This window comes from Pseudomonas sp. FW305-96 (assembly GCF_058783825.1).
In genome coordinates, this window is the sequence record NZ_JBYSYW010000015.1 from 1 (window position 1) to 113,064 (window position 113,064).

The following is a 113,064-nucleotide window of genomic DNA, read 5'->3' on the forward strand; positions in this document are numbered from 1 at the left end:
ATCTTCCCCACCCAGGAGCCCCCCCATGCACGTTCTGCTCTGCGAGGACGATGACCTGATCGCCAGCGGCATCTGCGCCGGTCTCTCGGCCCAAGGCCTGACCGTGGACCGGGTGGCCAGCGCCTCGCAGGCTCGGCAGATGCTGCAGACCGCGAAGTTCGACGTGATGATCCTCGATCTGGGCCTGCCCGACGAAGATGGCCTGAAGCTGTTGCGCCGCCTGCGCCAGCAGGGCGAGATCCTGCCGGTGCTGGTGCTCACCGCCCGTGACGCGGTCACCGACCGGGTCGATGGCCTGCAGGCCGGCGCCGACGATTACCTGCTCAAGCCCTTCGACCTGCGCGAACTCGCCGCCCGCTTGCACACCCTGCTGCGTAGGGTGGCCGGGCGGGCGGTGAACGTGATCGAGCATGGTCCGCTGCGCTACGACCCCAGCAGTTGCGAGGCGACCCTGGCTGGTCGGCCACTGGACCTGTCGCGGCGCGAACAGGCGCTGCTCCAGGCGCTGCTGCAGAACCCGGGGCGCGTGCTTTCCAGCGAGCAGCTCAAGGATTGCGTCTATGGCTTCGGCGACGAAGTCGAGAGCAATGCGCTGAACGTGCATATCCACCACCTGCGGCGCAAGCTGGGCAACAGCATCGTCGAGACCGTGCGCGGCCTGGGTTACCGCCTGGGCCCGGCCCAGGCGCCGGAGGAGGCCGCATCATGAGCCTGCGGGTACGCCTGTCACTGATCCTCGGCAGCGTGTTCATCGTCATCTGGGCACTGGCGGCGGCGTGGATGCTGCGTGACCTGCGCCAGCAGATGATGTTTTCCCTCGACCAGCGGCTGGTGGCCTCGGCGCGCATGGTCGCGGGGCTGATCGACCAGTTGCCGCAGCCGCTGGCCGCCAAGGGGCAGGACGCGCATTTCTCCGCCGACCAGTTCAGTGTGCCGGATGGTATGGCCTGCCAGGTCAGCTCGTTGCGTGGCGAGATCCTCGCCAGCAACCACAAGCACGATGGCGCCATGGACGACGAGCGCAGTGGGTTCCGTGACCAGACCATCGATGGCGCCTCATGGCGTACTTTCACCTACAACCATGGCGACGTGCGTATCACCACCGCCGACCGTCACCAGGAGCGCGAGGCGCTGAACCAGTCGATCCTGCTGGCGGCCTCGGCACCGGTGCTGATGGCCCTGCTGGGCAGCCTGGGGTTGTTGTGGATCGGCTTGGGCAAGGGCCTGGAACCGCTCAATCGCATGCGCGACGCCTTGCGCAGGCGCCGCGCCGACAGCGTCGAGCCGTTGCAGGTGGCCGGCCTGCCCAGCGAACTGCAACCGCTGCTCGACACCCAGAACCAGCTGTTCCTGCGCATCGCCCAGACCCTCGAGCGCGAACGCCGCCTGACCGACGACGCCGCCCATGAACTGCGCAGCCCGTTGACCGCGATCAAGACCCACCTGCAGGTGGCGCGCATGACTGACGGCGCGGTGCGCGAACAGGCCCTGGAACACGCCGAGCAGGGTACCGACCGCATGCACCGCACGTTGGAGCAGTTGCTGATGCTGGCGCGGGTCGAGGGCAGCCTGTCGTTCGATGACGGTGTGCAGTGCAGTGCCGCCCAGGTTGCCCGGCAGGCCATCGAGGATGCCGGGGGCGGCGACAACCGCCGTATTCACCTGCATCTGCCCGACGAAGCGGCCAGGGTCTACCTGGGCATGCCGGCGCCGCTGGCGGTGGCGGCACTGCGCAACCTGCTGGACAATGCCCTGCGCCATGGCGGTGATGCCGCCGTGGAGCTGGATGTGCAGGCGCAGGACGGCCAGGTGGATTTCCTCGTGCGCGACCATGGTCCAGGTATCGCGCCGGCAGATCTCGAACACCTGACCGAGCGTTTCTGGCGCAACGGCCAGAGCGGTGGCTGCGGCCTGGGGCTGGCGATCGTCCAGGCCATCGTCCAGCGCTGTTCTGGCAACCTGCGTTTCGACAGCCAGGCCGATGGCTTGCGGGTGTGCCTGCAGGTGCCGGCACGCTCGGGGAGTTGAGTTCATACCTATCGCGGGGCAAGCCCGCTCCCACGCAATTCGCATCCGCGCGACTGCTCTTGCCGGGCCAGCGCATGGCGTGGGAGCGGGCGTGCCCCGCGACAGACGCCGCAGATCCTCAACAAATCCGACGGCAACCGCTAAATCCGCACCTCGCTGAAGCGTTTTTCAAGCGATAAGAACCCGACACACATCCGGTTACAGGGCGCGTGGCGGGCACATTCGCTTGCTTGCGAGGGATTTTCCGATGTCGACCGCTTCCAGCCTTGCCCAGGTGCTGCCGGCCACCGCGCCGCGCCCCCTGTACGAATTCGAGGATTCGCCCCTGCTGTTGCGCCAGCAACAGCAGGAGTCCAACGCCCGCAGCTACCCGCGACGCATCCCGCTGGCGCTCAAGCGCGCCCGAGGCCTGTACGTCGAGGACGTCGAGGGCCGCCAATTCATCGACTGCCTGGCCGGTGCTGGCACGCTGGCCCTGGGTCACAACCATCCGGTGGTGATCGACGCGATCCAGCGCGTGCTGGCTGACGAGCTGCCACTGCATACCCTGGACCTGACCACGCCGGTCAAGGACCAGTTCGTCCAGGACCTGTTCGGCCTGTTGCCCGAGGGCCTGCGCGGCGAAGCCAAGATCCAGTTCTGCGGCCCGACCGGTACCGATGCGGTGGAGGCCGCGCTCAAGCTGGTGCGTACCGTGACTGGGCGCAGCACCGTGCTGGCGTTCCAGGGCGCCTACCATGGCATGACCCAGGGCGCCCTGAGCCTGATGGGCAGCCTGGGGCCGAAAAAGCCACTTGGCGCGCTGCTGAACAATGGCGTGCAGTTCCTGCCCTACCCCTATGACTACCGCTGCCCGTTCGGCCTGGGTGGCGAGGCGGGCGTGCGCGCCAACCTGCACTACCTGGAAAACCTGCTGAACGACCCCGAGGCCGGGGTGGCGCTGCCAGCGGCGGTGATCGTCGAGGTGGTGCAGGGCGAGGGCGGTGTGATCCCTGCCGATATCGAGTGGTTGCGCGGGCTGCGGCGGATCACCGAGCAGGCCGGGGTGGCGCTGATCGTCGACGAGATCCAGAGCGGCTTCGCCCGCACTGGCAAGATGTTCGCCTTCGAGCACGCGGGCATCGTGCCTGACGTGGTCACCCTGTCCAAGGCCATCGGCGGCAGCCTGCCGCTGGCGGTGATGGTCTACCGCGACTGGCTCGACCAGTGGTCGCCGGGTGCGCACGCCGGCACTTTCCGTGGCAATCAGATGGCGATGGCGGCGGGCTCTGCGGTGATGAAGTACCTGGTCGAGCACCGTCTGTGCGAGCACGCCGAGGCCATGGGCCAGCGCTTGCGTGGGCACCTGCAGCGGTTGCAGCAGGACTATCCGCAGCTCGGCGATATTCGTGGCCGTGGCTTGATGCTGGGCGTGGAGTTGGTGGATCCGGCGGGCAAGCGCGACGCGCAGGGGCATCCGCCGGCATGCCGCAGCCTGGCGCCGAAGGTGCAGCGCGAGTGCCTGCGCCGCGGCCTGATCCTCGAGTTGGGCGGTCGCCATGGTGCTGTGGTGCGCTTCCTGCCGCCGTTGATCATCAGTGCCGAGCAGATCGATGAAGTGGCGGCAAGATTTGCCGAAGCCGTCGCGGCGGCGGTCAAGGCCGGTTGATGTTCCGGGGCTGCGTTCAGCCCCTTCGTCCATTGCCGGCGATGGGGCGCAAGGCGCCCCTGCTCGTGGCTCAGTCGAACACGCGCCCGGCGCGCCAGTAACCCATCAGGGTCAGGCTTTCTCGCGGCAGCTCGCGCTCCTTGATCAGGTAGCGGCGGATGTCCATGACGGTCCCCGATTCCCCGGCGACCCAGGCATGGAAGTCGCCGTGTTCGCCGCAGGCCTGTTCCCACAGGATGCTTTCGTCGATATCCACGTCTTCCAGCTCGACCGTCGACGCGCCACGCGGCGCCGGCAGGCTGGCCAGCTCGCGCACGGCGTGCTGCATGCCTTGGCCGTGCTCGCTGCGCAGCAGGTCGCGTGGCAGCCAGTGCAGGCGGGTGGCCGGGCTCTGGCGCAGGTCGAGACAGTCGGCTTCCAACGGGACTTCGATGAAGGCTTCCACTGCCAGCTCCGGCGCGGTCGTGGCCAGCTGTTCGAGGATGCCGGCAATGGCCGGCAGGGCGGTTTCGTCGCCGACCAGCAGAATGCGCCGGGCGCTGCGTGGCGGTTTCCATTCATAGCCGCCGGGGTCGTCGGCATATGCCAGGTTGGGGGCGACCATCTGCAGGCGGTCGCCGATGCGGGCATGGGTGGCCCAGGCCGAGGCGGGGCCATTGACGCCGTGCAGGACAAAGTCCACATCCACCTCCAGCGCCTCGCGGCGCAGGGCGCGGATGGTGTAGGTGCGCAGGGGCGGCATGTCTTGCGCCGGCAGTTCGCGCCGCGCCTGCTGCCATTGCGCGTGCTTGGGCAGGTTGGGTGGCGCGCCGGCTGGCGTCGGAAACAGCAACTTCACACGCTGGTCGGGGGCCAGGGTGGTCATCTGCGCGACGTCCTCGCCGGTGAAGACGAAGCGCGTCAGTGAGGGGCTCAGGGTTTCGATGGCCTTGAGATCGAGGTCGAAGAGCCGGTAGGGCGTGGCCTGGGCAGCAGGTGCCAGGCGGGCAAGCGGGGAGGTCATGGGCATGCCTCTGTCAGCGGGAGATACCCATCAGACGAGCGCACTGCGCGGTTAATTAGCCGGGGTGAGCCGCGCCTAAATTTCCCTGGCCCGCCTACGTTCTAGCTTGGATAGCAGTCGCGGCACGCGAAGACGGATTGAGGCGCAATGACAATTTCCCGACGAGGATTCATCGCCGGCCTGGCTGTGGCAGGCGCCACAGGCACGGCGGCCTATTACGCGCACAAGCAACTGACCCATGACCCCGAGGACGACATCGTCACGCCTGGGGAAGCCAGCGTCGAGCTGGCCGACTACGCAGGCCAGATGCTCGCTGACCAACTGCGCGGCGTCTGGGAAATCCGCTTCGAGGGTGCCGAGCGCGGCCTGGATGGGCTGCCCCAGCAAGGTGTCGAGATGTTCCTCGACGTTGCCACAAAGGGGCGCGGCCTGCGCGGTTTCGTCGATACCGGCGAGCGCTTGCGTGGGGCTGGCGAGCCGGTCTACCGGGTGCTGGGCGACCTGGTCGGCGCCAGCAGCGCGCAGGTGCGCTGGCGGCTGGTCAACCAGCATGGCGGGCCGGGCTATGAGTGCGTGGCCAGCCTTGACGAAGTCTGGGCCGAGTTCGCCAATGCCGGCAGCGGCACGCTGACCGGGCGCGTGCAGCGTCTGGATCGGCCGCTGACGCTGCCGGTGCCCGACAGCCGTTTCGTCGCAGTCAAGCGATTGTTCCCCGAGGCCCGTGAGCGCCTGCCTTACACCCCCGAGATGCTGGCCTGGGTGGTCGGTGCCGAACACCGCTTGTTCCACCAGCTCTGGCATGCCACCCGTGACCAGTGGCACAAATTGCCGCGGAACAAGCAGGACGCCCTGCGTGGCCTGGGCTGGCAGCCCGGGCCCAGGGACCATGAGCGCGATGCCCGTGGCCCGCGCAAGCACCGCAATGGCTCGGGCATCGATTTCCTGTTCATGCACCGGCACATGCTGATGTATGCACGCACCTTGCAGGACCTGCCCTCGTGGCAGCGCTTCCCGCTGCCGCAGCCGAGCGTCGAGTTCGACCGCGCAGGCTTTGCCCGCTATTTCGACAACCACGACGGCTACTGCGTGCCGCCGACCTGGCAGGCGCCGGGCGACGAAGCCTATGGCCAGTGGGTTGGGGCGATCAAGGCCGGCGAAACCTACTGCAGCAACTTCCAGGTGTGGGAGTCGCAGTACCAGGACCCGTTGTACCTGTCGAAGCTGACCCTTGGGGCCTTCGGTTCGGAACTGGAGATGAACCTGCACGACTGGCTGCACATGTGCTGGGCGTCGGTGCCGCGTGATCCGAACAATGGCGCGCCGGTGCCGTTCGCCCGTGACCAGGCAGACTTTGCCGCGCGCTGGTTCGAGCCCGAAAACGATTTTCTCGGCGATCCGTTCTCGTCCCATGTCAATCCGGTGTTCTGGGGTTTCCATGGCTGGATCGACGACCGCATCGACGACTGGTTCCGTGCCCATGAGCGCTATCACCCCGGTCAGGTACGGCGCCTGGAGGTTAATGGCGTGCCCTGGTTCGCCCCGGGTCGCTGGGTCGAAGCCGGCGACCCGTGGCTGGGCCCGGACACCCATGGCTGCAGCACGCAGCCAGGCATGCGCCTGGGCAAGTCGGTGGAGATGGACGTGGAGACCATGAAGCTGGCCCTGCGTATCACGTTCGGTAACGAAGAAAAGCTCGATAGCCTGCTGCGCAAGGTGCCGCAACGCCCTTGGTACGCGCGCCACCTGTCACTGAAAAACATCGTGCCCTGATGCACCCTGTGCCCCTGCAAGCGTGGGCAAACCCGCGCCTGCAGGGACTTGTCGCGTGCCCTACAGCTTGACCGGCGTCTGCCAGCCCCCACCCAATGCCTTGTACAGCGCCACGCTGCCCTGCAACTGCTCAAGGCGCAGTTGCGCCTGCTGGTCCTGGGCCAGATACAGCGTGCGCTGGGTCTCCAGTACCGTCAGCAGGGTCTCGGCGCCGGCGGCGTAACGTTGCTGGGCCAGGTCGAAGGCGATGCGTGCCTGCTCCACCTCCTGGTCCTGCCAGCGGCGCTGGCGTTCAACACCGGCGATGGCGTTCAAGGCTTTCTCCACATCCGCGAAGCCTGCCAGGATGCTGCCGCGGTACAGCTCCAGCAATTCCTCCTGTTCGGCGCTGGCCTGGTCCCGTGCGGCGCTGAGTCGGCCGTTGTTGAAGATCGGCGCGGCGAGGCCGGCCGTCAGGGTGTAGTAGGGGCTGTCGAAGACATGGGGCAGGGTGCGCGCACCGCTGCCCAGGTTCGCGCCGAGTATCAGGCGAGGCAGCATGGCCGCCCGGGCCACCTGTATGTTGGCGCTGGCCGCCGCCAGGCGCGCCTCGGCGGCGGCGATGTCCGGGCGCCGGCCGAGCAGTTCGCTGGGCACGCCGCTGCCGATGCTGGGCCACTGTACGTTGCTGATCATTTCGCGATTGTCGGGCAGGGCCTGCACCGGGTCGCCCAGCAGGGTGGCGAGGACGATGCGGTTGTCCTGGCGACGCTGTTCGAGCAACGGTAGCTGGCGTTCCTGGGCAGCGACCAGGCTGCGCTGCTGGGCCAGTTCCAGGCGGGTGGCCGAGCCTGAACGTTCGCGGGCTTCGACCAGGCCCAGCACGTCGCGGGCATTGTCCAGGTTGAGCCGGGCGATGCGCAGTTGCTCGTCGAGTGCCAGGCCTTGCAGGTAGCTGTCGGCCACGGCGCTGACCAGGGTCAGCTCGACTGTCTGGCGATCGAAACGGCTGGCATCCAGGCTGCGCAGCGCGCTGTCGCGGGTGGCGCGCAGGCCGCCCCAGAAATCGATCTCGTAGCTGGCGCTCAGGCGGGTGCCGAACGAGGTGCTGGTGCGCTCGCTGCTGCTGGCGTCGAGCTGGCTGTTGCCTTCACCGCGCAACAGGCGCTGCCGGCTGCCATCCAGGCCGAGCTGTACTTCTGGCAGTAATGGCGCCCCGGCGATCACTGCGATGGCCTGGGCCTTGCGCACCCGCGCCGCGGCTGCCGCCAGGTCGTGGCTGTTCGAGCGCGCGCGCTCGATCAACTGGTCCAGTTCCAGGCTGGCAAAGGCGCGCCACCACTGGTTGTCCGGCAGGGCCTGGTTGGCGCTGGTCGGCCCTTGCCAGGCCGGCGGGGCGTCGATGTTCGCCGCAGGCGGCGGTGGGGTGCTGCAGGCGGCCAGGCCAAGGCTCAGGGCCAGCAAGCTGATACGGCAGGGGATCGTCATGGGTTATTCGCTGGTAAGGGCCTTGACCGGGTCGAGGCGGGCGGCCTTGCGGGCCGGCATGAAACCGAACACCACGCCGGTGATCACGGCGCAGGCAAAGGCGCCGAGGATGGCGGGCAGGGCGAAGGCCACGGCGATGTCGGCCAGCAACAGGCTGCCGCCGATGGCCAGGGCCAGGACGATGCCGGTCACGCCGCCGACCATCGACAGCATCACCGCCTCGGTGAGGAACTGGCGCAGGATGTCGCGCTGGCGCGCGCCGGTGGCCATGCGGATGCCGATCTCGCGGGTGCGTTCGCGCACGGTCATGAGCATGATGTTCATCACGCCAATGCCACCCACCAGCAGGGAGATCGCGGCAATCGCACCGAGCATCAGCGACAGGCTGTTCTGCGTGCGGGCCTCGGCCTGGATCAACGCGGCGTCGTTGGTCAGGACGAAGTCATGCTTGCCCTGGTGACGCTGCAGCATCAGGCGCTCGATCGCCTGCTCGGTCTCCTTCACCCGGCTGGAGTCCAGGGCGGCGATGGTGACGTATTCCGGGTCGCGGCTGCCGAACAGGCGGATGGCGGCGGCGGAGTAGGGCACCACCACGCGCTCGTCGCTGTCCTCGCTGCCGGAGCTGGCGCCTTTGCCCTGGAGCACCCCAATCACCTGGAACGGCACGTTGCCGATCAGCAGGTACTGGCCGAGTGGATTGCTGCCCGGGCCGAACATCTTGTCACGCACCTTCTGCCCGATCACTGCCACGGCGGCGCCGTTGGCTTCGTCGGCTTCGCTGTAGAAGCTGCCCTCGACCACGGGCCAGTTGAAGATCTCGGGGAACCCGGTGTTGTTGCCGCCAACGTAGAACTGCTCGCCCTTGTTGCCGTGGCGCACCATGAGCTTGTCGCCGATTACCGGCATGACCCGTTTGACCTGGGGCAGTTCGCCGATGGCGTCGACATCGTCGAGGGTGACGATGCCCATCAGTTCCTCGGAGGAGTGCTTGCCGTTGAGGTAAAGGATGTTCGAGCCGAATGCGGCCATCTGCGCCATGACCTGGCGCTTGCTGCCTTCGCCGACCGCGAGCATGACCACCACCGAGGCGACCCCGATGATGATACCGAGCAGGGTCAGCGCGGTGCGGAAGCGGTTGATCCACATCACCCGCCAGGCAGCCTGCAGGGACTCGACCAGTTCGCCTTTCCAGGCGCCGCGCTGGGTGGCGCCGCGGTCCAGGCGCTGGCGCAGGTCGTCGGCCTGCAATTGCCGGGGGATGTTGGCCGATGGCTGGCTGGGCGAGTCGCTGACCACTTCGCCGTCGCGCACTTCGATGATCCGCTGGGCGCGGGCCGCGACTTCACGGTCGTGGGTAATGAGGATGATCACATGGCCCTGGCTGGCCAGTTCGTCGAGCAGGGTCATCACCTCGGCGCCGCTGTGGCTGTCGAGGGCGCCGGTGGGCTCGTCGGCGAGGATGATGTGCCCGCCGTTCATCAGCGCCCGGGCGATCGACACCCGTTGCTGCTGGCCGCCGGACAACTGGTGCGGGCGGTTGCCGGTGCGGCTGGCCAGGCCCAGGCGCTCGAGCAGGGCGTGGGCGCGGGCATGGCGCTCGGCGGGCGGGGTGCCGGCGTAGATGGCCGGCATCTCGACGTTCTCCTGGGCCGAGCCCGAAGGGATCAGGTGATAGCCCTGGAACACGAAGCCGAACGCTTCGCGACGCAGCCAGGCCAGCTCGTCGCTGTCCAGTTCGGCCACGTCCCGGCCTGCGAAGCGGTAGCTGCCCGAGGTGGGACGGTCGAGGCAGCCGAGGATGTTCATCAGGGTCGATTTACCGGAGCCCGAGGCGCCGACGATGGCGACGAACTCGCCGGGGTGGATGCTCAGGCTGATGCCGCGCAACACCTCGACCCTGGGCGAATCGACACCGCCGTAGACCTTGCGGATGTCGCACAGCTCGATCAGGGGCGTGGCCATCTCAACCCCCACTGGCGGCAGGCAGGCCGATGACCAGGCGCTCGCCTTCGTTCAGGCCTTCGAGAACCTGCACCCGCAGGCGGTCGCTCAAGCCGGTGCGTACCTGGCGTGCCTCGACCTGACCCTTGCTGTTCAGCACCTGGGCCAGGCGCACGCCGTCGCCGGGGGTGTCATCCAGCGCAGCCAGGGGGACGCTGAGCACTTGGCTGGCTTGCCCGGCGACGAAGAACACCTGGGTGGTCATTTCTGCCATCAGGGCGCCGTCGGGGTTGTCCACGTCCAGCAGCACGGTGTACTGCACCACCTTGCTGCCTGTGGTGCCGGCGGTGGCGCTGGCCGGGCTGCCGCCGCCCTGGCTGGTCTGGTCCAGCGGCTTGGGCGGTACCGGCAGGATCTGGCGCACGGTGCTGGTCCAGCGGCGCTTGCCGCCGGCCAGGGTGTTGAAGTAGGCGGTCATGCCCGGCTTGACCTTGCCGATGTCGGCTTCGGACACCTGGGCCCAGACGGTCATCGGCGAGAGCTTGGCGATCCGCAGTATCAGCGGCGTCTGCTGCTGGGCATTGAGGGTCTGGCCTTCGCGGGCATCCACCGCCACCACGGTACCGCTCATGGGGGCGTAGATGCGCGTGTAGCCCAGTTCTGCCTCGTCACTGCGCAGGCTGGCCTGGGCCTGGCGGATCTGCGCCAGGTACATGTCGATGCGGGCCTGGGTCACCTTCAATTGCGCCTGCGCCGTCTGCAGGTCTTCCTGGCGGGTGGCGCCGGCGGCGGCCAGGCCGTGCTGGCGCTGGTACTGCTGCTGGGCAAGCTGGTATTGCGCACGCTGTTCGGCCAGCTGGGCCTTGAGGTTCTCGATCGAGTAACGTCCGGCGTCGAGCTTGGCCTGTTGCGTGGACGGGTCGATCTCCACCAGCAACTGGCCCTGGCGCACTTCGTCACCGGCCTCCACATGCAACTTGCGAATCTGCCCCGAGGCCTGGGCGCCGACGTCGACGTAACGGCGCGGTTGCAGGGTACCCAGTGCGGTAACGCTACTTTCGATGTCGGCGCGCAGCACCGGCACGGTGCTGACCGGTGCGCCGCCGAGCGGCAGGACCTGCCAGGCCACGAGGCTGCCGAGGCCGGCCAGGCCCAGGGCGCCGAACAGCACTCGGCGGCGGGTATTGGATGTGCGTGTCATGCGGGCTTCCAGCCGGGGGTAGTGGCCGAGTGCTGCGACGCGGCACGCGCTCGGGGGTCCCAGTTAAACGAATGTGATAGGTGGCGATTTAACGCAGGAAGGGGAGGGCTGTGTGTTGCTGCGAATAATTATAATTTGTAAGATCGCACACTGATATTATCCAGACCCGCTGCGCCTGCCTACCAGCGCTCGAGCAGGGAGACGACAGGTGCCGTCGTGGAACATTACTATCGCGAGTTGGTGAGCTTCCTGTCCGCCCGGCTTGGCAATCGCCAGGCGGCCGAAGACGTTGCCCATGATGCCTACATTCGCGTGCTGGAGCGCACGGGCGGCGAGCGTATCGAACACCCGCGCGCGTTTCTTTATCGCACGGCGATGAACCTGGTGGTCGATCATCACCGGCGTCACCAGGTGCGTCAGGCCGAGCCGCTCGAGGTGCTCGACAGCGATGAGCGCTGGCACAGCCCCGCGCCGACGCACAGCATGCAGCTCGACCAGCGTCTGGCGCTGATGCAGCAGGCCTTGGGCGAGTTGAGCGCGCCTTGCCGTGACAGTTTCCTGCTGCGCAAGCTCGAGGGCTTGTCACACCAGCAGATCGCCGAACGCCTGGATATTTCCCGCAGCGTGGTGGAAAAGCACATCGTCAACGCCATGAAGCACTGCCGCATGCGCATGCGCCAGTGGGAGTCCTGAGCGGGATGCCGGCGGATGTGAAAATTCCGTGAGCCGGTCACTTGATTTCTCCCGGGTTCACGACAACTATCAATAAAGACCCCCCGTCCAGGCGCGCTGCCTGACGTTGCCGTTCCCGGCGCAGTATGGTCACGGAGCCACTGTCATCACCTAACTGCCCAGGTCCGGACGATGCCTAACAAATCCATGCGCATCCTCATCGCCGACGAGCATCCCGCCCAGCGCCTGCAACTGGAGAGGATGCTCAATGGCCTGGGTTATTACCGGATCGCTCCGGTGGAGAATTTCGAAGACCTGCAGCGCCTGGTGCACAGTGCCTTGCAACCGTTCAACCTGCTGGTGGGCAACATCGAGCTGGCCAGCCATGCTGGGGTGGACCTGGCGCGCTTCTGCCGGGTCAGTTCGCAGATCCAGCATGCACTGCTGTACCACTCGCCGCACCTGAAGGTGCCGGCGGTGCCGCCGAGTGACCGGCATGCTGTCAGCATCAGCCTGCCCCATGCGCCCGACAGCGAGGCGCTGGAGTCGTTCATGGCGATCATCGACCTGCCGGTGCTGGTCGGGCAGTTGCCCCTGCCACCGGGGCTGGCCGGGGCCTCGAACTATTCCCGGCGACGCACCAACCTCGCGCAGACAGTGTTCTGCCGCAACTCCTGAAGCACGGACGGCCACAGGCTCAAGGCTTTTGCTATTCTCTTGGCCTTTTGCCACGTTGCGGAAGCTGCCATGACTGCGCTCGATACCACCCGCCCGCCACGGTTCAGCCGTGGCGACCACCGGACCCTGGGGCTGGCCGCGCTGGGTGGTGCCCTGGAAATCTACGATTTCATCATCTTCGTGTTCTTTGCCCTGACGCTCAGCCAGCTGTTCTTCCCGCCCGAGATGCCGGAGTGGTTGCGCCTGCTGCAGAGCTTCGGGATCTTCGTCACCGGTTACCTGGCCAGGCCGCTGGGCGGCATCCTGATGGCCCATTTCGCCGATCACCTGGGGCGCAAGCGGGTGTTCAGCCTGAGCATCCTGATGATGGCGCTGCCGTGCCTGCTGATCGGGATGATGCCGACCTACGCCGACATCGGCTACGCCGCGCCGCTGATCCTGCTGGCGCTGCGCATCCTGCAAGGGGCGGCGGTGGGCGGCGAGGTGCCCAGTGCCTGGACGTTCGTTGCCGAGCACGCGCCACCCGGGCGACGCGGGTATGCGCTGGGCTTCCTGCAGGCTGGGTTGACCTTTGGTTATCTGCTCGGGGCGCTGACCGCGACCTTGTTGGCGCAGGTGTTCACGCCCCAGGAAATTCTCGACTACGCCTGGCGCTATCCCTTCCTGCTGGGCGGAGTGTTCGGCGTGATCGGTGTCTGGTTGCGCCGCTGGTTGAGTGAAACGCCGGTATTCCTGGCGTTGCGCGAGCAGCGGGAGCAGCCTGTGGCATTCCCGTTGCGTAGAGTACTGAGCCGACACCGTCGGGCGTTGATTCCGGCGGCGCTGCTTACGTGCGTGCTGACCTCGGCGGTGGTGGTGCTGGTGGTGATCACCCCGACCGTGATGCAGCAGCGCTTCGCCATGACCGCCGGGCATACCTTTGCTCTGAGCAGTGTGGGCATCGTCTTCCTCAATATCGGGTGTGTGCTGGCCGGGCTGTTGGTCGACCGTATGGGTGCGTGGCGGGCATTGATGATCTACAGCCTGTTGCTGCCGCTGGGTATCGGCGCGCTGTACGCCAGTCTGGTGGGGCAGTGGGGCATGACCTGGCTGGCCTATGCCCTGGCCGGATTGTGCTGTGGCGTGGTGGGGGTAGTGCCATCGGTGATGGTCGGGCTGTTCCCGGCGGATATCCGCGTGTCGGGCATCTCCTTCACCTACAACGTCGCCTACGCCCTGTGGGCCAGTACCACGCCGCTGGCGCTGATCGCCCTGATGCCCTGGAGTCCGTGGGTGTGTGTCGGCTTTTGTCTGGTCATGGGCATGGTCGGGTTGCTGACGGCGCTCTATTTCGGGCGTCGTGAACCGTTGGGGTTTGTTGCCGAGTCGATGCCGCTCATGTGCGGTGACAAATGAGGTGGTAATGCCTTTTCCCGCTACGAGAACGGCAAGGCTCAACCATCGGTCGCGCTGATCAAGTTGTTTCAAGCGCCTTGACTGTCATCCGGAATTGTTCGAGGAAGTCAGGGCTGCCTGCTACGGCCTGGCAGTCAACAGGTCCTACAGGCAGGGGCGGGTTTTTGAGTGTCCGCAACTCTGCTCCCCTACAGCGCCTGCGAGGTTGTGCACGTAGTTTCGACTGATCGTTGACGGACCCTTCCGTTCATACTGTCAGGAGAAATGTACATGTCCAGTTTCAGCATCACCTGGATGACGCGGGCCCAACTGCCAGCGTTTCCGCCACAGATGAGCTTTTCGGCTGCGAATCCCGCCAGCACGAAACCGGATGATCAAGCCAGAACCCCCGTTGTTCACTGGGGCCGTAGCCTTGCCTGTGTCCTGGAGTCCCAGCACCTTCACGATCAGGCGTGGGTGGTGGTCTACGGTGACGGCAAGCAACTGACCGGCGTGCACCCGCTGCATGACTTTCGCCACATCAGCCGTATCGAGTTGGCCGCCAACGGCCATGCCGTGCTGTTGACCGACAGTGCGCAGCGTCAGCAAACGGTCGAATTCACCCAGCTGAAGGCACTGGATGGCAGTGGTGGTGCCGGGGACCCCGTGAACGGCCTACCCAGCGGTATCCCGTTCATGCTCACCAATGGTCATGATTACCTGATGGCGGACGAGGAGGGCGTGTGCCTCGCCGTGAATCCAGATCCCAAGGCCATGCAATGGCTCTACAAGGACGGGCAACTGGTCAATGTCACCACCGGGCAGACCTTGGGGCTCGGGATCTGCGGCAAGGCGAGCGCAGCCTCGGGAGATCGCTGGCGGCTGTCGTCCAAGGGCGAGCTTCTCTATGGCGACGGCACCCGTACCTTGTGCAGTGCTCCGATTGCGGGTGAGGTCTGGCTGCAGCGACGAAGCGAGGCACTGCCTGCCGAGGCCTGGCGGGTGCACTTGCCTCAGCGTCCGAGGCGGGGTCAGGTACCGAGCATGGTCATCGACAAGCTGAGCGTGTGCCTCGCGGTCTCTGCCGACTACAGTGCCGGAACCGGCGATACGCTTTCGTTTTCGATCAATGGCAGCGAGCACCGACAGCCATTGGCCGGCAACTTCGAGCGGGGGGCGCACTTCCAGGTCGAGGTCGACCTGTCCAAGATGTTCCAGCGCAGCGTGATCTATGCCGATGAGTTGCATTCGGTCGAGATCTACCAGACCAGTGCCGGGGGGTACGGTCCGGCCTGGAAGATGCAGTCGCTGGACCTCAAGGTCAATGACCAGCTGAACAACCGTGTGGTAGGGAGCGACAACCGCTGGATCGAGGCCAGGGGCGGCGTGGCATGGCAAGGCCGGGTGAACTGGCTGGACTGGCGCAAGGCCGATATCTCGGCGCCCCTGGACTTTGCTGGTTACACCTACCCGGTGCAATTGCAGCAATGGCTGATCGATGTGCTGAAATGGCGCAGCTATCAGCCTGAAACCCTTGAGGGCGTCTGTCAGCTAATTGGCGAGGAGCGGGGTCAGATACTGGCCTATGAGCTGAAGAGCGGCAGATTGACCTATCTGCGCCCCAATACTGCCCAGGATGCCTACACCTGGGTCTACACCCCGCAAAAAAGCATCCTGGTCAAACTCTGGGACCAGTCCCTGGACCGTACGCGCTATACCCGGCACAGCCAGCTTGGCGGTGGCCAGCCGGTGGTGTGCGCCGGAGAAATGCGCATCGACCGCAAGACCACCAGCAATGCGGTGAGCGACATTCTTGGTCTGGTCAACGATGCCTCCGGACACTACAAACCCGATGGCGGACAGTGCCTGGGGCATGTCCTGGAGCGGCTCGAACAACTGGGGTTGGACACCACGCACACCGTGGTTTCGTACAAGGGATAGCGACCATGAAAAAACCCCCGGGCCTCTCGGCCAGGGGGCTTTTGCTTGCCGCCAGGGCAGGGCTTACATATTCGGGTAGTTCGGCCCGCCGGCGCCTTCAGGGGTGACCCAGGTGATGTTCTGGGCCGGGTCCTTGATGTCGCAGGTCTTGCAGTGCACGCAGTTCTGCGCGTTGATCTGGAAGCGCTTGTTGCCGTCTTCCTGGGTGATCACTTCGTAAACGCCCGCCGGGCAGTAGCGCTGCGCCGGTTCGTCGTACAACGGCAGGTTGCTGGCGATCGGGATGTTCGGGTCGGTCAGCTTCAGGTGGCAGGGTTGTTCCTCTTCGTGGTTGGTGCTGGAGAGAAACACCGAGCTGAGCTTGTCGAAGCTGAGCTTGCCGTCCGGCTTGGGGTAGTCGATTTTTTTCGAGTCGGCCGCGAGCTTGAGGCAGGCATAGTCCGGCTTGGTGTCGTGCAGGGTGAAGGGCAGCTTGCCGCCGAACCAGTTCTGGTCGACATAGTTGAACGCTGCGCCCAGCAGTGGCCCGAACTTGTGCATGGCCGGGCCGAAATTGCGGCTGGCGAACAGCTCTTCATGCAGCCAGCTGGCCTTGAAGGCGCTGACGTAGCTGTTGAGCTGGTCACCGCCTTCACTGCCGGCGATCAGTGCATCGGCCACCGCTTCGGCGGCGAGCATGCCGGACTTCATCGCGGTGTGGCTGCCCTTGATCTTGGCCACGTTCATGGTGCCCAGGTCGCAACCGATCAGCGCGCCGCCGTTGAAGACCATCTTGGGCAGCGAGTTGATGCCGCCCTTGGCCAGGGCGCGAGCGCCGTAGCTGATGCGCTTGCCGCCTTCGAGGTACTGGCTGATCACCGGGTGGTGCTTCAGGCGCTGAAACTCGTCGAACGGCGAGAGGTAAGGGTTGGCGTAGGAGAGGTCGACAATCAGGCCAACGACCACCTGGTTGTTCTCCAGGTGGTAGAGGAACGAGCCGCCGGTGTTGTCCTTGGCCATCACGTCCAGCGGCCAGCCGGCGGTGTGCACTACCAGGCCCTGCTCGTGCTTGGCCGGGTCGATTTCCCAGATCTCTTTCAGGCCGATGCCGTAGTGCTGTACGTCGGACTCGTTGTCCAGGTCGAAGCGCTTGATCAACTGCTTGCCGATATGGCCACGGCAGCCTTCGGCGAACAGGGTGTACTTGGCACGCAGTTCCATGCCGGGGGTGTACAGGCCGTCTTTCGGGTTGCCTTCTCGGTCCACGCCCAGGTCGCCGGTAACGATGCCGCGCACCACGCCGTTTTCGTCGAACAGCGCTTCCTGGGCGGCAAAGCCTGGGTAGATCTCCACGCCAAGGTTTTCCGCCTGCTGGGCCAGCCAGCGGCACAGGTTGCCCAGCGAGATGATGTAGTTGCCCTGGTTGTGCATGGTCTTGGGCACGAACAGGTCAGGCACTTTCGTCGAGCTTCCGGCATCCTTGAGCACATAGATGTCGTCGCGCTTCACTTCGGTGTTCAGCGGTGCGCCCAGTTCTTTCCAGTCGGGGAACAGTTCGTTCAGTGCGCGCGGCTCGAATACGGCGCCGGAGAGGATGTGGGCGCCGACTTCGGAGCCTTTCTCGACCACGCAGACGCTGATCTCGCTACCGGCTTCGGCGGCCTTCTGCTTCAGGCGGCAGGCGGCGGACAGGCCCGCCGGGCCTGCGCCGACGATGACCACGTCGAATTCCATGTATTCGCGTTCCACAGGTTCTCTCCTACTCAAGGCTCATCGCGTTGCTTGTCTTTTATGGGTGTTCACGGTCACGTGCGGCGTGCAGAGGCTGTAGCTTCGCAGGTGATGGACTACACCGTTTTGTCTTGGCCGCGCATTATATCTACACCACTTGGCGGGTCCAATACAAACGTTTGTTTGAATTTGCCGGAGGCCCGTAGAATCGCAGGTAGGCGGCTGGAGGCTGGCCAATTTGCCGTATTGACCGGATTGGGTGTTACGGTCAAGATACGAGCGCTTTCGCGTTCGCCGTAGGCTGACCGTCGGGCGCAGGTGCACCCCTAAAGACCAGGCGTGGAGCAGGGTTTACGGGCCGAATCAGGTTTTGTAGTGGAGTCTACACGCCACGACAGAAAATGACCCGCAGGTTTTGTCCCTGAAGGTCGCAACAAGACTGATCGGTCAACTGAACTTTGCCGGCGCAGAAACGTTTTTAGAGGTGCCCTTGTACCCACGCGCATTCGCCGGGCAGTCCCCAGGCGATCTTCTTTTCACCGGAGAGTAACGAGGAATCCATGAAGGTTCTTGTAGCTGTCAAACGAGTGGTCGACTACAACGTCAAGGTTCGCGTCAAGGCGGACAACTCCGGCGTCGACCTTGCAAACGTCAAGATGTCCATGAACCCCTTCTGCGAAATCGCCGTGGAAGAAGCCGTCCGCCTGAAAGAGAAGGGCGTGGCGAGCGAAATCGTCGTCGTCTCCATCGGCCCGACCGCCGCCCAGGAGCAACTGCGTACCGCCCTGGCCCTGGGCGCCGACCGCGCCATCCTGGTCGAGGCCGCCGATGAACTGAACTCCCTGGCCGTGGCCAAGGCGCTGAAAGCCGTTGTCGACAAGGAGCAGCCGCAGCTGGTCATCCTCGGCAAGCAGGCCATCGACAGCGACAACAACCAGACCGGCCAGATGCTGGCCGCGCTGACCGGTTACGCCCAGGGCACTTTTGCCTCCAAGGTCGAAGTTGCTGGCGACAAGGTCAACGTCACCCGTGAAATCGACGGTGGCCTGCAGACCGTTGCGCTGAACCTGCCAGCCATCGTCACCACCGACCTGCGCCTGAACGAGCCGCGCTACGCGTCGCTGCCAAACATCATGAAGGCCAAGAAGAAGCCGCTGGAGACTGTCACTCCGGACGCCCTGGGCGTATCCCTCGCCTCCACCACCAAGACCCTCAAGGTCGAAGCACCTGCTGCCCGCAGCGCGGGTATCAAGGTCAAGTCGGTGGCCGAACTGGTCGAGAAGCTGAAGAACGAAGCGAAGGTAATCTAAATGACTATCCTGGTTGTCGCTGAACACGAAAACGGTGCCGTAGCCCCGGCCACCCTGAACACTGTCGCCGCTGCCGCCAAGATCGGTGGTGATATCCACGTGCTGGTCGCAGGCCAGAACGTCGGTGGCGTCGCCGAGTCCGCCGCCAAGATCGCAGGTGTCGCCAAGGTGCTGGTCGCGGACAACGCGGCCTACGCCCACGCCCTGCCGGAAAACGTCGCGCCGCTGGTAGTCGAACTGGCCAAGGGTTACAGCCATGTGTTGGCCCCTGCCACCACCAACGGCAAGAACATCCTGCCACGCGTCGCCGCGCTGCTGGACGTCGACCAGATCTCCGAGATCATCTCGGTGGAATCGGCCGACACCTTCAAGCGCCCGATCTACGCCGGTAACGCCATCGCCACCGTGCAGTCGAGCGCTGCCGTGAAGGTCATCACCGTGCGCACCACCGGTTTCGATGCCGTGGCCGCCGAAGGTGGCTCGGCTGCCGTCGAAACCGTGGCCGCGGCCCACGACGCTGGCAAGTCGGCCTTCGTCGGCGAAGAGCTGGCCAAGTCCGACCGTCCAGAGCTGACCGCCGCCAAGATCGTCGTCTCCGGCGGCCGTGGCATGGGCAACGGTGACAACTTCAAGCACCTGTACGCCCTGGCCGACAAGCTCGGTGCTGCCGTGGGTGCCTCGCGCGCCGCAGTCGACGCCGGCTTCGTGCCGAACGACATGCAGGTCGGGCAGACCGGCAAGATCGTCGCGCCACAGCTGTACATCGCCGTCGGCATCTCCGGCGCGATCCAGCACCTGGCCGGCATGAAGGACTCCAAGGTGATCGTCGCGATCAACAAGGACGAAGAGGCGCCGATCTTCCAGGTGGCCGACTACGGCCTGGTCGCCGACCTGTTCGAAGCGGTTCCAGAGCTGGAAAAGCTGGTCTGATCCGACTGCTTCACTTATAAAGAACCTGGGCCGCCCTTGGCGGTCCGGGTTTTTTCATGATTTTTTTCAAGGGCGGGAGAGGGTGCATGGCGTTTCGCTGGAGCAAGGGGGGGCTGGCCTGCGTGCTGGCGCTGCTGTCGACTCAGGCCTTGGCGGTGGGGAAGTGCGAGCGTCTGGTAGCCACCGGCAGCCCGGATGCGCCACCGTATTCCTGGCAGGATCCGCAAGACCCCAAGCACCTGATTGGCGCCAATGTCGACCTGCTTCGCCAAGTCGCCGCCGAGCTGGGGGTGAAGGTCGAGGTGTTGCACGCCGGCAAACGCGAACAAGCGCTGGAGGAAGTGCGCAGCGGGCGCATGGACCTGTTGCTCGACACGCCGATGCAGGTGACCCAGCTGACCAGCCTGGACTACATCCACCCGCCTTTGCAGCTCAATGAATACCTGGTCTGGACCCGTCATGACGCCGCCCTGGCGTTCGACGGCCCGGCCGACCTTGCCCGCTACCAGGGCGCCTTGTCGGAGAAGGCCCGTCTGACACCGGCCTTCGAGGCGTTCGCCAAGGCCCAGCTCAAGCTGGAACCGGCGCAGAATCTGACGCAGGCCTTCCAGAAGCTGGTGCTTGGCCAGGTGGACTATGTGCTGGCCGGGCGCTACTCGGGCATGGCCATGGCCCAGAGCCTTGGGGTGGCTAACGACCTCATCGCCCGCGGCTTGCCGGTGGACCGGCCGGGGTTGTATCTGGCGGTGTCGCACAACTCGGCCTGCAACGACAGCTGGTTGCGCGGACAACTGGCGAAAAAGCTGACAGAATTGCCGATCTCCGGGGCGAGCGAGGCTGTGCTGCAGCGCAATGTCGAGCGTTGGAAGGCGCAGATGCAGGCGTCGCAGGGTGCCCCCAAACAGTAGGAAGCGTGTGTGAGAATCCAACCCTTGATGCTCGCCCTGGCCGTGCTTGGCCTGGCCGGCTGTGCCAATGACCCGGCACCCAATGAACAGCTGCGCTTGTCTGAGCAGGCGCTCGAGCAGGCCAAGGCGGTCGGTGCCACCGAGCAGGTGCCGGAGTTCAAGTTGGCCGAAGACAAACTGGCCCGCGCCAAGAGCAACATGCTCGGTGAAAGCTATCGCGATGCACGCATGCGCGCCGAGCAGGCCGAACTCGATGCCCGCCTGGCCGAGGCGCGGGTGCTGAACCAGAAGAGCGAGGAGCAGTTGCAGGTGTTGCAATCGCGTATCAAGCGTCTGCGCAAACAGCTGGAGGTGCAGCCATGAGCCGCTTCACGCCCGTGGCCGCGTTGGCCTTGCTGGCCCTGGTGGGGTTGCAGGGCTGCGCCAGCCAGCGCAGCGAGTCGGCGCTGGACGACGCCAGCGCCGCGTTCCAGAAGGTCAAGGACAATTCCGACGTGCTGCGCAGCGCGCCCCGTGACGTGATCCGTGCCGGCGAATCGCTGGGGCGCGCGGAGCGCCTGGCCGGTTATGTCGGCACCGGCAGCGATGTCCGCCATTACGCCTACCTCAGCCAACGCTACAGCGAGATCGCCAGCGAGCATGCCAAGCTGGCATTGAACCAGGAACGCATGGCCAAGCTCGACCTGGAGCGCCAGCGCCTGCAACTGGCGTTGCGCGAGGCCAAGCTGGCGAGCGTGCAGCAGCAGGGCAAGTTCGTCGAGGCGCAAATTGTAGCGCTGGCGTCCGAGCAGACTGACCGTGGCCTGGTGATGACCCTGGGTGACGTGCTGTTCGATACCGGCCAAGCCGACCTCAAGAACTCGGCCAGCCGCACCGTGCTCAAGCTGGTGCAGTTCCTTCAGCTCAATCCGCGTCGAGTGGTGCGGATCGAGGGTTATACCGACAGCACCGGCGCGGCGGAAGAGAACCTGAAGCTGTCCCGTGATCGTGCCCAGTCGGTCGCCGACATGCTGGTTGACCTGGGCGTGGATGAAAAGCGCATCCAGGTCGAGGGCTATGGTGACCAGTACCCGGTGGAAGCCAATGCCTCGGAGCGGGGCAGGGCGCAGAATCGTCGGGTAGAGATCGTCTTCTCCGACGACAAGGGCAAGCTCGCCCCCGCACGCTGAGCCCCGCTTCTTCGATCATGAGCACGTCGCATCGGCGCACCGATGCGACAGCCAATCAATGATCAGCTGCCAAACAAGCATTTGTGCTTTTTCGTCTTGCTCTTGCTCTGCTTCTAAGCGCGCAATAGTCCAGGCGCCGCCAATTGCGACTTCAGGAGGCCGAACGCAGGGTTTGCGCAGGGAGGTGACGGGCATGGATGCCCGTCAAGCGCCGATCAGGCCATGGATGGCCCGTCGGCGCGTCCTCCCGGAGCAAGCCCGGAGTGAGGGGACCCCGAAGCGAAGCGTAGGGGCCGGATGAATGGAGCCAGCGGTTTTTGCCTTCTTTTGCCCGCGCAAAAGAAGGTCGCCGTAAAGGCGAAAAGGTGACTATGCGTCGCCCTCGCCAATGAATGTGCTTACATGAATCAAAACCCGCACTTTGAGGACCCAAGCCCGGTCAGGGCATCACCCCAACAGTCCCATTCCCCACCTTCGGCTGCCGATAAAGATCCAGCAACACCTGATCCAGCACCTGCGAAGCCCCCCAAGGCTTGGGATCATTGAGAATGGCCGCCACCGCCCAGGTGTGCCCGTTGCTGTCCCGGCTGAACCCGGCAATCGCCCGCACGGTATTCAGGGTGCCAGTCTTGATGTGCCCTTCGCCTGTCATGGCGGTGCGCTTGAGCCGCTTGCGCATGGTGCCGTCCATGCCCACCAGCGGCATCGAACTGATGAACTCGGCCGCGTACGGGCTCTTCCAGGCCGCCTGCAGCAGCGCCGCCATCTCGCGGGTGCTGACCCGCTCTGCACGGGACAGGCCCGAGCCGTTCTCCATTACCAGGTGTGGTGCGGTGATGCCTTTCTTGGCCATCCACTGGCGGACCACCCGTTGGGCAGCACGGGCATCGTCGCCGTCGGCGTCGGTACGGAACTGCGCGCCAAGGCTGAGGAACAGCTGCTGAGCCATGGTGTTGTTGCTGTACTTGTTGATGTCGCGGATCACTTCCACCAGGTCTGGCGAGAAGGCCCGTGCCAGCAGGCGTGCGCTCTTGGGCACGTTCTCGATGCGGTCGCGGCCCTGGATGCTGCCGCCCAGCTCGTTCCAGATGGCCCGTACGGCACCGGCGGCATAGGTCGGATGATCCAGCAGCGCCAGGTAGGTCTGCGAGTTGCAGCCATCGGCGAGCTGGCCACTGACCGTGACGCTGACGCCATCAGGCTGCACTACCGGGTTGTAGCGCACTTCGCCAGTGCACTGTTTGCCGGCCACGGCCTTGACCTGGTTGTCGATGCGGATGCTGGCGATCGGTGGTTCGACCGACACGTTGACCTTGCCACCGTCGTTACGGGCGACGAAGCGCAAGGCCTTGAGGTTGACCAGCAGCGAGTCCGGCTTGACCAGGAACGGCTTGTTGTCGTCACCGCCGTCGTCGTTGAACTGTGGCAGGTTGGGTTGCACGAAGTGGCTGCGATCCAGGATCAGGTCGCCGGTCACGGTACGCACACCGTTGGCGCGCAGGTCGCGCATCAGCAACCATAGTTTTTCCATGTTCAGCTTGGGGTCGCCACCGCCCTTGAGGTAAAGGTTGCCATTGAGCACGCCGTTGCTCAGGGTGCCGTCGGTGTAGAACTCGGTTTTCCACTGGAAGGTGGGGCCCAGCAGCTCAAGCGCGGCATAGGTGGTGACCAGCTTCATGGTCGAGGCCGGATTGACCGACACGTCGGCGTTGAACACGGTCGCCGCGCCCGGTCCGTCCAGTGGCAGCATGACCAGCGACAGGGCCGAGTCCTGCAGCTTGTTGGTCTTGAGCGCCTGTTGCACTTTCGGTGGCAGATTGGTGTTGACGGTGGCGGCCTGGACGGACAGCGACAAGGGCAGGAACAGGCCGGCGAACAGCAGTGGGCGGAGCGTCTTGATCATAAATGGACAAACCCTGCGGGCGAGGGGAAAAGACACTGGGGCTGTATGAAATGATGGCCCCAAGACGAATATAATGCGCATTATGCCCCAAGCGTGCTCTGCATGGGCCTCGTTCGACGGAAAAGCGCCGTTGTGCGCTGGAAACTGGTAAAGTGCCGCGCGTAATTAATTGAGAGGATTGTTTCATGGCTACCAACCGTTCCCGTCGCCTGCGCAAGAAACTGTGCGTGGATGAATTCCAGGAGCTGGGTTTCGAACTGAACCTGGGCTTCAAGGAAGACCTGTCCGATGAAGCCATCGATGCCTTCCTCGATGCTTTCCTGGCTGATGCCATGGATGCCAACGGCCTGGACTATGTCGGCGGCGATGACTTCGGTCTGGTCTGCTCCGTCAAGCGTGGCTCGGTCAGCGAAGAGCAGCGCGCCGCTGTGGAAGCCTGGCTCAAGGGCCGTAGCGAACTGACCAGCATTGAAGTCAGCCCGCTGCTGGATGCCTGGTACCCGGAAAAGCCGATCAACCCGGCTTCCTGATCGATGTCGGCGGTACGCCCTGTACCGCCCTCATCCCGCCTCGGCCAGGTGCCCCAGCTGCCTGGCCAGGGCTTTCTCGACGCGGCGCATATGCCGTGCCAACGCCTGACGGCGCCTTAGCAGTTCGGCCTGGGGTACGTCCGTTCCCTCCAGTGCCTGGCAAGCCTCGATCAACGCCCGCGCATTCAGCATCCGTCCCGCGCTGAGGATCTTGTGTGCCTGCAGCGCCAGCTCGTCACCTTCGTGCCGCGGATCAATGGCCATCAGAATCTTCAGGTCCTGGCGCAGGCTCAGGAGCAGGGTTTCGAGGATGCGGTCGCGGTCGGCGAGGTTGTCGCCAACGATCGTGGACAGGCCTTTGAGATCGAAGCGTGGTGCCGGGCCAGGGTGGCTGTCACACCGCCGGGCAATGGGTGTGATGGCGCTCAGGCGTTGCCCCAGCACCTGCAAGCCGATGGGTTTGAGCAGGCAGTCATCCATGCCGGCGTCCAGGCACTGCTGGCGAACTTCGGGTTGGGCGTTGGCGGTATAGCCGAGAATGGTGCAGCGCGGTCGGCCGTGCAGGCGTTCCTCCGTGCGCACGGTCCGAGCCAGTTCGTAGCCATTCATCTGTGGCATGTTGCAGTCCACGATCAGTACATCGAAACAGCCCTCACGCCATTTACGCAGTCCTTCGCCGCCCTCCTCGGCGCTTTGCTGGTTCAACCCCATGTAATTCAGCTGCTGGGCCATCAACAGCAGGTTGGCCGGGTGGTCGTCGATCACCAGAATGCGCAGTTGCTTGTTCGGCGGCAGGAATTGCGCCATTGGCCGCGGCGGGGCCGCGACCGGCTCGACGCACTGCAGCGGCATCACCAGGCGCACGCGGGTGCCGACACCTTGCAGGCTCTGCAGGGTCAGTTCGCCGCCCATCATCGCGCACAGGTCGCGGCTGATCACCAGCCCAAGGCCGGTGCCGGCCCGTGCGCCGTCGCTGTAGGGGTTGGCCTGTACGAAGGGGGAGAACAGGCGCTGCAGGTCGTGCTCGTGAATTCCGATACCGCTGTCGCGAACCTCCAGGTCAAGTGCCGGCAACGCCGGTTCGCCGTCGTTGCGCAGCTTGACGGTGATGCGCACCTGCCCCTGTTCGGTGAACTTGATCGCATTGCTGACCAGATTCGACAGGACCTGCTTGAAGCGCAGCGGGTCGAGCAGCGCATGGCAGCGGGCCTCGCGGGCAATCACCACATCCAGTACCAAACCCTTGTGGCGGGCGAGGCCGTCGAAAATCCGCCCGACCGACTCGACCAGCGCCGCGAGGTCGACGGGTTCGGGGGCCAGGGACATTTGCCCGGATTCGATCCGGGCGATATCCAGGATGTCGCCGATCAAGCCCAGCAGATCGTTGGCCGAATGGTGGGCGACTTCCAGCGCGGGGCGGTCCAGTTTGCCCTGCTCGGCGTGCTTCAAGGCCAGCTCCAGCATGCCGATGAGGGCGTTCATCGGCGTACGGATCTCATGGCTGATGGTGGCCAGGAACGTGCTCTTGGCCCGGTTGGCGTCATCGGCCTGCTGCTTGGCCAGGCGCAGGTCCTGGACCAGGTTGCGGCGTTCGCTGATGTCGATCCAGCCGCCGATGATTCCTTGCATTTCGCCTACCGAATCGCGGTAGGGCAGGATCCAGTGATAGATCGTCAGGTCGCGGTCTTTCAGGTGCAAGGGTCGATCGAGAATCAAGGGTGTTCCCTGCGCCATCACCCGCTGGTAGTCGTCCTGCACCTGTTGGGTATAGTCACAGTCGCTGTAGGGGGCGTCTTCCAGGCGTTTGCCCAGCACCTGTTCGCGGCTGGCACCGACGGCTTGCAGATAGCTGTCGTTGCAGCTTTGCAGGCGTCCCTCGCGATCGCGCACATACATGGGGTGGGGCGTGCCGTTGAGCAGGGCGCCCATGAATTCCAGCTGGTCGTTCAGCGCCCGTTCGGCCCGCTGACGTTGCTTGATCTGACGGCGCAGCCGGGCATTCCATACCAGTGCGAGCACCAGCAGGATCGCGATCACCCCGACCACCTGCAGGATCACCCGGCGGTAGTTGCGCCAGTAGGCGTCGTCACGCAGCCCATGGTCGCGCCAGCGGCTGTTGATCACCCCCAGTTCTTCTGGCGAGATGCTCAGCAACGCCTTGTCGAGGATCGAACCCAGCTCACTGGCGTCGGGGGCGGTGGCCATGGAAAAGGCCGCGGGTTCCGTGCCGACCGTGCTGCGGATGACCAGGTCGTTGCTGGTGGCGAGCATGTGGTTGGCGTCGATCAGGGTAGCGATCGCCGCATCCACCGCGCCGCTGCCGAGCAGCACCATGGAGTAATAGGTGCTTTCGGTGGCAACCTGGTGGATCCGCGGGTGGCGAGCTGCAAGCAGGGCGGCCACGGTGCTGTCGCGGGGAACGGCGACCCGCTTGCCCTTGAGTTGCTTGAGGCTGTTGGGTTGGCCGGTGCCGGTATGGGTGACCAGCACATAGGCGCTCTCCAGATAGGGGCGGCTGACCTGCAGCGGGTTGCCCCGGCGTGCCTCGGTGGACAGGCTGGCGATGATATCGGCACGACCGGACTCGAGCTGATCGATCATGTCGCCGTCGCCACTGGCGCGGCGGATCTCGAAGCGCAGGCCGGTGCGCAGGCGAATGAGCTCAAGCAGGTCGGCGACTATCCCCCGCAGGCGATCATTGCTGTCGAAGAACGTCAGTGGCGCCGCCGTATCGTTGACCACCACGCGCATGATCGGGTGTTGGCTCAGCCACTGCTCCTCGCGTGTCGACAACTGCAGCTTGCGATCGGTCAGCAGGCTGCCGCTGCTGGCGCTCCAGCGTTTGAAGATATCGTTGCGGGTGGCGCTGGACTGCGCGTCAAGCGCGGCATCCACCAGGGACTGGAGGATAGGCTCGCCCTCACGCATGGCAAAGCTGAAGCCTACGGCCTCGTGCTTGCCGAAGTTGGCCATGCGCACATGCGGCAAGTGACCCTGGCTGATCAGGTAGTGAGTGGAGATGGTGTCGCCGATGAACACGTCGGCCTGTTCGAAGGCTACCGCATTCAGGGCCTGGGTGGATGACTCGAAGGTCAGCAGCTCGGCCTTGGGGTAGTTGGCGTGGATTTCCCCGGGCGGCAGGTAGTGATACAGCATGCTCAGGCGCATGCCCGCCAGGCCGGTGTCCAGCGCGCGACTTTCGTCCTCGCGGGTCACCAGCACGGGTTGGTCAATGGCATAGGGGCGTGACAGCGCCAGGCCCTGGGTGACGGCTTCATAGCCGTTGGCGCTGCCCAGCAGGTCGATATGGCCGCTCTTGAGCGCCGCGACCGCCGCCGGGCGGCTGGGAAAGCGCTGCACGCGGACAGGCAGGCCCAGGGCGCTGCCGATCAAACCGGCGTAGTCGGCGGTCAACCCTTGGTATTCGCGCCCACCCGTGGCGATATCGAAGGGGGGATAGTCGGGCGCCGAGGTGCCCAGCACCAGCTCCTTGCGCTCTGCGAGCCAGTCGCGCTGGGCCGCTGTCAGGGGCGGCCGGACCGACGTCGGTGCCGAGCGGCTGAGCAAGGTGTAGGTGCGCCCCAGGTCGACGGTCACGCTGCCACCTTGCAGCGGCGTGCCCAGGCAGAGCAGCAATACAGCGATGTACCTCCACGTCATCATTTCAGACCAGTGCGTTGCGCTTGGCGACGTCGATCAACTCTACCAATGTGCTGGCGCGCAATTTGTGCATGAGGCGCTTCTTGTAGGTGCTGACGGTCTTGTTGCTGAGGAACATGCCCTTGGCAATTTCCTTGTTGCTGCGGCCCTGGGCAAAAAGTTGCAGGACCATCAATTCCCGGTCGTTGACCTGGCGGAACAGTTCCAGCTCCTGGTTGCTGCCTGTCGGCGGTGGATTGAGTGCCTGGCTAGGAAAGTAGTTATAGCCGGAAAGCACGGCCTTGATGGCGCTGAGCAGCTCGCTGAGGTCTTCCTGCTTGCACACGTACCCGGCCGCGCCGGAGTGCATGCAGCGTACGGCGAACAGTGCCGGCGATTGCGCGGTCAGCACCAGGACTTTCAGCTGGATGGCCATGGCCTGCAGGCGTGAAAGCATTTCCAGGCCATCGAGCTTGGGGATGCTGATGTCCAGTATGACCAGGTCCGGCGGGGTCTCGCGGATAAGCTGCATGGCGTCAACGCCATTGTCCGATTCACCGACCACCCGATATCCCTGGTTCTCCAGCAACATCCGTATCGCCAAGCGTATAACGGGATGGTCATCAACAATAAAGACTGAGTGCATATTCAACATTCCAGGCTGCAGGTGAAGGCAGCCGGCACATTAGCTCAGATGCATGGCGGCGGGCAGGGAAGTAGGTGCCAAATGCGGGATATAGGAATTAACTTACAGCGCTCGCGAAACTTTGCTACGAGAGATGTAGATGTTGGCAGGTTTTTATCAGGAGTTGATAACTTTTGCGGGGATGGGAAGCTGGCAAGTTTATTTGTAAAAAAATATCATAGGAAATTTCATACAAATTAAACATGGGTGGCAAACATTCGTCTGCCACCCCGTTTTTTCTATTTCGGGCTGGAGCGCCCGGTCATTTCCAGGGCCATTTCACTGGCGTAGCTGTCGGTCATGCCGGCGATGAAGTCGATCATGCGCAGGAATGCGCCATGCAGCGAACCATGCGGGTCGGGGGCGTTGTTGCCGATCAGGTCCAGCACACGCCGGCTCTTGAACGATGGCGTGCGCCCACCGTGCTGCTCCAGGGCCGCGCCACAGAAGGTGTTGAGCAGGATCTCCAGGGTCGTGTAGGCGCCGATCTCGTGCAGGGTCTTGCGCTTGTCCTGGAAGATCTTCTTGCGCGCCATGTCCTTGGCCTGGAGCACGCAGCGTTGCGCCGGGCCGTGCATGTGCTCCACCAGGTCACCGGCCAGGCGGCCGGCAAGCAGGGCCTGCTGTTGTTCGACGAAGGCCTGGGCGGCGGCATTGGTCAGGTGCTCGATGGCCTTGCCGCGCAGGATCGCCAGCTTGCGCCGGCGTGACTCGCCCGCGCCCAGCAGGCGGTAGGTTTCCGGCAGGTCGTCACCCACCAGGTCCAGCAGCAGCGCCTCGACTTCGGCATACTGCAGCAGGTCCATCTCCAGGCCGTCCTCGAGGTCGATCAAGGCATAGCAGATGTCGTCCGCGGCCTCCATCAGGTACACCAGGGGATGGCGCGCCCAGCGCTGGTGTTCGAGCTGGGGCAGGCCGAGCTTGCCGGCGATCTGCTCGAGCAGCCCCAGTTCGCTCTGGTAGCAGCCGAACTTGTGCTTCTTGTAGCCCAGGGCATCGGCGTGGCGCGCGGCCCAGGGGTACTTGAGGTAGGCACCGAGGGTTGCGTAGGTCAGGCGCATGCCACCATCGAACTGGTGGTATTCGAGCTGCGTGAGGACACGAAACCCTTGGGCGTTACCTTCGAAATTGAGGAAGTCGCCGCGCTGCTCGTCGCTCATGTCGTCCAGCCAGCCACGCCCGGCAGCCTGTTGGAACCAGTGACGAATGGCGTCCTCGCCCGAGTGGCCGAACGGCGGGTTGCCGATGTCGTGGGCCAGGCAGGCCGACTGCACGATCATTCCCAGGTCGCTGGGTTCGCACCAGTCCGGCAGTTGGCCGCGCAGGGTCTCGCCGACACGCATGCCCAGCGAGCGGCCGACGCAGCTGACTTCCAGGGAGTGGGTGAGGCGGGTGTGGATGTGGTCGTTGCTGGACACTGGATGCACCTGGGTCTTGCGCCCCAGGCGGCGGAAGGCGCCGGAGAAGATGATGCGGTCGTGGTCCTTGTGGAAAGGGCTGCGCCCGAGTTCCTCGGGGCTGTAGAGGGCCTTGCCCAGTCGTTCGCGGGTCAGCAGGGTTTGCCAGTCCAAGGCGTTTTCTCCCATCGTCGAGTCGGGATAGCTTCCTGTGTCCGGCGCGCCCGCGCAAGGGCCGGGCGCGCTCGGGCTTCAGCGGCGGCGGCTGCCGAGGAACAGGCGGATCAAGGGGGCCAGGCTGGCGCCCAGGCGCACCAGGCGCGTCAGGTTGCCGCTGCGCACGCCCTTGCCGGTGAGAAAGCCCAGGGCGACCACGGCGCCTATGCCCCACAGCGAGCCGTGCTTGACCCCCAGGCCTTCACCGAACGAGCCGCCCATGCCGCGCAGGCGGCGGACCGGTTCGAGCAACTGCCCGGATTCGTGGCGGATTTCCTGGCGGTGCATTTCCATGCGCAGGCGCAGCAGCGCCTTGCGCAGCTCCCGTGGGTTACGGGTGTTGGGTAGTTCTGGCAGGCTCATGGCAGCAGGCGCTCCCGATCCTTGGCCAACTCCTCGAGGGTGGCATTGAACGGCGAGGATTCGTCGAACACCGCGGCCTTCAGGCGCAGGCCGCAGTACAGCGCGGCGACCCCGTAGAACACGCACAGGCCGATGATCCCGGCCAGGCGGTAGCTGTCCCACAGCAGCACCAGCACCAGCCCCGACAGGGCGGTCAGCAGCAGCAGGGCGAACACCAGCGCCAGGCCGGCGAACAGCAGCAGGCTCAAGGTGCGGGCCTTCTGCTCCTGCAACTCGATACCGAACAGCTCGATATGGCTGTGCAGCAAGCCCAGCACGGCCGCGCCCAGGCGCCTGCCGGAGGCGCCCGTGCCGATGGCTTCGTTGTCCATGAAGGTTCCTCAGCGCTTGGCCAGCAGGCCGATCAGCAGGCCGACGCCGGCGGCGATGCCGATAGCCTGCCACGGGTTCTCCTGCACGTACTGCTCGGCGCTGCCCAGGGCCGCCTGGCCACGGGCGCGCACCGAGTCCTGGGTCAGTTGCAGGGTTTCACGAGCCTGGACCAGGCGATCGTGGATCTGCTCGCGCAGTTCATCGGCCTGGTCGCCGGCCAGGTTGGCCGTGTCGGCCAGCAGTTTTTCGGTGTCGCGGACCAGGGCCTGGAAGTCAGCCATCAGTATGTCTTGTGCAGTCTTTGCCGATTTGCTGGCCATAGGTGGGCCTCTCCCTGTGGATGTGTGTGGTATTTCGAGTAAGCGGTGGCGCGGAAGGTTCAGCGGGATGTGTTGGTACAGCGCTTGCTAAAAAACGGTGCGTGTCCGCCGAGGCGTGCGCCGACATCAGGCGCCCTTGCTGCAGATACCGCTAAACCTTAACCCAATCCACGACAAACCCAAGAAAAAACCACGCAGGCCCCGCCCGGCTCACCGAAATTGGGCAGCGGCCTGGCACCGATGCGGTGCATGGATGCCGGTTCTTGAACTGTCCTGGTGCCTTTTTGCAGGTCTGCCATTACATGGAAAACACGCACAGCGCGATGGACTCCCTGGTCCACGGCTCCAACACTTTGTTCATCCTCATGGGCGCTATACTGGTCCTGGCCATGCATGCGGGGTTCGCCTTTCTCGAAGTCGGCACAGTGCGGTACAAGAATCAGGTCAACGCCCTGTCGAAGATCCTCAGCGACTTCGCCATCTCGGCGCTGGTGTACTTCTTCGTCGGTTACTGGATCGCCTATGGCGTGAGCTTCTTGCAGCCGGCGGCGGCGCTGGCCAGCGACCATGGCTACGCGCTGGTCAAATGCTTCTTCCTGCTGACCTTCGCCGCGGCGATTCCGGCAATCATTTCCGGCGGCATCGCCGAACGCGCGCGCTTTGCGCCGCAACTGTGCGCGACGGCGTTGATCGTGGCGTTCATCTATCCGTTTTTCGAAGGCATCGTGTGGAACGGCAACTTCGGCTTGCAGGCTTGGTTGCAAACGCGCTTCGGTGCGCCGTTCCACGACTTTGCCGGCTCCGTGGTGGTGCACGCCATGGGGGGCTGGCTGGCGCTGGTGGCGGTGTTGCTGCTGGGGGCGCGCCGCGGCCGTTATCGCGATGGCCGGCTGGTGGCGTTCGCCCCCTCGAGCATTCCGTTCCTGGCGCTGGGGTCGTGGATCCTGATCATCGGCTGGTTCGGCTTCAATGTCATGAGCGCGCAGACCCTGCAAGGGGTGAGCGGGCTGGTGGCGATCAATTCGCTGATGGCCATGGTCGGGGGCACCCTGGCGGCATTGCTGGCCGGGCGCAACGACCCCGGCTTCCTGCACAACGGCCCGCTGGCCGGCCTGGTGGCGGTGTGCGCAGGTTCCGACCTGATGCACCCTGTGGGGGCGCTGGCCACCGGCCTGGTGGCAGGCGGGCTGTTCGTCTGGTGCTTCACTGCCGCGCAGAACCGCTGGAAGATCGACGACGTGCTGGGGGTATGGCCGCTGCACGGCCTGTGCGGCGTTTGGGGTGGCATCGCCTGCGGCGTGTTCGGGCAGGTGGCCCTGGGAGGGCTGGGCGGTGTCAGCCTGGTCAGCCAACTGCTGGGCAGCCTTGCGGGTGTGCTGGTGGCACTGATCGGCGGCTTTGCTGTGTATGGTCTGCTCAAGGCGCTGCATGGTTTGCGCTTGAACCATGAACAGGAGTTCCAGGGCGCGGACCTGGCGGTGCATCGCATCGGCGCCACCAGCCAGGATTGAGGCAGGTCAGGTGCACGCAGGCGCAGGCGGACCTAGAATGAGCATCCCTTCCTGCGATTTTGCGGATAGATGCATGCTGCCTGAAACCCAATTGTTCGGCACCCTCGGGTGCCATCTGTGCGAAGTGGCCGAAGCGTTGCTGATGCCATTCGTCGAGCACGGCTTGCTGGTCGAACTGGTCGATATTGCCGACAGTGAGGCGCTGTTCGAACGTTATGGGCTGATCATTCCGGTATTGCGCCGTTGCGATACCGGTGCCGAGCTGGGTTGGCCGTTCGATGCCGAGCAGATAGTGGCCTTCCTCGGCTGAGTCGCGCATTGACGGCACCCGCTTCGCTTCGTATGCTGTATATAAATACAGTGTCCCGAGGTAAGTCATGCTCAATGTCGAGCAACTCAAGTACAGCATCAATCACATGGCGCCCGAGCGTGTGTGCGAGGCGGTGCTGGAACTGCGCCTCGATGGCATCGTCACCGACGAGCGCACACCGTTCGGCAAGGTCCATTTCAACACCTGCTTTGCCGAGATCGAGGCGCTGTTCCAGCGTGCCGGCTTCCACCGCCCGCTGGATGTCGTGGGCTACCAGGGGCTGAGCTACGCCCTCTACGATCCGGGTCGCTGGGACGCGGTGCAGGTACTGCGTTGGCTGAAGGCGCGCTGCGAGCCGGCCTGCGAGGCTGGTTGAGGGGCGGGGGGTAGGAGATAATGTCCGCCCACGCAGAACCGAGCCCGATGATGACCACGCCTTTCGACCCCGCCCAACAGCAAGCCAGCACTGTATGCCTGCCGCCTGGGCCCTGGGCAAACGTGCTCGACTGCCTGTGCGAGCATTTCAAGGGCATCAGCCGCGAACAATGGCTCGACCGCTTCGCCCGAGGGCGGGTATTGAATGCCGAGGGCCAGCCGATTGCAGCGGACACCCGCTATCGTCGGGGCATGCGCCTGCACTATTTCCGTGAAGTACCCAATGAAAGGGTGATTCCGGTGCAGGAAGAAATCCTGCATGTGGATGAGCACCTGGTGGTAGCGGACAAGCCGCATTTCCTGCCTGTGACGCCCACCGGCGAGTACGTCGAGCAGACGCTGCTGCGCCGGCTGATCCGGCGCCTGGACAACCCGCATCTGGTGCCGCTGCATCGCATTGACCGACACACGGCTGGGCTGGTGCTGTTCTCTGCCAACCCTCAGAGCCGTGGCGCCTATCAGCGCCTTTTTCCCGAGCGGCGTATCGACAAGCACTACCAGGCCATTGCCGCGGCGATGCCGCAGCATGACTACCCGCTGGTGCATCGCAGCCGCCTGGTGCACGGCGAGCCGTTCTTCCGCATGCATGAGGTCGAAGGGGTCAACAACAGTGAGACCCATGCCTGCGTACTGGAGAAGCAGGGCGAACTGTGGCGCTACGGCCTTTCACCGGTCACCGGCAAGACTCACCAGTTGCGCGTGCACATGGCGGCGCTCGGGGCGGGGATCTGCAACGATCCGTTCTATCCGCAGCTGGTAAACGAGCAGGATGATTACGCACGGCCACTCAAGCTGCTGGCCCATAGCCTGCGTTTCGAGGATCCGTTGACGGGTGAGGTACGTTACTTCGAGAGCCGGCTGGCACTCGACTGGTAAAAGCATCGCCGGCAAGTCGGCTACCACAGAGATGGCGCTTGGCCTGAGGGCGGCGCGGTCAGTGTGGGAGCCGGCTTGCCGGCGATGCGCCGCTTAAGCGGCGCCTTTTGTCATCAGCGGTTGAAGCGCTCCACCAGCGAGTACTGGGTCCCCGCAGTGCTGGTCAGCTCTTCGCTGAGCAGCGCCGAGCGCTGGGCCTGGCCGGCGGTCTGGTCGGCGAGGTCGGCGATGGTGCTGATGTTGCGACTGATCTCCTCGGCCACCGCGCTCTGCTCTTCGGTGGCCGCGGCGATCTGCGTCGCCATGTCGGTGATATTGGCCACGGCATCGCTGATGCCCACCAACGCCTGGTCGGCCTGCATGACCCGCTCGACGCCTTCCTGGGCCTGGCGATGGCCGGATTCCATGGTCTGCACCGCGTTGTTGGCGGTCTGTTGCAGCTTGGCGATCAGGGTGTGGATCTGCCCGGTGGACTCAGCGGTTCGCTGGGCCAGCTGGCGGACCTCATCGGCCACCACGGCGAAGCCGCGACCCATCTCCCCGGCGCGGGCCGCTTCGATGGCAGCGTTGAGCGCCAGCAGGTTGGTCTGGTCGGCGATGCCCTTGATCACATCTACCACGCCGCCAATCTCGTCGCTGTCCTTGGCCAGCTGGGTGACGGTCAGCCCGGTTTCGCCCACGGCAGCCGACAGACGTTCGATGGCGTCACGGGTTTCGCCGGCAATATTGCGGCCCTGGCTGGTCAGGCGATTGGCCTCCTGCGTCGCGTCGGCGGTGCGCTGAACATGGTTGGCCACTTCCTGAGTGGTGGCGGCCATCTGGTTGACGGCGGCGGCCACCTGCTCGGTCTCCACGCGCTGGCGCTCCAGGCCCGAGGAACTCTGGTGGGCGAGGGTGTCGGACTGGCGGGCCTGGTCGCTGAGCTGCTCGGCACTGTCCTGCAGGCGGGTCAGGCAGGTCTTCATCCGTGCGTCCTGGCTGAGCATGGCCATTTCCAGGCGTGCCTGAACGCCGCGGCTGTCGGTGTACATCTGCGCGATCAGCGGGTCGGAGGTGGTCTGTTCTGCCAGGCGCAGCAGGCGCTTGAGGCCGCGTTGCTGCCAGCTCAGGCCGAGCAGGCCCAGCGGCACCGACAGGCCGGCGGCCAAGGCGAATCCCCAGGAGTGGCCCAGCCAGTTGCCGATCAGGAAACCGACCTGGCTGATCAGGATGAACGGCAACCAGTCCTGCAGCACCGGCAGCCACTTGTCACGTTTCGGGATGGCCGACTTGCCCTGGTTGATGCGCTGGTACAGCGCCTCGGCGCGGCGGATCTGCTCGGCGGTGGGCTTGACCCGCACCGACTCGTAGCCGACCACCTGGTTGTTGTCGAAGATCGGTGTGACGTAGGCATTGACCCAGTAGTGGTCGCCCGACTTGCAGCGGTTCTTGACGATACCCATCCACGGCAGGCCCTGTTTGAGGGTCTGCCACATATGGGCGAATACGGCTGACGGGACGTCGGGGTGACGCACCAGGTTGTGCGGTGCGCCCATCAGGTCCTCGCGGGAGAATCCGCTGATCTCGATGAAGGCATCGTTGCAGTAAGTGATCACGCCTTTGGCGTTGGTGGTGGAGATCAACCGCTGCTGGGCAGGGAAAGTCCGTTCTCTCTGGGTAATCGGCTGGTTGTTACGCATTGGCTGTTCAATCCGCAAGGCTTTCGACGGGTATCGGCAAGCCTCTGGTTTTATTGAATGAATATTTGACTGCCTTGATCTGGGGCAAGGTGCCATCAGTGTGGTTGAGCTATCGCAGCCGACCTGATCGCAGCCATTGCCTTCAATATTGCAGTTTTCTTTATAAATGATGACGTTTAGGTCTGATCATGACCGATTGTTCAGCTCGGGACCAGCATCGGGTAGCTGAACAGGGCGAAGTGCGCCAGGTTGACGCAGGTGTGGCACAGCACCGCCGCTGCCAGCCCGCCATGGCGATAGGCCAGACCATACCCCACCCCGGCCAGGGTGGCCAGGTAGAACCACTGCCAGCCGCCGGCCAGGTGCGCGAGGCCGAACAACAGGGCGGCCACCAGCAGCGCCAGCCCCTCATGTTTGAACAGACGTTGCAGGCCGCCCTGGATGTAGCCACGGAACAGCAGTTCCTCGGTCAGGCTCACCAGCAGCAGGTTGTTGGCCAGCCACAGCCAGGCCTGGTCCGGCCATTTCGGTGCCCAGGCCACCAGGCCCAGGGCCGAGGCACCACCCAGGCAGGCGAGCAGGGTAAGGGGAAGGATCAGCGCCAGGCTCATGGCCAGGCCGCGACCGCGCAGCATTACCAGCCAAGGGCAGGCCAGCAGCAGCCACAGGCCGATCAGCGGCTTGTCCAGGTTCAGGTACATGGAGAAGGGCACCGCGCCTTCGCTGAGGACGGCCTTGTCGATGACGCGAGCGCCATGGAAACCGGGCAGCCAGTGCAGCGCCAGGGCGATGCCCAGGAGGATGAACAGCAGATGGCCGAGGCTTTGTTGCCAGCGCACCGGACGGCGGACGAGCAGGGCACTGCACAGCAGCGCGAGCAAGGCGGGCAGGGCGGCGAGGCCGAGGCTGCCGTAGGTCAGGGCGATCGCATAGCCGAGGGCAAGCAGGAGCAGGGCGATCCAGTGGAGAAGAGGCATGGTGTTTCCTTAGTGCCGGTGAATCAGAGGAGGGTAGGACTCCTCGTCTGGCCTTCAGGACACCTGAAACCACCCGCGCGGGGCAAGCCCCCACATTGCGTGGGAGCGGGCTTGCCCCGCGAAGGGGCCTTATCCTGCGATCAATTGCCGCAGCACATAATGCAGGATCCCTCCCGACTTGAAGTACTCCACCTCATTGAGGGTGTCGATCCGACACAGCACCTCGATCTGCTCCTGGCGCCCGTCTTCGCGAGTGATGCGCAGCGGCAGGCTCATGCCCGGGCGGATCTGCGCATCAGTCAGCCCCAGCACATCGATGCGCTCGCTGCCGGTCAGCCCCAGGCGCTTGCGGTCGTCTCCCGCCTTGAACTGCAGCGGCAGCACGCCCATGCCCACCAGGTTGGAGCGGTGGATACGTTCGAAACTCTCCGCCAGCACCGCCTTGACCCCCAGCAGGTTGGTGCCCTTGGCCGCCCAGTCGCGGCTGGAGCCGGTGCCGTACTCCTGCCCGGCGATCACCACCAACGGCGTGCCATCTTGCTGGTAACGCATGGCGGCATCGTAGATCGACAGCTTTTCACCGCTGGGCACGTACAGGGTGTTGCCGCCTTCCTCGCCGCCAAGCATCTCGTTGCGGATGCGGATGTTGGCGAAGGTGCCGCGCATCATCACTTCATGGTTGCCGCGACGCGAACCGTAGGAGTTGAAGTCGCGCGGTTCCACGCCCTTGCCGCGCAGGTAGCGGCCGGCAGGGCTGTCGGCCTTGATGTTGCCAGCCGGAGAGATGTGGTCGGTGGTCACCGAGTCGCCGAGCAGGGCGAGGATGCGAGCGTTGCGCACATCACCGATCTCCGGCAGCGGGCCGCCAATGTCATCGAAGAAGGGCGGGTGCTGGATGTAGGTAGAGTCGTCCTGCCAGACATAGGTAGCGGCCTGGGGCACTTCGATCGCCTGCCACTGGGCGTCGCCGGCGAACACCTCGGCGTATTCCTTGTGGAACATGCGGGTGTCGACATTGCTGACGGCTTCGGCGATTTCCTGCTGGCTTGGCCAGATGTCGCGCAGGTAGACAGGCTTGCCGTCCTTGCCGGTGCCGAGCGGCTCCTGGCTGAGGTCGACGCGCACGCTTCCGGCCAGTGCATAGGCCACCACGAGCGGCGGCGAAGCCAGCCAGTTGGTCTTGACCAGCGGGTGTACCCGGCCTTCGAAGTTGCGGTTGCCCGATAGCACCGAGGCGACGGTGAGGTCGGCGCTGCCGATGGCTTGCTCGATGGCCTCGTCCAGGGGGCCCGAGTTGCCGATGCAGGTGGTGCAGCCATAGCCGACCAGGTCGAAACCGAGCTGGTCGAGGTATTGTGTCAGGCCCGCGGCCTTGTAGTAGTCGGTGACCACCTTGGAACCGGGGGCCAGCGAACTCTTCACCCAGGGCTTGCGCTGCAGGCCTTTCTCCACGGCTTTCTTCGCCACCAGCCCGGCGGCCATCATCACGCTGGGGTTGGAGGTGTTGGTGCAGGAGGTGATGGCGGCGATCACCACCGCGCCGTCGCGCAGGGTGTGGGTCTGGTTTTCGTGGGTATAGTCGATCTCGCCAGCCTGGTCGGCATTGCCCACCGCCACGCCACCGCCGCCTTCGCTTTCCAGGCGGCCGACTTCCTTGGCCAGTGGTTTGGGCTGCAACTCGATGAAGTGGTCGAAGGCCTGGCGCACCTGGCCCAGGGCGACGCGGTCCTGCGGGCGCTTGGGCCCGGCCAGGCTGGCTTCCACATCGTTCATGTCCAACGCCAGGGTGTCGCTGAACAGCGGCTCCTGGCCGGGCAGGCGCCACAGGCCCTGGGCCTTGCAGTAGGCCTCGACCAGTTGCACGGTCTCCTCGGGGCGGCCGGACAGGCGCAGGTAGTCGAGGGTCACCTGGTCGACCGGGAAGAAACCACAGGTGGCGCCATACTCGGGGGCCATGTTGGCGATGGTGGCGCGATCGGCCAGCGGCAGGTCGGCCAGACCGTCGCCATAGAACTCGACGAACTTGCCCACCACGCCCTTCTTGCGCAGCATCTGCGTGACTGTCAGGACCAGGTCGGTAGCGGTGATGCCCTCGCGCAGCTTGCCGGTGAGCTTGAAACCGATCACCTCGGGGATCAGCATCGATACCGGCTGGCCGAGCATGGCTGCCTCGGCCTCGATGCCGCCCACGCCCCAGCCGAGCACGCCCAGGCCGTTGATCATGGTGGTGTGCGAGTCGGTGCCGACCAGGGTGTCGGGGAAGGCATAGGTACGGCCGTCCTCTTCGCGGGTCCATACCGTGCGGCCCAGGTACTCGAGGTTGACCTGGTGGCAGATGCCGGTGCCCGGCGGCACCACGCGGAAGTTGTCGAAGGCGCTCTGGCCCCAGCGCAGGAAGGCGTAGCGTTCGCCGTTGCGCTGCATCTCGATGTCGACGTTCTGGGCGAATGCGGCCGGGGTGGCATAACGGTCGACCATCACCGAGTGGTCGATCACCAGGTCCACCGGCGACAACGGGTTGATCCGCTGCGGGTCGCCGCCGGCCTTGGCCATGGCCGCGCGCATGGCGGCAAGGTCGACTACCGCCGGCACGCCGGTGAAGTCCTGCATCAGCACCCGCGCCGGGCGGTACTGGATCTCGCGGTCGGAGCGGCGCTCCTGCAGCCAGGCAGCCAGGGCCTTGAGGTCGTCGCCGGTGACGGTCTTGCCGTCTTCCCAGCGCAGCAGGTTCTCCAGCAGTACCTTGAGCGACATGGGCAGGCGCTGCAGGTCGCCGAGCTGGCGGGCGGCGTCGGGCAAGCTGAAATAGTGGTAGGCGCGGTCGGCCACCTGGAGGGTCTTGAGGGTTTTCAGGCTATCGAGCGAGGGCATTTACAACTCCTTGTGCTCCGGTGCCCGGCGACTGCGGGTCGCTCGCCGGTATCACCGCTCTGGACCGGTCCGCACGGCACGGACCTGGCTGAACAGTCAGGTTAGACCGGTTTGCCGGCCCCGACCCTTTTCTGGACCGATGGGGCGTGTCGCTGGTTCCCGACTTCCTTTATCATTCGCCGCCCTGGCGCCGTCTGCGCCAGTGATGTGGAGTGAGAAATGAATACCCTGTTCATGCATTGCCGGCCCGGCTTCGAGGGCGAGGTCTGCGCCGAAATCAGCGAACACGCCGCCCACCTGGGCGTGCCCGGCTATGCCAAGGGCAAGCCGCAGAGTGCCTGCGCCGAGTTCGTCTGCACCGAGCCCGGTGGCGCCGAACGCATGATGCAGGCGCTGCGCTTCTCGCAGCTGATCTTCCCGCGCCAGTGGGCCCGCGGTATGTACGTCGAGTTGCCAGAGACCGACCGTATCAGCGTGCTGCTCGAGCACCTGGCCGGGCTGCCGGTGTGCGGCAGCCTGTGGCTGGAGGTGCTCGACAGCAACGAGGGCAAGGAGCTGTCGACCTTCTGCCGCAAGTTCGAAGTGCCGCTGCGCAAGGCCCTGGAGAAGGCCGGCCGCCTGGTCGATGACGCCCGCCGTCCGCGCCTGCTGCTGACCTTCATCAGCGGCCGCCGGGTGTTCCTCGGCCTGGCCGAGGCCGACAACTCGGCGCTGTGGCCGATGGGCATCCCACGGCTGAAGTTCCCCCGCGAGGCCCCGAGCCGATCGACCCTCAAGCTCGAGGAAGCCTGGCACCAGTTCATCCCGCGCGAGCAATGGGACGCGCGCCTGAACGACGACATGACGGGTGTCGACCTGGGCGCCTCGCCCGGTGGCTGGACCTACCAGTTGGTCAAGCGTGGCATGCTGGTCACCGCCATCGACAACGGCCCGATGGCCGAGAGCCTTATGGATACCGGCCTGGTCACCCATCTGATGGCCGACGGTTTCACCTGGCAGCCGAAGCAGACGGTGGACTGGATGGTCTGCGACATCGTCGAGAAGCCGGCGCGCACCGCTTCGCTGATCGAGACCTGGCTGGGCGAAGGGCTGTGCCGCGAGGCGGTGGTCAACCTGAAGCTGCCGATGAAACAGCGCCATGCCGAGGTTCGCAAGCTGCTGGAACGCATTGAGGCTGGGTTCAAGGCGCGCAAGGTGAAGGTCTCGATCGCCTGCAAGCAGCTGTATCACGACCGTGAGGAAGTCACCTGCCACCTGCGCCGGCTGGACCTGAAGCCGCGCTGAGCCCATCGCGGGGCAAGCCCGCTCCCACGGTACCCGGCCCTTGTGGGAGTGGGCTTGGCGCCCCTCGGCCGATACGCCACAATGACGAGCATTTTGCGGAGCCTTTCATGACCGATTTCACCCACGACGCGATCCTCGATGCCACCGGCCTGAACTGCCCGGAGCCGGTGATGATGCTGCACAAGCATGTGCGCGAGCTGGTATCCGGCGGTGTGCTCAAGGTCATCGCCACCGACCCGTCGACCCGCCGCGACATCCCCAAGTTCTGCATCTTCCTCGGCCACGAGCTGCTCGGCCAGGAAGAAGAGGCCGGAACCTACCTGTACTGGATCCGCAAGAAGGCCGACTGAGCCCGCCGCGATCGCGCTACACTGCGCTCCCCTGATAGGAGAGCGCCATGCTGATAGTTGCCGACGAGAATATCCCGCTGCTCGATGCCTTCTTTGCCGGTTTCGGTGAAATCCGCCGTTATCCCGGTCGGGCCATCGACGCCGCCTGCGTCAAGGACGCCGACGTGCTGCTGGTACGCTCGGTGACTCGCGTCGATCGGCAACTGCTCGAGGGCAGTCGGGTACGCTTCGTCGGCACCTGCACCATCGGCACCGATCACCTCGACCTCGAACACTTCGCCCAAGCCGGTATCCACTGGAGCAGCGCGCCGGGCTGCAATGCCCGTGGCGTGGTGGACTACGTGCTGGGCAGCCTGCTGACCCTGGCCGAACTCGAGGGTGCCGACCTGGGCAAGCGCGTCTATGGCGTGGTCGGCGCGGGTGAGGTTGGCGGGCGGCTGGTGCGTGTGCTGCGCGGCCTCGGTTGGAAGGTGCTGGTGTGCGACCCGGTGCGCCAGGCCAGCGAGGCCGGCGATTTTGTCGATCTCGACAGCGTCCTTGAGCAATGTGATGTGATCAGCCTGCACACGCCGCTGCAGCGTGGCGGCGAGCACCCGACCTGGCACCTGCTCGACAAGTCGCGCCTGGCCCGCTTGCGCGCAGGCGCCTGGCTGATCAACGCCAGCCGTGGGCCTGTGGTGGACAACGCGGCCCTGCGCGAACTGCTGCTGGATCGCGAGGATCTGCACGCGGTGCTTGATGTGTGGGAGGGAGAGCCGCAGGTGGACCTGCAACTGGCTGACCTGTGCACCCTGGCCACGCCGCACATCGCCGGCTACAGCCTGGACGGCAAGCAGCGGGGCACGGCGCAGATTTACCAGGCCTTCTGCCGCTGGCGCGGGGAGCCCGAGCAGGTGCGCCTTGCCGACCTGCTGCCGGCGCCGGGCCTTGCGCGGATCGAGTTTGACGCGAGCGCGGATTCGGCTTGGGCATTGGCCACCCTGTGCCGGGCGGTCTACGACCCACGTCGTGACGATGCCGATTTCCGTCGCAGCCTGAGCGAAGATCCGCTCGAACAGCGTGCGGCGTTCGACCTGCTGCGCAAACACTACCCGGTAAGGCGTGAGATCGAGGGGCTGGCGGTGGGTGTACGTGGGGAGGCGCCGCAGCTGGCGCAACTGGTCAGTGCGCTGGGGGCGGTGCTGGCCTGAGGCTCGGCCACTAAAAACCCGGCGCAAGCGCCGGGTTGCACGCAATTCAGGGGTCAGGTCTTGCGGGTTTTCTCGGCCCGGCTGGCTTCCAGGTCCTTGCAGGCCTTCTGGATCATCTGCTCGGTGATGGGTACCTCGCGGCCCTGGGCATCGATGATCGAGCCGCAGACCTGATGTTGCGCAGGGGGCTGGGTCTTGGGCGTATCGGTGTGCTGCAAGCTCATGTCCTGTCTCCTCTTTCAGGTTCAAGCTCAAGGTATCGCTTCGCCGTGACTGGTCTGTGACAGCTTTTCGGCTTCATGCTGGATCAGTCCACCAGAAAGCGCGGCAAAGCTCCAGTCACACTTTAGAACGAATGGGCATAGCCACTGTCGCTCCGTCCGGGCATGGGACGACCTCGCATTCCCAGGCGTTGCATAGCGCCGACGAGTGGTAGTCTGCTACCAATCCCCTGTGGAACGACCTTTGCCATGTCCGATCCGATCTCTCCCCGCCAACGCCGCGCCCTGCACCTGGGCTGGCAGTTCGTGCGACCCTATCGCCGCCAGGCGCTGCTGGCCTTGCTGGCGCTGGTGGTCACTGCCGCCATCACCCTGTCCATGGGGCAGGGGATCCGCCTGCTGGTCGATCAGGGTTTCATGACCGGCTCGGCGCACCAGCTCAACCAGACCATTGGCCTATTCCTGCTGCTGGTGCTGGCCCTGGCGGTGGGGACGTTCGCCCGCTTCTACCTGGTGTCGTGGATCGGCGAGCGCTGCGTGGCCGATATCCGCCGGGCGGTGTTCGACCACCTGGTCGGCCTGCACCCGGGTTTTTTCGAGGACAACCGCAGTTCGGAGATCCAGTCGCGGCTGACCACCGACACCACCTTGCTGCAGTCGGTGATCGGCTCGTCGCTGTCGATGTTCCTGCGCAATGCGCTGATGGTGGTCGGCGGGGTGATCCTGCTGTTCGTCACCAACCCCAAGCTGACCAGCATCGTGGTGCTGGCCCTGCCCCTGGTGCTGGCGCCGATCCTGCTGTTTGGCCGGCGCGTGCGCAGCCTGTCGCGGCAGAGCCAGGACCGGGTGGCCGATGTCGGCAGCTATGTCGCCGAGACCCTTGGCCAGATCAAGACGGTGCAGGCATACAACCACCAGGCGCGCGACCAGGCACTGTTCGGCGACACCGTGGAGGCGGCGTTCGATGTGGCGCGCCGTCGCATCGCCCAGCGCGCCTGGCTGATCACCCTGGTGATCGTGCTGGTGCTTGGCGCAGTGGGGGTGATGCTCTGGGTCGGCGGCATGGATGTGATCGCCGGGCGTATCTCCGGCGGCGAGCTCGCCGCGTTCGTGTTCTACAGCCTGATCGTCGGCAGCGCCTTTGGCACCCTGAGCGAGGTGATTGGCGAATTGCAACGGGCCGCCGGTGCCGCCGAGCGCATCGCCGAGCTGCTGGCGGCGCAGACGGCGATCCTGGCGCCGTCACAGCCGGCGGGATTGGCGCACGGGCGCGCCAGTGGCGACATCGAACTGCGCGAGGTGCGCTTCGCCTACCCGTCACGGCCCGCGGTGGCGGCCGTCGACGGCCTGAGCCTGCATGTCCGTCCCGGCGAGACCGTGGCGCTGGTCGGGCCGTCGGGGGCCGGCAAATCGACCTTGTTCGACCTGCTGCTGCGGTTCTACGATCCGCAAGGTGGCGCGATTCTGCTCGATGGCCAGCCGATAACCGGTCTGGCGCCTGCCGACCTGCGCCGCCAGTTTGCCCTGGTGGCCCAGCAACCGGCGTTGTTTCGCGGCACGGTCGAGGCCAACATCCGCTATGGTCGGCCCGAGGCCAGCCTGGCCGAGGTCGAGGCGGCGGCGCGCGGTGCCCATGCCCATGAGTTCGTCATCCAGCTGCCCCAGGGCTATCAGACACTCTTGGGCGAAGGGGGCGTGGGCTTGTCCGGTGGCCAGCGTCAGCGCCTGGCGATTGCCCGGGCGCTGCTGGTGGATGCGCCGATCCTGCTGCTGGACGAAGCCACCAGCGCGCTGGACGCGCAAAGCGAGTATCTGATCCAGCAGGCGTTGCCACAACTGATGGCCGGGCGCACCACGCTGGTCATCGCCCACCGCCTGGCGACGGTGCAGCATGCCGACCGTATCGCGGTGATCGACAAAGGCCGATTGGCGGCAGTTGGCAACCATCGACAATTGATCGAGCAAAGCCCACTCTACGCACGCTTGGCAGCGCTGCAATTCAACTCGGCCTGAGCGTCTTTGTTGTCGCTGTTTTGTAAAAATTCTGTAGCAATTGCCTGAGACTATCTGCCTCGGCTGCTGCGCAGGTGCTTGCCCTGGCTGCCATCGCCCGATGGCAGCGTTGATGGGGCAGTGAACGAGGACAAGGATGCCTCTGTCGGCGGTGCCGGCGTGCGCCGTTTCCCTCTTCCTTGTTCCGAGATCCGCAATCTTGCGTAAATCCCTCAGAGTGCAAATTCTCTCCCTGCTCGGTGGCAGCCTGTTGGCGATCCTGTTGATCGCCCTGGTGTGCTTCCAGTTCCTGTCGTCCAGTGTGCGCGGCTACGCCGAGTTGGTGGACGGACCCTTGCGTGCCTCGCAGCTGATCGACGAAGCCAACCTGCAGTTCAAGATCCAGGTGCAGGAGTGGAAGAACGTGCTGCTGCGTGGTCGCCAACCCGCGGAGCTGGACAAGTACTGGCCGCAGTTCCAGGCCCGCGAGCAGCAGGTGCAGCAATTGCTGGGGCAATTGATCGACAGCAGCGATCCGGCTCTCAAATCGCGTCTGGAGCAGCTCAAGGCCAGCCACCGCCAGCTGGGTTCGGCCTACGAGCAAGGGCGCCAGGCATTCCTGGCTGCCGGTGGCGACCCGGTGGCCGGCGACCTGGCGGTCAAGGGCGTGGACCGCGCCACCAGCGACCAGATGAGTGCACTGGTGGAGCAACTGCGCGCCGATGCCCACGGGCGTGCCGACGCCATCAGCGCCAGCGCCGAGCGCACGGTGTGGTTGGGCGTGCTGGTGATGCTGGCCTCGGCCGTGCTGGTCGGGCTGTTCAGCCTATGGCTGGTCAACCGCAGCCTGGTCGAGCCGATTCGCCAGTTGATCGACTACGTCGCCCAGCTCAGCCAGGGGCGTTTCGCCGCCCGGGTCGACAGCCGCCGCGAGGATGAACTCGGACGCCTGGCGCTGGCCGCCAACACCCTGCGCGATTTTCTTGCCGACACCGTTGGCCGGCTCAAGGACAACGCCGAGGAACTGGAGAACGCCAGCGGCCAGCTCAGCCGTATTGCCGGCGACATGGCCCACGGCACCCATGATCAGTTCCAGCGTACCGACCAGGTCGCCACGGCCATGCACGAGATGTCCGCCACCGCCCAGGAGGTGGCCCGCCATGCCGCCGATGCCGCCCGCGCGGCGGACGAGGCCGACCACAGCGCCCAGGCGGGCGAGCAGGTCATGCAGCGCACCATCGACACCATTGCCGTGGTCAACCGCGAGATCGCCGGCACCGCAGCGGTGATTCGCCACCTGGAAAACGACAGCACGCGCATCGGCAAGGTGCTCGAAGTGATTCGCGGCATCGCCGAACAGACCAACCTGCTGGCGCTTAACGCCGCCATCGAAGCCGCCCGTGCCGGCGAGGCCGGGCGGGGTTTCGCGGTGGTGGCCGATGAGGTGCGCAGCCTGGCCCAGCGCACCGCGGCATCGATCGCCGAGATCCACCAGATCATCGAGGCGGTGCAGTCGGGCGCGGTGGAGGCGGTCAAGGCCATCGAGAGTGGCCAGCAGCGCAGCGAGGAGGGCGCCGAGCAGGTGCAGCAGGCCGGGCAGATGCTGCAGCGCATCACCACGGCGGTGGAGGCGATCCGCGACATGAACCGCCAGATCGCCACCGCGGCGGAGGAGCAGACCAGCGTCGCCGAGGACATCTCGCGCAACCTGGTCGAGATCACCCGCATCGCCACCGCCAACCAGCAGGCGGTGCAGCACACCGAGCAGGCCGGACAGCGCCTGCACGGACTGTCGGGTCAGTTGGGCGAAGTGACTTCCCGCCTGACCGCCTGACGGTAGTGCGGGGCGCGAAGCGGCCCTTAGGGGGAATTCCGCCAACCTGCCAGGCAAAGCGCCTGCTTAGCTGGCGGATTGCCGCCACCAACCCGACAGATCCCGTTGCGACAGCCCTGAACCACTGGCCCAGAGCAACCTGGCACACTCCCTGCTTTACGGCGCCCCGGGCCAAGGCCCGAGGCGATCGTGCCCCGATTTCGCGAAACTCCTGCCAACCACAACAACAACCGGGCGTGCACACCGGGGGCAACGACTGCCAATCCTTCACTTCAATTGGATTGAGCTAATGAAAAAAATCCTGCTGACGCTCCTGTGCCTGAGTGTCATCGGCTGCTCCAAGCCCGCGGAGCCACAAAAGTCCGTCGATGTGCTGCTGATCGGCGGCGGCATCATGAGCGCAAGCCTCGGGACCTACCTCACCGAACTGGAACCGAACTGGAAAGTCGACGTCTACGAGCGCATGGACCAGGTCGCCGAAGAGAGTTCCAACGCCTGGAACAACGCCGGCACCGGCCACTCGGCGTTCTGCGAGCTGAACTACACCAGCGTCGGCAAGGACGGCAGCATCGACATCAGCAAGGCGGTCAACGTCAACGAACAGTTCGAGGTTTCCAAGCAGTTCTGGGCCTACCAGGTCGAGCAGGGCGTGCTGAGCAACCCGCGTTCGTTCATCAACAACGTGGCGCACATGAGCTTTGTCTGGGGTGACGAGAACGTCGCCTTCCTGCACAAGCGCGTCGAGGCCCTGCGGCACAGCTCGCTGTTCCGCGGCATGGAGATCACCGAGGACCACGAGCAGATCCGCCAGTGGGTGCCGCTGGTGATGGAGGGGCGCGACCCCGGGCAGAAGGTGGCCGCGACCCGCATGGCCATCGGTACCGACGTGAACTTCGGCGAGATCACCCGCCAGCTGTTTGCTGCCATGACCCGCAACCCGAACGTGCAACTGCACCTGGGCCATGAAGTGCGCGACATAGTGCGCAACGACGACGGCAGCTGGAATGTGGTGGTGGCCGACCTGGCCAAAGGTGGCAAGGAGTCTGCGGTCAAGGCCAAGTTCGTCTTCATCGGCGCCGGTGGCGGCGCGCTAAAGTTGCTGCAGAAGTCCGGCATCCCGGAAGCCGAGGGCTATGCCGGCTTCCCGGTCGGTGGCCAGTTCCTGATGACCGACAACGCCGATCTGGTCGCTCGCCACAAGGCCAAGTTATACGGCAAGGCTTCGGTCGGCGCGCCGCCGATGTCGGTGCCGCACCTGGACACCCGGGTGATCGATGGCAAGGAGGTGCTGCTGTTCGGTCCGTTCGCGACCTTCTCCACCAAGTACCTCAAGCACGGCTCGTTGCTGGACATGTTCAGTTCGCTGACCACCCACAATATCCGCCCGATGATGCAGGCCGGCATCGACAACATCGACCTGAGCACCTACCTGATGGGCCAGTTGATGCTCAGCTTCGACGACCGCATGGCGGCCCTGCGCGAGTACTTCCCCAACGCCAAGAACGAAGACTGGCAGCTGCTCCAGGCCGGTCAGCGCGTGCAGGTGATCAAGAAGGACCCCGTGCACGGTGGCGTGTTGCAGTTCGGCACCGAAGTGGTGGCCGCCGAGGATGGCAGCATCGCCGCGCTGCTGGGTGCCTCGCCCGGTGCCTCGACCGCCGCGCCGATCATGCTGAGCGTGCTGGAGAAGACCTTCAAGGATCGGATCAAGAGCGCCGAGTGGCAGGCCAAGCTCAAGGAAATCGTGCCGACCTACGGTCAGAAGCTGAACAATGATCTTGAGTTGACCAACAAGACCCGCGAATGGAGCAGTGCGCGTTTGCAGCTGCTGCATGTGCCCGTGTTGCCGGAGTAATCGCACAAGCGTGGGGGCGGGCTGGCCTGCTCCCACCAGTGACTGGCTTTTTCGCGGGCAACAAAAAACCCGCGCAAGGCGGGCTTTTTGCAGGATTTGGTCGGAGAGACAGGATTCGAACCTGCGGCCTTCTCGTCCCGAACGAGACGCGCTACCTGGCTGCGCTACACTCCGATGTCCGAAATGCTACTGCATCGATTTTTTCAACGCAACCCCTTGTTGCAAAAAGGAGTTGCGCCAAAAACGCAGGGCTGGATCACAGCTCCTTGACGGTACGGATCTGGTCTTTGTTGATGCGCGTGCGCTTGCCGTCGAGCTGTTCGAATTCGTAGAAGCCGGAGTCGTCGTCATACGAAGGGGTGTCCACCGCCTGGATCTCGCGGCCGTCGTTCAGGGTGATGACGGTTGGCGAGGCGCAGCCGGCGAGGGCGCCCAGGCCCAGGGCAAGCAGGAAGGCGGGAAGGGTCCGTTGGATCATCGTGTTTCTCCAGTGCGATGGTGCTAGATGTCATTAAGACGCAGGGCGTCCACGCAAGTTCCTTGCACAGTGCAGCATAGCGCCATCGTGCTGGCATTGACCAAGAACAACGTCGCGGTCTGGGCGCCGTGGCCTGTGATATAACAGCGCACATTCCCTGTTCCCCTGCGACGGACTCCCATGAAAGCCAAGGCAGATACCCCTTTTGTAGCGCTGAACATCGCCGTGCTGACGGTCAGCGATACCCGTACCTTCGACACCGATACCTCCGGCCAGCTGTTCGTCGATCGCCTCGGCGCCGCTGGCCACCGCCTGGCCGAGCGCGTGCTGCTCAAGGATGACCTGTACAAGATCCGCGCCCAGGTCGCGACCTGGATCGCCGATGACCAGGTGCAGGTGGTGTTGATCACCGGCGGCACCGGCTTTACCGGGCGCGACAGCACTCCGGAGGCCGTGGCGTGCCTGCTGGACAAGCAGGTCGAGGGCTTTGGCGAGCTGTTCCGGCAGATCTCGGTGGCCGACATCGGCACTTCCACCGTGCAGTCCCGCGCCCTGGCAGGCCTTGCCAACGGCACCCTGGTCTGCTGCCTGCCGGGCTCGACCAATGCCGTGCGCACCGGTTGGGACGGTATCCTCGCCGAGCAGCTGGATGCCCGCCACCGGCCGTGCAACTTCGTGCCGCACCTGAAGCAGGCAGCGGCCTGTGACAGCCGTGGTTGAGGTAGCCCGGCCGTTGATGCCGATGGAAGAGGCCTTGCAGCGCCTGCTGGCGCTGGCCGAGAAGGCGCCCATCGGCGAGACCGAACACGTCGCGCTGGCCGAAGCCGAAGGGCGCGTCCTGGCCCATGAGCTGGTGGCCGGCCTCGACCTGCCGCCGTGGCCCAACAGCGCCATGGACGGCTACGCCCTGCGCCTGGCCGACTGGCAGGGCGAACCGCTGCGGGTGACCCAGCGCATCTTCGCCGGCCACGCGCCACAGCCCCTGGAGCCGGGCACCTGCGCACGGATCTTCACCGGCGCGCCGCTGCCCGAAGGCGCCGATTGCGTTGAGATGCAGGAAAACACCGAAGTGCTCGAGGATGGCCGGGTACGGTTCCTCGAACCCCTGGCACTGTCACAGAACGTTCGCCCCAAAGGCCAGGAAACCCGTGTTGGCGAACAGGTGATGAGCGCCGGCACGCGGTTGGGGCCGATCCAGCTCGGGCTGGCCGCGACCCTGGGTTTCGGCACCCTGCAAGTGCGGCGCCGGCCACGGGTGGCGGTGCTGTCGACCGGCGATGAACTGGTCGAGCCGGGCCTGCCGCTGGGGCCCGGGCAGATCTACAACAGCAACCGGCGCCTGCTGGTCAGTTGGCTGCAACGCCTGGGCTGCGAGGTGGTGGACGCCGGGATCCTGCCCGACGACCTTGAGCGCACCCGCCAGTGCCTGGCCGGGTTGGGCGATGTCGACCTGATCCTGTCCACCGGCGGTGTGTCGGTGGGCGAGGCCGATTTTCTTGGCCTGGCCCTGCGCGAAGCGGGCGAGCTGGCGCTGTGGAAACTGGCGATCAAGCCGGGCAAGCCGCTGACCTTTGGCCATTACCAGGGTGTGCCGGTGATCGGCCTGCCGGGCAACCCGGCCTCGACATTGGTCACTTTCGGCCTGCTGGCGCGGCCCTACCTGCTGCGCCGGTTGGGTGTGCGCAGTGTCGCGCCGCTGCGTTTCAGCGTGCCGGCGGGTTTCGATTGGCCCAAGGCTGGGACGCGGCGCGAATACCTGCGCGCGCGCATCGAGGATGGCCGGGTGCGCATCTACAAGAACCAGAGCTCCGGTGTGCTGCGCAGCGCGGCCTGGGCCGATGGGGTGGTGGAGGTGCTTGAAGGCAGCACGCCACGGCAGGGCGACCCCGTGGCATTCATCCCGTTCAGCGAGCTACTTGGCTAGCACGCCGCCAGGCGCGCCTGCGCTTGCCGGTGCCAGCTGGGTCAGGCGCATGTGCACGTTCTCCAGCTGCTGGGCGGCAACGCTCCAGTCATGGCGCTGGCGGGCGAACTGGCGCCCGGCCTCGCTGAGCTGGCACATGCGCCAAGGCTGGTTGAGCAGTTGCGTGACCAGCAGCGCCAGCTGGCCGCTGTCGTCGCTGCCCAGGTAGTGTTCGCCATTGTTCATGGCCAGGCCCGAGGCGCCCTTGCTGGTGGTGATGACCGGTAGCCCGGCGGCCATGGCTTCGAGGATCTTCACCTTGGAGCCACCGGCATGGCGCAGCGGCGCGAAGAACAGCGCCGAGCGACGCTGCAGCTCGCGCAGGTCGGGGCGGTAACCTACCCATTCGATGCGCGGGTCATTCCAGTGCAGCTTCCAGCTGGCCGGCAACGCGTGCCCGGCAATGGCCAGGCGCACCGCCGGGTTGCTCATCCATACCTGGGGCAGGATCTCCTCCAGCGCCCACTCGATAGCCTCCAGGTTGGCGCCGTACTCGAAGTTGCCGACAAAAAGCAGGCGCTGGCTGTGCAGGGTGGGGCGCACGTCCTGATAGTGGTCACAGTCCACGCCATTGACCACCACATTCACCGGGCGGCCGCTGATCTGGCCGATCAGCTCGGCATCCTGGGCGCTGACCGCCACCACTTCGGTGGGCTGGCGCAGCACCCGTTGTTCCCAGCGCCGATAGCGCCAGCGGTCGAAGGCGTTCAGCGGGCGCAACCACAATGGCAGGCGGTCATGGCAGGCGGCGCCCATCACCGACTCCAGGTAATGCTCGCTGAGCATGTAGGGCAGGCCCCGGGCCTGCAGGGCCCTCTCGAACGGTTGGAAGCTGTAGCTGTGCTCGATCTGGATCACATCCCAGGGTTCGTCCAGCAGTTGCTCGAAGCGGTGCCGCAGGCAAGGTGCCAGGCCATTGATGATGGCCCGCATGGGGTAGTCGATGATGGGTGAGGCGAGCAGGTTCAGCGGGCTGTTCAGTGCTCGCCTGGGCAGTACGATCAGGCGCTCCACCAGGGGCTCCAGGGCTTCGCGCGCGGTGTCGCTCAACGGGATCTTCGACTGCACCAGCAAGGTGATCCGGTGGCCATGCTGCGCCAGGGCGCGCAGCAGGTGGTATTGCCGGGTCTTGCTGCCGCTGGTGGTGGGCCAGGGCAGGTAGGGCAGGGTCCAGAGTATGCGCATGAGCCCGAATCCTCGCGGTTGGCCGGGTGTCGGCCCTGGATGGCAAAAACGCGCCCTCTGGCAGTCAGGCAGGTGCTGCTGCCGCCGGGGCGCGTCCATAGATATCAGTAAAGCGTACGATGTCGTCTTCGCCCAGGTATTCGCCGCTCTGCACCTCGATCATCACCAGGTCGATGACCCCAGGGTTGGTCAGGCGGTGGCTGCGCCCGGGCTTGATGAAGGTGGACTCGTTGGTGTCCAGCAGGAACTCCTCCTGGCCGTTGGTCACGCAGGCCATGCCGCTGACCACGATCCAGTGCTCGCTGCGATGATGGTGCATCTGCAGCGACAGCGATTCGCCAGGGCGGACCATGATGCGCTTGATCTTGAACCGTGGCCCTTCCTCGAGCACCGTGTACAGGCCCCAGGGGCGGGTCACGGTGCGGTGCAGGCGGTAGGCGTCATGGCCCTGGCGCTTGAGCTGCTGGGCGATCACCTTGACTTCCTGGCTGCGCGCGGCATCGGCGATCAGCAGGGCGTCGGGGGTGTCGATGACGATCAGGTTGTCCAGGCCGACCGCGCCGACCAGGCGCCGTGGCGAGTCGATGTAGCAGTTGCGCACGTCTAGCAGCACGGTTTCGCCGTTGCAGTGGTTGCCCTGGCCGTCGGCCGGGCGCAGCTCACGTACCGCTTCCCAGCAGCCGATGTCGCTCCAGCCGATGTCGCACGGCACCACGGCCACCTGGGCGGACGGTTCCATGAGGGCATAGTCGATGGAGATATCCGGCACCAGGGCGAAGCGGTCGGGGTCGAGCTCCACCTGCAGGCCACCCGTGCCTTCCTTGACCTGGCTCTGTTCCAGGCAGTCGGCCACGCTGCGCAGGACCTCAGGGGCATGGGCCTGCAGCTCCTGTAGCACCGTGCCGACGCGCAGGCAGAACATGCCGGCGTTCCACAGGTGCCGACCACCGTCGAGGTAGCCCTGGGCGGTGTCGGCGTCGGGCTTTTCGACGAAGCGGGCGACCTGGTAGCCGCCGTCAGTGATCGGCTGGCCCTGCTCGATATAGCCGAAACCCGTTTCGGCACGGGTCGGTTGCAGGCCGAAGGTGGTCAGCCAACCTTGTCCGGCCAGTGCCAGGGCCTGCCCGACGGCCGCCTCGAAAGCGCCCTGGTCTTGAATCAAATGGTCGGCGGGCAGCACCAGCAGCAGGCTGTCTTCGCCGTGCAGGCGGGCGCAGTGCAGTGCAGCGGCGGTAATGGCAGGGGCGGTGTTGCGACCCAGGGGTTCGAGAATGAAATCGAGGGCCACGCGTGCTGCACCGACCTGGCGATATTCGTCTTGGGTGCGGAACACTACTTCGCGGTTGGTCACCGTGAGCACCCGCTCGACCCCGGGCAGGCTGCTGACGCGGCTGAAGGTCTTCTGCAGCAGGCTCATGCCGTCGGGCAGGCGCATGAAGGGCTTGGGCATCGCTTCACGCGAGACTGGCCACAATCGGGTGCCGGCGCCGCCAGCGATGATGCACGGGATCAGAACGCTCATAGTCACAACCTCGAATCGGTGCGCTGTGGGCAGCGCAATGCAAGGGAATCACGACCTGTCAGGCGTCTGGCGGCGCAAAGTCAATAAAATGACTTTTTCGTGCGGCATCTTCCATGAAGGCCAAATATTTGTCGAATGATGCGCCTGTCACGAGCGGCTTTCAATGGCAATTGCATGAAACGGCGGTTTTTGGGCGGGGCATGCAGCAATCCGTGCGCGTTCATGGTCGAGATTGCAGTAGGGCATTTCTGTGCACTTTTCCGGGAGGGCGACATGAGCGAGCGCAAGGCATTGCTGATCCTGCATGGCAAGCAGGCCACCAACGAAGACGTGCGAGCTGCGGTGGGTCAGCTGCGTGAGCGTGGCTGGAAGCTGGATGTGCGCCTGACCTGGGAGGGCGGTGATGCCCAGCGCCTGGTCGAGGAGGCTCTGGCTGCGGGCTATGCTCACGTGGTCGCCGGCGGCGGTGATGGCACGTTGCGCGACGTGGCCGAGGCCATGGGGCTGGCGGCTACCCAGGCCAGCCTGGCGCTGCTGCCGCTGGGCACGGCCAACGACTTCGCCAAGGCGGCCGGTGTGCCGCTTGAGCCGCAAGCGGCCCTCGACCTGTTGGAGGTACCGGCACGGCCGATCGATCTGGGCCGGGTGGGTGAGCAACTGTTCCTGAACATGGCTACCGGCGGATTCGGCACCCAGGTCACCGCCAATACCTCTGAAGACCTGAAGAAAGTGCTGGGCGCCGCGGCCTACCTGTTCACCGGGCTGTCGCGCTTCAGTGAGCTGCAGGCGGCCTCGGTCGAGCTGCAGGGTCCCGGGTTCCAGTGGCAGGGCGAGTTGCTGGCGCTGGGCATCGGCAATGGTCGCCAGGCCGGCGGCGGGCACGTGCTATGCCCCGAGGCGAGCGTGGACGATGGCCTGCTGGACGTCGGCATCCTGCCGGCGCCCCAGGAGATGGCCGGGGCTTTGCGCGATCTGTTGGCCGGTGAGGGGCTGTTCGTGCGCGCCCGCTTGCCATGGGTGGAGATCAAGGGCGCCCAGGGGCTGGACATGAACCTCGACGGTGAGCCCCTGCAAGCGGCCAGCCTGCGTTTCGAGGCCGTGCCCAAGGCGCTGCGCGTGCACCTGCCGGCGGATTCGCCATTGCTCAGTCGTCCAGGCTGATGATCTTCTCGCGCACGGCGAACAGCACCAGGCCCGCCACATCGTAGATCTGCAGGCGCTTCATGATCTGCGAGCGATGGGTTTCCACGGTCTTGATCGACAGGCCCAGGCCGCCGGCGATCTCCCGGGTGGATTTACCGCGCACGATCAGGCGCAGGATCTCCAACTGACGGGCGGTCAGGTTGTGGTGGCCTTCGTTGTTCGATTGACGGCCGCTCTGGGCGCGCAACAATGCCTGGTTGATCACGGTGTGGGCGATGGCCGGGCTCAGGTAGCGTTCGTCGTTGCGCAGGGCGGTCAGTGCCTGCTCCAGTTCGGTGGCCGTGGTGTCCTTGAGCAGGTAGCCATGGGCGCCGCTCTCCAGGGCGCGCATGATCAGCTCCGGGTCGGTGTGCATGGACAGGATCAGCACCTTGCAGGTGCAGCCGCTTGCCCGTAGCTGCGTGAGAGCGTCCAGGCCGCTGGTCGAGCGCATGGAAATATCCAGCAGGACGATGTCTGGCGCGAGACCCCGGACGTGCTCCAGCAGTTGGCCACCATCGTCGGCCTCGCCAATCACGGTGTAGCCGGGGATGTCCGATACCAGGGCCCTGACGCCTGCGCGAATCAGGGAATGGTCGTCCACCAGCAATAATCTACAGGTCATCGGGAGCGGGAGTCCTGGCACGTTCTTGGTTGCGGGGTGGCCATGGGAAGAGGGCGTCGATCCGGGTGCCCTGGCCGGGCTGGCTGGTGATGCTCAGGCTGCCCTGCAGCGCTGTCACACGTTCCTGCATGCCAGCCATGCCGCGCAGGCCGCTTTCTGCTGGCGTCTGCGCCGGCACGAAGCCGCCGCCGTCATCCTGGATCGACAGCGCCAGGCCGGCCGAGGTGCGCTGCAGGCGGACCACAAGGTTGCGTGCGTGTGCGTGGCGGAGCATGTTGGTGACCGCCTCCTGGGTGATGCGAAAGGCCGCCATGGCCACCTCCTCGCTGATGCCGCCGAGGCGTTGGTGGCATTCAAGACTCCAGTGCACCTCGGTGTTTTCCAGGGTGCGCAGCAAATGCGCGCGCAGGCTCGCCTCCAGGCCCAGGCTGGCCAGTTGTCGAGGATTGAGAATGGTGGAAACGTCGCGCACGTTGCCCAGCGTATGGTCCAGGGTGCTGCGCAAGGTAGCGCAGTGCTCCTGCAGGTCCGTCGGCACCCGGCGTTGCAGCCAGTCGACCTGCAGCATGGCGGCGGTCAGCAGCTGGCCGATATCGTCATGCAGTTCGCGGCTCAGGCGCTGGCGCTCGCTCTCTTGCACCTTGAGCATGCGCGTGGCCAGTTCCGCCGGGCGCAGGTTGATCGAGCGCGCCCAATGGCGCAGGTGCCAGCCGACGCCGATCATCGCCAGCAACTGGAGCAACAGCAGGCTGGCCGACAATGGCAGGGTGCGCAGGTACACCACCAGGTTTGCCGCCAGCGATGCAATGCACAGCAGCGTGGTCGTCCAGCGGAGCAGGGCAACTCTGGAGCGGCAACGCTGGAGGAACTTCAAGCGTGGGAGCATAGATAGGGAAGCCACTGAGTTATTGCAGTTGAGGGCATTGCACATGCCTGGCCAGAGGTGCTGGTGCCGTGCATTCAATCAAGCACCGGGCACGTATCCAATCACCCGATAGTCTGGGTGCGCATGTTCGAACGTGCGCATGTTATCACTTTGATTGAATTTGGTCGCGGGGGGATAACTGCTTGAAACCTCGGATTTTCCGGGCTGTGGCGGGTCTGGCGGGCAAGGCGCTGGCTAGCATAGTGCCATTATTAAAAGATGTTTCCAGTGCGCCTCTATCAACTAAAAAACCAGCGGGCAAAAACATTTGGAAAAACTTGCCAAACTTTTCAAGTTAAACCCTGAGTGAGTTTAGTTGCCGCGCATTTAGTCGGGTTAATGTTGGCGGTCGGCTGCACTGAGGCTTTGCTCTGCAAGCGCATCCTGGGCGTGGGGGTGGGCGCAGAACGTGCCGGCTTCCTGGCAATCGGCACACAGTTGCGATGCCGGCTGGCCCAGGGTGGTGGCGAGCTCGGCCAGCAGGCGTCGTTGCTCCTCGGTGTCCATGTCCAGGCGGCCGGTCTGCGGGTCGAGCAGCTCCAGTTGCCAGTCCAGCAGGGTCAGGCAGGCCGCAAGCGCGGGCAGGCTGGTACCGTGCAGGTGCTGCTGGGCGCACGCGGGCGCGAGCAGTCGTTGCAGGGCCAGGGCATGGTGGGCCACTTCGAGCAGGTCGAGCGCGACTGCTCGTCGGGCGAGAGTGTCGAGTGCGGCATTGAGGCTGTGGCAGGCATCCGGATCGTTGGTGATCAGCTCCAGGTGCTGCAGGCATTCCTGGGACCTGGCCAACAGGACCTGCGCATCCTGCAAAAAGGCCGCCACGGCGGCGTTGTGCAGTGGAGTGCTATCCATCATGGCGCCCCGTCTTCAGGGATTGGCCGTACCAAGATGATCGCTCGCAAAAGCCTGACTCCGTTCATGCAGTGAGAATGGCGTCACATTAATGGCTAATGGATATTGCGAACATCAGGTTGGACCCGATTGCCACTAGGGGTTTCCCTGATGCGGTTTCAGGCGGGTCGTTCGTTGCGAACGATGGGCATGGCAGGATGTGGCAGCAGTAAAGCATGATGGTAAAGTGATATCAATCACCCCGCATGGCTTTTTCCATCAGGGGTCAAGCTGTGCCCGTGTCCGCCGATACAGGGGGATGCATTCACTTTTTCCCGACTCACGCCTGGGGGCTTCCAATGGCTGGCATTCTCGACACGGTAGACCAACGCACGCAACTGGTGGGTGAGAACCGCCTGGAAATCCTCATGTTCCGGCTGGCCGGCCGGCAGTTGTTCGCCATCAACGTGTTCAAGGTCCAGGAGGTGCTGCAACTGCCCAAGCTGACCCTGATGCCGCAGCGCCATTCGTTCGTCTGTGGCGTGGTCAACCTGCGCGGCCAGACGCTGCCGGTCATCGACCTGTCCCAGGCAATCGGCATGCGTCCGCTGCAGCCGGGGCCAAACAGCACCATCATCGTCACCGAGTACAACCGCTCGGTGCAGGCGTTCCTGGTGGGGGGCGTGGATCGTATCGTCAACATGAACTGGGAAGCCATCATGCCGCCGCCGGCCAGCGCTGGCCGCCAGCACTACCTCACGGCGATCACCAAGGTCGACGAGCAACTGGTGGAGGTCATCGACGTGGAGAAGGTGCTGGCCGAGATCGTGCCCTACAACGCCAAGGTCTCCCGCGACAAGCTCGAAGACCCGGTGCTGGCCCGCGCCCGTGGCCGCGAGGTGCTGCTGGTGGACGACTCCACCGTGGCCCTGGCGCAACTGCGCGATACCCTCTCGCAACTGGGGGTCAAGCTGCACGTGGCCAGCGACGGCCTCAAGGCCCTGCGCCTGCTCAAGGGTTGGGCGGACGCAGGGGAGAATGTCTGCGAGAAGTTGCTGATGGTCTTCACCGATGCCGAGATGCCCGAGATGGATGGTTACCGGCTGACCACCGAAATCCGCAACGACCCGCGCTTGCGTGGCCTGTACGTGGTACTGCATACCTCGCTGTCGGGCAGCTTCAACGAATCCATGGTCAAGAAGGTCGGTTGCGACAACTTCCTGTCCAAGTTCCAGCCCGATCGCCTGGTGGATGTGGTGCGTCAACGCCTGAGCCTGGACGACGCCACGGTGTAACGGCTGTACCGATCCGGTATAAGCTTGGCCTTTCGACTGGCGCAAGGTGGCAGGGATGTTTCTCAGTGCGTTGTATCGGTACCCGGTGAAATCGGCGCAGGCCCAGCGCCTGCAGGCGTCGGTTGTCGGCAACCTGGGCCTGGACGGGGACCGGCGCTGGCTGGTGGTGGAGCAGGAGAACGGCCGCTTCCTGACCCAGCGCGCCTGGCCGAGGCTGGGGCAGGTTGGCGCCAATTACGGCGAGCAGGGCCAACTGCTGCTCCAGGCGCCGGGGCAGGCACCCTTGGAGGTGCCGGTACCGCCCGCCGAAGAGGCCCTGCGCGGCGTCACCATCTGGCGCGACACCTTGCGCGTGCCCGATGCCGGCGATGCCGCCGCAGCCTGGCTCAGCGAGCTGCTGGGCAAGGCGGTAAGGCTGGTGTACTGCCCCGAGCAGCGGGCCCGCTACCTGCCCAGCGGCTACGGCCTCAACAGTGACCGGGCGGCCTTTCCCGATGGTTTTCCACTGCTGTTGATCGGCCAGGCCTCGCTGGATGAGTTGAGCCGTCGGGTGGGGCGCCCGATGGAGATGCTGCGTTTTCGCCCGAACCTGGTGGTCGAGGGGGCCGAGGCCTTTGCCGAAGACCGCTGGAAGCGCATCCGTATTGGCAACATGACCTTCCGCGTGCTCAAGCCGAGCGTGCGCTGCATCCTCACCACCCTCGATCCCGCCACGGGCGAACGCAGCCCGGACCGTGAGCCGTTGACCACGCTCAAGACGTTCCGCGAAAAGGAAGGGGATGTGCTGTTTGGCCAGAATCTGGCGGTGGATGGCGAGGGGGAACTGAAGGTGGGGATGGACGTCGAGGTTCTGGAATAGCGTCATCGCGGGGCAAGTCGCATCGGCGCACCGATGCGACTTGCCCCGCGACAGGGCTCTAATCACATATCGTCGAAATACCGCTCATGCCAATCCACCAGCGGCTGCGGTGAATTGAGCTTCTGCCCGTAGATGACCGAATACGACAGCACGTTCTGCACGTACTGGCGCGTCTCGTCGAACGGAATCGATTCGACCCACACATCGAAACTCAGGTGCTTGGCGCCCTTGAGCCACTGGCGTACACGCCCGGGGCCGGCGTTGTAGGCGGCCGAGGCCAGCACGCGGTTACCGTTGAACTGGCTGTGCACCTGGCTCAGGTAGGCAGCGCCGAGCTGGATGTTCTTGTCCGGGTTGAAGACCTGGGCCGGTGAAGCCAGCGGGATGCTGAACTTGCGCGCGGTTTCCTTGGCGGTGCCCGGCATCAGCTGCATCAGGCCGCTGGCGCCGACGCTGGAGCGGGCGTCTTCCATGAAGGCGCTCTCCTGGCGGGTGATGGCGAACACCCAGCTCGAATGCAGGCCGCGAACCTTGGCTTCGCGCACCAGGGTGTCGCGGTGGGCCATCGGGAAGCGGATGTCCAGGTCGTCCCAGTACTGGGCCTGGCTGATGGTGCGGATAGCCGGGAAGTACCAGCGCATGTCGTAGGCCAGGCGAGCCTGGGCGACCATTTCGTCACGGTTGAAGTGGCGGCTGACGTGGTACCACTCGCGGCGCCCTTCGACGATCTGGCCACGGGCGTGGAACTCCAGTGCGCGACGGATGCCGGGGGTGTTGCGGACCTTGTTGGTTATCGCTTGGCTCAGTGCCAGCGGCTTGTTGTTCAGCTGGTAGGGGGTCTGCGCCCGGTCGGCGGCGAGGAAGCCATAGAAGTCGCGTTCGCGGGCGACGGTCTTGTACAGCAGCGGGACCTGCGGGTTGTTCGGCTGGGCCAGCTCCAGGCTGCGCGCCTGCCAGTACTTCCAGCGGTTACTACTGGCCAGGTCCTGGGGCAGGCGCTTTGTCAGTTCGTAGGCTTCTTCCCAGCGGGCCAGGCGCAGCAGCAGGCGCAGGCGCCATTCGCTGACAGTGTTGTCGCGCAGCTCCGGGTCGTAGCGGGTCATCAGGTCGAGGGCGCGCGGGTCGTAGCGGCGGGCCAGGGTCAGGCCGATCTCGCGGGCGATGGCGACCTTCTCGTCACGGGAGAAGTGCATGCGCTGGGCATAGTCGTCGAGCAGCGCCATGGCCTGCTCCGGGTTCTGCCGGGCCAGGCGACGAAGGCCAAGGCTGACCACGTCGGACATGGCCTCGTTGACGGGCGTGAAGCGCGAAGGCTGGTTGAGCAACTCGGGCTTCTGCGCCACGTCGATCAGCAGCTTGCCCTGGGGGGCGAGGGTGGTGAGGGTTTTCACCAGATTGTTCGCAAGCCCATAGTTGCGCGCCTGTGCCGCCAGTTTGGCGCGCTGCCAGCGCTTGGCCTCGGTCAGCTGACCTTCGGCGGCCCACATGGCGAACAGGGTGTCGCAGGCCGTGGGCTGGGACTTGCCGACGTTCCACAGCTTCTCGGCGCTGGCGAAGCCTTCGGCACGCTGGCCGTGGGAGAGCTGGTACTGGCCGTTGAGGCAATCCAGTTCGGTGAAGTTGAGCTTGGGGTCGTAATAGCGGGTGAAGGTGTTCCATTCGCCGCGCTCGGCCAGCCAGCGCAACCAGCGCAGTTTCATCCAGTTGGCCTGGGGCAGGTCGCCATGGGCCTTGAGGAAACCCTCGATCTCCTCGTTGCTGGCGCTCTTGAGGCGGGCGGTCAGCTCGTCGTAGGTGAGATAGGGCGTGAGTGGGTAATCGCGCAGCGCCTGCGCGTAGCGCAGGTAGGGGCCCTTGTCGCCCTTGGCCAGGGCGCGCTTGGCCTCGTCGTAGTATTGACGTTGCTGGGTGAGGTCGGCGGCCTGTGCGACGCTCGCGGCGAGGGTGGTCAGCAACAGGCAGGAAGCAATTTGTAACAGGCGGCTGCGCATGATACGTCCGGGCAGTGGAACCATGGAAAGTGACGGCGGAGCCAGCACTGTTGAGTATTACTGCTTAGCTTAGCCGTTTGCCGGTGGCCGGCGAAAGCACTGTGCTTGTATCGAGTTGTTATCCGACGCTCTGTCGCGGCAACGGGCTTTTGATGCCGTGAAGGGGTAAGTCAGGTAGAATGCGCGCCCGGTTTTTGGAGATGATCATGACCCTGCTCAAATTCAGCGATGTGTCCCTCGCGTTCGGCGCCATGCCGCTGTTGGACAAAGTGTCCTGGCAGATCGCCCGTGGCGAGCGGGTGTGCATCATCGGCCGCAACGGCACGGGCAAGTCGAGCATGCTGCGCCTGGTCAAGGGCGAGCAGAAGGGCGATGACGGCGATATCTGGCGCGCCCCAGGCCTGAAGATTGGCGAGCTGCCCCAGGAGCTGCCGGTGGCCGACGAGCGTAGCGTATTCGACGTGGTGGCCGCCGGCCTAGACGGCGTCGGCGAGCTGCTGGCGCAGTTCCATCACCTGAGCCAGAACATCCACGGCGACGAGGATCTGGAAAAGCTCATGCACGTCCAGCACGAGCTCGAGGCCCGTGACGGCTGGCGCTTGCAGCAGGTGGTCGAAAGCACCCTGAGCCGCCTGCAGTTGCCGGCCGACAAGACCCTGGCCGAGCTTTCCGGCGGCTGGCGCCGGCGCGTGCTGCTGGCCCAGGCGCTGGTGTCCGAGCCTGACCTGCTGCTGCTCGACGAACCGACCAACCACCTGGACATCGGCGCCATCGCCTGGCTGGAAGAGGCGCTCAAAGGCTTCGGTGGCGCGGTGCTGTTCATCACCCACGACCGTTCCTTCCTGCAGAACCTGGCCACGCGCATCCTCGAGCTGGACCGTGGCGGGCTGATCGACTGGAACGGCGACTACGCCAGCTTCCTGGTGCACAAGGAGGCCGAGCTGGCCGCCGAGGCCACTGCCAACGCGCTGTTCGACAAGCGCCTGGCCCAGGAGGAAGTGTGGATCCGCCAGGGCATCAAGGCCCGACGTACCCGCAACGAAGGCCGCGTGCGCGCGCTCAAGGCGCTGCGCGTGGAGCGCGGCGAGCGCCGTGAACGCCAGGGCAAGGCCAATATCCAGATCGAGGTGGCGGACAAGTCCGGCAAGCAGGTGATGGTGCTGGAGGACGTCAGCTTCGCCCACCAGAATGGACCGAAGCTGGTCAAGGACTTCTCCATGGTGCTGCAGCGCCAGGACCGTATCGGCCTGCTCGGTGCCAACGGCACCGGCAAGACGACCCTGCTCAAGCTGATGCTGGGCGACCTGGAGCCCACCAGTGGCAAGGTCGAGCGGGGCACCAAGCTGGAGGTGGCCTACTTCGACCAGATGCGCCATCAGCTGGACCTGGAAAAGACCGTCATCGACAACCTGGCCGAAGGCCGCGATTTCATCGAGATCGATGGCCAGAACCGCCATGTGCTCAGCTACCTCGGCGACTTCCTGTTCAGCCCGCAGCGTGCGCGTACACCAGTCAAGGCGCTGTCCGGGGGCGAGCGCGCGCGCCTGCTGCTGGCCAAGCTGTTCAGCAAGCCGGCCAACCTGCTGGTGCTGGACGAACCGACCAACGATCTCGACGTCGAGACCCTCGAACTGCTCGAGGAGGTGCTGTCGAACTACAAGGGCACGGTGCTGATGGTCAGTCACGACCGGGCCTTCCTCGACAACGTGGTGACCAGCACTCTGGTGTTCGAAGGTGAAGGGCGCGTGCGCGAGTACGTCGGCGGTTACGAGGACTGGATCCGTCAGGGTGGTTCGCCGAAGCTGCTCGGCGTGACCGAGAGCAAGGGTGGCAAGTCCGAGCTCAACAGCGCCGTGGTGCAGGCGCCGGTGGAGGAGGTGGCGCCGCTTGCCGCTGCTACGCCTGCGGCCGATGCCAGCAAGAAGAAGCTCAGCTACAAGCTGCAGCGTGAGCTGGAAATGCTGCCGGGGCAGATCGATGAGCTGGAACGGCGGATGGCCGAGGCACAGGAAGAAGTGAGTGCGGCGGGCTTCTATCAGCGGCCGATTGCCGAGACTGCGGCGGTGCTGGCCAAGATCGAGAAGCTGCAGGGCGAGCTGGACGTGCTGGTGGAGCGCTGGGCCGAGCTGGAAGGCTGAAGCCATCGCGGGACAAGCTCGCTCCCACGCAGCCCTGTTTGACGGGCTTTGTGGGAGCGGGCTTGCCCCGCGATGAAAGTATTACTCGGCCTTCTTCTGCAACCGCACCGCCAACACATCGCACGGCGCGCCGTGCAGCACGTCGTTGGCGGTGGAGCCCAGCAGCAGGGCCAGGCCGTGGCGGCCATGGCTGCCGACCACGATCAGGTCGCACTTCTGATCCTTGGCCAACTGGTGGATTTCCTGGCGCGGCTGGCCGTAGACCAGGTGCGAGTCGCCGCGATTGATATCTGGGTATTTGTTGTACAGGCGCTCCATGCGTTCCTTGGCCTGGTCGAACTGTTGCTGCTGCAACTGCGACAGGTCCATCGGCACGTCGCCGCCGAAGGCCATGGCCATGGGTTCGACGATATGCACCAGGGAGACCTTGGCGCCGCTGGCCAGGGCAATGGCCTTGGCCCGCTTGATCACCGGGTCGCATTCTTCGGTCAGGTCGACAGCGACCAGAAGATGTTCATAGGACATGTGCAGTACTCCTGACAATCGCGATAGTAGAAGTATGGTCGCTTTCGCGCGGATCTTCCGTGAAACCTGACTAACCCGCTCATTTGCAACGCTTTATAAGGTCTACAGATATGACGGTATGGCTGGTGGTGTCAATCCTTGCGCTGATTCTCAGCCCGTTGGCCTGGTTGCGCCCCTCGCGCAAACAGAGCGAGCAGATGAGCCTGCGTCTGGAGGGGCGGCGCATGGGGCTGGCCATGCAACTGGCGCCGCAGCAGTGGCCGCACTGGCTGGTAAACGAGCCGCCAAGCCCCTGCCCGCAGTACCACCGGGCACGACGCAAGGGGCGCGCGGACAGCTGGTGCTACTGGCAGATCACCCCGGGCGTGTGGTGGAACCAGTGGCGCGAGCCCTGCGAGGATCAGCGCCTGGCCGAGACCTTCGCCCGCCTGCCGGCAACGGTCTACAAGGTCGAGGCCGACAGTCGCATGATTGCGCTGTACTGGAGCGAGCGGGGCGACAAATCTGTTTTGCAGGATATTGCCCAGACCCTCGAAACCCTCGCCTGAGCCCGTGTGACACAAAACGGCGCACAGGAGCAAGCATGCTCCTGTGCGCCGTTTTGCGTTTGTGCGTGGAAGCACAGGGCCAGGCAGGCCGGAAATACTTTCAATCAGTCGCAGTGTAGCCATCCTGGCCGGATGCGTTTAGAAAAAAAGCACGTCTGCCATCGGGGTGGCCTATCGCTGACATGAATGGAGGGCGATCACTGTCATCATTTTTCGTACCCGGAGGGTAGAAGATGACTGGAAAGTCGCGTTTTCACGGCCTTCGCGAGTATTTGACAACGCGGTTCTTTTCGGGGAATGTGTGCACACCCAAGTCAAACGGGCGTATGAATTGAGCGTTTGTATGTCAGACGGCTCTTACAGAATCCCGATTAGCGCGTCGACGGGTGTGCCTGGGGCGAGGGACCGGTAGACCGGCTCTTGCTGCCAGCGATCGACGTGTACTGTTCAGCTTCCATATCGTGGAGATCAGTTGATGATTTACGAAGGTAAAGCCATCACGGTTAAGGCTCTTGAAAGCGGCATCGTCGAACTGAAGTTCGACCTCAAGGGTGAGTCCGTCAACAAGTTCAACCGTCTCACTCTGAACGAGCTGCGTCAGGCCGTGGACGTGATCAAGGCCGATGCCTCGGTCAAGGGCGTGATCGTCAGCAGTGGCAAGGACGTGTTCATCGTCGGCGCCGACATCACCGAGTTCGTCGACAACTTCAAGCTGCCCGAGGCCGAACTGGTCGCCGGCAACCTGGAAGCCAATCGCATTTTCAGTGACTTCGAAGACCTGCAGGTGCCGACCGTCGTCGCCATCAACGGCATCGCCCTGGGTGGCGGGCTGGAGATGTGCCTGGCCGCCGACTACCGGGTCATGGCCAGCAGCGCCAAGATCGGCCTGCCGGAAGTCAAGCTGGGCATCTACCCAGGCTTTGGCGGCACCGTGCGCCTGCCGCGCCTGATCGGCTCGGACAACGCCATCGAGTGGATCGCCTCCGGCAAGGAAAACCGCGCCGAGGACGCCCTGAAAGTCGGCGCCGTCGATGCCGTGGTCGCCCCTGAGCTGCTGCAGGCCGGTGCCCTGGACCTGGTCAAGCGCGCCATCAGCGGTGAGCTGGACTACAAGGCCAAGCGCCAGCCCAAGCTGGAAAAGCTCAAGCTCAACGCCATCGAGCAGATGATGGCCTTCGAGACCGCCAAGGGCTTCGTTGCCGGCCAGGCCGGCCCGAACTACCCGGCCCCGGTCGAGGCCATCAAGACCATCCAGAAGGCCGCCAACTTCGGCCGTGACAAGGCCCTCGAGGTCGAGGCCGCAGGCTTCGCCAAGCTGGCCAAGACCTCGGTCGCCGAGAGCCTGATCGGCCTGTTCCTGAACGACCAGGAGCTCAAGCGCAAGGCCAAGGCCCATGACGAGATCGCTCACGACGTGAAACAGGCCGCCGTGCTCGGCGCCGGTATCATGGGTGGCGGCATCGCCTACCAGTCGGCGGTCAAGGGCACGCCAATCCTGATGAAGGATATTCGCGAGGAAGCCATCCAGCTGGGCCTGAACGAGGCCTCCAAGCTGCTCGGCAAGCGCGTCGAGAAAGGGCGCCTGACCCCGGCCAAGATGGCCGAGGCCCTCAACGCCATTCGCCCGACCCTGTCCTACGGTGACTTCGGCAACGTCGATATCATCGTCGAGGCCGTGGTCGAGAACCCGAAGGTCAAGCAAGCCGTGCTGGCTGAAGTGGAAGGCCAGGTGAAAGAGGATGCGATCCTCGCCTCCAATACCTCGACCATCTCCATCAACCTGCTGGCCAAGGCGCTCAAGCGTCCGGAAAACTTCGTCGGCATGCACTTCTTCAACCCGGTGCACATGATGCCGCTGGTGGAAGTCATCCGTGGCGAGAAGTCCAGCGACGTGGCCGTGGCCACCACAGTGGCCTACGCCAAGAAGATGGGCAAGAACCCGATCGTGGTCAACGACTGCCCGGGCTTCCTGGTCAATCGCGTGCTGTTCCCGTATTTCGGCGGCTTCGCCAAGCTGGTCAGCGCAGGCGTCGACTTCGTGCGCATCGACAAGGTGATGGAGAAGTTCGGCTGGCCGATGGGCCCGGCCTACCTGATGGACGTGGTCGGCATCGACACCGGCCACCACGGCCGCGACGTGATGGCCGAAGGCTTCCCGGACCGCATGAAGGACGAGCGTCGCTCGGCCGTCGACGCCCTGTACGAGGCCAACCGCCTGGGCCAGAAGAACGGCAAGGGCTTCTACGCCTACGAGACCGACAAGCGCGGCAAGCCGAAGAAAGTCGCCGACGCCAGCGTGCTCGACGTGCTCAAGCCGGTCATCTTCGAGCAGCGTGAAGTCACCGACGAAGACATCATCAACTGGATGATGGTACCGCTGTGCCTGGAAACCGTGCGCTGCCTGGAGGACGGCATCGTCGCCACCGCCGCCGAAGCCGACATGGGCCTGGTCTACGGCATCGGTTTCCCTCCCTTCCGCGGTGGCGCGCTGCGCTACATCGATTCGATCGGGGTCGCCGAGTTCGTCGCACTGGCCGACAAGTACGCCGACCTGGGGCCGCTGTACCACCCCACTGCGAAGCTGCGCGAAATGGCCAAGAACGGCCAGCGCTTCTTCAACTGAGCGCCCACGAGCTAGAGCGAGAATATTGATATGAGCCTGAATCCAAGAGACGTGGTGATTGTCGACTTCGGTCGCACGCCGATGGGCCGCTCCAAGGGTGGCATGCACCGCAACACCCGTGCCGAAGACATGTCCGCGCACCTGATCAGCAAGCTGCTGGAGCGCAACGACAAGGTCGACCCGAAAGAAGTCGAGGACGTGATCTGGGGCTGCGTCAACCAGACCCTGGAGCAGGGCTGGAACATCGCCCGCATGGCCTCGCTGATGACCCAGATCCCGCACACCTCCGCCGCGCAAACCGTCAGCCGCCTGTGCGGCTCGTCGATGAGCGCGCTGCACACCGCCGCCCAGGCGATCATGACCGGCAACGGCGACGTGTTCGTCATCGGTGGTGTCGAGCACATGGGTCACGTCAGCATGATGCATGGCGTCGACCCCAACCCGCACCTGTCCTTGCACGCTGCCAAGGCTTCCGGGATGATGGGCCTGACCGCCGAGATGCTGGGCAAGATGCACGGCATCACCCGTGAGCAACAGGATCTGTTCGGTGTGCGTTCGCACCAGCTCGCCCACAAGGCGACGGTCGAAGGCAAGTTCAAGGACGAGATCATCCCGATGCAGGGTTACGACGAGAACGGCTTCCTGAAGGTCTTCGACTACGACGAGACCATTCGCCCGGAAACCACCCTCGAAGGCCTGGCGTCGCTCAAGCCGGCGTTCAACCCGAAAGGCGGCACCGTCACCGCGGGCACCTCGTCGCAGATCACCGACGGCGCCTCGTGCATGATCGTCATGTCCGGCCAGCGCGCCATGGACCTGGGGATCCAGCCACTGGCGGTCATCCGTTCGATGGCGGTCGCCGGCGTGGACCCGGCGATCATGGGCTACGGCCCGGTCCCGTCGACGCAGAAAGCCCTCAAGCGCGCTGGTCTGACCATCGCCGACATCGACTTCTTCGAGCTCAACGAAGCTTTCGCCGCACAGGCCCTGCCGGTGCTGAAAGATCTGAAAGTGCTCGACAAGATGAATGAGAAGGTTAACCTGCACGGCGGCGCTATCGCCCTGGGTCACCCGTTCGGTTGCTCGGGGGCGCGGATTTCCGGCACCCTGCTCAACGTCATGAAGCAAAATGGCGGTACCCTGGGCGTCGCCACCATGTGTGTCGGCCTGGGCCAAGGCATCACCACTGTCTTCGAACGCGTCTGATCGCGTCGCAGGACAGCAGCCGGGGCCATGTGCCCCGGCTTTTGTTTTTTACAGGATTTGTTCAAGAGGGCGAGCGACATGCAGATACAACCTGGTGTGTACCGGCATTACAAAGGCCCTGAGTACCGTGTTTTCAGCGCTGCGCGACACTCCGAGAGCGAGGAGTGGATGGTGTTCTACCAGTGTCTGTATGGTGATTACAGCTTCTGGGTCAGGCCACTTTCGATGTTCCAGGAGTCCGTCGAGGTTGACGGCGAGCAGGTGCCACGCTTTGCTTTGGTCAAGGCCGAAGAGGGCCTTGGCGAGCGGCTGGGCAAGGTGCACGAGTGATAGAGCGCGCTTGACCTCACTCTTTTGCCACTATATATAGCGGTGCCGCGTCCGGCACCTGACGCGTTTTTCATCTTCAGATTCAGGAATACTCCGATCCATGGGCAAATCGCTGGTCATTGTGGAATCCCCGGCCAAGGCCAAGACCATCAACAAGTACCTGGGCAGCCAGTACGTGGTGAAGTCGAGTATCGGCCACATCCGTGACCTTCCCACCAGCGGTTCCGCCAGTGCGAGCAAGGAACCGGCGGCCAAGCGTGGCAAGGCCGCGGCCGAGGCTCCGGCCTTGTCGCCGAAGGAAAAGGCGCGCCGTACCCTGGTTGCACGCATGGGCGTCGACCCCGAGGCGGGCTGGAAGGCCAAGTACGAGATCCTTCCCGGCAAGGAGAAGGTCATCGAGGAGCTGCGCCGCCTGGCCAAGGATGCCGACACCATCTATCTCGCAACCGACTTGGATCGCGAGGGGGAAGCCATCGCCTGGCACCTGCGCGAGGCCATCGGCGGCGACGACAGTCGTTACAAGCGCGTGGTGTTCAACGAGATCACCAAGAAAGCCATCCAGGAAGCCTTCTCCCAGCCGGGCGAGCTCGATATTGACCGGGTCAACGCCCAGCAGGCGCGGCGTTTCCTTGATCGCGTGGTTGGCTACATGGTCTCGCCGCTGCTGTGGGCGAAAATCGCCCGTGGCCTTTCTGCCGGCCGCGTACAGTCGGTGGCGGTGAAGCTGGTGGTCGAGCGCGAGCGCGAGATCCGGGCGTTCAACCCCGAAGAGTACTGGGAAGTCCACGCCGACCTGGGTACTGCCAAGAACGCCAAGGTGCGTTTCGAGGTCGCCCGTGAGAAGGGCGAGGCCTTCAAGCCGCTTAACGAAGCCCAGGCCATGGCCGCGCTGGAGAAGCTCAAGGCCTCGAGCTACAGCGTGAGCAAGCGCGAGGACCGGCCGACCAGCAGCAAGCCTTCGGCACCGTTCATTACCTCCACCCTGCAGCAGGCCGCAAGCAATCGCCTGGGCTTCGGGGTGAAGAAGACCATGATGATGGCCCAGCGTCTGTACGAAGCCGGCTACATCACCTACATGCGTACCGACTCGACCAACCTGTCGACCGACGCTGTCGAGATGGCCCGCAGCTACATCGAGAAGGAGTTCGGCAAGCAGTACCTGCCTGCCGCGCCCATCGTCTATGGCAGCAAGGAAGGGGCCCAGGAGGCGCACGAAGCGATCCGTCCGTCCGACGTCAGTACCCACCCGACCAAGCTCAGTGGCATGGAGCGTGACGCCGAGCGCCTGTACGAGCTGATCTGGCGCCAGTTCCTGGCTTGCCAGATGCCGCCGGCGCAGTACCTGTCCACCAGTGTCACCGTGGTGGCGGGCGAGTTCGAGCTGCGCGCCAAGGGCCGTATCCTCAAGTTTGATGGTTACACCCGTGTCCTGCCGCAGCAGAGCAAACCGGGCGAAGACGACGTGCTGCCGGAAATGGCCCAGGGTGAAGCGCTCAAGCTGATCCAGCTCGATCCCAGCCAGCACTTCACCAAGCCGCCGGCGCGCTTCACCGAAGCCAGCCTGGTCAAGGAGATGGAAAAGCGCGGCATCGGCCGCCCATCCACCTATGCGGCGATCATTTCCACCATCCAGGACCGCGGCTACGTTACCCTGCACAACCGTCGCTTCTACTCCGAGAAGATGGGCGACATCGTCACCGAGCGCCTGTCCGAGAGCTTCGCCAACCTGATGGACTACGGCTTCACCGCCGGCATGGAGGAGAACCTCGACGACGTGGCCCAGGGCGAGCGTGACTGGAAGAACGTCCTCGACGAGTTCTATGGCGATTTCAGCAAGAAGTTGCAGACCGCCGAGTCCAGCGAGCACGGCATGCGCGCCAACCAGCCGACCCTGACCAACATTCCGTGCAAGGAATGTGGCCGGCCAATGATGATCCGTACCGCGTCCACTGGCGTGTTCCTCGGCTGCTCGGGCTATAGCTTGCCGCCGAAGGAGCGTTGCAAGGCAACGGTCAACCTGGTGCCGGGCGACGAAATCGCCGCTGACGACGAGGGCGAGTCCGAGTCCCTGGTGCTGCGCGGCAAGCACCGCTGCCCGATCTGCGCGACGGCGATGGATGCCTACCTGCTCGACGAGAAGCGCAAGCTTCACATCTGCGGTAACAACCCGGACTGCGTCGGCTACGAGATCGAAGAAGGCAACTACCGCATCAAGGGCTACGAAGGCCCGAGCCTGGAATGCGACAAGTGCGGCAGCGAGATGCAGCTCAAGACCGGCCGTTTCGGCAAGTTCTTCGGCTGCACCAACCCAACCTGCAAGAACACCCGCAAGCTGCTCAAGAGCGGCGAGGCGGCGCCACCGAAAATGGACAAGGTGGACATGCCGGAGCTCAAGTGCGAGAAGGTCGACGATACCTACGTGCTGCGTGACGGTGCCTCAGGTCTGTTCCTGGCCGCCAGCCAGTTCCCGAAAAACCGCGAAACCCGTGCGCCGCTGGTGCTGGAGATCGTCCCGCACAAGCATGAGATCGATCCGAAGTATCACTTCCTCTGCGAGGCGCCACAGAAGGACCCGGAAGGGCGCCCGACGGTGATCCGCTATAGCCGCAAGACCAAGGAGCAGTACGTGCAGTCCGAGGTTGACGGCAAGCCTACCGGCTGGAAGGCGTTCTACGACGGCAAGGCGTGGAAGGTCGAAGACAAGCGCTGATCTGAAGGCGTGACTGGGGCCGCTCCGCGCCCCCAGTCATTTGATGACAAGCAAAGCGCAATCCCTGAAACTGCAGGCAATCGCCTTGCAGCCTTCAGGAGTCAGTCGAAATGGCCCAGGAACTCTACACTCGCACCAACCAGAAACTGTTCTTCGCCGGCCTCGCGCTGGAGTCCATGGCCAAGGCCGCGGACAGCCAGGCGATGAATGCCCAGGGGCTGCTCCAGGCCGAGCGCGAGTCGGCGCTGTTCCACCTGTATGGCGCGCTGCTTGGGCTATGCCACGAGATCGCCGGCTTCTACCGCCTGCCCCAGGCCTCGGCGGCACGGGCGGAGTTGCTGTTCAGCGACGAGGTGCTGCAGAGCGTGGCGATCCCGGAAATGGCCGAGCTGCTGGAGCTGGCCCGCCAGCCGGAAACCTGGCTGGCGCGTCTGCTGGCGGCTTATGCCGATTTGTTCCGACCACCGGTCGCGAAGAAAACCGTGAAGGGTGACGTTACCCAGCCGCTGATCCAGGCCGTCAATCTGGACGCGTCTGAGCCGGCTGAGCTTTCCCGGGAGGAGTTGGAGGCCTGGCGGCAGAACCTGAAAAGCCTGGTGAGACGATTCCGCGATGCGCTGAGTGAGTGCTGAGCGCTTCCATGGCTGGTACACTAATGGCCTTTCGTGAAAAGCAGGCCCTTTATGTCAACGTCCTTTCTAGAAATTGTCGAGTTGCCTGATGGCCGGATCGAGCTGCGCCGCGCCGAAGATGAAGGCTCCCTGGTAACCCTGGATTTCTCCGAGGATGCCAAGGCATTCCTGCAAGGACAGCATGTGGAAGTGGCCAAGGCCATGCTCAGCGTCGGCGTGCAAATGGCCGGCCGCCTGGTTGAAGGCGACTTCGAGCGTGAAGAGGGGCCGCGCGTCCTTCACTGAGCCACGGTAGCGGCCCAGGGTTTCAAGCGATTGACAGGCAAAGCCTGAACATCAGCCGAGGCGGATGTTCAGGCTTTGTGCGTTTCCGCTGGCCGCTGCGCGCTGCAGCTGTTGGCGGGCGTTGCTGTTGATGGTGCCCAGCCAGCTGACCACGGTATGGCTGTGCCCGAGGCGCAGTGCCTCGCAGGCCAGTTGCAGGGCTGTCTGCCTGCCGCCGGGTTGCAGCAGCAGGATGCGTTCGCGGTTTAGGCCGGCGTCGCGCAGCCAGGCCTGGGTGAGGCTGCCGGGTGGGGCGATGAGCGTCAGCCAGCGGCTGTCGTCTTCTTCGCTGAGTTCGCGCAGGATCGGCGCCAGCAGGCTCTGGCAGTGCCCTGCCGCGCCGCGCAGGGCCAGCTCGCTGAACAGCTCTGGCTGGCTGCTCTTGCGCGGTGGCGCGCTGGGCTTGAGGCCTGGTAGCACCGGCTGGGCAAGGAAGGCCTCGAACAGCGGCAGCTGGGCTTGCTGGGGTACATGGGTGAACGGCTGCATGACGCCTCCTGGTTCAGCGGCGCAGAACGCCGACGCTCAAGCCCTCGATCACCAGCTCCTGGTCCTTCAGGTCGACTTCGATGGGGGCGAATTCGGGGTTTTCGGCGATCAGCCAGACCTTGCTGCCTTCGCGCTTGAAGCGCTTGACGGTCACTTCGTCGCCGATACGGGCCACCACGATCTGGCCATTGCGGGCTTCGCGGGTGGTGTGCACGGCAAGCAGGTCGCCGTCGAAAATACCGATGTCCTTCATGCTCATGCCATGCACCCGCAGCAGGTAATCGGCGCGAGGGTGGAAGAACGCCGGGTTGATACTGCAGGAGTCCTCGATGTGTTGTTCGGCGAGGATCGGTGCACCGGCGGCGACGCGGCCGATGATGGGCAGGCCGCTGTCCTCTTGCTTGGGCTCGAGGCCGGGGATGCGGATACCGCGGGAAGCGCCAGGGGTCATCTCGATGGCGCCCTTGCGGGCCAGGGCTTTCAGGTGCTCCTCGGCGGCGTTGGGCGACTTGAAGCCCAACTCCTGGGCGATCTCGGCACGGGTCGGCGGGAAGCCGTTGTCTTCGAGGCAGCGTTTGATGAAAGCCAGAATCTCGGCTTGGCGTGGCGTCAGTTTCAGCATGGGCGAGGGCTCTGTCTTTATATACAGTGACTGGGATTATATACAGTGGCTGGCAAGCTGCAAGCACATCGGCTGCAAAGCGTGCGCATTCAATGCCTTGTGGCTGTGTTTAAATGAGCGACCGCCCGGTCATCGAGTCTTGACAGAATCAGCCTTGAAACGTATGTTTCAAACAACTGTTTGTCAGGCGGAGTAGTCATGGCCCAATCGGAAACCGTTGAGCGCATCCTCGATGCGGCGGAGCAGCTGTTCGCGGAGCGCGGGTTCGCGGAAACCTCATTGCGGCTGATCACCAGCAAGGCCGGAGTCAACCTGGCGGCGGTGAACTACCATTTCGGTTCGAAGAAAGCCCTGATCCAGGCGGTCTTTTCGCGCTTCCTGGGCCCGTTCTGCGCCAGCCTGGAGCGTGAGCTCGACCGCCACCAGGCGCGTCCCGAGCAGAAGGCCTCGCTCGAGGAACTGCTGGAAATGCTGGTGGAGCAGGCCCTGGTCGTGCAACCACGCAGCAACAACGACTTGTCGATCTTCATGCGCCTGCTGGGCCTGGCCTTCAGCCAGAGCCAGGGGCACCTGCGCCGTTACCTGGAAGACATGTACGGCAAGGTGTTCCGCCGCTACATGCTGCTGGTTAACGAGGCCGCGCCGCGCATTCCGCCACTGGAGCTGTTCTGGCGCGTGCACTTCATGCTCGGCGCCGCGGCGTTCAGCATGTCGGGTATCAAGGCCCTGCGCGCCATCGCCGAAACCGACTTCGGCATCAACACCTCGATCGAGCAGGTGATGCGCCTGATGGTGCCGTTCCTGGCCGCCGGCATGCGTGCCGACAGCGGTGTCACCGACCAGGCCATGGCCGCGGCGCAATTGCGCCCACGCAGCAAGTCCGGCGCGCCCGCCAAGGCCTGAGCACTGGGCGGGGCAGGGCGCTTGCGCTAAGCTAGCGCCCATGCCTGAACTCGCCCCCGCCGCAATTCCCGTCAGCACGGCAGCTTCGCCACTGAACCATCGGACACCGCGTTGTCCGATGTGTGCGTGCGTCTGCGCGACCTCCGGATCTCCAATGAAGGATTCCCAATGACTGCCAGCCTGCAAGGCTCCCTGATGGTGGATATCGCCGGTAAATGGCTGACCGCCGAAGACCGCCATCTGCTGCGCCAGCCCGAAGTGGCCGGCCTGATCATCTTTGCCCGCAACATCGACAGCCCGCGCCAGGTGCGCGAGCTGTGCGCCTCGATCCGCGCCATCCGCCCCGAGCTGATCCTCGCCGTGGACCAGGAAGGCGGGCGGGTCCAGCGCCTGCGCCAGGGCTTCGTGCGCCTGCCGGCCATGCGCGCCATCGCCGACAACGCCAATGCCGAATACCTGGCCGAGCAGTGCGGCTGGCTGATGGCCACCGAGGTGCTGGCGGTAGGCCTGGACCTGAGCTTTGCCCCGGTGCTGGATCTCGACCATCAGCGCAGTGCCGTGGTCGGCAGCCGCGCCTTCGAAGGCAATCCGCAGCGGGCTACCGAACTGGCCGGCGCCTTCATCCGTGGCATGAATGCCGCGGGCATGGCCGCCTGTGGCAAGCATTTCCCCGGTCACGGCTGGGCCGAGGCCGATTCCCATGTGGCGATCCCGGTCGATGAGCGCAGCCTGGAACAGCTGCGCGCGGCCGACCTGGTGCCGTTCACCCGCCTGAGCGGGCAGTTGGCGGCGGTGATGCCGGCCCACGTGATCTACCCGCAGGTCGACAATCAGCCGGCCGGCTTCTCCCGGCGCTGGCTGCAGGACATCCTGCGCGGCGAGCTGGGCTTCGACGGGGTGATCTTCAGCGATGACCTGTCCATGGCCGGCGCCCACGTGGTGGGCGATGCCGCCAGCCGCATCGAGGCGGCGCTCAGTGCTGGGTGCGACATGGGCCTGGTGTGCAATGACCGGGCTTCGGCCGAGCTGGCGCTGAGCGCGGCGCAGCGCATGAAGGTCAAGCCGTCGCCGCGGATTGCACGGATGCGCGGGCAGGGCTTCGCACGTACCGATTACCGCCAGCAGCCGCGCTGGCTGGAGGCGTTGGGGGCGTTGAAGGAAGCCCAGCTGGTCGATTGACCTCGCTGGCCTCGTCCTGGGCAAGCCCGCTGCCACGCCCCCCTGAGGGTTCGTGGGAGCGGGCTTTTACTTACTTCGCTTGCCCGGCAGCGGCGCGAACAGCGCCTCGATCTCTTCATCCCCCAACCGCCATTGCCCGGCCTGCCCGCCATCGAGCAGCCCGGCTGCCAGTGCCGCCTTCTCTTGCTGCAATTGCTGGATCTTCTCTTCCACCGTTCCACGGGTGATCAGCTTGAACACGAACACCGGCTTGTCCTGGCCGATGCGGTAGGCGCGGTCGGTGGCCTGGTTCTCGCTGGCCGGGTTCCACCACGGGTCGTAGTGGATCACGGTGTCGGCGGCGGTCAGGTTAAGCCCCGTGCCGCCGGCCTTGAGGCTGATCAGGAATACCTCGCTGTCGCCATTCTGGAACTGCTGCACGGGGGCGCGACGGTCGCGGGTATCGCCGGTCAGCAGGCTGTAGCGGATGCCGCGCTTCTCCAGCTCGAACTCGATCAGTGCCAGCATCGAGGTGAACTGCGAGAACAGCAGCACCTTGCGCCCCTCGCTGAGCAGCTCCTCGAGCATCTCCAGCAGGCTGCCCAGCTTGCCCTTGTCGGCGAACGAACCCTTGGCCTCGGTGCCCTTGACCAGGCGCAGGTCGCAGCACACCTGGCGCAACTTGAGTAGTGCATCGAGGATGACGATCTGGCTGCGCGCGGCGCCGTTGCGGGCGATCTCGTCGCGGACCTTCTTGTCCATTGCCACCCGCAGCGCCTCGTAGGTGTCGCGTTGGGCGTCGCTGAGCTCGACCCAGTGGATCATTTCGGTCTTGGCCGGCAGTTCGGTGGCCACCTGTTCCTTGGTACGGCGCAGCAGGAACGGGCGGATGCGGCTGGCCAGGTGGGCCATGCGCTCAGCGTCGCCGTGACGCTCGATCGGGGTACGGTAGTCCTGGGTGAAGCGCTTGCTGTCGCCCAGCCAGCCGGGCATCAGGAAGTGGAAGATCGACCACAGCTCGCCGAGGTTGTTCTCCATCGGCGTGCCGGTCAGGCACAGCCGCTGGCTGGCCTGCAGCTCGCGAACGGCCTGGGCCGCCTTGCTGGTGCTGCTCTTGATGTTCTGCGCCTCGTCCAGCACCAGCAGGTGCCAGGGCTGGGCCTTGAGTGGTTCGAGGTCGCGGGGGGCGAGGGCGTAGGTGGTCAGCACCAGGTCATAGTCGGCCAGATTGGCGAAGTGCTTGTTGCGGCCTGGGCCGTGCAAGGCCAGCACGCGCAGGTCGGGGGCGAAGCGCCGGGCTTCGTCGAGCCAGTTGGGCACCAGGCTGGTGGGCATCACCGCCAGCGCCGGATGTGCCAGGCGCCCGCTTTCTTTCTCCAGCAGCAGGTGGGCCAGGGTCTGCAGGGTCTTGCCCAAGCCCATGTCGTCGCCGAGGATGCCGCCGGTGCCCATCTCGCGCAGGGCCTGCAGCCAGTTCAGGCCTTGCTGCTGGTAGGGGCGCAATGTGGCGTTCAGGCCTTTGGGCGGCATCACCTGCAGGTCGCGAGCGTCACGCAGGCGTCGGCCCAGATCGCGCACATGGCTGCCGCCTTCCCATTGCAGCGGCAGGTGGTCGATTTCGTTGAGGCGCGCGGCATCGGTGCGGTCCAGGCGCAGGCTCGGGCCCACGGCGTCCTCGTGCAGGTACAGTTCGCCCAGGGTGCCCATCACCGCCTTGATGCGCCCGTAGGGCAGGGCGACCCGCAGTGCCGGGCCGTCATGGCGGGCGCGGTTGAGGTCAATCAGCAGGTGCTCGTCGTCATTGCGCCGCGCCAGTTCGCTGGGTCGCAGCAGTTCCGGGCTGGTGCGCAGCAGTTGCAGGACAATGGGCAGCAGGCTGTGGCGCTGGCCGTCGACCACGATACCCAGCTCGAGGTCGAACCATTCGTGGCCTGGCGCTTCCTCGATGGTGGCATACCAGTCGTCGACCTCGTGCAGGTTGAACGCGAAGTCGCGGTGCACGTCGATCGCCCAGCCCGCTTCGCGCAGGCGCGGCAGGCCCTCGCGGGCGAAGCGCAGCCAGGCTTCGTCGTCGGGCAACTGGTACATTTCGCCGGCACTGTCGGGGAGGGCCTTGCTCTGACGGGTCGCCACCTTGAAGCCGTGGTCGCGCAGGGCCATGCGTAGGGCCTGCTCGGCCTGTGGCTGGCGCTGGATGCGTTGGCTGGTGGTGCCCACCAGGCGGCTGAGTGACTTGTCGTCGCTGCCGCTGGCACGCAGGCCGTCGTAGTCGAACGCCAACGCGGCGCGGTGCTGCATCTGGCGTTGCATGCGCCCGGTCTTGGGCGTGTAGGCGCTGAATTCGAGACTGCCGAGGGTCAAGTGTGGGGTCGGCTCGATGCCGTCGAGCTGTTCCTCCTGCACGGCGGTGGGGGTCGGCAGGCCATGGTTGAGCGCGTTGAGCTTGTGGCTGAGAGGCACGATAAGGTGTTCCGGTACATCGGGGGCAAGGGACAGCTGCAGGGCGGTGTGCGGGTCGAGGGTGTGGGTGACGGTGCCGACTTCTTGGCTGTCGACATCGAAGTAGAACAGCGGCACCAGCGGCAGCACGCAATTGAGCGGTTCCTCGCCGTTGTACCACATGCCCCGATAGTCGCCACTGTTCAGGCGTACCCAGCGGAATTGCGCCTGGCGCGGGGCGCCCTGAACCATCAAGGGAAAGTCTTCGATGAACATCAGGCGCCCGGTATCCAGCGCCCGCTGCAGCAGTTCGCCGCCCTCGTGCCCTTTCAGCGCGAAACCGCGCTCCTGGCCGAAAGGCGCGTTCTGCGCCGAAAGCTGACGCAGGATGCGCAGGTCTTCTTCCTTGACGTATTTTGGCGGCTCGTAGAGCAGTTCGTACAGCGAATGGATGCGGCTGTAGCGAATGCCATGCTCTTCGCGGGTGCCTTTGCGCACGCGCAAGGCGCAGCTCTTGTCGTCCTTGAGCATGAGTTGGTAGCAGACCATGCGCCCGCGCCGGTCTTCAGCGCCGTCTTGCCTGGGGGTGGGCTGCTCCAGGCCTTGCAACCAATGCTGCAGGTGATGGGGCAGTTGCTCGCCGCTGGCCGCGCCGCGCCCGTAGCTGCTGGCCAGGGTGTAGAGCGCGGCGGCGCAGTGCTTGCAGTTCTCGCCGACCGGGCAGGAGCAGTTGCCGCGCACATGGCATTGCCCGGATGGCCCCGCGGTGATGATGATCCGCTGGCGGTAGACATTGCCGCCGCTGCCGCGGCAGGTGGACTCGATGCGTGAATCGCCGTGGGACTGGATCTGCACCAGGCCCTGTTCGGCGTAGCGCTCGCCACGTTGCAGGGTGGCCGCGGAAAAGTCGCGCTTCCAGCTCGGGTTCTCGGCCGCCAGCTTCTGCACATCGGCGTTCACGGTTTCACTGCTCCATCATTTCCGGGTCGGGCAGCGGCATCTTGCGCATGCCGGCCGGTGAAACCTTGAGCAGCACGGCCAGGTGCCCGCCATCGAGGAAGGTCAGCTGCCCGGCCTTCATGTTGCTGTTGCTCTGCTTGAACTGCTCGCTGCGCAGCACGCTGCCATTGCCGTCGAGCTGGTTGACCCAGAGGTTGGCGTCAACGGCGATGAAGCGGCTTTCCTTGATGCGCAGGTTGCCCTCGATCGGGAAGTGGCCGAACTGTTCGTCACCGGCACTCAGGGCAACGGTTTCGCCATCCTGTTGCCAGGCCTTGTGCAGCAGCACGGTGTAGTCGGCGGTGGCCTGCAGGCGGGTGACCTCGTCACCCAGGCCGGTCGGGCGTTCAGCGCCCTTGTCCAGGCGTGGCGCGCCGGCGCTCCAGTCTTCCGGGGCAAACGGACTGGTAATGGCCGCTACGGCGTTCTGCCGCACCAGGACCATTTCCACCTGATACGGGCCTGCGGCGAAGGCGGCCGGCGCGATCAGCGTCAGCAGCAAGGTCAGGCAACGGATGGCACGCATGAAGCTTCCTTAGTGTGTTTGTGGGGTAAGGCGCTCGAACAGCGCTTCCAGGGTGTTGAAACGTTCTTCGGGGCGTTCCATCGGCACCAGGAAGCGGAACTGGGTCGCGCCTTCGAACTTGTAGCGTTTGGGCTGGCCCTGGATCAGCTTGATCAGGGTCAGCGGGTCGACCGGGGTTTCGGCCTCGAACTCGAGCTTGCCGCCGTTGGGGCCGGCGTCGACCTTCTTGATGCCGAGCTTTTCCGCCTGCAGCTTGAGCAGGGTCAGGCGCATCAGGTTCTTGGTCGGTTCCGGCAGCAGGCCGAAGCGGTCGATCATCTCCACCTGCAGGTCCTTGAGGCCCTCTTCGTCGGCCGCCGAGGCGATGCGCTTGTACAGGATCAGGCGCGCATGCACGTCGGGCAGGTAGTCCTCGGGGATCAGCGCCGGCAGGCGCAGGTTGATCTCCGGGCCGCCGCCGAGCGGCTGTTCGAGGTTCGGCTGGGTGCCCTTGCGGATGGCCTTGACCGCGCGCTCGAGCATCTCCATGTACAGGGTGAAGCCGACCGCCTGGATCTGCCCGCTCTGGCCTTCGCCGAGCAGTTCGCCGGCGCCGCGGATCTCCAGGTCGTTGGTGGCCAGGACGAAGCCCGCGCCCAGGTCCTGGGTGTTGGCGATGGCCTCCAGGCGTTTCTCGGCGTCGGCACTGATCTGCTGGCGCGGTGGCGTCAGCAGGTAGGCATAGGCCTGGTGGTGGCTGCGCCCGACCCGACCACGCAACTGGTGCAATTGCGCCAGGCCGAACTTGTCGGCGCGCTCGATGACGATGGTGTTGGCGCTCGGCACGTCGATGCCGGTCTCGATGATGGTCGAGGCGATCAGCACGTTGAAACGCTTGTGATAGAAGTCACTCATCACCTGCTCGAGCTCGCGTTCGCGCATCTGCCCGTGACCGATGCCGATACGTGCCTCGGGCACCAGCTCGGCCAGCTCGGCGGCGCACTTCTCGATGCTCTTCACATCGTTGTGCAGGTAGTACACCTGGCCACCGCGCAGCAGTTCGCGCAGCAGCGCCTCCTTCACGGTGCTCTTGTTCTGCTCCATGACGAAGGTGCGCACCGACAGGCGCCGCGCTGGCGGGGTGGCGATGATCGACAGGTCGCGCATGCCCGAAACCGCCATGTTCAGCGTGCGCGGAATCGGCGTTGCGGTCAGTGTGAGGATGTCCACCTCGCTGCGCAGCGCCTTGAGCTGTTCCTTCTGGCGCACGCCGAAGCGGTGTTCCTCGTCGATGATGGCCAGGCCCAGGTCCTTGAAGCGCACATCGTCCTGCAGCAGCTTGTGGGTGCCGATGAGGATGTCGATCTTGCCTTCGGCCAGTTCCGCCGCGGCGCTGGCGACTTCCTTGGCCGACTTGAAGCGGCTCATCACCTCGACCTTCACCGGCCAGTCGGCGAAGCGGTCGCGGAAACTGTTGTAGTGCTGCTGGGCCAGCAGCGTGGTGGGTACCAGCACCGCCACCTGGCGGCCGCTGTGCACGGCGATGAAGGCGGCGCGCATGGCCACCTCGGTCTTGCCGAAGCCGACGTCGCCGCACACCAGGCGGTCCATGGGCTGGCCGGCGAGCATGTCGGCCCGCACCGCCTCGATGGCGGTCTGCTGGTCGGGGGTTTCCTCGAACGGGAAGCCGGCGCTGAAGGTGGCGTAGTCGGCGGCCGGGTCGGCGAAGGCGTAGCCTTTGCGCGCGGCGCGGCGGGCATAGATATCGAGCAGCTCGGCGGCGACGTCGCGCACCTGCTCGGCGGCCTTGCGCTTGGCTTTCTGCCAGGCTTCTGAACCCAGCCGGTGCAGTGGGGCCAGGGCGTCGTCGCTGCCGGTGTAGCGGGCGATCAGGTGCAGGTTGGCCACCGGCACGTAGAGCTTGGCGCCCTCGGCGTATTCGAGGGTGAGGAACTCGGCGGCCTGGCCGTCGATTTCCAGGGTGGCCAGGCCCAGGTAGCGGCCCACGCCATGGTCGATGTGCACCACCGGCGCGCCTTCGCGCAGCTCGGTGAGGTTCTTGATCACCGCGTCGTTGGCCGCCTCGCCGCGTTTCTCGCGGCGCCTGCGCTGCATCACGCGCTGGCCGAACAGCGGGCTTTCCGCTACCAGGGCAATGGCGGGGTCGTCCAGCAGCAGGCCGTCGTCCAGCGGTGCGATGGTGATCGCCAGGCGTTCGCCGCCAGTGACGAAGTCGGCCCAGCCGTCGACGGTCTGCGGGCGCAGCTTGAGGCGTTCGAGCAACTCGAGCAGCACTTCGCGGCGGCCCGCGGACTCGGCGGTGAACAGCACGCGGCCGCTGAACTGGTCGAGGAAGTTGGCCAGCTCCGCCAGCGGCTGGTGGGCCTTGGCCTCGATGGCCAGGTTGGGCAGGGCGCGGGCGGCGAAGCGCTCACGGCCAGCGCCGGCCTCGACGTCTTCGCCACTGATCACCACTCGTGGCCACTGCTTGAGGCGGGCGAAGCAATCCTCCACCGGCAGGAACAGCTCCGCCGGTGGCAGCAGCGGCCGGCTCATATCGCCGCGGCGCTCTTCATAGCGCCCGCGCACATCGTTCCAGAAGTGTTCGGCGGCCTGCTCCACGCCCGGCAGCGAGAACACCTGGGTGTCGGCCGGCAGGTAGTCGAACAGGGTGGCGGTTTCTTCGAAGAACAACGGCAGGTAGTACTCGATGCCAGCGGGGATGATGCCGCTGGTGAGGTCCTGGAAGATCGCGCTGCGGCGGAAGTCGACGTCGAAGCGTTCGCGGAAACGCGCCTTGAAGCGCGTCACCTCGTCCTTCTGCATGGGGAACTCGCGCGCCGGCAGCAGGCGGATCGAGTCGACCTTGTCGATCGAGCGCTGGCTCTCCGGGTCGAAGGTACGCAGGGTCTCGATCTCGTCGTCGAACAGGTCGATGCGGTACGGCTGCTTGCTGCCCATGGGGAACAGGTCGATCAGCGCGCCGCGCACGGCGAACTCGCCATGCTCGTAGACCGTGTCGACGCAGCGGTAGCCGCTGGCTTCCAGGCGCGCGCGCATCTGCTCGACGTCGATCTTCTGGCCCACGTCCAGCACCAGGCTGCTGCCCAGCAGGAAGCGCGTGGGGGCCAGGCGGTGCAGGGCGGTGGTGATCGGCACGACGAGAATGCCGTGGTCCAGCTCCGGCAGCCGGTAGAGGCTGGCGATACGCTGGGAGATGATGTCCTGGTGCGGCGAGAACAGGTCGTAGGGCAGGGTTTCCCAGTCGGGGAAAGGCAGCACCGGCAGTTCTGGCGCGAAGAAGCGCAGCTCCTGCTCCAGGCGGTCGGCCGCCTGGCTGTCGGCGGTGAGCAACAAGGTGAAGCGACCGGCGGTACTGGCAGCCTCGGCGACGGCCAGGCTCAAGGCCGCGCCGGGCAGGTTGCCCCAGGTTTGTTTGCCGGCCGTGGCCGACATTTGCGGTAGGCGCAGAACTGACACGGGAGATCGGACTCCAAGCGTTGCGGCAAAGAGGTCGATTGTACCGGTGACGAGGCGCGCTGTCAGGTTCGAAAGGGCTTGGCGACGGGGGCTGGCGCCGGCGACAGGCGCTCATTGCCCGATGCGCCGCGGGGCGTCATAATGTAGCCCCTTTTTTGTTCCCCTACATGTGGAAGGTTACCGTGACTCAGAAGCCCGACCAGTGTCTTGGTGAGTGGATCGATCGTGAAGCCCTGGCTGAAGCGATGATCCCGCTTATCGGTCAGCTCTACCGCAACAACAACGTGGTGAGCTCGATCTATGGCCGCAGCCTGATCAACCGTTCGGTTATCTCGATCCTCAAAGCACACCGCTTTGCCCGTCACCGTCAGACCGACGAGACCGAGCTGTCCGTCCACGAGACATTCCCCCTGCTCAAGGCCATGAGCGAGCTGAAGCTGGGCGCCGCCTCGGTGGATCTGGGCAAGCTGGCCAACAAGTTCAAGGTCGAAGGCAATGGCCGCAGCGCCGAGCAGTTCGTCCGTGACGAACTGGCCGACGTCGTGGGTCAGCAGAACGCTTCCGCACGCAAGGGCACCGACGTCGTGCTGTACGGCTTCGGCCGCATCGGCCGCCTGCTGGCGCGTATCCTGATCGAGAAGACCGGTGGCGGCGACGGCCTGCGCCTGCGCGCCATCGTTGTGCGCAAGGGCGCCGAGAACGACCTGGTCAAGCGCGCCAGCCTGCTGCGCCGCGACTCGGTGCACGGTCCTTTCGACGGCACCATCGTCATCGATGAAGCCAACAACACCATCACCGCCAACGGCAACCTGATCCAGGTGATCTACGCCAAGAGCCCGAGCGAAGTCGACTACACCCAGTACGGTATCAACGATGCGCTGATCGTCGACAACACCGGTGTCTGGCGTGACGCCGACGGCCTCGGCCAGCACCTGGCCTGCCCGGGCGCCGCCCGCGTGATCCTCACCGCACCTGGCAAGGGCGCGCTGAAGAACATCGTGCACGGCATCAACCACGGCGACATCAGCGCCGACGACAAGATCATCTCGGCGGCGTCCTGCACCACCAACGCCATCGTGCCGGTGCTCAAGGCCATCAACGACCAGTACGGCATCGTCAACGGCCACGTCGAAACCGTTCACTCGTTCACCAACGACCAGAACCTGATCGACAACTTCCACAAGGGCAGCCGTCGTGGTCGCGCCGCGCCGCTGAACATGGTCATCACCGAGACCGGTGCCGCGACCGCCGCCGCCAAGGCGCTGCCAGTGCTCAAGGGCAAGCTGACCGGCAACGCGATCCGTGTGCCGACGCCGAACGTTTCGATGGCCATTCTCAACCTGAACCTCGAGAAGGCCACCAACCGCGAAGAGCTGAACGAGTACCTGCGCCAGACCGCCATGCACTCCGAGCTGCACAAGCAGATCGACTACGTCAGCTCCCAGGAAGTGGTATCGACCGACTTCGTCGGTTCGCGCCACGCCGGTGTGGTCGACGCCGAGGCGACCATCTGCAACGACAACCGTGTTGTCCTGTACGTCTGGTACGACAACGAATTCGGTTACAGCTGCCAGGTGGTGCGCGTGATGGAAGACATGGCCGGTGTGAACCCGCCAGCGTTTCCACGCTGATCCGCTTGTAATGCGTTGAGAAAACGGGAACCTTCGGGTTCCCGTTTTTTTGCCTGATAACTGCTGTGCCTGTACCGGCCTCATCGCCGGCAAGCCGGCTCCCACAGAGGCGCTGGCGCCGAGCCTTTTGTGGGAGCCGTTGCCGGCGATGAGGCCAGTGCAGTCTCCTGAGAGCTCTCGTTTGCGCGCGATACTACTGTTGTCCATCCTTACGCTGCTTTCGGCCTGCAAGCCAACCCCGACCCTCGAGCGCTTTGGCGGCCCGACCATGGGCAGCAGCTACAGCATCCAGTACGTGCGCCAGCCCGGCGGCCCGGCGCCGGAGCAGGTGCAGGCGGCGGTCGAAAGCATCCTGCAGGCCGTCGACGCGCATTACTCCACCTACCGCGGCGACTCCATCGTCAGCCGTTTCAACCAGTTGCCGGCCAATCAGTGCCTGCCCATCGATGCCGACATGCTGGAACTGGTTACTTTCGGCCAGCACCTGGCCGAACAGAGCCAGGGCGCCTTCGACCTTACCGTCGAGCCGCTACTCGACCTCTGGGGCTTCGGCCCGCAGGCCCGCGAAATGCAGGTGCCGGAGCCGCAGGCGCTGGCCAGGGCACGCCTGCGCGTGGGTTACCGCCACTTGCGCCTTGAGGGCGAGGCCCTGTGCAAGGACGCCGCCGTCGAGCTGGATTTCAACAGCATCGCCGCCGGCCACGCCGTCGACCTGATCGCCCAGCGCCTGCGCGCCATGGGCATCGACAACTTTCTTGCCGAGGCCACCGGTGAGTTGAAGGCCGTGGGCCGCAAGCCCGATGGCAGCGCCTGGCGGGTGGCCCTGGAACTGCCGCGCGAGGATCGCCAGATCGCCCGCCAGGTCATCGACGTGCAGGACCTGGCCGTGTCGACCTCGGGTGACTACCGGCATTATTTCGAGGACAATGGCCGGCGCTATTCACACACCTTCGACGCCCGCCTCGGGCGCCCGGTTGCGCACGACCTGGCGGCGGTGACGGTGCTCGACGCTTCGGCGCTGCTGGCCGACGGCTACTCGACCCTGTTGTTGATCCTCGGGCCGCAGCAGGGCTGGGATTTCGCCATCGCGCACGGTATCGCCGCAGTACTGGTGACCCGGGTCGAGGGTGGTTTCGTCTCTCGTTCCACGCCGGCCTTCGAGCAGCGGGTGAAAGGCAAGTGAAAGGCAAGCCACGGATGATCGAAGCCAGGGAAACGGTGAAACGACATGTAGTGCAGGCAATAATGGCCTACGACGCGACCAAGGGTTAATGTGCGCGGCGTTCACGCTTGATTAGACTGCACCCGAATTTTCTCATGGCGCCCCGGCGACATGATCGCGCCCCGCGGCCATCCGGCCGGCGGGCCAGTTCTGAAGGAGTACGCATGGCTGTCTACAACTACGACGTAGTGGTGCTGGGTTCCGGCCCGGCCGGAGAGGGCGCGGCAATGAACGCCGCCAAAGCAGGGCGCAAGGTGGCCATGGTCGACAGCCGTCGCCAGGTCGGTGGCAACTGCACCCACCTGGGCACCATCCCGTCCAAGGCGCTGCGTCACTCCGTGCGGCAGATCATGCAGTTCAACACCAACCCGATGTTCCGCGCCATCGGCGAACCTCGCTGGTTCTCCTTCCCTGATGTGCTCAAGAGCGCCGAGAAGGTCATCAGCAAACAGGTCGCCTCGCGCACCGGCTACTACGCGCGCAACCGCGTCGATGTGTTCGTCGGCACCGGCAGCTTCGCCGACGAGCAGACCGTCGAAGTGGTCTGCCCCAACGGCGTGGTCGAGAAGCTCAACGCCAAGCACATCATCATCGCCACTGGCTCGCGCCCGTACCGTCCGGCCGACATCGACTTCCACCACCCGCGCGTCTATGACAGCGACACCATCCTCAGCCTCAGCCATACCCCGCGCAAGCTGATCGTCTACGGCGCCGGGGTGATCGGTTGCGAATACGCCTCGATCTTCAGCGGCCTGGGTGTGCTGGTGGAACTGGTCGACAACCGCGGCCAGCTGCTGAGCTTCCTGGATTCGGAGATTTCCCAGGCGCTGAGCTACCACTTCAGCAACAACAACATCACCGTGCGCCACAACGAGGAGTATGACCGTGTCGAGGGCCTGGACAACGGGGTGATCCTGCACCTGAAGTCGGGCAAGAAGATCAAGGCCGACGCCTTGCTGTGGTGCAATGGCCGTACCGGCAACACCGACAAGCTGGGCCTGGAGAACATCGGTATCAAGGTCAACAGCCGCGGCCAGATCGAGGTCGACGAGACCTACCGCACCAGCGTGCCGAACATCTACGGTGCCGGTGACGTGATCGGCTGGCCGAGCCTGGCCAGCGCCGCCCATGACCAGGGCCGTTCGGCGGCCGGCAGCATCGTCGACAACGGCAGCTGGCGCTTCGTCAACGATGTGCCGACCGGCATCTACACCATTCCGGAGATCAGCTCGATCGGCAAGAACGAGCAGGAACTGACCCAGGCCAAGGTGCCCTACGAAGTGGGCAAGGCCTTCTTCAAGAGCATGGCCCGCGCACAGATCGCCGGCGAGCCGCAAGGCATGCTGAAGATCCTGTTCCACCGCGAGACCCTGGAAGTCCTCGGCGTGCACTGCTTCGGCTACCAGGCCTCGGAGATCGTCCACATCGGCCAGGCAGTGATGAACCAGCCGGGCGAGCAGAACAACCTGAAATACTTCGTCAACACCACCTTCAACTACCCGACCATGGCCGAGGCCTATCGGGTAGCCGCCTATGATGGTCTGAACCGGCTTTTTTGAGCGGCTCCGACCGGTGGCCTGAGCCGGTCGGGGAGACCGATTTCAGCCCTACCCGAGGGTGGTCCTGGCCAAACCGGGAAAGTCTGTAATCAGGCTGTCCACGCCAAAGTCAGCGAGCCGGCGCATCAGTGCCGGTTCGTTGACCGTCCACACCGACACGTGCAAACCCTGGCGCTGCGCCTTGATCAGGCGCTCGGGGGTGCACAGCGTCCAGTTCAACGCCAGCATCTCGCAGCCGTAGTTCTGCGCGACCTTCAACGGGTCGAGCCAGGCGTACTCGGCGACCAGCCCGCGTTTCACGTCGGGCACCAGCTCCTGGGCGGCGCCGAGCACTTCCCGTGAGCTCGAGGTGATGGTCACCTTGTCCAGCAGGCCGTGCTGCAGGGCCAGTTCGCGGATCGCCAGCACCGTGCTGGCGGCGCGGGTGCGCGAGGCGCTCTTGACCTCCAGTTGCCAATGCTCGAACGGGCACTTCTCGAACAGTTCCTCGAGCCGTGGGATGTGGCAGGGCTGTACATGGCCCGGGCCTCCCTTGCGGGCGTCGTAGGTCACCAGCTCGGCGGCGGTGTGCTCGACCACCTTGCCGCGCCTGCCGGTAGTGCGCTTGAGGCTCGGGTCGTGGATCACCATCAGCTCGTTGTCGGCCGACAGGTGCAGGTCGAGTTCGCAGCGGTCCACGCCATGGGACAGGCACTGGCGGAAACTCTGCAGGGTGTTCTCGGGTGCTTCGCCCTTGGCGCCGCGGTGGCCATAGATCAGGGTCACGTTCGTTCCTTCAAATCAGGGAAAAAGGGCTTATGCGTCCGGCTCGTTCTGCTCCAGCGCCTGGCGCCGTTGCTGTTGCTGGCGCTGCAGGATGTAGCGGGCCAGGAGCTGGCGCTGGGCGTCGGTCATGTCGATGAATTCGGTGCCGACCTCGAAGTCGCCGTCCGGGCGCGGGTCGCAATGGGTGACCCGGCCGCGCAGCAACAGGCCATGGGCACGGGGCATCAGCACCATCTTCACCTTGACCCGGGTGCCGGGCGCGATCTTCTGCGCCTGGGCGAACTCGATGCCGCCTTCGGAGATGATCACCGGCATCGGCTGGCCGATTTCGCCGATCAAGGTTTGCGCGACCACGGCGCTCAGCAGGTCGAGGCGTTTGTTCTGGGCGCGCAGGAAGGCGGCCAGGGTGCGGTCCTTCTCGCTCAACTGGCGCAGCAGGTGTTGCGACTCGAAGTCGGACAGGTGCAGTTCGCTGAGCAGGTTGAACAGCTCCGAATCATCCTGCAACAGTTCTGTCTCAAGGGCTTCGGCCGCGCTGAGGGGGCTGATTTGAAGTGCGATCCGATCTTCGATGCGGTAGTATTCGCGGCGATCTTCTTCGTCTAATGTCGTCATGGCGAACCCAAGGTTACGGCGGTGGTCCGAGTGTAAAGCCGCCGTAGGCGCCTCGCCACAAGGACGTTCCCTTTCATCCGAACAAGCCCCGACATGTTCAGACCTCTATTCGTATTCATTGGTACGCGCTACACCCGTGCCAAGCGCCGCAATCACTTCGTCTCGTTCATTTCGCTCACCTCGATGATCGGCCTCGCCCTGGGCGTGTTGGTGATGATCGTGGTGCTGTCGGTGATGAACGGGTTCGACCACGAGATGCGTACCCGCGTGCTGGGTATGATCCCCCACGCCACGTTGGAGACCGGTCAGCCGATCGACGACTGGCAGGCCCTCGCCTCTAAAGTAAAGCAGAATCCGCAGGTGCTGGCGGTCGCGCCCTTCACCCAGATGCAGGGCCTGCTGACCCATGGGGGCAAGGTGCAGAAGGTGCTGCTCAACGGCATCGACCCGGCCCGCGAGCGCGAGGTGTCGATCATCGACAAGTTCGTCCTCGACGGCAGCCTAGACAAGCTGGCGCCGGGCGAGTGGGGGATCATGATCGGTGACAAGGCCGCACAGAAGCTGGGCGTGGCCATCGGCGACAAGCTGACCTTTGTCGCCCCCGAGGTCAGCGTGACCCCGGCGGGGATGTTCCCGCGCATGAAGCGCTTCACCGTGGTCGGCACCTTCCATGTCGGTGCCGGCGAGATCGACGGCTACCTGGGCCTGACCAACATTGCCGACCTGTCGCGCCTGCATCGCTGGAAGGCCGACCAGGTCCAGGGCGTGCGCCTGAAGTTCGACGACCTGTTCCAGGCCCCCCGCGCCACCTGGGCCATTGCCCAGCAGCTGGGCGAGCAGGAGTACTACCCGCGGGACTGGACCCGCACCCACGGCAACCTGTACCAGGCAATCCGCATGGAGAAATCCATGATCGGCCTGCTGCTGCTGCTGATCGTCGCGGTGGCGGCGTTCAACATCATTTCCACCCTGGTGATGGTGGTCAACGACAAGCGCGGCGACATCGCCATCCTGCGCACCCTGGGTGCCACGCCCGGGCAGATCATGGCCATCTTCATGGTCCAGGGCACGGTGATCGGCGTGGTCGGCACGCTGATAGGCGCGGTGCTGGGCATCCTCGGCGCGCTCAACGTGAGCGCGGCCATCGCCGGCATCGAAGCCCTGATCGGGCACAAGTTCCTCAATGCCGACGTGTACTTCATCGATTACCTGCCGTCGCAGATCCAGGCCCAGGACGTGTACATGGTCTGCGGTGCGGCGCTGGTCCTGAGTTTCTTCGCCACCCTGTACCCGGCCTGGCGCGCCTCGCGCACCCAGCCTGCAGAGGCGCTACGTTATGAGTGAGTCGCGCATGAGTGATAAAGCCGTGTTGAGCTGCCGCAACCTGGGCAAGAGCTACGAGGAAGGCCCGGAGTCGGTGCAGGTGTTGTCAGGGTTGAACCTTGAACTGCACCCGGGGGAGCGGGTGGCCATCGTCGGCAGCTCGGGTTCGGGCAAGAGTACGCTGCTCAACCTGCTGGGCGGTCTCGACACGCCGACGCAGGGCAGTGTCTGGCTGGCCGGCGAAGAGCTGTCGGCACTGGGCGAGCGGGCCCGCGGCCTGCTGCGCAATCGCGCGCTGGGCTTCGTCTACCAGTTCCACCACCTGCTGGCAGAGTTCACCGCCCTGGAGAACGCCTGCATGCCGTTGCTGATCGGCAAGACCCCGATCAGCGAGGCCCGCGAGCGCGCCGAGGCGCTGCTCAAGCGCGTCGGCCTGGGCCACCGCCTCAATCACAAGCCGGCCGAGCTGTCCGGTGGTGAGCGCCAGCGCGTGGCGATTGCCCGCGCCCTGGTCAACCGCCCGGGCCTGGTGATGCTCGACGAGCCCACCGGCAACCTCGACCACCATACCGCCCAGGGCATCCAGGAGCTGATGCGCGAGTTGTCGACCCACTCGCAGACCGCCTTCCTGGTAGTGACCCACGACCTCAACCTGGCGCGCCAGATGGACCGTGTGCTGAGCCTGGAAGACGGGCACCTGGTGGCGATCTGAGTCGCTTGCGCGGGGCCCCGTGAGGCGGCCCCGGTTCTTTTTCTACTTGGGTGTTCCCGTTCATGTTCAGACCCTTGTCCTTGTTCATCGGTGCCCGCTACACCCGTGCCAAGCGCCGCAACCACTTCATCTCGTTCATCTCCATGACCTCGATGATCGGCCTGTCGCTCGGCGTGCTGGCCATGATCACGGTGTTGTCGGTGATGAACGGCTTCCAGCGCGAGATGAGTTCGCGGGTGCTTGGCCTGGTGCCACACGCTGCGATCCTCGGCGCGCAGCCGTTGGACGACTGGCGCACGGTCGCCGCCGCCGCCGAAGGCAATCCGGCGGTGATGGCTGCCGCGCCGATCACCGAGATGGAAGGCATGCTCTCGTACAAGGGGGCGATGCAGCCGATCCAGGTCGCCGGCATCGATCCGACCGAGGAAGGCAAGGTCTCCATCGTCACCCAGCACATCGTCCAGGGCAGCTTGCAGGCATTGGTGCCGGGCGAGTATGGCGTGGTCATCGGTGAATTGACGGCGCGGCGTTTTCGCCTGAACACCGGTGACAAGCTGACCCTGATCGTCCCGGAGATCAGCAAGGAACCGGGCGGCATCACTCCGCGCATGCAGCGCCTCACCGTGGTCGGCATCTTCAAGGTGGGTGCCGAACTGGATGGCTCGCAGGCCTACATTCACGTCGCCGATGCCGGCGAAATGCAGCGCTGGGCACCGGGCCAGGTGCAGGGCGTGCGCCTGAAGCTGCATGACCTGTATGCCGCGCCACAGGTGTCCAAGGCCATCGCCGCGGGCCTGGGCGAAGGCTACCGCGCCGATGACTGGTCGCACACCCAGGGCAGCCTGTTCAGCGCGATGAAGATGGAAAAGACCATGATCGGCCTGCTGCTGATGATGATCATCGCCGTGGCCGCGTTCAACATCATCGCCACCCTGGTGATGGTGGTGAACGACAAGGGCGCGGACATCGCCATCCTGCGCACCATCGGTGCCACGCCGGCGCAGATCATGGGCACCTTCATGGTCCAGGGCAGCTTGATCGGCATCGTCGGTACCTTGCTTGGCGGTGTGCTGGGGGTGATCCTGGCGCTGAACGTCAGTGCGGTGGTCGGTTGGCTGGAGCGAGTCAGTGGCCAGCATATCTTCACCTCCGACATCTACTTCATCAGCAGCCTGCCGTCGGAGCTGCAATGGGGCGATGTGGCGATCATCTGCGTGGCGGGGCTGGTGATGAGCTTCCTGGCGACGATCTACCCGGCCTACCGCGCCTCGCAGATCGAACCGGCGATGGCGTTGCGTTACGAGTAAGGCATGGCGCCCCTTTCGCCGGCAAGCCGGCTCCCACAAAGTACAGGCTTGCAAGAGCCCTGTGGGAGCTGGCTTGCCAGCGATGGGCTGTGTAGCAGCCCCTATTCGGACAACTCGATCACAAACCGCGTCCAGCCATCCGCGCACTCTGCCCTGATGCGTCCCCCATGTGCCTGCACGATCGAACGGGTGATCGCCAGCCCTAACCCCGCATGCTCGCTGCTGCCTTCCTGGCGCGCCGGATCCGCCCGGTAGAAGCGGTCGAACAATCGCTCAAGCAGTTGCGGCGCAATCGCCGGCCCGGTGTTGGCCACCACGATGCGCAGCCCAGGCTCCAGGCTTACCCTAATCTCACCCCCGGCGGGGGTGAAGCGCAGGGCGTTGTCCAGCAAGTTCGATAGCGCCCGGCGCAGCATGTGCCGGTCGCCCTTGGCATGGGCCTGGCCCTCACGCAACAAACGCACCTCGACGTCCTCGGCCAGCGGCGCGTAGTACTCCAGCAACGCATCGGCCTCCGTTGCCAGGTCCAGCGCCTGGCGGCTGGGCATCAGCAGGCCGTGGTCAGCCTTGGCCAGGTAGAGCATGTCGTTGACCAGCTGGGCCATCCATTGCAGCTCCTCGAGGTTGCCGTGCAGGGCCTCGCGGTACTCCTCGAGGCTACGCGGGCGGGTGAGGGTGACCTGGGTGTGGGTCAGCAGGTTGGACAGCGGCGTGCGCAGCTCGTGGGCGATGTCGGCGGAGAACGCCGACAGGCGCTGGAAGGCATCGTCCAGGCGCTGCAGCATGGCGTTGACGGTGCCGGCCAGCTCGGCCAGTTCCTCGGGCATCTCGGCAGCCGGCAAGCGCGTGGTCAGCGAGCCGGCGGTGACGCTGGCGGCCACCTTGCCCATCTGCCGCAGCGGTTTCAGGCCGCGGCGTACGGCCCAGGCGCCGAGCAGCGCGGTGGCCAGCGCCGACAGGCCGACGGTGAGCCAGATCAACCGCTGCATGCCTTGCAGGAAGTGCTGGTGGTGGGTGATGTCGAGGAACAGGGTCAGTTGTGGCGAAGCGGGCTGGCCGTCGACCAATGGCGCGCTGAGGCTGCGGTAATCGACCCCGTGGCTGTGCAGCGTGGCCAGGCCGGCAGGGGTGGGGGCCTGCGGCAGCTCGCCCCGGCTGGCGAACCACGGCTCGCCGTCGGCGCCGCGCACACGCAAGGCCAGGTCGGACTGGTGGCTCAGCTCGTTGAGCAGCGCCGGCAGACGCGTGGCCAGTTGCTGCTGGGTGGTGACACCGGCAAGCAGGCTGCTCATCAGCGAAAGCCGGCCACTGAGCAGTTGCTGGTCGAGTTCGACGAAATGCTGCTCGCTGGCGCGGTTGAACAGCAGGCCGGCGCCCAGCGACACGGCTGCGGTGCAGGCGGCGAACAGCAGCGCCAGGCGGCTGCCCAGGGACAGGCGGCGCATCAGTCGTGGCGCTCTTCGAGCACGTAGCCCATGCCGCGCACAGTGTGGATCAGCTTGGCGGCATGGCTGTCGTCGATCTTCAGGCGCAAGCGGCGGATGGCCACCTCGATGACGTTGGTGTCGCTGTCGAAATTCATGTCCCACACCTGCGAGGCGATCAGCGACTTGGGCAGCACCTCGCCCTGGCGGCGCAGCAGCAGTTCGAGCAGGGCGAACTCCTTGGCGGTCAGGTCGATGCGCTGGCCGGCGCGCTCGGCGCGGCGGCGAATCAGGTCCAGGCGCAGGTCGGCCAGGGCCAGGCAGGTATCCTGGCTGGCACTGGCGCCACGGCGCAGCAGGCTGCGTACACGGGCCAGCAGTTCGGAGAAGGCGAAGGGTTTGACCAGGTAGTCGTCGGCGCCCAGCTCCAGGCCGTGCACGCGGTCCTCGACGGCATCGCGGGCGGTGAGGAACAGCACCGGGGTGTCCAGCCCGGCCTGGCGCACCGCCTGGAGGATCTGCCAGCCGTTGCGCCCCGGCAGCATCACGTCGAGGATCAGCAGGTCGTGGTCGCCGCTCAGGGCCAGGTGCTGGCCGGTGTCGCCATCGCTGGCCAGTTCGGTGGCGAAGCCGGCCTCGCTCAGGCCCTGGCTCAGGTACTGGCCGGTCTTGGCCTGGTCTTCGACGATCAGCAGTTTCATGTGTTTACCAACGGTTCGGGCCAACGTGATGCCGAAATGATACGTGACGATCTGGCGGCCTGCCCAAGCTGACAAAGTTGTAATCTTCCCGTCAGCCAGCTGCCAGCCAGCCTTTTCGACAATGGTGCCATCTTCGCTGCATTGATCTGGAGTCACCCATGAAACACCTGTTCCTCACCGCCGCGCTTGCCCTGACCAGCCTGCCCACCTTCGCTGGCGAAGCCAAACCCTTCGCTTTCGGCGAGCCGGCGCCGGCAGCCAAGGCCACCCGCACTGTCGAGGTGGTGCTCAAGGACATCGCCTTCGAACCCAAGAGCATCAAGGTCAAGGCCGGCGAAACCGTACGTTTCGTGCTGGTCAATGAAGGTAAGCTGCCCCACGAGTTCAACCTGGGCGACAAGGCCATGCACGCCGAGCATCAAAAGGAAATGGTCGCCATGCAAGGCAAGATCTTTACCGCAGGCATGAATCACGAAGGCATGGATCATGGCCAGATGGATCACAGCCAGATGATGGGCGGCGGCCATGGCCACGACGCCGGCAACACCGTGCTGGTGCAGCCTGGCCAGCGCGCGGAGCTGACCTGGACCTTCCGCAAATCGGCGCCCATCGAGTTCGCCTGCAACGTACCGGGCCATTACCAGGCCGGCATGGTCGGGCCGCTGACCATCGAGTGACAACGGCTCCAAGGCGGGAGGCAAAACCGGTAGACTAGGGGCAATTTCGAACCTTCAGGTCAGTTTCCATGCATCCCGCCGCCGAACACTCCCCGCTGGGCAAGTCCAGTGAATACATCGCCACCTACACCCCCTCGCTGCTGTTCCCCATCCCGCGCCTGGCCAAGTGGGCCGAGCTGGGTGTCAGTGGCGACGCGCTGCCGTGGCAGGGCGTGGATTTCTGGAACTGCTTCGAGCTGTCCTGGCTACTGCCTTCGGGCAAGCCGGTGGTGGCCATCGGCGAGTTCGCCATCCCTTGCGACTCGCCGAACATCATCGAGTCCAAGTCCTTCAAGCTGTACCTCAACTCGCTGAACCAGACCGTGTTCGCCTCGGTGGCCGAGTTGCAGGCGTGCCTGGCGAACGACTTGTCTGCCGCTGCGGGCAAACCGGTCGCGGTCAAGGTCAGCACCTTGGCCGAGGTCGAAGGCCAAGGCGTGAGCGCCTTGCCGGGCCAGTGCATCGATGCGATGGATGTGAGCATCAGCAATTACGAGCAGCCGCAGCCTGAGTTGCTGCGCTGCGCTGCGGATCGCGTGGTGGAAGAGACCGTGCACAGCCACCTGCTCAAATCCAACTGCCCGGTTACTGGCCAGCCGGACTGGGGCAGCGTGGTGGTGGAATACAAGGGGCGGGCGCTGGACCATGCCAGCCTGCTGACCTACCTGATCAGCTTCCGCCAGCATGCTGACTTCCACGAGCAGTGCGTGGAGCGGATCTACCTGGACCTGAAGAACTTGCTCAAGCCTGAGCACCTGACGGTGTATGCACGGTATGTGCGCCGGGGGGGGCTGGATATCAACCCGTACCGCAGCACCGGGGCGATCAACCCGCAGAACCTGCGGTTGGTGCGGCAGTAATGTAACCGGGCCGCGAAGCGGCCCATCGCCGGCAAGCCGGCTCCCACAGAGAGCAGATTGGCGCAATCCCTGTGGGAGCCGGCTTGCCGGCGATGGGCTGCAACGCAGCCCCGTTGGGTTCAGATCCCCATGCTGTGCAGCGAGTTGGCAATGCTGCGCAGGGTGGCGGTAAGGTCGGGGTGTTCGGCCTCGAAGCGTTCGATGGCGAGGTTCACGCCGTCGACGAGGTTGTTGTCCGGGGTGGCTTCCTCAAGCTTCAGCTGGGCCTCGATCTGCCTGGCTTCTTCATGCAGGCTGGCCAGCTCCTCTTCCGAAAGCGGCACATTGCGATCCAGTTGCTCGCGCAGGCTATTCAGGCGCTCTTGCAGTTCGCGGGCAGGCATTGTTCTTACTCCATCAATGACTTGGCAAGGCATGGACCTCAGCGAAGCGGCAAAGGTTCGGGCCTGACTTCTAGCGTAATCCACCTGCCGGCGCTTTGCATGACCCGTATCAACGGGGATGTATCAGGGTTTCTCGCCTTTTTGCCGGCGCTGGGCGATATCCGCGAGGCAGGCATCAAGGGATTCGAGGTGGTCAATCACCGAGTGCACGCCCAGGCCGAACAGCGCCAGGGTGGCCTTGCCGCGGGCCAACTCCTGTTCCTGCCGGCTCAGTGCCTGCCATTGCGCCGAGCCCTGAGCGCAGGCCGCAAGCCCCACCGTCCACAGGCCAGCATTGAGCCCCGACTGCAACAGCAGCGGCTCGCCACTGACCAGCACGCAGCCGTCCAGGCGCTGGCTTTGCAAGTTCATCAGCGCCTGCCAGCAGGCATTGGGGGTGGGCCATTTGCTGCCATTGGCGCAGTGGCCCGGCAGCCAGTCGGGCAGCACGCTGCTCAGGCGTTTGCCCAGGGTGGCGCTGAGTTCGTCGAGCCAGATGCACGGCACCTGCTGCGAGCGCAGGCGAAGCAGGGAATCCAGGGCGCCGGGGGCGGGCAGGGGGCCGCTGTCGGTCGCCTGTACCAGGCAGCCGCGCAGGCCGAACAGCACAGCGGTGAAGGCGGGTGCGTCTTGCATGGCAGCGTCCCTAAATAACCCGCAGGCTATCCAGCGATTGTTACCGACGGATGACGGCCAGGGTCTGTACGAAATGTGTCTGCGCGAAGGCCAGACAAGGCGAAACGGGGGGAGGAAGCGCAGTGTACTGGAGTACATGAGCATTCCGAGCCCCGTTTCAACGCCGCATGGGCGAGTGCAGATACATGTCGTACAGAGCCTACAGTTGTTCACAAATTCTTGACGCTGATATGTAAAACTATCGTTCGGCCAGCAAGCCAGTATACTTGCGCCCTATCGAGCAGCGTGCCAAAGGCCGTTGCCGCCGTGAAATCCGATGGAGAAACATCTATGCGTAGGATCGGTGCCGGAGTGATCGAGCGAGTCACCCAGGCCTGTGTCTGCGCCAGCTTGCTGCTGGCGCCCGTGGCGGCTACTCAGGCGGCCACGGAGGAGGATCCCTGGGAGGCTGTGAACCGGCCGATCTTCAGGTTCAATGACGTCCTCGACACCTATGCCCTCAAGCCGTTGGCGCAGGGTTATCAATACGTCACCCCGCAGTTCCTCGAAGATGGCATCCACAACGTCTTCCGCAACCTGGGCGACGTCACCAACCTGGCCAACAACGTGTTGCAGCTCAAGCCCCGTGCGGCGGGCGTCGACACGGCGCGGCTGATCGTCAACACCACCTTCGGCCTGGGTGGCTTCTTTGACGTCGGCACCAAGATGGGCCTGCAGCGCAACGATGAAGACTTCGGCCAGACCCTCGGCTACTGGGGCGTGCCCAGCGGGCCGTACGTGGTCATCCCGTTCCTTGGCCCAAGCACCGTACGCGACGGCCTGGCCAAGTACCCGGACACCTACACCGAACCCTACCGCTACATCGACCATGTGCCGACGCGCAACTCGATCTTCGCCCTGGACGTGATCGACACCCGCGCCAGCCTGCTGTCGGCGGAGAAGCTGATGCAGGGCGACAAATACATCTTCCTGCGCAACGCCTACCTGCAGAACCGCGAGTTCAAGGTCAAGGACGGCGAGGTCGAAGACGACTTCTGACACTGCTTACGCAAAAGGCGACCCTCGGGTCGCCTTTTTCGTAACAGTTCAATGCATGGCCAGGATGCGCAAGCCGAATCGCTGCGCACCGCCTGGCTGGTCGGCGATCCACACCACTTCGGTGCTGGCATGCAGCCCCGCCAGAGCCGTGTGGTCGGAGTCGATGCGTACCTCAAGGCGGTCGCCCACCTGGAAACGCTGCGGCGCCTGCACCTGCATGCCGGTGCTGGAGAGGTCGATGCACACAGCGCTGATCACCTGGTCGGCCTGCAGCAGCTGGACCTCGGCATCGATACGCATGCGAATGAAATCACGTTTTTCGCTGTAATCCACGGGGTGCTGGGACATGCTTGCATCCTTTCGTCAGGTTGCGCTGCTCCACATTCTTATAACGCCGGGTGATTTGCCCTGTAAAGTGCAGGGAAGTCTACTTGCCCATGCTTGAAACGCCAGGCGGATGGGAGTACCGTCAGCGCCTTACAGGGCACCTCGCTATTTGCCGGACCAGTCTTCTTGTCCTACAACTCAAGTAGAGAGTGGCTAGAGAGCATTCCAGTAGCCGTCTGTCGGTTCTCCACAGCCGCTACGCCAACCCAAATCTGGCGCCGTTCGCCCACATGCAGAAACCCAGTGCAACGCTGCTGATCATCGATGACGACGAGGTGGTCCGTGCCAGCCTCGCCGCTTATCTGGAAGACAGCGGTTTCAGCGTCCTCCAGGCCGGCAACGGTCAGCAGGGCCTCCAGGTCTTCGAAGCACACCAGCCCGACCTCGTGATCTGCGATCTGCGCATGCCGCAGATGGGCGGCCTCGAACTGATCCGCCGGATCAGCGAGCTCGCGCCGCAGTTGCCGGTGATCGTGGTGTCCGGTGCCGGCGTGATGAGCGACGCGGTCGAAGCCTTGCGCCTGGGCGCGGCGGACTACCTGATCAAGCCCCTGGAAGACTTGGCCGTGCTCGAGCACTCGGTGCGCCGCGCGCTCGACCGATCGCGCCTGGTGCTGGAGAACCAGCGCTACCGCGAGAAGCTCGAAGCCGCCAACCGCGAACTGGAGGCCAGCCTGCACCTGCTGCAGGAGGACCAGACCGCCGGGCGCCAGGTGCAGATGAACATGCTGCCGGAAAACCCCTGGGTGGCCGGCGATTTCGCTTTCGAGCACCAGATCATCCCGTCGCTGTACCTGTCGGGGGATTTCGCCGACTACTTCCGCGTGGACGACCGGCGCATTGCCTTCTACCTGGCGGACGTGTCCGGCCATGGTGCCTCGTCGGCGTTCGTCACGGTGCTGCTCAAGTTCATGACCACGCGCTTGCTGTTCGAATTCAAGCGTGGCGGCAAGATGCGTGAGTTCAAGCCTTCGCAGGTGCTCAGCCACATCAACCGCGGCCTGATCAACTGCAAGCTGGGCAAGCATGTGACCATGGTCGGTGGGGTCATCGACGAGGACACCGGCCTGCTCACCTACAGCGTCGGCGGCCACTTGCCGCTGCCGGTGCTGTATACCCCGGGCCAGGCCCGCTACCTTGAAGGCCGTGGCCTGCCGGTGGGGTTGTTCGATGAGGCCAGCTACCAGGACCTGGTGCTGGAACTGCCAGCGCAGTTCAGCCTCACCCTGATGTCCGATGGCATTCTGGACCTTTTGCCCGGGGACACACTCAAAGATAAGGAAGCTGCCTTGCCGGAAATCGTCAAGGCGGCGGGGGGCAGCCTGGAGGGGCTGCGCCAACGATTCGAATTGGCTACGCTTGGGGAGATGCCGGATGATATCGCCCTATTGGTGTTGAGCAGGAACCTTGAATGAGTACTGGTAGAATCCAGTTCGCCGAGCAAAGCGGGACCTTCGTTCTGAAATTTGTCGGTGAAGTGCGCCTGACCCTGTGTTCGGCACTGGATGCGACGATCGAGAAGATCTTCACCGCGCTGAACTTCTCGGCGATCGTCATCGACCTGACCGAAACCGAAAGCATCGACAGCACCACCCTGGGCCTGCTGGCCAAGCTGTCGATCCTGTCCCGGCAAAAGGTCGGCCTGTTGCCGACCGTGGTTACCACCAACCCGGACATCTCCCGGCTGCTGCAGTCCATGGGTTTCGACCAGGTGTTCAACATCGTCGACCGCCCGGTGCCGTGCCCGGAGTGCCTGACCGACCTGCCTTCCCAGGACCAGGACGAAAGCGTGGTGCGCTCCAAGGTGCTGGAGGCGCACAAGATTCTCATGGGCTTGAACGACTCCAACCGCGAGGCGTTCCATGATCTGGTGAGCGCGCTGGAAAGATCCTGACCCCATCGCGGGCTTGCCCCGCGATGGCTTCAGTCCTTGATGAACGCCGTAGCCGGCGAACCGTCGGCATTCAACTGATACACCCGCGCCGGCCGCCCCTGGTCATCGAAGAACACCTGCCCCAGCCCCGCGCTGTTCCACAGCCGTTCCCCGGCCTTGCTGCGGCTGGGCGTACGCGGCACCACTTCCATCTGCCGACGCTTGGTAAACCAGTTGAGTGGCGAACGCGGCGAATACAGCCAGCGGTTGAGCCGGTCGAGCACATCCAGCAGGCGCCGGGGGAACTCGTTCTTGATCCCGCTGCTGGTCACCTGCCACAAGTGCGGGCTGCGCTGGCGATGGCGGATCAGCACTTCGTAGACGAATGAGTAGTGCACGTCGCCCGACAGCACCACGTAATGCCCCGGCGTGCGCGAGTGGCGGAAGATATTGAGCACCACCTGCGCCGCGCCCCGGTGCGCCATCCAGTTCTCGGCATCGACCAGCAATGGGTAGCCCAGGGCGCTGAACACCCGTTGCACAGTCTCGATCAGCTTGACCCCGAAGATCGGTGCCGGCGACACGATGATCGCCGAGGGGTGATCGAGCAGCGCCTGCTGCAGCTCGCTCAGCGCCTCCCAGTCGAGCAGGCCCGAAGGCTTGGCCAGATTGCGCTCGCTGCGCCAGCGCCGGGTGCGGGTGTCCAGCACCAGCAGCGGCGGGTTGCTCGGCAGCGCGTATTGCCAGCCCTGGAAGTGCAGCAGTTCGCCAATCAGTTCATCCCGCGCCTCGCCTATCTGCCGGCACCGTCGGGCCAGCGCCGCGCAGCCGTCCGGGTCGTTGCCCCAGCCCTGGCACAGCAGGTAGCCGAGCAGGGCGTTGCCGATGATCCGCCGCGAGAACGGATGGCCGTAGGCGGTCTGTTCCCACTGCGCCGACAGGTTCCAGTCATCGGTGATGTCGTGGTCGTCGAAGATCATCAGGCAGGGCAGGTGGGCCATGACCCGCGCTACCTGGCCGAGGCCGTCGCGAAAGGCCTCGATCAGCGGCAGCTCGTGGCGGTAGCGGGCCTGGCGCTTGTCGGTGAGGCCGGGTGGCATCTGCATGCCCACCAGCGACCAGGGCAGCGGCGACCAGACGAGCAGGTACATGGCCATGACTTCGGCGAAGGTCACCAGGTGGTTGTCGGCGTTGCTGGAGGAGAAGATCGGCTTGCGCTTGCCGCCGAAGAAGCGCTCACGCAGGGTCTCGTTGCCTTCCTGGGCCGGCAGCAGGTCGGCGCGGTGGTAATAGCAGGCCGGGTGCCGGTACAGCGCGGCGCCGCTGTCGACCAGGGCGCCGTCCAGCGCCTCGTCGAACAGCCCCAGGCGCTCGATCAACCCGTGGATGGCACGCAGCATGGGGCCGGCGACATCGTCGGCATAAACCTGGTCGCCGCTCATCAACAGTACGGCGGGGCGCTCCTCGGGGTGCGGGCCGGCGGCCAGCAGGCGGTCGGCGCACAGCAGGCCGTCGGCAGCCGGATGATGGGGCTTGCGGCACGAGCCGTGGAGCACCTGGTCGAGGCGCTCGCGCAGCACGAAGCTGGGGCGGCTGGCGCCGGGGTAGAGCAGGTGCGGGGCCCAGTCGGCGATGCCCTGGCCGTTGGCCAGGCGCAGGTCGTATTCGAGCGCCACGTCGCTGGGTAGCGGCTGCTCGAAGTGGATATCCAGCAGGTGGATGAAGGCGTGGGTACCGACCGGGATCATCTCGCAGTGCACAGTGGCGCCGATGCCGGCCTGATCCAGGAGAAATTCGGCTTGCAGCGGTTGCGAGCCGACCAGCCAGATGGCCAGGCGTTGGGGTTCCAGGCGACGGAGGATGGGGCCGGCGAGGACAAGAGGGAGTGAAGCGGTGGCGGGCATGGATGGCTCAGGTTCGTGTGATGCTGATGGCCCTATCGCGGGGCAAGCCCGCTCCCACAGGGAATGCGTTATTTTCATCGGGGGAGCGGGCTTGCCCCGCGATGGCGTCATCGGCCACCCCAACGAAAAACGGGCGGGAAATGCTCTGCATTAACCGCCCGTCGATCAAGCCGAAGATGTATCAGGCTTTGTCAGCCAGCCATCAGCGCTTCCAGCTTCTCCTGGTCGCGGGCGAACTGGCGGATGCCTTCGGCCAGCTTCTCGGTGGCCATGGCGTCTTCGTTCATTGCCCAGCGGAACTGGCTCTCGTTCAACTGCTGCCTGGCCTCGCCGGCATTGCCCGGCTTGAGGATGCGCGGCAGCGCGCCTTGGTCGTCCGACAGCTGCTGCAGCAGCTCGGGGCTGATGGTCAGGCGATCGCAGCCGGCCAGCTGTTCGATCTGGCCGATATTGCGGAAGCTCGCGCCCATGACCACGGTGTTGTAGCCATTGGTCTTGTAGTAGTCGTAGATGCGCGTGACCGATACCACGCCCGGGTCCTCGGCGCCGACGTATTCCTTGCCGGTGCTCTTCTTGTACCAGTCGTAGATGCGCCCCACGAACGGCGAGATCAGGAACACCCCGGCGTCGGCGCAGGCCTGGGCCTGGGCGAAGGAGAACAGCAGGGTGAGGTTGGTCTGGATGCCTTCCTTCTCCAGTTTCTCGGCGGCGCGGATGCCTTCCCAGGTAGAGGCCAGCTTGATCAGCACGCGGTCTTTCGGCACACCGGCCGCTTCATACAGCTCGATCAGCTGACGGGCCTTTTCCAGCAGCGCTGGCTCGTCGAACGACAGCCGCGCGTCCACCTCGGTGGAGATGCGCCCCGGAATGACCTTGAGAATGCCCGAGCCCACCGAAACCGCGAACTTGTCGCAGGCCAGGTCGACATTGCCCTTGGCGTCGGCCTTGACCTGCTTGAGCAGGTCGGCGTAGCCCGGGATGGCCGCGGCCTTGAGCAGCAGCGACGGGTTGGTGGTGGCGTCGACCGGCTTGAGTCGGGTGATGGCGTCCAGGTCGCCGGTGTCGGCGACCACGGTGGTGAACTGCTTGAGTTGTTCCAGCTTGGAGGTCATGGGCGTGCTCTGTCCTGTGCAATGACTCGACATTACCCGAGCCCCGACAGCCACTCAAGGCCCGTCGCAGGCGTATCGGGAAAGCCCTCGCAGGCAGCGCGATCCTTCTATAGGCGCGTGCTTGCCCGCGTCGGGCTGAAAGCAGTCCCGGCTCACGCCGGACCTGCAGCAAAAGGCATTGCCTTCGAGTGCCAACCCCGCCTCAGGTTCCCTCAGCGCCCTTGCAGCAGCTCGGCGGCCTGGTCCAGCACCTTCAGCGGCTCGCTGGCCTTGTGAATGTCCGCCGACAGCAACTGGCGGAAGCGCCGCGCCCCCGGGAAGCCCTGGCCCAGCCCGAGGATATGCCGGGTGATATGGTGCATCGCGCCACCGCTTTGCATATGCGCGACGATATACGGGCGCAGCTTTTCAATGGCCTCGGCCCGGCTGACCACCGGCGCCGCGCTGCCGAACAGCTGCTGGTCGACCTCGGCCAGCAGGTACGGGTTGTGGTACGCCTCGCGTCCCAGCATCACACCGTCGAAGGTCTGCAGGTGGGCGCGGCACTCGTCGAGGGTCTTGATGCCGCCATTGAGCACCAGTTCCAGGTCGGGAAAGTCGGCCTTCAGCTGCGCCGCCACGTCGTAGCGCAGCGGCGGGATCTCGCGGTTTTCCTTGGGCGACAGCCCTTCGAGGATGGCAATGCGCGCATGCACGGTGAAGCTGCGGCACCCGGCGTCGCGCACCTGGCCGACAAAGTCGCACAGCTCGGCGTAGCTGTCGCGGCCATTGATGCCGATGCGGTGCTTGACCGTTACCGGAATGCTGACCGCGTCCTGCATGGCCTTGACGCAATCGGCCACCAGCGCCGGGTGGCCCATCAGGCAGGCGCCGATCATGTTGTTCTGCACCCGGTCGCTGGGGCAGCCGACGTTGAGGTTGACCTCGTCGTAGCCGGCGTCCTCGGCCAGGCGCGCGCAGGCGGCCAGGTCCGTCGGCACGCTGCCGCCCAGTTGCAGGGCCAGCGGGTGCTCGGAATCGTCATGGCGCAGGAAACGCTGGGCGTCGTTGTGCAGCAGGGCGCCGGTAGTGACCATTTCGGTGTAGAGCAGGGCGTGCTGGGAGAGCAGGCGCAGGAAGAAGCGACAGTGTCTATCAGTCCAATCCATCATCGGCGCCACGGAGAAGCGGCGGGATGGCTCGGGGCGTGATGCAGTGGGGGTAGCGGCTTGAGAATGCATAGGTGTGGGGCACGAACTCAGCGAAGCCAGACGGCAGGGGGCGCTGGCAGGCAATGTGAAGAATGAATGGTTGCCAGTTTACCAAGCATGGCGGGATTCGTCCGAACTGATCGGCGATAAGCCGCTGTTATGCATCGGCATCGGAAGCCACGCCAACTCGTTTTCCATGCAACGCCTTGAATGCTGCTCCGATGTGCCAGGTTTGGGGGCCGATTGGAATGGCATCCTGCGGATCTGCGTGAGGCTAGATCTGTGTCGTAATACCTTCGATGGCGAGCAATTGCTGGGCATTTTCGAGTTGCCTGCGGGTACCCTTCAGCCATAAACGGCCTGTTCCCGCTAGAAGGAACAAGGTGTCGGGATAGGAGTAGACGAGTTTCTGCCGTAGCTTGATCACGGCAGCTTTGCTTTCACGAGAGAGCGAAGCTGCCAGCACATAGATCTTCCCCGCAACCGGCTCATGGCCTGGCTGGCGATGGTACAACCTCAGTACTGGCTCACGAGCGTTGTCGCAGCGCAGCCAGAGCTCATTTCGAGTTGGAGGGTGGCGAGTTGCCTGCATTGGTCTAGCTTTCAGGGTAGCCAGCGAAACGGCAGTAGGCTGAGACCTATAGTTAAGCTAGGGAGCAATAATAATGAACAAGAGACGCATTGGTTTAATGGTCGGCTGGTTGGTTATTGTGACTTCATTGTTTTTTAATGCCGCCAAAGCGGACCCTAGGCCCGTGTTAGCGGGAATGATTCAGCAGTTGCAGACCGGTACACCCAACCAGATGTGGTATGGGCCACAGCTCTGGCAAACAATTGCGATGCAGACCGGCAATAGTGGATACTATCCAGCCCTGGCTGCGCTGGGGCCAGTTACCAATATTACAGTTATCGGTTCTCAGGGGCTGCCGGGTGGAGCAATTTTTAATCTTGTTGCTACACATCAAGGCGGTCAGTCAACGTGGTTTATGGGCATTGGCGCGCTGAGTAACAGAATAGAGTATGCAAATTTCAACATCGGCGCGAACTTACCATCGCAACCAATTCCAAACCCCACCCCAACGCCCACCGCTACGCCCTCTACACCGACTAGCCCCTCTAATGACGGAGGAGCCTGCTCAATGTATCCCGACTTGTGTTAGTAGAGGGTAGAATCATGCTAACAAGACGCCGGACTGTCCTGGGAGGGTTGCTTACTATCGTCTTTAGTTATGTTAATTCCTCTCGTTGCCTTGCAGAACATGGGGGAGATCATTATCACGGATGTTTTATAACTGCGCCACAAGCTCGGCAGCTTTTGGGGAGCAGCGAGGTGCGCTCGTTTAATCTAGGAACAGAACCCATACGGCAGTCAGGCAATAGGGCGTTTGATAGGGCTCTGGCACATACGCTAGCCAAGCTTGCCAATACCTTTGGCGTCTTGCCAGGCTTTGCCTATTATGCTGACGGTTCTGAGCACAATGCATTTGCAACCCCTGCTCAGCTGTTAGAAAAAACCGACGGGACAGTGATGTTTGGTCTTGGCATGCTGCAGAGGCTAATGTCGGGTAATGATCATCCTGAGCTGTCTGTGGCTGCAGTTTGTGCGCATGAATTTGGCCATATCTATCAATATAAACATGGCTTGATGGATGTGGTGAATGCTGGAGCTGCAACGGTTAAGCGGTCTGAGCTGCAGGCGGACTATTTAGCTGGGTTTTTCGCTGGGCTTAGAAAGCGAGAAAGGCCTGAATTTCCGGCTGCTGTCTTTGCCCAGACACAGCACAACTTCGGGGATAATATGATTGATCATCCATCCCACCACGGCACGCCAGACGAGCGTGCAGATGCAATTGTGGCGGGGTTCCATTTTGCAATGAATGGAAACTCTCTAGACCAAGCTGCGGATGAAAGCACTCGGTATGTAATGCGTCTAAAAGGTTAAAACTTGTTAGTGTTTTTTAAAGCTCCGCCACAACGGAGCTTTTCGAAACTTGTAAAAAACCATACCAGTACCACTGGTCGGACGCTCCTGCTGCTGCCTGGGAAGCTGGGAGGCCGGTTCGGCGCGTGGTGCGGTGGGGTAGCGGCTTGAGAATGCATAAGTGTGGGGCACGAACTCAGCGAAGCCAGACGGCAGGGGGCGCTGGCAGGCAATGTGAAGAATGAATGGTTGCCAGTTTACCAAGCATGGCGGGATTCGTCCGGTTTGATCGGCAATAAGGTGCTGGCCGGTGCCTTACGCTGAACGCGTACACCGGTATTTCGCGCCACCGGTCGCATGGGCTGCTCTTCCTCTTGCCAATGATGACCAATGGGTAGGGCAAAGCAAAACAGGGGATTGCATCATGACTGACGAGGCGCAACGAAATAATCGCGCTGGAGCAGGCGCTTTTCGCGTTGCTGGCTGCCGGCGCTGTCCGGGGCATCCCTCCCAATGATCTGCGTCTTCATGCCATCGGAGGGCTGCTTACCGGTGCTCGATGGAAGTGGATCGATGAAGCGCACGTTGGCGCCACGATCAATGAGCTCCAGCAGGCCATGCGGGTTTTTCCGGAGTGAATTCGTCGAATGTGTCAGGTTTTCCAAACAACTGGATAGCCGGCATAGAGCCGCTTCGCTATCTGTGCCTTACTTAGATCTCATGCTGACGGAGGACGCGATGAGATCGAGAGGCCAGACCTACTGGAATTGGGCGGACGCCCAGCTGCACAGTCGTTCACATACCGAAGTGCTCGAGTCCGGGTTGACCATTGATGTTCAGGTCCGACTTTCCCGTGTGGGTGCCACTCAAATGTTCATTGGAATCTATGGGCCGGACGGCGCTTGCCTCCATGAGGAAGCGCACAAGGCGAGGCCAGGCCAATCCATGACCACAGCGATGCTCTGGGGTGTTGCGCTGGCACGCGACATGGGGGCGTCCTATGCGGTGCCGGGGCCTGACGCCAAGGCGACCGGCGGCGCGACGGAAAATCGAACGAGCCCGTGAGCCTCTTTCTCAAATCAGGTGTGGTATCCAGCAATTCCTTCCGAGGTATGCAGCGATGAGCACCGATCCGAGAGAGCAGGGCGGCACCAACCCAGACGATCCCACGACGCCTGACCCAGTGGAAGACGATCCGCTCATGGATGAGGAAGACGAGGGCATGGGACAGCAACGCAATCCAGACGACCCGGCGCGCACGCCTGAGTGAGCGGGATTGTTGAGCCAAGCCCGGCTTCGTGCTGGGCTTTTGGTATTTAGACGGCTCGCTTACTGCGTTTCGGCTCCGCTCTGTGAATCAGCGGCTCGCCTTCGTTTAGTACGTTCACAATCCTGAAGCTCTGACGCATCGTCCCGATGCTGTTTGCATCGGGGTATGGGCAGGCAGATCTGCTGGCTTTCAGCCCAGGCGTGGGCGCGTGCAGAATTGCCTGAGGAAGTTTTGATTGTGGGACAAGTGGTCACCGTAATAGGAGACCACATCACCAATAACCATGAACGGTGTAAAGCCCTCGTAGCCGCCTTCCGCCCCGCGGAAGTTCACATAGCCACAAACGCCTTCGTACTGTTTACCGCTGGCGTAGGCTGCCTTGAATTTGTACAGCGTTTCGAACTTCGCCGAATCCGGGTCGGCAATATGCTTGAGCAGCTTCTGTTTGGCATCGGCCATTTCAGCTTTGCTTGCAGAGGCATGTTCGACGGTGGGAGGGGTTGGGGGCGCTGGCGGCTCGGGGAGCATGCAGCCTGCAAGCGAGAGCGTAAGCCCGGTGATCGAGAGTGCTTTGAGCATTTTCCAATTCCTTTTGGCTGCCGCTCCAGCCAGACCTGAGGCGGTAGATAACCTTGCCTCAAGCAGTGCGCTGGAGGCGGGTTCATGAACTAACGCGTTTTGCGCTGTACGTCGCTGAGCGCGGGTGCAGTGTAGTCCAAGAGTTATCCCAGTGCGTCGCACCGGGCTTGCCTGCCAGCGATGGCGCCGACTTGAGGTCGGCGCGGTTGGGTGGGAGCCGGTTTGCCGAACGATCCTTGGTGGTGCCCCACATCCTGGCTTATGGCACCGACCGGATAGTCGTTTTTCCTAGCGACTCATCCCCAACTCCGCATCGTCCATCAATGCCTTGGCCAACGCGCTCAGGTAATACGACGCCCAGAGCAGTTGGGGCTTTTCCTCCATGATGCCGGTGATGGTCAGGTCGCGTACGCAGCCCATCAATTCCGAAGCCTGGTCCCGCGCATGCTGGCAAGGGATGCCGGGTTCGATGCAGAACAGCGGGTCGGTCTGGCCTTCGCCCTGGTAGAACTTGGTCTTGCCCACGGTGGTGTGGGGCGGGGTGGTATCTGTGGTCATCGTTGAATCTCCCTGAAGGGTTCTGCTGCCTGGCCTGGCGCTATCGCGGGGCAAGCCCGCTCCCACGTCGGGACGCAATGGCGTGGGAGCGGGCTTGCCCCGCGATGACGTCAGCTCAGGCGCCACATGCCTTGTGGTCTAGTGCAACGTACGCGGTTGAGCGTTCGGCATTTGCACCTGAATCAATGCCGACTCAAGCAGCACGCGCAGTGCCTCCATCTCATGCATGGAGGCCAGCATCAGAATCGAGGCGGGTGCCTTGGGCTGCAGCAGCACAGCCTGATGCGCCACGCTCTGCGCGCACAGGGCGTACTCGGTGGCCTGGATAAGGGTGTCTTCGAGAGAGTGGTGGTTGTGGGGTGGATCGGGAACGATCTTTAGCATGGTGATTTACCGTTGACGGTGCCACCACCAGCCTGCTGTCAAACAGAAAGGCGGCAGCTGTACGTGGGTTGACAGACCGGCGGTAAATCACGCAAAAGTTCCGGCGCACGCAAGCGTGCCCACACGTACAGCCACCATTGAACGGGGACTGCCTGCGTGATTCTACCGTTACAGCCTGTCAAAGCTGTGTCGTTGATGTGCAACGACAGGCCGAGACTAGAGCGCCCACAGAGCAGCCGCAACGGAAAACAGGCGGTAGCAGTATGTTTGGGAAATGGACTACAAGGAAGGGGTAAAATCTGATTGTTGATGATCTACATCGACGCTTTTCGGGAACAGGGTGTGGGGACAGGCGTCGCCTAAAACAAACCGATCAGCATTGATAGCCTCTGCGTTGCCCAGGGTCATACATTGATGGCTAGGTTAAACCAAGGAGTTACCTATGCTGATCAATGGTTATCAGAGCTTCCAGTACCTGCCCAGCCAAATCAGCGAGCAGACTCATTCAGGTACCGTTGGTGAGGCGCAGGTGAGCGTGGTCACTACCTCGCCAGAGGCCAATCGGTTGGCCAAGCGAATTGAATATAGTGCAGGTAAGAGTTTGCTCCACTACCTGAAGATATCCACGACCCAGCCGCTGAAGGACTTGCTCCAATGGTTGGCCAGTTTTCTTGGCCGAAGCGCAGCGGCCCAGGGCGCGGCGGAGGATCTACGCCCGCAACACGCCGAACCGACCGGCACCGCAGCGCCTTTTCGCCGCAGTTGCGGCAATGGCTTCAAGACCGCGCTCGATGCAGTAAGCCTGCTCGCTACTGCCTCCAAAGTTGATCAAACACGCTTCGATGTAACGCTGAAAACCGAGCAGATTAATAGTTTGCAAGGCGCCATTGTCGAGGGGCGTGCAAATTTCAAAGAAATCGAGATGATGGTGAAAACCCGCGGGGACTTGCAATGTGTGCGAACCCTCGCGTTGAGCTTGACTCATGATGCTGGCTCCCATCAGCCTTCAATCAAGGCAGCGCTGGCGAACTTGGCCACCGACCGTCCCAACCCAAGCGTCTTTCTGAATGGGCTGATGACATTCCTGCAAGGCCAGGAAACCCGGTGGTTCGAAAAAAACAGGAGTAATCCTGTGATGTTGCTGGACGCTCAAGCGCAGAATGATTTCATTAGCGAACAGCTCCAGACGCATATCGATAAACTGGGTGCTCACGAGGCCAACAAGATTCTTGAGCAGCTGGAGGGTTGTTTCGGTCAGCGGGCATATGGGGTTATGGGGACTGCCATCGAGCTATTGGGGTTGGCCGATGATGACGATCAGCTTCTGTCGCGCATGACCCGTGCCGAAGGCCTGAGCGATAGCCTGGTCGGCCTGCTTCGCGCGAAGCTTGATATGTCCGATAGCAGTATGACGAGCTCGCCCACTATCAATAGCCTCAACCAGTTGAACCCATTGGAGTTGGCCGCCCTCGTGAGCCTAGGGATCAAGTTGCAATAGGCAGGGGCAGGCCCCAACTCATCGCCTGAAGCGACTCAGCCTGCACGGCTCCAAATCAGGCGACGGCGTGCCACTGGTGATTTCCATGCTCACCAGGCGGCCTACGGTAGCGGCCAGCGTGACACCAGGATGCATGACACAGACGTAAACGCCGCTAATAGCCGGCAGGAAACCAACCAGCGGTGCCCCATCGCTGGGTATCGGCCGGAAACCCACGCACGCCTTTTCCACGTTGAGGGAAACAACGCCGTGCAACTCTGCTCTGATGGCCTCGGCGGTTCTCAGCGCAATCGCGCCTGGTTGGTTATCTGCGGCATCGTCCAGGTAATCCTCTGCCGCCAACAGGCTGCCGTCATCAGCATGTCGCACCTCCATGGCTGCGTTGGAAATGATCCCTCGGACAAGGTGGGGCGGCGAGTGGTAGCGGATATAGATGGCAGGAGAGGCTTCGAGTGCAAGTGGGTAGCCCAACACGTCCGTCAATAGCGTGGTACCCGTTCCCGCCGCAAGCACCACCAGGTCCGCGTCGATTACCCCGTGGGTGGTTTTCACACCTGAGATTTTATCTGCGCTACCCGTGAACCCTTCCACCTGTGTCTGCTCCAGCAACCTGGCGCCTCGGGCTTGAGCGCCTTTGATCAAGGCCCAGGTGGCCGCTACTGCGTTCAGCGCGCCTTCCTTTGGAGCATGGTTGGCTTGGCCAGGAGGGTGTTTCAGATTAGGTTCCAGGGTGAGGATCTGAGCCCGCGAGACCGTTGATATCCCAGGGGCAGGCGGTATTTTCGGGAGGCCATAGGTCAGCGACCCGGTCCATTGAATGTGTAAGTCCGGCAGTTGCGCTTCGAGGCGGCGATAGTCCGATACGGCTGCGGCCCGCAGTGCGGCAACAGGATCTGTGTCACTGTAGGTGGTATTGATCCATGCAAAGGAAGTGGAGGTCACGCCAGACGCTACATGGCCAGCCTCCACGATGGTCACCAGCGCGCCTTGGCAGGAAAGGTGGTAGGCAACGGAGGCCCCCACGATACCTGCCCCCACCACTACCACATTCATTCCCGGGATATTTTTCATCGTGCACCGTCACCGACTTGGGACTATGTTTCACTGGCCGTACCTGGCAACCCTGGGTCCACAGGGGCAAACGGCGATAGTAAATGGAAAGCGTGAGTACCAGCGAGCCTATGTTCGACCAATACCTGAAGCAGTGGGGGCTGACCATCGATGGGGAGGCTTTCGTTTCACTCAATGGCAATCTATTGCCCGTTCGCCAAGGCGATACACCGGCGATGCTGAAAGTCTCGCAGGCGCCGGAGGAGCAGGCCGGCAGCCAGCTGATGGCCTGGTGGGCAGGCGACGGTGCAGCCCCTGTACTGGCCCACGCGGGCGAGGCATTGCTGATGAAGCGGGCGCAAGGTTCGGCGTCACTTGCAAAGATGGTCGCAGATGGCAGGGATGACGAGGCCACGCGCATTCTCTGTGCCGTGGCGGCGCGCCTGCATGCGCCACGGTCGACGCCGAGGCCTGCGCTGGTGCCACTGGAGCACTGGTTCGACGCATTGTGGAGCGCGGCGGCGACGCACGGCGGGGTGCTGGAGCACAGTGCAAAGGCGGCGAGAGCGCTTTTCGCAGCTCCCCAGGACGCTGCGGTGCTGCATGGCGACATCCATCACGGCAATGTGCTGGATTTCGGGCCGGCCGGTTGGCTCGCCATCGATCCCAAGGGGTTGTACGGCGAGCGGGGCTTCGATTTTGCCAACATCCTCTGCAACCCGGACGACGCCGGCGCGCAGGCGCCGGGGTGCTTCCCACAGCGTATAGCGATCATTTCGCAGGCAGCCGGCATTGAGCGTCGCAGGCTGTTGCAGTGGGTGCTGGCGTGGGCAGGGTTGTCGGCAACCTGGATGATCGAGGACGGCGATGAGCCGGAGGGCAGGTTGGCGTTGGCGAGGCTCGCGGCTTCGGCGCTCGATGGCGGTGCTCGGGTTTCCGGCTGAGGCATCTACGTGTTTCCCTGATCCTGCTGATAGTCAGGTCGCGCACGCAGCCTATCACTCCGAAACGTTGGGCGCGTGCATGGCGGCAAGGACCAGCGGGCTTGAAGCATAACAACGGGCACTCTGGCCTTCGCGCACTCCACCCCGCTCAAAACGCGCCCGGCACATAGACCACCTGATCCCGCCCCCCTTGCTTCGCAGCGTACAGCCCGCTGTCGGCGCGCCTCAGCGCGTCTTCGAGCGTTTCCCCCTCGGCAAACAGGGTGCACCCTGCGCTGAGGCTTACCCGCAGCGGGCCGCTGGCCAACTGCAGCGGTTGGGTGCCGATCAGCTGACGTACCCGTTGCGCGATCCCGTTCAGTTCCGCGCTGTCCTTGACCGGCAGCAAGGCGACGAACTCCTCGCCACCCTGGCGCACC

At 64.4% G+C, this 113,064-nt stretch carries 102 protein-coding genes, 1 tRNA gene and 2 pseudogenes (1 of these 105 only partly in view); 59 read left to right on the plus strand and 46 right to left on the minus strand.

The features are described from left to right. The first annotated feature begins 25 nt into the window (after positions 1–25). The 3 genes from AC3WL2_RS13355 to AC3WL2_RS13365 all read left to right on the plus strand — a co-directional run bounded on the left by AC3WL2_RS13355 (position 26) and on the right by AC3WL2_RS13365 (position 3,676). Positions 26–709, plus strand: a complete 684-nt coding sequence (locus AC3WL2_RS13355; RefSeq protein ID WP_102683106.1) for a response regulator — start codon at positions 26–28, stop codon at positions 707–709. Further along, complete coding sequence (locus tag AC3WL2_RS13360; protein WP_102683107.1) at positions 706–2,028, plus strand: ATP-binding protein; 1,323 nt, start codon at positions 706–708, stop codon at positions 2,026–2,028. The genes AC3WL2_RS13355 and AC3WL2_RS13360 overlap by 4 nt, the downstream gene beginning before the upstream one ends. A gap of 247 nt (positions 2,029–2,275) precedes the next feature. Next, a complete protein-coding gene (locus AC3WL2_RS13365; RefSeq protein ID WP_102683108.1) occupies positions 2,276–3,676 on the plus strand; it encodes an aspartate aminotransferase family protein in 1,401 nt (466 codons plus the stop codon). A gap of 70 nt (positions 3,677–3,746) precedes the next feature. On the opposite strand, the gene AC3WL2_RS13370 is transcribed toward AC3WL2_RS13365, so the two are convergent. Continuing rightward, positions 3,747–4,679, minus strand: a complete 933-nt coding sequence (locus tag AC3WL2_RS13370) for a siderophore-interacting protein (protein WP_102683109.1) — start codon at positions 4,677–4,679, stop codon at positions 3,747–3,749. A 147-nt stretch (positions 4,680–4,826) separates the two neighbouring features. Here AC3WL2_RS13370 and pvdP point away from each other — a divergent pair, with 147 nt between their 5' ends. Beyond that, positions 4,827–6,449: a pyoverdine maturation tyrosinase PvdP gene (gene pvdP / locus AC3WL2_RS13375; RefSeq protein ID WP_102683110.1), complete on the plus strand. Its 1,623-nt coding sequence runs from the start codon at positions 4,827–4,829 to the stop codon at positions 6,447–6,449. 60 nt (positions 6,450–6,509) lie between these two features. On the opposite strand, the gene AC3WL2_RS13380 is transcribed toward pvdP, so the two are convergent. Genes AC3WL2_RS13380 through AC3WL2_RS13390 form a run of 3 tightly spaced genes read right to left on the minus strand, consistent with a single transcriptional unit; the run spans position 6,510 to position 11,058 of the window. Continuing rightward, positions 6,510–7,916: an efflux transporter outer membrane subunit gene (locus AC3WL2_RS13380; RefSeq protein ID WP_102683111.1), complete on the minus strand. Its 1,407-nt coding sequence runs from the start codon at positions 7,914–7,916 to the stop codon at positions 6,510–6,512. A gap of 3 nt (positions 7,917–7,919) precedes the next feature. Then, entirely contained in the window at positions 7,920–9,878 is a 1,959-nt protein-coding gene (locus AC3WL2_RS13385; protein WP_102683112.1) for a MacB family efflux pump subunit, read from the minus strand. A gap of 1 nt (position 9,879) precedes the next feature. Further along, complete coding sequence (locus AC3WL2_RS13390; protein ID WP_102683113.1) at positions 9,880–11,058, minus strand: efflux RND transporter periplasmic adaptor subunit; 1,179 nt, start codon at positions 11,056–11,058, stop codon at positions 9,880–9,882. 153 nt (positions 11,059–11,211) lie between these two features. Here AC3WL2_RS13390 and AC3WL2_RS13395 point away from each other — a divergent pair, with 153 nt between their 5' ends. The 5 genes and pseudogenes from AC3WL2_RS13395 (at position 11,212) to AC3WL2_RS13415 (ending at position 15,723) form a co-directional block, all read left to right on the plus strand. Beyond that, positions 11,212–11,751 carry a sigma-70 family RNA polymerase sigma factor gene (locus AC3WL2_RS13395; protein WP_102683114.1) on the plus strand — a complete coding sequence of 180 codons (540 nt, stop codon included), beginning with the start codon at positions 11,212–11,214 and terminating at the stop codon, positions 11,749–11,751. A gap of 171 nt (positions 11,752–11,922) precedes the next feature. Beyond that, the gene (locus AC3WL2_RS13400; protein ID WP_102683115.1) at positions 11,923–12,408 is read left to right on the plus strand and encodes an ANTAR domain-containing protein; all 486 of its coding nucleotides are present in this window, start codon (positions 11,923–11,925) and stop codon (positions 12,406–12,408) included. 69 nt (positions 12,409–12,477) lie between these two features. Further along, positions 12,478–13,803: an MFS transporter gene (locus AC3WL2_RS13405; RefSeq protein WP_102683116.1), complete on the plus strand. Its 1,326-nt coding sequence runs from the start codon at positions 12,478–12,480 to the stop codon at positions 13,801–13,803. A 33-nt stretch (positions 13,804–13,836) separates the two neighbouring features. Beyond that, positions 13,837–13,884: pseudogene (locus AC3WL2_RS13410) on the plus strand (hypothetical protein); the annotation flags it as partial. A 378-nt stretch (positions 13,885–14,262) separates the two neighbouring features. Further along, positions 14,263–15,723: a hypothetical protein gene (locus AC3WL2_RS13415; protein WP_102719455.1), complete on the plus strand. Its 1,461-nt coding sequence runs from the start codon at positions 14,263–14,265 to the stop codon at positions 15,721–15,723. A 63-nt stretch (positions 15,724–15,786) separates the two neighbouring features. Here AC3WL2_RS13415 and AC3WL2_RS13420 read toward each other — a convergent pair whose 3' ends face one another. Then, the gene (locus AC3WL2_RS13420) at positions 15,787–17,451 is read right to left on the minus strand and encodes an electron transfer flavoprotein-ubiquinone oxidoreductase (RefSeq protein WP_102683118.1); all 1,665 of its coding nucleotides are present in this window, start codon (positions 17,449–17,451) and stop codon (positions 15,787–15,789) included. 542 nt (positions 17,452–17,993) lie between these two features. On the opposite strand from AC3WL2_RS13420, the gene AC3WL2_RS13425 reads away from it, so the two are divergent. From AC3WL2_RS13425 to AC3WL2_RS13445, 5 genes are all read left to right on the plus strand, one after another. Then, complete coding sequence (locus tag AC3WL2_RS13425; protein WP_102683119.1) at positions 17,994–18,743, plus strand: electron transfer flavoprotein subunit beta/FixA family protein; 750 nt, start codon at positions 17,994–17,996, stop codon at positions 18,741–18,743. After that, positions 18,744–19,673: an electron transfer flavoprotein subunit alpha/FixB family protein gene (locus AC3WL2_RS13430; protein WP_102683120.1), complete on the plus strand. Its 930-nt coding sequence runs from the start codon at positions 18,744–18,746 to the stop codon at positions 19,671–19,673. 86 nt (positions 19,674–19,759) lie between these two features. Continuing rightward, the gene (locus AC3WL2_RS13435) at positions 19,760–20,581 is read left to right on the plus strand and encodes a substrate-binding periplasmic protein (RefSeq protein WP_102683121.1); all 822 of its coding nucleotides are present in this window, start codon (positions 19,760–19,762) and stop codon (positions 20,579–20,581) included. 9 nt (positions 20,582–20,590) lie between these two features. Beyond that, positions 20,591–20,944: a DUF4398 domain-containing protein gene (locus AC3WL2_RS13440; protein WP_102683122.1), complete on the plus strand. Its 354-nt coding sequence runs from the start codon at positions 20,591–20,593 to the stop codon at positions 20,942–20,944. Next, positions 20,941–21,750, plus strand: coding sequence for an OmpA family protein (locus AC3WL2_RS13445; protein ID WP_102683123.1), 810 nt, complete (start codon positions 20,941–20,943; stop codon positions 21,748–21,750). The genes AC3WL2_RS13440 and AC3WL2_RS13445 overlap by 4 nt, the downstream gene beginning before the upstream one ends. Before the next feature lie 439 nt (positions 21,751–22,189). On the opposite strand, the gene dacB is transcribed toward AC3WL2_RS13445, so the two are convergent. Further along, positions 22,190–23,653, minus strand: coding sequence for a D-alanyl-D-alanine carboxypeptidase/D-alanyl-D-alanine endopeptidase (gene dacB, locus AC3WL2_RS13450; RefSeq protein WP_046856428.1), 1,464 nt, complete (start codon positions 23,651–23,653; stop codon positions 22,190–22,192). A 185-nt stretch (positions 23,654–23,838) separates the two neighbouring features. Here dacB and AC3WL2_RS13455 point away from each other — a divergent pair, with 185 nt between their 5' ends. Then, entirely contained in the window at positions 23,839–24,183 is a 345-nt protein-coding gene (locus AC3WL2_RS13455) for a YggL family protein (RefSeq protein ID WP_046856427.1), read from the plus strand. Positions 24,184–24,213: 30 nt separating this feature from the next. Here the strand turns inward: AC3WL2_RS13455 and AC3WL2_RS13460 are convergent, their stop codons facing one another. From AC3WL2_RS13460 to AC3WL2_RS13485, 6 genes are all read right to left on the minus strand, one after another. Continuing rightward, on the minus strand, positions 24,214–27,846 hold the full coding sequence (locus AC3WL2_RS13460) for a transporter substrate-binding domain-containing protein (RefSeq protein WP_102683125.1): 3,633 nt from the start codon (positions 27,844–27,846) through the stop codon (positions 24,214–24,216). A 1-nt stretch (position 27,847) separates the two neighbouring features. Further along, positions 27,848–28,468: a response regulator transcription factor gene (locus AC3WL2_RS13465; protein WP_102683126.1), complete on the minus strand. Its 621-nt coding sequence runs from the start codon at positions 28,466–28,468 to the stop codon at positions 27,848–27,850. 278 nt (positions 28,469–28,746) lie between these two features. Then, positions 28,747–30,078: a deoxyguanosinetriphosphate triphosphohydrolase gene (locus tag AC3WL2_RS13470; RefSeq protein ID WP_102683164.1), complete on the minus strand. Its 1,332-nt coding sequence runs from the start codon at positions 30,076–30,078 to the stop codon at positions 28,747–28,749. 78 nt (positions 30,079–30,156) lie between these two features. After that, positions 30,157–30,483, minus strand: a complete 327-nt coding sequence (locus AC3WL2_RS13475; RefSeq protein ID WP_102683127.1) for a hypothetical protein — start codon at positions 30,481–30,483, stop codon at positions 30,157–30,159. Then, entirely contained in the window at positions 30,480–30,854 is a 375-nt protein-coding gene (locus tag AC3WL2_RS13480) for a phage holin family protein (protein WP_102683128.1), read from the minus strand. Before AC3WL2_RS13480 ends, AC3WL2_RS13475 begins: the two co-directional genes overlap by 4 nt. Before the next feature lie 9 nt (positions 30,855–30,863). Then, positions 30,864–31,175, minus strand: a complete 312-nt coding sequence (locus AC3WL2_RS13485; protein ID WP_023631678.1) for an ElaB/YgaM/YqjD family protein — start codon at positions 31,173–31,175, stop codon at positions 30,864–30,866. A 302-nt stretch (positions 31,176–31,477) separates the two neighbouring features. Between AC3WL2_RS13485 and AC3WL2_RS13490 the strand changes: the two genes are divergently transcribed. The 4 genes from AC3WL2_RS13490 (at position 31,478) to AC3WL2_RS13505 (ending at position 34,307) form a co-directional block, all read left to right on the plus strand. Then, complete coding sequence (locus AC3WL2_RS13490) at positions 31,478–32,686, plus strand: ammonium transporter (protein ID WP_102683129.1); 1,209 nt, start codon at positions 31,478–31,480, stop codon at positions 32,684–32,686. Between the two features lie 73 nt (positions 32,687–32,759). Then, positions 32,760–32,996, plus strand: coding sequence for a glutaredoxin family protein (locus AC3WL2_RS13495; RefSeq protein ID WP_102683130.1), 237 nt, complete (start codon positions 32,760–32,762; stop codon positions 32,994–32,996). 67 nt (positions 32,997–33,063) lie between these two features. Then, complete coding sequence (locus AC3WL2_RS13500; RefSeq protein ID WP_046856421.1) at positions 33,064–33,372, plus strand: hypothetical protein; 309 nt, start codon at positions 33,064–33,066, stop codon at positions 33,370–33,372. Positions 33,373–33,422: 50 nt separating this feature from the next. Continuing rightward, the gene (locus AC3WL2_RS13505; RefSeq protein ID WP_102683165.1) at positions 33,423–34,307 is read left to right on the plus strand and encodes a pseudouridine synthase; all 885 of its coding nucleotides are present in this window, start codon (positions 33,423–33,425) and stop codon (positions 34,305–34,307) included. 113 nt (positions 34,308–34,420) lie between these two features. On the opposite strand, the gene AC3WL2_RS13510 is transcribed toward AC3WL2_RS13505, so the two are convergent. The 3 genes from AC3WL2_RS13510 to acnA all read right to left on the minus strand — a co-directional run bounded on the left by AC3WL2_RS13510 (position 34,421) and on the right by acnA (position 39,834). Further along, positions 34,421–35,986: a methyl-accepting chemotaxis protein gene (locus tag AC3WL2_RS13510; RefSeq protein ID WP_102683131.1), complete on the minus strand. Its 1,566-nt coding sequence runs from the start codon at positions 35,984–35,986 to the stop codon at positions 34,421–34,423. 200 nt (positions 35,987–36,186) lie between these two features. Further along, positions 36,187–36,963, minus strand: coding sequence for a CPBP family intramembrane glutamic endopeptidase (locus tag AC3WL2_RS13515; RefSeq protein WP_102683132.1), 777 nt, complete (start codon positions 36,961–36,963; stop codon positions 36,187–36,189). A 129-nt stretch (positions 36,964–37,092) separates the two neighbouring features. Continuing rightward, positions 37,093–39,834, minus strand: coding sequence for an aconitate hydratase AcnA (gene acnA, locus AC3WL2_RS13520; RefSeq protein WP_102683133.1), 2,742 nt, complete (start codon positions 39,832–39,834; stop codon positions 37,093–37,095). A 219-nt stretch (positions 39,835–40,053) separates the two neighbouring features. On the opposite strand from acnA, the gene rlmM reads away from it, so the two are divergent. From rlmM to pdxB, 3 genes are all read left to right on the plus strand, one after another. Then, on the plus strand, positions 40,054–41,118 hold the full coding sequence (rlmM, locus tag AC3WL2_RS13525) for a 23S rRNA (cytidine(2498)-2'-O)-methyltransferase RlmM (RefSeq protein WP_102683134.1): 1,065 nt from the start codon (positions 40,054–40,056) through the stop codon (positions 41,116–41,118). Between the two features lie 107 nt (positions 41,119–41,225). Further along, positions 41,226–41,468 carry a sulfurtransferase TusA gene (tusA, locus tag AC3WL2_RS13530; RefSeq protein WP_102683135.1) on the plus strand — a complete coding sequence of 81 codons (243 nt, stop codon included), beginning with the start codon at positions 41,226–41,228 and terminating at the stop codon, positions 41,466–41,468. Between the two features lie 47 nt (positions 41,469–41,515). Next, positions 41,516–42,658, plus strand: a complete 1,143-nt coding sequence (pdxB, locus tag AC3WL2_RS13535) for a 4-phosphoerythronate dehydrogenase PdxB (protein WP_102683136.1) — start codon at positions 41,516–41,518, stop codon at positions 42,656–42,658. A gap of 53 nt (positions 42,659–42,711) precedes the next feature. On the opposite strand, the gene AC3WL2_RS13540 is transcribed toward pdxB, so the two are convergent. Continuing rightward, the gene (locus tag AC3WL2_RS13540; RefSeq protein ID WP_173862435.1) at positions 42,712–42,882 is read right to left on the minus strand and encodes a PA1571 family protein; all 171 of its coding nucleotides are present in this window, start codon (positions 42,880–42,882) and stop codon (positions 42,712–42,714) included. Positions 42,883–43,128: 246 nt separating this feature from the next. On the opposite strand from AC3WL2_RS13540, the gene AC3WL2_RS13545 reads away from it, so the two are divergent. The 4 genes and pseudogenes from AC3WL2_RS13545 (at position 43,129) to mqo (ending at position 48,560) form a co-directional block, all read left to right on the plus strand. Further along, positions 43,129–44,892: an ABC transporter transmembrane domain-containing protein gene (locus AC3WL2_RS13545; protein ID WP_102683137.1), complete on the plus strand. Its 1,764-nt coding sequence runs from the start codon at positions 43,129–43,131 to the stop codon at positions 44,890–44,892. Between the two features lie 769 nt (positions 44,893–45,661). Then, positions 45,662–45,772 (plus strand): annotated as a pseudogene (locus AC3WL2_RS13550) (hypothetical protein); the annotation flags it as partial. Positions 45,773–46,000: 228 nt separating this feature from the next. After that, positions 46,001–46,705 carry a methyl-accepting chemotaxis protein gene (locus AC3WL2_RS13555; RefSeq protein ID WP_371918082.1) on the plus strand — a complete coding sequence of 235 codons (705 nt, stop codon included), beginning with the start codon at positions 46,001–46,003 and terminating at the stop codon, positions 46,703–46,705. A gap of 289 nt (positions 46,706–46,994) precedes the next feature. Further along, the gene (gene mqo, locus AC3WL2_RS13560; protein WP_102683138.1) at positions 46,995–48,560 is read left to right on the plus strand and encodes a malate dehydrogenase (quinone); all 1,566 of its coding nucleotides are present in this window, start codon (positions 46,995–46,997) and stop codon (positions 48,558–48,560) included. A gap of 97 nt (positions 48,561–48,657) precedes the next feature. Here mqo and AC3WL2_RS13565 read toward each other — a convergent pair. Then, positions 48,658–48,734: transfer RNA gene (locus AC3WL2_RS13565), tRNA-Pro, on the minus strand. Positions 48,735–48,816: 82 nt separating this feature from the next. Continuing rightward, entirely contained in the window at positions 48,817–49,038 is a 222-nt protein-coding gene (locus AC3WL2_RS13570; RefSeq protein ID WP_023632528.1) for a YgdI/YgdR family lipoprotein, read from the minus strand. A gap of 180 nt (positions 49,039–49,218) precedes the next feature. On the opposite strand from AC3WL2_RS13570, the gene moaB reads away from it, so the two are divergent. Next, positions 49,219–49,758 carry a molybdenum cofactor biosynthesis protein B gene (gene moaB / locus AC3WL2_RS13575; protein ID WP_028692756.1) on the plus strand — a complete coding sequence of 180 codons (540 nt, stop codon included), beginning with the start codon at positions 49,219–49,221 and terminating at the stop codon, positions 49,756–49,758. Continuing rightward, positions 49,742–50,962, plus strand: a complete 1,221-nt coding sequence (locus AC3WL2_RS13580) for a molybdopterin molybdotransferase MoeA (protein WP_256582636.1) — start codon at positions 49,742–49,744, stop codon at positions 50,960–50,962. Before moaB ends, AC3WL2_RS13580 begins: the two co-directional genes overlap by 17 nt. On the opposite strand, the gene AC3WL2_RS13585 is transcribed toward AC3WL2_RS13580, so the two are convergent. After that, positions 50,951–52,186: a glycosyltransferase family 4 protein gene (locus AC3WL2_RS13585; RefSeq protein ID WP_102683140.1), complete on the minus strand. Its 1,236-nt coding sequence runs from the start codon at positions 52,184–52,186 to the stop codon at positions 50,951–50,953. The genes AC3WL2_RS13580 and AC3WL2_RS13585 overlap by 12 nt on opposite strands. A 64-nt stretch (positions 52,187–52,250) precedes the next feature. Beyond that, positions 52,251–53,708, minus strand: a complete 1,458-nt coding sequence (locus tag AC3WL2_RS13590; protein ID WP_102683141.1) for a mannose-1-phosphate guanylyltransferase/mannose-6-phosphate isomerase — start codon at positions 53,706–53,708, stop codon at positions 52,251–52,253. 273 nt (positions 53,709–53,981) lie between these two features. On the opposite strand from AC3WL2_RS13590, the gene yegS reads away from it, so the two are divergent. Continuing rightward, positions 53,982–54,869, plus strand: coding sequence for a lipid kinase YegS (yegS, locus tag AC3WL2_RS13595; RefSeq protein WP_102683142.1), 888 nt, complete (start codon positions 53,982–53,984; stop codon positions 54,867–54,869). Here yegS and AC3WL2_RS13600 read toward each other — a convergent pair. The 3 genes from AC3WL2_RS13600 to AC3WL2_RS13610 all read right to left on the minus strand — a co-directional run bounded on the left by AC3WL2_RS13600 (position 54,853) and on the right by AC3WL2_RS13610 (position 57,289). After that, positions 54,853–55,515 carry a response regulator gene (locus AC3WL2_RS13600; RefSeq protein ID WP_102683143.1) on the minus strand — a complete coding sequence of 221 codons (663 nt, stop codon included), beginning with the start codon at positions 55,513–55,515 and terminating at the stop codon, positions 54,853–54,855. The genes yegS and AC3WL2_RS13600 overlap by 17 nt on opposite strands. Beyond that, the gene (locus AC3WL2_RS13605) at positions 55,505–56,401 is read right to left on the minus strand and encodes a sensor histidine kinase (RefSeq protein WP_102683144.1); all 897 of its coding nucleotides are present in this window, start codon (positions 56,399–56,401) and stop codon (positions 55,505–55,507) included. The genes AC3WL2_RS13600 and AC3WL2_RS13605 overlap by 11 nt, the downstream gene beginning before the upstream one ends. Positions 56,402–56,776: 375 nt before the next feature. Further along, positions 56,777–57,289 (minus strand): histidine kinase, encoded by a 513-nt coding sequence (locus AC3WL2_RS13610; RefSeq protein WP_102683167.1) that lies wholly within the window; start codon positions 57,287–57,289, stop codon positions 56,777–56,779. 338 nt (positions 57,290–57,627) lie between these two features. Between AC3WL2_RS13610 and AC3WL2_RS13615 the strand changes: the two genes are divergently transcribed. After that, positions 57,628–58,563, plus strand: coding sequence for a chemotaxis protein CheV (locus AC3WL2_RS13615; protein WP_102683145.1), 936 nt, complete (start codon positions 57,628–57,630; stop codon positions 58,561–58,563). A gap of 55 nt (positions 58,564–58,618) precedes the next feature. Next, entirely contained in the window at positions 58,619–59,422 is an 804-nt protein-coding gene (locus AC3WL2_RS13620; protein ID WP_102683146.1) for an MOSC domain-containing protein, read from the plus strand. Positions 59,423–59,484: 62 nt separating this feature from the next. On the opposite strand, the gene AC3WL2_RS13625 is transcribed toward AC3WL2_RS13620, so the two are convergent. Then, on the minus strand, positions 59,485–61,413 hold the full coding sequence (locus AC3WL2_RS13625; protein ID WP_102683147.1) for a transglycosylase SLT domain-containing protein: 1,929 nt from the start codon (positions 61,411–61,413) through the stop codon (positions 59,485–59,487). 206 nt (positions 61,414–61,619) lie between these two features. Between AC3WL2_RS13625 and AC3WL2_RS13630 the strand changes: the two genes are divergently transcribed. Then, entirely contained in the window at positions 61,620–63,551 is a 1,932-nt protein-coding gene (locus AC3WL2_RS13630; protein ID WP_102683168.1) for an ATP-binding cassette domain-containing protein, read from the plus strand. 81 nt (positions 63,552–63,632) lie between these two features. Here the strand turns inward: AC3WL2_RS13630 and AC3WL2_RS13635 are convergent, their stop codons facing one another. Then, positions 63,633–64,076 (minus strand): universal stress protein, encoded by a 444-nt coding sequence (locus AC3WL2_RS13635; RefSeq protein ID WP_046856401.1) that lies wholly within the window; start codon positions 64,074–64,076, stop codon positions 63,633–63,635. Positions 64,077–64,186: 110 nt separating this feature from the next. Between AC3WL2_RS13635 and AC3WL2_RS13640 the strand changes: the two genes are divergently transcribed. From AC3WL2_RS13640 to AC3WL2_RS13670, 7 genes are all read left to right on the plus strand, one after another. Continuing rightward, positions 64,187–64,624 carry a hypothetical protein gene (locus tag AC3WL2_RS13640; RefSeq protein WP_102683148.1) on the plus strand — a complete coding sequence of 146 codons (438 nt, stop codon included), beginning with the start codon at positions 64,187–64,189 and terminating at the stop codon, positions 64,622–64,624. A 475-nt stretch (positions 64,625–65,099) separates the two neighbouring features. After that, a complete protein-coding gene (gene fadB, locus AC3WL2_RS13645; protein WP_102683149.1) occupies positions 65,100–67,247 on the plus strand; it encodes a fatty acid oxidation complex subunit alpha FadB in 2,148 nt (715 codons plus the stop codon). Positions 67,248–67,277: 30 nt separating this feature from the next. After that, entirely contained in the window at positions 67,278–68,453 is a 1,176-nt protein-coding gene (gene fadA, locus AC3WL2_RS13650; protein WP_023629457.1) for an acetyl-CoA C-acyltransferase FadA, read from the plus strand. A 78-nt stretch (positions 68,454–68,531) separates the two neighbouring features. After that, entirely contained in the window at positions 68,532–68,783 is a 252-nt protein-coding gene (locus AC3WL2_RS13655; protein ID WP_102683169.1) for a DUF1653 domain-containing protein, read from the plus strand. Positions 68,784–68,883: 100 nt separating this feature from the next. Next, a complete protein-coding gene (topA, locus tag AC3WL2_RS13660; RefSeq protein ID WP_102683150.1) occupies positions 68,884–71,493 on the plus strand; it encodes a type I DNA topoisomerase in 2,610 nt (869 codons plus the stop codon). A gap of 110 nt (positions 71,494–71,603) precedes the next feature. After that, complete coding sequence (locus AC3WL2_RS13665) at positions 71,604–72,125, plus strand: DUF6586 family protein (RefSeq protein ID WP_102683151.1); 522 nt, start codon at positions 71,604–71,606, stop codon at positions 72,123–72,125. Positions 72,126–72,176: 51 nt separating this feature from the next. Next, entirely contained in the window at positions 72,177–72,410 is a 234-nt protein-coding gene (locus AC3WL2_RS13670; RefSeq protein ID WP_023630868.1) for a hypothetical protein, read from the plus strand. 51 nt (positions 72,411–72,461) lie between these two features. On the opposite strand, the gene sulA is transcribed toward AC3WL2_RS13670, so the two are convergent. Continuing rightward, positions 72,462–72,938 (minus strand): SOS-induced cell division inhibitor SulA, encoded by a 477-nt coding sequence (sulA, locus tag AC3WL2_RS13675; RefSeq protein ID WP_102683152.1) that lies wholly within the window; start codon positions 72,936–72,938, stop codon positions 72,462–72,464. 13 nt (positions 72,939–72,951) lie between these two features. Then, entirely contained in the window at positions 72,952–73,560 is a 609-nt protein-coding gene (lexA, locus tag AC3WL2_RS13680) for a transcriptional repressor LexA (protein WP_102683153.1), read from the minus strand. Between the two features lie 198 nt (positions 73,561–73,758). Here lexA and AC3WL2_RS13685 point away from each other — a divergent pair, with 198 nt between their 5' ends. Together AC3WL2_RS13685 and nagZ are read left to right on the plus strand one after the other, a co-directional pair. Continuing rightward, entirely contained in the window at positions 73,759–74,463 is a 705-nt protein-coding gene (locus tag AC3WL2_RS13685) for a TetR/AcrR family transcriptional regulator (RefSeq protein ID WP_046856397.1), read from the plus strand. 180 nt (positions 74,464–74,643) lie between these two features. Further along, a complete protein-coding gene (gene nagZ / locus AC3WL2_RS13690) occupies positions 74,644–75,642 on the plus strand; it encodes a beta-N-acetylhexosaminidase (RefSeq protein ID WP_172670930.1) in 999 nt (332 codons plus the stop codon). A gap of 66 nt (positions 75,643–75,708) precedes the next feature. Here nagZ and AC3WL2_RS13695 read toward each other — a convergent pair whose 3' ends face one another. From AC3WL2_RS13695 to mfd, 3 genes are read right to left on the minus strand one after another with little or no spacing between them, the layout of a single operon-like run. Then, on the minus strand, positions 75,709–79,020 hold the full coding sequence (locus tag AC3WL2_RS13695; protein WP_102683154.1) for a DEAD/DEAH box helicase: 3,312 nt from the start codon (positions 79,018–79,020) through the stop codon (positions 75,709–75,711). A 4-nt stretch (positions 79,021–79,024) separates the two neighbouring features. Further along, a complete protein-coding gene (locus AC3WL2_RS13700) occupies positions 79,025–79,585 on the minus strand; it encodes a CsiV family protein (protein ID WP_102683155.1) in 561 nt (186 codons plus the stop codon). 9 nt (positions 79,586–79,594) lie between these two features. Next, positions 79,595–83,044 carry a transcription-repair coupling factor gene (gene mfd / locus AC3WL2_RS13705; protein ID WP_102683156.1) on the minus strand — a complete coding sequence of 1,150 codons (3,450 nt, stop codon included), beginning with the start codon at positions 83,042–83,044 and terminating at the stop codon, positions 79,595–79,597. A 167-nt stretch (positions 83,045–83,211) separates the two neighbouring features. Between mfd and AC3WL2_RS13710 the strand changes: the two genes are divergently transcribed. The 3 genes from AC3WL2_RS13710 (at position 83,212) to sthA (ending at position 87,456) form a co-directional block, all read left to right on the plus strand. Continuing rightward, positions 83,212–84,675, plus strand: coding sequence for a glyceraldehyde-3-phosphate dehydrogenase (locus AC3WL2_RS13710; RefSeq protein WP_046856393.1), 1,464 nt, complete (start codon positions 83,212–83,214; stop codon positions 84,673–84,675). A 148-nt stretch (positions 84,676–84,823) separates the two neighbouring features. After that, complete coding sequence (locus AC3WL2_RS13715) at positions 84,824–85,858, plus strand: FAD:protein FMN transferase (RefSeq protein WP_371918080.1); 1,035 nt, start codon at positions 84,824–84,826, stop codon at positions 85,856–85,858. Positions 85,859–86,061: 203 nt separating this feature from the next. Continuing rightward, positions 86,062–87,456: a Si-specific NAD(P)(+) transhydrogenase gene (sthA, locus tag AC3WL2_RS13720; RefSeq protein ID WP_023631920.1), complete on the plus strand. Its 1,395-nt coding sequence runs from the start codon at positions 86,062–86,064 to the stop codon at positions 87,454–87,456. A gap of 48 nt (positions 87,457–87,504) precedes the next feature. Here sthA and AC3WL2_RS13725 read toward each other — a convergent pair whose 3' ends face one another. Further along, entirely contained in the window at positions 87,505–88,221 is a 717-nt protein-coding gene (locus tag AC3WL2_RS13725; protein WP_102683158.1) for a glycerophosphodiester phosphodiesterase, read from the minus strand. Positions 88,222–88,251: 30 nt separating this feature from the next. After that, a complete protein-coding gene (locus AC3WL2_RS13730; RefSeq protein ID WP_102683159.1) occupies positions 88,252–88,836 on the minus strand; it encodes a PilZ domain-containing protein in 585 nt (194 codons plus the stop codon). A 93-nt stretch (positions 88,837–88,929) separates the two neighbouring features. On the opposite strand from AC3WL2_RS13730, the gene AC3WL2_RS13735 reads away from it, so the two are divergent. From AC3WL2_RS13735 to AC3WL2_RS13745, 3 genes are all read left to right on the plus strand, one after another. Beyond that, positions 88,930–90,180, plus strand: a complete 1,251-nt coding sequence (locus tag AC3WL2_RS13735) for a lipoprotein-releasing ABC transporter permease subunit (protein ID WP_102683160.1) — start codon at positions 88,930–88,932, stop codon at positions 90,178–90,180. 7 nt (positions 90,181–90,187) lie between these two features. Beyond that, on the plus strand, positions 90,188–90,871 hold the full coding sequence (gene lolD, locus AC3WL2_RS13740; protein ID WP_172670900.1) for a lipoprotein-releasing ABC transporter ATP-binding protein LolD: 684 nt from the start codon (positions 90,188–90,190) through the stop codon (positions 90,869–90,871). Between the two features lie 62 nt (positions 90,872–90,933). After that, on the plus strand, positions 90,934–92,178 hold the full coding sequence (locus AC3WL2_RS13745; protein WP_102683170.1) for a lipoprotein-releasing ABC transporter permease subunit: 1,245 nt from the start codon (positions 90,934–90,936) through the stop codon (positions 92,176–92,178). Positions 92,179–92,279: 101 nt separating this feature from the next. Here AC3WL2_RS13745 and AC3WL2_RS13750 read toward each other — a convergent pair whose 3' ends face one another. Together AC3WL2_RS13750 and AC3WL2_RS13755 are read right to left on the minus strand one after the other, a co-directional pair. Continuing rightward, positions 92,280–93,626: a heavy metal sensor histidine kinase gene (locus AC3WL2_RS13750; protein ID WP_102683171.1), complete on the minus strand. Its 1,347-nt coding sequence runs from the start codon at positions 93,624–93,626 to the stop codon at positions 92,280–92,282. After that, positions 93,623–94,303: a heavy metal response regulator transcription factor gene (locus AC3WL2_RS13755; protein WP_102683161.1), complete on the minus strand. Its 681-nt coding sequence runs from the start codon at positions 94,301–94,303 to the stop codon at positions 93,623–93,625. The genes AC3WL2_RS13750 and AC3WL2_RS13755 overlap by 4 nt, the downstream gene beginning before the upstream one ends. A gap of 158 nt (positions 94,304–94,461) precedes the next feature. Between AC3WL2_RS13755 and AC3WL2_RS13760 the strand changes: the two genes are divergently transcribed. Together AC3WL2_RS13760 and queF are read left to right on the plus strand one after the other, a co-directional pair. Next, positions 94,462–94,980: a cupredoxin domain-containing protein gene (locus AC3WL2_RS13760; RefSeq protein WP_102683162.1), complete on the plus strand. Its 519-nt coding sequence runs from the start codon at positions 94,462–94,464 to the stop codon at positions 94,978–94,980. Between the two features lie 68 nt (positions 94,981–95,048). Next, entirely contained in the window at positions 95,049–95,879 is an 831-nt protein-coding gene (queF, locus tag AC3WL2_RS13765; protein ID WP_102683163.1) for an NADPH-dependent 7-cyano-7-deazaguanine reductase QueF, read from the plus strand. Positions 95,880–95,998: 119 nt separating this feature from the next. Here queF and AC3WL2_RS13770 read toward each other — a convergent pair whose 3' ends face one another. Both AC3WL2_RS13770 and pcrP read right to left on the minus strand, forming a co-directional pair. Further along, entirely contained in the window at positions 95,999–96,262 is a 264-nt protein-coding gene (locus AC3WL2_RS13770) for a DUF4404 family protein (protein WP_031315272.1), read from the minus strand. 123 nt (positions 96,263–96,385) lie between these two features. Further along, on the minus strand, positions 96,386–96,937 hold the full coding sequence (pcrP, locus tag AC3WL2_RS13775; RefSeq protein WP_102684496.1) for an HAD superfamily inactivated hydrolase PcrP: 552 nt from the start codon (positions 96,935–96,937) through the stop codon (positions 96,386–96,388). A 330-nt stretch (positions 96,938–97,267) separates the two neighbouring features. Here pcrP and AC3WL2_RS13780 point away from each other — a divergent pair, with 330 nt between their 5' ends. Beyond that, positions 97,268–97,975 carry an MlaA family lipoprotein gene (locus tag AC3WL2_RS13780; protein ID WP_102684497.1) on the plus strand — a complete coding sequence of 236 codons (708 nt, stop codon included), beginning with the start codon at positions 97,268–97,270 and terminating at the stop codon, positions 97,973–97,975. A 48-nt stretch (positions 97,976–98,023) separates the two neighbouring features. On the opposite strand, the gene AC3WL2_RS13785 is transcribed toward AC3WL2_RS13780, so the two are convergent. Continuing rightward, entirely contained in the window at positions 98,024–98,323 is a 300-nt protein-coding gene (locus AC3WL2_RS13785) for a PilZ domain-containing protein (protein WP_102684498.1), read from the minus strand. A gap of 269 nt (positions 98,324–98,592) precedes the next feature. Between AC3WL2_RS13785 and rssB the strand changes: the two genes are divergently transcribed. Next, positions 98,593–99,777 (plus strand): two-component system response regulator RssB, encoded by a 1,185-nt coding sequence (gene rssB / locus AC3WL2_RS13790; protein WP_102684499.1) that lies wholly within the window; start codon positions 98,593–98,595, stop codon positions 99,775–99,777. Further along, positions 99,774–100,256, plus strand: coding sequence for an anti-sigma factor antagonist RssC (rssC, locus tag AC3WL2_RS13795; RefSeq protein ID WP_023631332.1), 483 nt, complete (start codon positions 99,774–99,776; stop codon positions 100,254–100,256). The genes rssB and rssC overlap by 4 nt, the downstream gene beginning before the upstream one ends. A gap of 29 nt (positions 100,257–100,285) precedes the next feature. Here the strand turns inward: rssC and AC3WL2_RS13800 are convergent, their stop codons facing one another. From AC3WL2_RS13800 to dusA, 3 genes are all read right to left on the minus strand, one after another. Then, positions 100,286–102,139, minus strand: a complete 1,854-nt coding sequence (locus AC3WL2_RS13800) for an alkaline phosphatase D family protein (RefSeq protein ID WP_102684500.1) — start codon at positions 102,137–102,139, stop codon at positions 100,286–100,288. A gap of 191 nt (positions 102,140–102,330) precedes the next feature. Continuing rightward, positions 102,331–103,251 carry a transaldolase gene (gene tal / locus AC3WL2_RS13805; protein ID WP_102684501.1) on the minus strand — a complete coding sequence of 307 codons (921 nt, stop codon included), beginning with the start codon at positions 103,249–103,251 and terminating at the stop codon, positions 102,331–102,333. Between the two features lie 212 nt (positions 103,252–103,463). Continuing rightward, positions 103,464–104,471 carry a tRNA dihydrouridine(20/20a) synthase DusA gene (gene dusA, locus AC3WL2_RS13810; RefSeq protein ID WP_102684502.1) on the minus strand — a complete coding sequence of 336 codons (1,008 nt, stop codon included), beginning with the start codon at positions 104,469–104,471 and terminating at the stop codon, positions 103,464–103,466. A 4-nt stretch (positions 104,472–104,475) separates the two neighbouring features. Between dusA and AC3WL2_RS13815 the strand changes: the two genes are divergently transcribed. The 3 genes from AC3WL2_RS13815 to AC3WL2_RS13825 all read left to right on the plus strand — a co-directional run bounded on the left by AC3WL2_RS13815 (position 104,476) and on the right by AC3WL2_RS13825 (position 106,383). Continuing rightward, positions 104,476–104,796: a hypothetical protein gene (locus AC3WL2_RS13815; protein ID WP_146022621.1), complete on the plus strand. Its 321-nt coding sequence runs from the start codon at positions 104,476–104,478 to the stop codon at positions 104,794–104,796. Positions 104,797–105,106: 310 nt separating this feature from the next. Continuing rightward, positions 105,107–105,601: a hypothetical protein gene (locus AC3WL2_RS13820; protein ID WP_146022622.1), complete on the plus strand. Its 495-nt coding sequence runs from the start codon at positions 105,107–105,109 to the stop codon at positions 105,599–105,601. A 170-nt stretch (positions 105,602–105,771) separates the two neighbouring features. Continuing rightward, positions 105,772–106,383 (plus strand): M48 family metalloprotease, encoded by a 612-nt coding sequence (locus AC3WL2_RS13825; RefSeq protein ID WP_146022623.1) that lies wholly within the window; start codon positions 105,772–105,774, stop codon positions 106,381–106,383. Between the two features lie 401 nt (positions 106,384–106,784). Here the strand turns inward: AC3WL2_RS13825 and AC3WL2_RS13830 are convergent, their stop codons facing one another. After that, complete coding sequence (locus AC3WL2_RS13830; protein WP_146023535.1) at positions 106,785–107,027, minus strand: hypothetical protein; 243 nt, start codon at positions 107,025–107,027, stop codon at positions 106,785–106,787. A 73-nt stretch (positions 107,028–107,100) separates the two neighbouring features. Between AC3WL2_RS13830 and AC3WL2_RS13835 the strand changes: the two genes are divergently transcribed. Further along, positions 107,101–107,427, plus strand: coding sequence for a hypothetical protein (locus tag AC3WL2_RS13835; RefSeq protein WP_102684539.1), 327 nt, complete (start codon positions 107,101–107,103; stop codon positions 107,425–107,427). Positions 107,428–107,482: 55 nt separating this feature from the next. Beyond that, positions 107,483–107,632, plus strand: coding sequence for a hypothetical protein (locus AC3WL2_RS13840; RefSeq protein WP_158247502.1), 150 nt, complete (start codon positions 107,483–107,485; stop codon positions 107,630–107,632). Between the two features lie 189 nt (positions 107,633–107,821). On the opposite strand, the gene AC3WL2_RS13845 is transcribed toward AC3WL2_RS13840, so the two are convergent. The 3 genes from AC3WL2_RS13845 to AC3WL2_RS13855 all read right to left on the minus strand — a co-directional run bounded on the left by AC3WL2_RS13845 (position 107,822) and on the right by AC3WL2_RS13855 (position 109,153). After that, on the minus strand, positions 107,822–108,211 hold the full coding sequence (locus AC3WL2_RS13845; RefSeq protein ID WP_146022624.1) for a hypothetical protein: 390 nt from the start codon (positions 108,209–108,211) through the stop codon (positions 107,822–107,824). 288 nt (positions 108,212–108,499) lie between these two features. After that, complete coding sequence (locus tag AC3WL2_RS13850; RefSeq protein WP_102684504.1) at positions 108,500–108,769, minus strand: DUF3077 domain-containing protein; 270 nt, start codon at positions 108,767–108,769, stop codon at positions 108,500–108,502. A gap of 138 nt (positions 108,770–108,907) precedes the next feature. After that, positions 108,908–109,153: a hypothetical protein gene (locus AC3WL2_RS13855; RefSeq protein WP_102684505.1), complete on the minus strand. Its 246-nt coding sequence runs from the start codon at positions 109,151–109,153 to the stop codon at positions 108,908–108,910. Positions 109,154–109,595: 442 nt separating this feature from the next. Here AC3WL2_RS13855 and AC3WL2_RS13860 point away from each other — a divergent pair, with 442 nt between their 5' ends. Then, entirely contained in the window at positions 109,596–110,651 is a 1,056-nt protein-coding gene (locus tag AC3WL2_RS13860; RefSeq protein ID WP_102684506.1) for a hypothetical protein, read from the plus strand. Positions 110,652–110,669: 18 nt separating this feature from the next. Here AC3WL2_RS13860 and AC3WL2_RS13865 read toward each other — a convergent pair whose 3' ends face one another. Further along, positions 110,670–111,722 (minus strand): NAD(P)/FAD-dependent oxidoreductase, encoded by a 1,053-nt coding sequence (locus tag AC3WL2_RS13865; protein ID WP_102684507.1) that lies wholly within the window; start codon positions 111,720–111,722, stop codon positions 110,670–110,672. 110 nt (positions 111,723–111,832) lie between these two features. On the opposite strand from AC3WL2_RS13865, the gene AC3WL2_RS13870 reads away from it, so the two are divergent. Beyond that, positions 111,833–112,645 (plus strand): aminoglycoside phosphotransferase family protein, encoded by an 813-nt coding sequence (locus AC3WL2_RS13870; RefSeq protein WP_102684508.1) that lies wholly within the window; start codon positions 111,833–111,835, stop codon positions 112,643–112,645. A gap of 148 nt (positions 112,646–112,793) precedes the next feature. Here AC3WL2_RS13870 and AC3WL2_RS13875 read toward each other — a convergent pair whose 3' ends face one another. Continuing rightward, positions 112,794–113,064 carry the 3' end of a sensor domain-containing diguanylate cyclase gene (locus AC3WL2_RS13875; RefSeq protein WP_102684509.1) on the minus strand. 767 nt of this gene lie beyond the right edge of the window, so only the last 271 of its 1,038 coding nucleotides appear in the window; its start codon lies beyond the right edge, outside the window — the gene reads right to left on this strand; its stop codon occupies positions 112,794–112,796.

Coding starts and splice junctions, on each gene's coding strand:
- AC3WL2_RS13355 (WP_102683106.1), top strand. CDS start 26: ATGCACGTTCTGCTCTGCGAGGACGATGACCTGATCGCCAGCGGCATC.
- AC3WL2_RS13360 (WP_102683107.1), top strand. CDS start 706: ATGAGCCTGCGGGTACGCCTGTCACTGATCCTCGGCAGCGTGTTCATC.
- AC3WL2_RS13365 (WP_102683108.1), top strand. CDS start 2,276: ATGTCGACCGCTTCCAGCCTTGCCCAGGTGCTGCCGGCCACCGCGCCG.
- AC3WL2_RS13370 (WP_102683109.1), bottom strand. CDS start 4,679: ATGACCTCCCCGCTTGCCCGCCTGGCACCTGCTGCCCAGGCCACGCCC.
- pvdP (WP_102683110.1), top strand. CDS start 4,827: ATGACAATTTCCCGACGAGGATTCATCGCCGGCCTGGCTGTGGCAGGC.
- AC3WL2_RS13380 (WP_102683111.1), bottom strand. CDS start 7,916: ATGACGATCCCCTGCCGTATCAGCTTGCTGGCCCTGAGCCTTGGCCTG.
- AC3WL2_RS13385 (WP_102683112.1), bottom strand. CDS start 9,878: ATGGCCACGCCCCTGATCGAGCTGTGCGACATCCGCAAGGTCTACGGC.
- AC3WL2_RS13390 (WP_102683113.1), bottom strand. CDS start 11,058: ATGACACGCACATCCAATACCCGCCGCCGAGTGCTGTTCGGCGCCCTG.
- AC3WL2_RS13400 (WP_102683115.1), top strand. CDS start 11,923: ATGCCTAACAAATCCATGCGCATCCTCATCGCCGACGAGCATCCCGCC.
- AC3WL2_RS13405 (WP_102683116.1), top strand. CDS start 12,478: ATGACTGCGCTCGATACCACCCGCCCGCCACGGTTCAGCCGTGGCGAC.
- AC3WL2_RS13425 (WP_102683119.1), top strand. CDS start 17,994: ATGAAGGTTCTTGTAGCTGTCAAACGAGTGGTCGACTACAACGTCAAG.
- AC3WL2_RS13430 (WP_102683120.1), top strand. CDS start 18,744: ATGACTATCCTGGTTGTCGCTGAACACGAAAACGGTGCCGTAGCCCCG.
- AC3WL2_RS13435 (WP_102683121.1), top strand. CDS start 19,760: ATGGCGTTTCGCTGGAGCAAGGGGGGGCTGGCCTGCGTGCTGGCGCTG.
- AC3WL2_RS13445 (WP_102683123.1), top strand. CDS start 20,941: ATGAGCCGCTTCACGCCCGTGGCCGCGTTGGCCTTGCTGGCCCTGGTG.
- dacB (WP_046856428.1), bottom strand. CDS start 23,653: ATGATCAAGACGCTCCGCCCACTGCTGTTCGCCGGCCTGTTCCTGCCC.
- AC3WL2_RS13455 (WP_046856427.1), top strand. CDS start 23,839: ATGGCTACCAACCGTTCCCGTCGCCTGCGCAAGAAACTGTGCGTGGAT.
- AC3WL2_RS13460 (WP_102683125.1), bottom strand. CDS start 27,846: ATGATGACGTGGAGGTACATCGCTGTATTGCTGCTCTGCCTGGGCACG.
- AC3WL2_RS13465 (WP_102683126.1), bottom strand. CDS start 28,468: ATGCACTCAGTCTTTATTGTTGATGACCATCCCGTTATACGCTTGGCG.
- AC3WL2_RS13475 (WP_102683127.1), bottom strand. CDS start 30,483: ATGAGCCTGCCAGAACTACCCAACACCCGTAACCCACGGGAGCTGCGC.
- AC3WL2_RS13480 (WP_102683128.1), bottom strand. CDS start 30,854: ATGGACAACGAAGCCATCGGCACGGGCGCCTCCGGCAGGCGCCTGGGC.
- AC3WL2_RS13485 (WP_023631678.1), bottom strand. CDS start 31,175: ATGGCCAGCAAATCGGCAAAGACTGCACAAGACATACTGATGGCTGAC.
- AC3WL2_RS13490 (WP_102683129.1), top strand. CDS start 31,478: ATGGAAAACACGCACAGCGCGATGGACTCCCTGGTCCACGGCTCCAAC.
- AC3WL2_RS13495 (WP_102683130.1), top strand. CDS start 32,760: ATGCTGCCTGAAACCCAATTGTTCGGCACCCTCGGGTGCCATCTGTGC.
- AC3WL2_RS13500 (WP_046856421.1), top strand. CDS start 33,064: ATGCTCAATGTCGAGCAACTCAAGTACAGCATCAATCACATGGCGCCC.
- AC3WL2_RS13505 (WP_102683165.1), top strand. CDS start 33,423: ATGACCACGCCTTTCGACCCCGCCCAACAGCAAGCCAGCACTGTATGC.
- AC3WL2_RS13510 (WP_102683131.1), bottom strand. CDS start 35,986: ATGCGTAACAACCAGCCGATTACCCAGAGAGAACGGACTTTCCCTGCC.
- AC3WL2_RS13515 (WP_102683132.1), bottom strand. CDS start 36,963: ATGCCTCTTCTCCACTGGATCGCCCTGCTCCTGCTTGCCCTCGGCTAT.
- acnA (WP_102683133.1), bottom strand. CDS start 39,834: ATGCCCTCGCTCGATAGCCTGAAAACCCTCAAGACCCTCCAGGTGGCC.
- rlmM (WP_102683134.1), top strand. CDS start 40,054: ATGAATACCCTGTTCATGCATTGCCGGCCCGGCTTCGAGGGCGAGGTC.
- tusA (WP_102683135.1), top strand. CDS start 41,226: ATGACCGATTTCACCCACGACGCGATCCTCGATGCCACCGGCCTGAAC.
- pdxB (WP_102683136.1), top strand. CDS start 41,516: ATGCTGATAGTTGCCGACGAGAATATCCCGCTGCTCGATGCCTTCTTT.
- AC3WL2_RS13540 (WP_173862435.1), bottom strand. CDS start 42,882: ATGAGCTTGCAGCACACCGATACGCCCAAGACCCAGCCCCCTGCGCAA.
- AC3WL2_RS13545 (WP_102683137.1), top strand. CDS start 43,129: ATGTCCGATCCGATCTCTCCCCGCCAACGCCGCGCCCTGCACCTGGGC.
- AC3WL2_RS13555 (WP_371918082.1), top strand. CDS start 46,001: ATGTCCGCCACCGCCCAGGAGGTGGCCCGCCATGCCGCCGATGCCGCC.
- mqo (WP_102683138.1), top strand. CDS start 46,995: ATGAAAAAAATCCTGCTGACGCTCCTGTGCCTGAGTGTCATCGGCTGC.
- AC3WL2_RS13570 (WP_023632528.1), bottom strand. CDS start 49,038: ATGATCCAACGGACCCTTCCCGCCTTCCTGCTTGCCCTGGGCCTGGGC.
- moaB (WP_028692756.1), top strand. CDS start 49,219: ATGAAAGCCAAGGCAGATACCCCTTTTGTAGCGCTGAACATCGCCGTG.
- AC3WL2_RS13585 (WP_102683140.1), bottom strand. CDS start 52,186: ATGCGCATACTCTGGACCCTGCCCTACCTGCCCTGGCCCACCACCAGC.
- AC3WL2_RS13590 (WP_102683141.1), bottom strand. CDS start 53,708: ATGAGCGTTCTGATCCCGTGCATCATCGCTGGCGGCGCCGGCACCCGA.
- yegS (WP_102683142.1), top strand. CDS start 53,982: ATGAGCGAGCGCAAGGCATTGCTGATCCTGCATGGCAAGCAGGCCACC.
- AC3WL2_RS13600 (WP_102683143.1), bottom strand. CDS start 55,515: ATGACCTGTAGATTATTGCTGGTGGACGACCATTCCCTGATTCGCGCA.
- AC3WL2_RS13605 (WP_102683144.1), bottom strand. CDS start 56,401: ATGCTCCCACGCTTGAAGTTCCTCCAGCGTTGCCGCTCCAGAGTTGCC.
- AC3WL2_RS13610 (WP_102683167.1), bottom strand. CDS start 57,289: ATGGATAGCACTCCACTGCACAACGCCGCCGTGGCGGCCTTTTTGCAG.
- AC3WL2_RS13615 (WP_102683145.1), top strand. CDS start 57,628: ATGGCTGGCATTCTCGACACGGTAGACCAACGCACGCAACTGGTGGGT.
- AC3WL2_RS13620 (WP_102683146.1), top strand. CDS start 58,619: ATGTTTCTCAGTGCGTTGTATCGGTACCCGGTGAAATCGGCGCAGGCC.
- AC3WL2_RS13625 (WP_102683147.1), bottom strand. CDS start 61,413: ATGCGCAGCCGCCTGTTACAAATTGCTTCCTGCCTGTTGCTGACCACC.
- AC3WL2_RS13630 (WP_102683168.1), top strand. CDS start 61,620: ATGACCCTGCTCAAATTCAGCGATGTGTCCCTCGCGTTCGGCGCCATG.
- AC3WL2_RS13635 (WP_046856401.1), bottom strand. CDS start 64,076: ATGTCCTATGAACATCTTCTGGTCGCTGTCGACCTGACCGAAGAATGC.
- AC3WL2_RS13640 (WP_102683148.1), top strand. CDS start 64,187: ATGACGGTATGGCTGGTGGTGTCAATCCTTGCGCTGATTCTCAGCCCG.
- fadB (WP_102683149.1), top strand. CDS start 65,100: ATGATTTACGAAGGTAAAGCCATCACGGTTAAGGCTCTTGAAAGCGGC.
- fadA (WP_023629457.1), top strand. CDS start 67,278: ATGAGCCTGAATCCAAGAGACGTGGTGATTGTCGACTTCGGTCGCACG.
- AC3WL2_RS13655 (WP_102683169.1), top strand. CDS start 68,532: ATGCAGATACAACCTGGTGTGTACCGGCATTACAAAGGCCCTGAGTAC.
- topA (WP_102683150.1), top strand. CDS start 68,884: ATGGGCAAATCGCTGGTCATTGTGGAATCCCCGGCCAAGGCCAAGACC.
- AC3WL2_RS13665 (WP_102683151.1), top strand. CDS start 71,604: ATGGCCCAGGAACTCTACACTCGCACCAACCAGAAACTGTTCTTCGCC.
- AC3WL2_RS13670 (WP_023630868.1), top strand. CDS start 72,177: ATGTCAACGTCCTTTCTAGAAATTGTCGAGTTGCCTGATGGCCGGATC.
- sulA (WP_102683152.1), bottom strand. CDS start 72,938: ATGCAGCCGTTCACCCATGTACCCCAGCAAGCCCAGCTGCCGCTGTTC.
- lexA (WP_102683153.1), bottom strand. CDS start 73,560: ATGCTGAAACTGACGCCACGCCAAGCCGAGATTCTGGCTTTCATCAAA.
- AC3WL2_RS13685 (WP_046856397.1), top strand. CDS start 73,759: ATGGCCCAATCGGAAACCGTTGAGCGCATCCTCGATGCGGCGGAGCAG.
- AC3WL2_RS13700 (WP_102683155.1), bottom strand. CDS start 79,585: ATGCGTGCCATCCGTTGCCTGACCTTGCTGCTGACGCTGATCGCGCCG.
- AC3WL2_RS13710 (WP_046856393.1), top strand. CDS start 83,212: ATGTGGAAGGTTACCGTGACTCAGAAGCCCGACCAGTGTCTTGGTGAG.
- AC3WL2_RS13715 (WP_371918080.1), top strand. CDS start 84,824: ATGAGGCCAGTGCAGTCTCCTGAGAGCTCTCGTTTGCGCGCGATACTA.
- sthA (WP_023631920.1), top strand. CDS start 86,062: ATGGCTGTCTACAACTACGACGTAGTGGTGCTGGGTTCCGGCCCGGCC.
- AC3WL2_RS13730 (WP_102683159.1), bottom strand. CDS start 88,836: ATGACGACATTAGACGAAGAAGATCGCCGCGAATACTACCGCATCGAA.
- AC3WL2_RS13735 (WP_102683160.1), top strand. CDS start 88,930: ATGTTCAGACCTCTATTCGTATTCATTGGTACGCGCTACACCCGTGCC.
- lolD (WP_172670900.1), top strand. CDS start 90,188: ATGAGTGATAAAGCCGTGTTGAGCTGCCGCAACCTGGGCAAGAGCTAC.
- AC3WL2_RS13745 (WP_102683170.1), top strand. CDS start 90,934: ATGTTCAGACCCTTGTCCTTGTTCATCGGTGCCCGCTACACCCGTGCC.
- AC3WL2_RS13755 (WP_102683161.1), bottom strand. CDS start 94,303: ATGAAACTGCTGATCGTCGAAGACCAGGCCAAGACCGGCCAGTACCTG.
- AC3WL2_RS13760 (WP_102683162.1), top strand. CDS start 94,462: ATGAAACACCTGTTCCTCACCGCCGCGCTTGCCCTGACCAGCCTGCCC.
- queF (WP_102683163.1), top strand. CDS start 95,049: ATGCATCCCGCCGCCGAACACTCCCCGCTGGGCAAGTCCAGTGAATAC.
- AC3WL2_RS13770 (WP_031315272.1), bottom strand. CDS start 96,262: ATGCCTGCCCGCGAACTGCAAGAGCGCCTGAATAGCCTGCGCGAGCAA.
- pcrP (WP_102684496.1), bottom strand. CDS start 96,937: ATGCAAGACGCACCCGCCTTCACCGCTGTGCTGTTCGGCCTGCGCGGC.
- AC3WL2_RS13780 (WP_102684497.1), top strand. CDS start 97,268: ATGCGTAGGATCGGTGCCGGAGTGATCGAGCGAGTCACCCAGGCCTGT.
- AC3WL2_RS13785 (WP_102684498.1), bottom strand. CDS start 98,323: ATGTCCCAGCACCCCGTGGATTACAGCGAAAAACGTGATTTCATTCGC.
- rssB (WP_102684499.1), top strand. CDS start 98,593: ATGCAGAAACCCAGTGCAACGCTGCTGATCATCGATGACGACGAGGTG.
- rssC (WP_023631332.1), top strand. CDS start 99,774: ATGAGTACTGGTAGAATCCAGTTCGCCGAGCAAAGCGGGACCTTCGTT.
- AC3WL2_RS13800 (WP_102684500.1), bottom strand. CDS start 102,139: ATGCCCGCCACCGCTTCACTCCCTCTTGTCCTCGCCGGCCCCATCCTC.
- tal (WP_102684501.1), bottom strand. CDS start 103,251: ATGACCTCCAAGCTGGAACAACTCAAGCAGTTCACCACCGTGGTCGCC.
- dusA (WP_102684502.1), bottom strand. CDS start 104,471: ATGCATTCTCAAGCCGCTACCCCCACTGCATCACGCCCCGAGCCATCC.
- AC3WL2_RS13820 (WP_146022622.1), top strand. CDS start 105,107: ATGAACAAGAGACGCATTGGTTTAATGGTCGGCTGGTTGGTTATTGTG.
- AC3WL2_RS13835 (WP_102684539.1), top strand. CDS start 107,101: ATGAGATCGAGAGGCCAGACCTACTGGAATTGGGCGGACGCCCAGCTG.
- AC3WL2_RS13840 (WP_158247502.1), top strand. CDS start 107,483: ATGAGCACCGATCCGAGAGAGCAGGGCGGCACCAACCCAGACGATCCC.
- AC3WL2_RS13845 (WP_146022624.1), bottom strand. CDS start 108,211: ATGCTCAAAGCACTCTCGATCACCGGGCTTACGCTCTCGCTTGCAGGC.
- AC3WL2_RS13850 (WP_102684504.1), bottom strand. CDS start 108,769: ATGACCACAGATACCACCCCGCCCCACACCACCGTGGGCAAGACCAAG.
- AC3WL2_RS13855 (WP_102684505.1), bottom strand. CDS start 109,153: ATGCTAAAGATCGTTCCCGATCCACCCCACAACCACCACTCTCTCGAA.
- AC3WL2_RS13860 (WP_102684506.1), top strand. CDS start 109,596: ATGCTGATCAATGGTTATCAGAGCTTCCAGTACCTGCCCAGCCAAATC.
- AC3WL2_RS13865 (WP_102684507.1), bottom strand. CDS start 111,722: ATGAAAAATATCCCGGGAATGAATGTGGTAGTGGTGGGGGCAGGTATC.
- AC3WL2_RS13870 (WP_102684508.1), top strand. CDS start 111,833: ATGTTCGACCAATACCTGAAGCAGTGGGGGCTGACCATCGATGGGGAG.